Raw genomic sequence first — 104362 nt, forward strand, 5'->3', positions numbered from 1 at the left:
GCATCTCGATGTCAGGGGTGTAGACCGGATCGGCTGCGCCTGCGACATTCGGCGCGATCAGAACGAGGGCGCGAACACGCGACGGATGCTGGAGGGCGGCATCAAGCGCGATGCGGCCGCCGAGGGAGCAGCCAACGAGGATTGCGGGCTGGTCGTCTGCGGTAGCCTCCAGCACCGCGACCAGGTCTGCGAGTGCCGAAAAGTCCTCCGGCTCGGCGCGAGTTTCGCCGAACCCCCGTCGATCATAAGCGACCGTCTTGTGAGTGGCGCCAATTCCATTCAATTGGGCGCGCCACATGCGCCGGTCGCACACGTTGGCATGAAGAAAGACGATCGCAGTGCCGCTACCTGCAACTTCGGTTGCAAGCCTGGCGCGACCAGACACAATGTGCTGCATCAATTGCATGTTCAACACCAACGGCGGGACGCGCCCCAGACGATGGCCGGGAGCAAGCCCGGCCATGTCTCGCCTCCAAGAGAGGTGCTACGCCTTCTCTTCCCAGATCATTGCCAGGTGCACGATGGTCTGCACCGCCTTCTCCATATCCTGCCGGCTGACCCATTCGAGCCGCGAGTGAAACGCGTGCTCGCCGGCAAAGATGTTGGGGCAGGGCAGGCCCATGAAGGACAGGCGGGAGCCGTCAGTGCCGCCGCGGATCGCGGTGTGTATCGGGCGCAGGCCGGCGCGGCGGATCGCTTCGACCGCGTATTCGAGGATGTGCGGGTGACGATCGATCACCTGCTTCATGTTGCGATACTGCTCCCGCACCTCGAACTTGTAGGTCGAGCGCGGAAAATCCTTCATCACGTCCTTGACGATGGTCTCGAGCAGGACTTCCTTCTCCTTCAGCCCTTCCTCGGTGAAATCGCGCACGATGAAGGAGAGTGTCGCCTGCTCCAGCGCGCCCTCGATGCCGATCGGATGCAGAAAACCCTGCTTGCCTGAGGTCGTCTCCGGCGAGCAGCCTTCCCTGGGCAGGCGCTCGACGATGGCGGCGGCGATCTTGATCGCGTGCTCCATCTTGCCCTTGGCATAGCCGGGATGGGCGCTGACGCCGTTGATGGTGATGGTGGCGCCGTCGGCCGAGAAGGTCTCGTCCTCGACGCAGCCGGCGCTCTCGCCGTCCATGGTGTAGCCAAAATCGGCGCCCAGCTTCTTCAGATCGACATTGTCGACGCCGCGGCCGATCTCCTCGTCGGGCGTGAACAGGATCTTGATGGTGCCGTGCTTCACTTGCGGATTGTTGATGAAGAAATGCGCGGCATCCATGATCTCGGCGACGCCGGCCTTGTTGTCGGCGCCCAGCAGCGTGGTGCCGTCGGTGGTGATGATGTCGTTGCCGATCTGGTTCTTCAGCGCCGGATGCTCGGCGAAGCGGATCACCTGGCTGGTGTCGCCTGACAGGACGATATCGCCGCCGCGATAGTTATTGACCATTTGCGGCTTGACGTCCTTGCCCGAGCAGTCGGGCGAGGTGTCCATGTGCGAGCAGAAGCAGATCACGGGCACCTTCTTGTCGGTGTTCGCCGGGATCGTTCCATAGACGTAGCCGTAATCGTCGAGATGGGCGTCCTCAACGCCCATGTCCCTAAGCTCGGCGGCGAGCACACGGCCGAGATCTTTCTGCTTCTCGGTCGACGGCGAGGCCGGGGATTCCGGATCGGACTGGGTGTCGATGGTGACGTAGCGCAGGAAGCGCTCAGTCACGGTGTGCGAAAAGATGAGGGAGGACATTTCTGGTCAAACCGCCGGGTCAAGGGAGAGAGGCGGTATACCAGAAAAGCAGGCCGCGGCGAGGCCGGGCGACGCTGATCAGGCTTAACGAAACGTGAGCGGTCAGATCGCCTCTTTCAGTTCCTTGACCGGGCGGAAGGCGACCTTCTTGCTGGCCTTGATGTGGATGGGCTCGCCCGTGGCGGGATTACGGCCGGTGCGGGCAGCGCGCTTGCGGACCTGGAGGATGCCGAGCCCGACGATGCGGACGCGGTCGCCCTTCTTGAGGTGCTTGGTGATCAGGTCGACCATGTCGGTGAGGACGGCCTCGGCGCGCTTCTTCGACAGGTCCTGGCTCTCCGCAATGTCGGCGGCGAGGTGCTTGAGCGTAATAGTGGCGGGAGCGGCTGCCTTCTTCGCCGGATCCTTCTTCGCCATGTCTGGCCTCCTCGATGTCTGGCCGCCTCGATTCTTGCCGGTGATCGGGGTGACGATCCCTGAACCCACAAGTTCCCGGAGGCGTAGACGATTCGGGACCGGACTGCCTACGCCGCCGCTAGGGCTGCGGGTCACGTCCGTGCCTGCTGCCATCAGCGGAAATCCGCGCGTTCAGGCTGTGGATGGCAACGTCCTTGACTTCAACAGGTCCGGCCTTTAAGTCCCCCCTCGTTCCGCAGACATTTGCGTGTCACGCGGGAGTAGCTCAGTTGGTTAGAGCGCCGGCCTGTCACGCCGGAGGTCGCGGGTTCGAGCCCCGTCTCTCGCGCCATTTTTGGCAATCCTTTCATACCCTTACCTTCAAATCCTCATCTCGCTTCCATCCCGGGTCGCTCGCGACTCGACGCCTGCGTGCTTTTTGGCCTTCGACCCGCGCAAAACTCCCTCGTCCGCGCGACGGCCACCAGGCGCACCGTGGCGGCCTGGTGCATCCCAATGCCCCCTGTTGCGCCCGAAACGTGCGTACAGCGCTGGTACCACGCCGAGTTGATCGCGCCGTTGATCGCATGCTACCGCTGAATTCGGTATTGTTCGGATCGATTTCATGCAGGCAGCCGATTTCAGCGCGACGTTGCAGAATTTGTTCGCGAAGGGCGTGCGCTACGGCACCGTCATCGATCTGGGCTGCGCCGATGGGCACTTCGTGCTCAACCATCTGTCGTGCCTCAGCGGTGCGGTGCCACTGAATGTCGATGCCAATCGGATCTATGAGGACTCCCTCAAGGCGATCAAGGAGGCGCTTGGCGGGCACTATCGCATCTGCGCTATCACCGATCATGAGGGCGAGATCGAGATCACGGAGTCGGTGCATCCTTACTGGTCGTCTCTGCGCCCGGCAGGCGACGTCTACTGGTCGCGGGTCAACGATCTGATCACCAGCAAGGTGAAAGTGCCGGCGACGACGCTTGATGCGCTGGTCAAGGAGCTGTCGCTGAAGCCGCCATTCCTGCTCAAGCTCGATGTGCAGGGTGCGGAACAGGCCGCGCTGACAGGCGCGCGCGACGTGCTCGAGAATTGCAGCGTGGTCGTCTGCGAGACCGACATTGACGACTTCCAGGACATCAACGCGATGCTGCTCGATGCGGGTTTTTTTCTCTACGACCTGACGACGCTGCAGCGCCTGCGCGACGGAACGCTCGGCTGGTTCTACCCGGTCTATGTCAGCGGCAAGCTCGCCCATCTGAAGCCGCAGGCGTTCTGGGATGCCGGCGACAATGCTGCCGTGATCGGGGTGCAGGAGACGCGTCGCAAGATGATCCTCGAGCAGAACAGGAAGGCCCTCAACCGGCTGCGCTATGGGAAGAGCGATGTCGGCCGCAATGATCCCTGTCCCTGCGGTTCAGGCGAGAAATTCAAGCACTGTTGCGGCAGCTATTGACCCGATTCATGGCTGGCGCGCTCGATGTGCCGGGCGGTGGCGTCCTCACCCGTCGCCTGAATCAAAAAGGCCGCCCGAAGGCGGCCGTTTGGTGTCAAACCGGACCTTTTCCGTCGTTAACGGATCTCTGACGTCCCGGCGCTGGTCACCACGACCGGCTTGCCGGCCTTGATCGCGTGGGCGGTCTGGGCGGTCTGGCTGTAATCGGCATTGGTGCGGGCTGCGATGCCGAAGCCGGCCACCGTGATGCCGGCCACCAGCGCCACCACCACGATCTTCAGGTGGGTCGCACGATCAGCAGAGTGAATTGAGTGGTTCATCTGAGCCTCCCGACGGGCTTTGCCGCCGTCTATGGCTCCTCTTGTAGGGATCGTCTGTTTCCGGATGGTTTCGCGGGTTCCGCAAAATGGTTTCATTAATACACCCGGTTGGTTTCGCCGGGCTGGTGGCCGAAACTGCCCTCAGGCGGCCGCCCGGCTGATATCTGCCCGGATCGACCGGGCGGCCCAGGCGAACAGGAGCGCCCCCAGCGTGGTCGTGACCGCCGCCGAGAGCAGGGAATAGCGCACGGCATCCGCGCCATAAGTGCCCTTCAGGGCATCGTTGACGGCGCCCACGGCGAGCGGGCCGACGCCCTGGCCGAAGCAGGTGGCGGTGAGCGCGATGAGGGCGGAGGCCAGCGCCCGCATGCTCGGCCTGGCGACGGTCTGCGCGATTGCGAAGATCGGCCCGAGATGGAAGCCGACCAGGAACGAGGTCAGCGCCAGCATGGCGACCATCATCGCAAAGTCCTGCGTCAGCATGCAGAGCGCAAACACCGGGCCGGCTAGGCCCGAGGTGATCGCGGGCGCCCACAGCTTCCAGCGATCGTCGCGGCGGCTGATTTGGGCCACAACGAAGCCGCCGAGCAGGGTGCCGGCCATGCCGGCGAGACCCTTGAAGGTGCCGGCATAGGTGCCGATCTCGGCGCTCGACAGATGATGCACGCGCGCCAGGAACGGCGGGATCCAGGCCGCGGTCGCGTAGTTCGTGTAAGTGGTGAGACAGAAGCCGATCAGCACGATGATGAAGCTCTGCTGCGAGGCCAGGAAGCGCAGCGTCGGCCCGAGCGGCTCGGGCACGAAGCTCTCCTGCATGGCGCCGCGCTTCGGCTCGGAGATCGTCAGCCACAGGATCAATGCGAGCAGGATGCCGGGCAGGCCCGCGACGTAGAACGCCATCCGCCAGCCATAGTGCTGGTTGACGTAGCCTCCGACGAAATAGCCGAGGAAGACGCCGAGATAGGTGCCGACGGCGTAGATGCCGAGCGCGCGCGGACGCTCGTTCTTGGCGAAGAGGTCGGCGACGATCGACTGCGAGGCCGGCGAGCCCGCGGATTCGCCGATGCCGACCCCGATCCTCGCCAGCGCCAGCGAGGTGACGCTCGAAGCCATGCCGCACAACGCCGTCATCGCGCTCCAGAACGCAAAGGCTACGGCGACGATATTGCGCCGGTTGAGCCGGTCGGCGACGCGCGCGATGGGAATGCCGAGCAGGGAATAGAACAGGGCGAAGCCGAAGCCCGCGAGCAGGCCCATCATGGTGTCGCTGAGCGCAAACTCCTTCTTGATCGGCTCGATCAGGACGTTGAAGATCGTGCGGTCGAGGAAGTTCAGCGCGTAGATGATTGTGAGCAGGCCCAGCACGTAATAGCGCCGCGCCGAGGGCTTTGCCGCGGCGGCCGTTTGCACCGACATTTGTGACGTCACATCGACCATCGCTTCCCCCAAATAGTCTTTGTTATCGTTGTCGGTCCAGCTCTGATTGGAGCTGGCTGCTTCACGCTTCGCGGATGTAGTTCCCCGCTTCGAATTCGACTGGAGGCGCGCTTGCATCGAAGGAGATGCCGATCGGATCGCGGCCGGCTTCCATTGCTTCGAGCTGGTCGCTCAGCATGCGCCGGATCAACAGGATGCCGCGGTCGCTCTGGCCGAAATGTTCCTCGGAATGGATGGTCTGCGGGCCCTGGCCAACCTGGGCTTCGTAGTCGCCCGGAAATTGCTGGTGCTCTTCCTCGGTCATGTCCCACCAGAACTTGCCGTTGAATTTCGAGCGCATGCGGCCGATGTCGCCGGAAGTCTTGACGCGGCCGGCGACGTAGATGCGGAACGAGGTATCGTCGATCGGCAGCGTCCAGCCGATCGACTCGACGCGGGCGAATTGCGCCACGCGCGGGTTCGGCACGACGCGCAAGGTGGGCAGCGCCGCCTCGGTGACGCGGTAAAACACCTTGCCGTCATCCTGCTTGCGGAGCGAGCGCACGGCGATCCCGCGCGGCGTCTTGTCGAACGTTACGTCCGGCATCGACGCCATCATGTCAGTGAATTGCGGCCCCGAGAACGAACCGTGCAGCACCGGCACATGGTAGGGATCGACCACGTTCTCGAAATGCTGGAGCCAATTGCAGGGGATGATCGCCGGGCCGCCGCCGCCGATCGAGGAATCGTCGGCCTCGACGAACTCGCCGTCGTCCATGGTCTCCAGGCAGTCGTAAGCCGGCAGCACCGGGCGTTTCTCGGCCGGGCCCATATAGGCGAAGATCAGGCCGTAGCGCTCCTCGACCGGGTACCAGGGCTGGCGCACCTTGTCCTTGAACTGGCCGCCGTCGGGCTCGCAGGGCTGCTCCAGGCAATGACCCTCGGTGCCGAACTTCCAGCCGTGATAGCAGCAGCGGATGCCGTCCTCCTCGACCTTGCCGTAGTAGAGCGTGGTGCCGCGGTGGCAGCAGCGGGCGTGCAGCAGGCCGACGCGGCCGTGCTTGTCGCGGAACAGGATCAGGTCCTCGCCCAGCGCGCGCACCTTCTTCGGCGTGTCGGTAGCGTCGCTGATGAGCCCGACCGGATGCCAGTAGCGGCGGAGCAGTTCGCCCATCGGCGTGCCGCGCGCGACCGAGGTGAGCTCGGTGCGCGTGTGCGCCGGCTTCATCGCATAGGCAGTGCCGAGATCGCGATCCCGCTGGGTGATGGTCATGCCGGTCCTCCCGCTGTGGCCGTGTGGCCGGGCCTTTTTTTATGCCTTATACCCAGTGAAGGGTAGATCGATGACTATGTCAACGATATTCCGAATGCCTCTTGGTCGCATTTGACCGGCCCGGTCAGCGAAGGCCGCCTTGGGCTTGTCAGGCCGCCTGGGCTTGGCAGGCCCCGGCTTTCTTGGCAGAGGTGGATCATGAGCCAGATACCGAGCAGGGGCGGGTCGTCGCCCGAGACGGACCAGAACGATCCGCCGGCGCCGATCACCGTGATGCTGTCGTCGCGTCTGATGGTGCTCGCCAATTTGCTCAAGCGCGGCGCTATCCTGCGCTACAAGCGCCTCGCCGGATTGTCTTCGGTCGAGTTCGGCCTTGTCGCCTCGCTCGGCCGGCGGCCGCCGATGAGCGTGGCCCGCCTCGCCGAAGCCGTCGGCCAGGACAAGGGCCAGATCAGCCGCGCGCTTGCGGAACTCGTGTCGCGCAAGCTGATCGCGAAATCGGCGAACCCGAAAGACAGCCGCGAGGTGCTGGTCTCGCTGACCGCAACGGGCCTTGCTGCACATGATGCAATCGTCGCCGGTGCGCAGGAGCGCAATCGGCGTTTGCGCGAACATCTGAGCGAAGCCGAGTTCGAGGCGCTGCTGCAGCAGGTCGATCAGTTGACGGCGATCGCCGCCGAGATGCTCGAGGCCGAAAAAGTCTCACGCTGATGTCCCGGCAATCTCTGGAAATGTTGGATCGCTTCTAAGAGCCTCTCTAAGAAGCTTTCAATTAGGAAATTCGCGCGCGCTCCCATAAGCGTCACCGTAAGCGCATGCCGTCATGGGACTGACGGCATGCGCAATCAAAACACGCAGTTTTGGGGTGGCGCGTTGAACAGTCTTGGAATGCTGCGGTCGGCCGTGTTGGCGACCGCATCCGCTTGGGTCTTGGTGCCGCAGGCTTCGCTTGCACAATCTCCTGCGCAGAGTGGCGCGCAGAACATTCCATCGGTGACCGTCACCGCGCCGGAAGCGCGCCGCCGGGCGGCCGCCTCGGCCCAGCGCCGCGCTTCGCGATCCTCCCAGCAGACTGCCGACCGAAACAAGCCGCGGCCGCAACGCAACGTCGGCTTCGTCGAGACCCCGCTCGGCCCGGTGCACGGCTACGTCGCCAGCCGCAGCTCGTCCGGCACCAAGACCAACACGCCGATCATGGAGACGCCGCAGGCGGTGTCGGTGATCGGCGCGGAGCAGATCCGCGACCAGAAGGCGAACAAGCTCGACGAGGTTCTGCGCTATACTGCGGGTGTCCGCGCCGGCACCTTCGGCGCGGACACCCGCAACGACTGGTGGCTGATCCGCGGCTTCAAGTCCGATGATGTCGGGCTGTTCCTCGACGGCATGCAGCTGTTCTACACGTCCTACGCGAGCTGGAAGCTGCAGACTCCGAACATGGAGCGTGTCGAGGTGCTGCGCGGTCCGTCGGCGGTACTCTATGGCGGATCGAGCCCCAGCGGCATCGTCAACGTCATCAGCAAGCTGCCGCCGGCCGAGCCGGTTCGCTACATCGAGACCGGCGTCAACAATTTCGGCAACGCCTATGTCGGCTTCGATGTCGGCGGTCCGGTCGCGACGCAGCCCGACAACGGCAAGCTGTTCTACCGCGTCGTCGGCCAAGTGCAGAATGGCCCGACGCAGGTCAATTTTACGCCCGACAACAACTACTTCATCGCGCCGTCCTTCACCTGGAAGCCGGATGCCGACACCACCTTCACGGTGCTGGCGTCGGCCTCGAAGCAGGATACCCGCGGCATCAACTTCCTGCCTTATCAGGGCACGGCCACCAACGCGCCGTTCGGTAAGATCCCGACCAGCTTCTTCGCTGGCGATCCCAGCGTCGACAAGTTCACGCGCGAGCAGGAGATGCTCGGCTATCAGTTCGAGCGCAATCTCACCGACGATTTGACATTCCGCCAGAACGCCCGCTTCGCGCATATCGATCTGACCTATCGCGGGTATGTCGGCAGCGGATGGTCCGACATCAACACGGCCACGCTTGGCCGCTATAATTGGTATGCCAAGGACACCGCCAACCAAGCCGATCTCGACAACCAGCTCGAGTACCGTTTCAACACCGGTCCGGTGAAGCATACGATGCTGTTCGGGGTCGATTTGAAGGGCTACCAGATCGACGACTATCAGGCCTTCAACTTCGGCACCGTTCCGTCGATCAACGTCTTCAATCCCGTCTACGGCATCAATGTTCCGATCACGGGCGCGCCGTTCCGCAACTTCCTGATCACGCAGAAGCAGGCCGGCACCTACCTTCAGGATCAGATGAAGCTCGGCAATTTCACGCTGGTGCTGAGCGGCCGCAATGACTGGGTCGAGACGACGCAGGCCGCCCGTGACACGGGCGCAAACATTGACCAACGCGACGACAGCAAGTTCAGCGGGCGCGCCGGGCTGATCTACAATTTCGACAACGGCATCGCGCCCTACGTCTCTTACGCGACCAGCTACAATCCGATCATCGGCATCAATACTGCAACGAACCGGCTGTTCCTGCCGGAGACGGGCCAGCAGGCCGAGATCGGCGTAAAGGTCGCGCCGAAGGGATTTGACGGCTACTTCACCGCTTCGGTGTTCGACCTGAAGCGCCAGAACGTGGCGACCACCGATCCGTCGAATGCGCTGCTGCAAAACCAGACCGGAGAGGTGACCTCGCGCGGCATCGAGCTCGAAGCGGTGGCCAATGCCACCAAGGAGCTGAAGCTGATCGGTGCGTTCACGGCTTATCACCTGTTCAACAGCAGGGATCTCGACCCGTCACTGGTAGGCAAGACGCCCACCAACACGCCTGAGTTGCTGGTCTCTGGCTGGGCGGACTACACCTTCAAGGACGGACCGCTTGAGGGCTTCGGCTTCGGCGGTGGCGTGCGCTATGTCGGGTCTTCCTGGGCCGACGCCGCCAACACCCTCGAGGTTCCCGCGGTGGTGCTCGGCGATCTCGCGCTCCACTACGAATGGCAGAACTGGCGCACGGCCCTCAACGTCATCAACCTGACCGACAAGATCTATGTCGCGAGCTGCGCCTCGGCCACATCGTGCTTCTACGGCGATCGGCGCCGCGTCACCGCGAGCGTCTCGTACAAGTGGTGAGGCAAAGGACGAGGACAGGCGAGGGCAGCTCCGGACGTCCCTGATCTCGACGGTCTGCCTGCGCTGCCGACCAGACGACCGCCGATCTTCCGCCGGGAGATCGATGAGCTCCCGGCTATGCCCCCCGGCCCGAAGCTCATGCGTGCGCGGCGCACGCGACGACCCGGCAAGTCGCCGCTGCCGCGCTCGCGGTCGATCCGCGGCGGGTGCTGCACCGACGCATTCGCCAGACGGGCCCTGGTCCTGTCGCGATGCATGGCTCGTCTGGACCATCCGCATCTGTGTATATTGTCCTTGCAGAACCGCCGCGGCCGGCCAATATGTCACCTCGGTGACGGTAAGGGCCACCGCGACGGTCATTGCCTGGTTCTGGGTACGCTGCCGCAGCAAAAAACCCGAGCATTTTGACCCGATGTCAGGCGGCAAGTCGCTGCCGCGGTCTGTGCATCGCAATCTCAGAACCGCAGCCGTGCAAAACGACCGTCACCCTTGCTGGGTTTGGCGATCTGCTCCATACCAGCGGCGGGGTGATTCCGGGATTTCCACCGTTCTGGGGCGGCAAAGGGCCTGAAACGAGCGTGTCTTGCGCCCATTGGTGCACTGCGCTAAGGCTCAGAATAATTCCAAATCGGGACGAATCCGCGGCTCCCCCGACGTCGCGGGAAAAAGGGCTCGCCAATGAGCGGCATTCTGCAGAACTATCTTCCACTCGTCGTCTTCATAGGGGTGGCGGGCCTCATTGGTCTTGTGCTGCTGATCGCGCCCTTCATCGTGGCGTTCCAGCAGCCGGACCCGGAAAAACTGTCGGCGTATGAGTGCGGTTTCAACGCCTTCGACGACGCCCGCATGAAGTTCGACGTCCGCTTCTATCTGGTCGCCATCCTCTTCATCATCTTCGACCTCGAGGTGGCGTTCCTGTTTCCCTGGGCGGTGGCGTTCGGCAAGCTTGGCGCGACCGGCTTCTGGTCCATGGTGGTGTTCCTCGCCGTGCTGACGGTCGGGTTCGCCTATGAATGGAAGAAAGGCGCACTGGAATGGGATTGAACCCTACGTCGTCCGCCGGTCCGGTTCTCGCGCCGGCCCCCAAGGGCATTTTGGACCCGTCGACCGGCAAGCCGGTCGGGGCCAATGATCCGTTCTTCCTCGAGGTCAATTCGGAGCTGTCCGACAAGGGCTTCTTCGTCGCGGCCACTGACGACCTCATCACCTGGGCCCGCACCGGCTCGCTGATGTGGATGACCTTCGGTCTGGCCTGCTGCGCGGTCGAGATGATGCAGGTGTCGATGCCGCGCTACGACATCGAGCGCTTCGGCTTCGCCCCGCGTGCCTCGCCGCGCCAGTCCGACGTGATGATCGTCGCCGGCACCCTGACCAACAAGATGGCGCCTGCGCTGCGCAAGGTCTACGACCAGATGCCCGAGCCGCGTTACGTCATCTCGATGGGCTCCTGCGCCAATGGCGGCGGCTACTATCACTATTCCTACTCGGTCGTGCGCGGTTGCGACCGTATCGTGCCGATCGACATCTACGTGCCGGGCTGCCCACCCACGGCGGAAGCGCTGCTCTACGGCGTGTTGCTGCTGCAGAAGAAGATCCGCCGCACCGGCACCATCGAACGCTAAGGTTTTACGTCATGGACGACGCCAAGCTCGACGCACTGGGGCAGACGATCGTTAGCGCGCTTCCGGGCGCCGCCCTCGGTCACTCGGTCGCCTTCAACCAGCTCACGGTTGATGTCGAGGCCGCTGAGATCGTCGAGGTGGTCAAGTACCTCCGCGACGACCCGAGCTGCCGCTTCGTCAACTTCACCGACATTACGGCAGTGGACTATCCCGACCGCGAAAAGCGCTTCGACGTGATCTATCACTTCCTGTCACCCACGCTGAACGCGCGGATCCGGCTCAAGGCCCAGGCCGACGAGACCACGCAGGTGCCCTCGCTGATCGACGTGTTCCCCGGCGCCGACTGGTTCGAGCGCGAGGCCTACGACCTCTATGGCGTGTTCTTCGTCGGCCACCCCGACATGCGCCGCCTTCTCACCGACTACGGTTTCGAAGGCCATCCGCTGCGCAAGGACTTTCCGCTCACCGGCTTCGTCGAGGTCCGCTACGACGACCAGGAGAAGCGGGTGGTGTACGAGCCGGTCAGGCTCAACCAGGAATTCCGCAAGTTCGACTTTTTGTCTCCGTGGGAGGGGGCCGACTATCCGGTCCTTCCGGGGGATGAGAAGGCGGGGCCGAAGGTCTGAACATGAACGAGCAACCCGAAATCCTTCGCAACTTCACGATCAACTTCGGTCCGCAGCATCCGGCCGCGCACGGCGTGTTGCGTCTGGTTCTGGAGCTTGACGGCGAGGTGGTCGCACGCGTCGACCCGCATATCGGCCTCTTGCACCGCGGCACCGAAAAACTGATCGAGCAGAAGACCTATCTCCAGGCGATCCCTTACTTCGACCGCCTCGACTATGTCGCGCCAATGAATCAGGAGCACGCTTTCTGCATGGCGGCAGAAAAGCTGCTGGGCGTCGAGGTGCCGCGCCGCGCGCAGTTGATCCGCGTGCTCTATTGCGAGATCGGCCGCATCCTGTCGCACCTGCTCAACGTCACCACGCAGGCGATGGACGTCGGCGCGCTGACCCCGCCGCTGTGGGGCTTTGAAGAGCGCGAGAAGCTGATGGTGTTCTACGAGCGCGCCTCCGGCAGCCGCATGCATGCGGCCTACTTCCGCGTCGGCGGCGTGCATCAGGACCTGCCGCAGAAGCTGGTCGACGACATCGACGCCTGGTGCGATCCGTTCCTGAAGGTGGTCGAGGACCTCGATCGCCTGCTCACCGCCAACCGCATCTTCAAGCAGCGCAACGTCGACATCGGCGTGGTGTCGCTGAAGGAAGCCTGGGAGTGGGGTTTCTCGGGCGTGATGGTGCGCGGCTCGGGCGCGGCCTGGGATTTGCGCAAGTCGCAGCCCTATGAGTGCTACGCCGAGATGGATTTCGACATTCCGATCGGCAAGAACGGCGACTGCTACGACCGCTATCTGATCCGCATGGAAGAGATGCGCCAGTCCGTGCGCATCATGAGGCAGTGCATCCAGAAGCTGAACGCAGCCGAAGGGAAGGGCCCCGTCGTCGTCGAAGACAACAAGGTCGCGCCGCCGCGCCGTGGCGAGATGAAGCGCTCGATGGAAGCGCTGATCCATCACTTCAAGCTCTATACCGAAGGCGTTCGCGTGCCAGCGGGCGAGATCTATGCCGCGGTCGAGGCGCCGAAGGGCGAGTTCGGCGTCTATCTCGTCTCCGACGGCAGCAACAAGCCCTACAAGTGCAAGATCCGTGCGCCCGGCTTTGCGCATCTCCAGGCCATGGACCACATCTGCCGCGGCCATCTGCTCGCCGACGTCTCGGCGATCCTCGGCTCGCTCGACATCGTGTTCGGAGAGGTCGATCGGTGATGGCGCAGGCGCCAATCCAGTTTGACCGTGCCTCGGGGGCCCTTGAAGGGGCCAACCTGTGGGAGCGGACGGCTGCGTTGGCGCTGGTGACGGGATCGAAGATTTCGTCGCACTTCTCGCATATGGGCTACATCGCCTGCGCCAATCTGCTGCGGAAAATGCTGCCCGAGCGCGACATCGCGATCAAGCTCAACCCCGACGCCGTGTTCGAATTCCCTTACGGCGACGGCTATTGGAGCAAGCTGCTCAATCGCTCGTACAACTATGAGGACGAGCTGGAGCTGTTGTTCGCCGACTCCATCGACGTCGATTACACCTTGCTCGATTGCGGCGCCAATTACGGCTATTGGTCGGTGCTGGTGTCGAGCAAGCCGTTCGGCTCGCACAAGGCGATCGCGATCGAGCCGTCGGGGCAGAACTATCCGAAGCTCGGCAACAACGCCCGCATCAACGGCAGCCGCTTCGAGACCATGAAATGCGCGATCGGCGCGGCCCGCGGCACCGCGCGGCTGTCCGGCACCAAGCACGAGGCCTTCAGCATCGCCGGTGATGCGTCGGCGGGCGGCGAGGACGTGCCTGTGATCGCGCTGGACAATCTCATCGACGACGGCAAGGTCGCAGGCAGCGGCAAGTACCTGATCAAGCTCGACGTCGAGGGCGTCGAGATCGAGGCGATCAAGGGCGGCGCCCGGCTGCTCCAGGCCGACAGCGTCGTCATGTGCGAAGAGCACGGCAGCGACCGCTCGCATGCGGTGTCGCGCTACATCCTCGAACACACCCCGCTGAAGCTGATCGTCTACGATCCCGGCACCCGGCGTATGGAAACGGTGACCGAGCTGTCGATCCTCGACCGCATCAAGGTCTCGACCCACGTCGGCTACAACGTTTTCGGCACCGCAAGCGCATTCTGGCAGGACAGGATCGAAGCCCTGAATGCCAAAACCGCGCGCCGCATGCAGTGAGAGATTGAAGAGATGTCCGTTCGCCGATTAGCACCGAAGGAAGTCCAGCCCGCGAGCTTTGCGTTCACGGAGGAGAACCTCGCGTTCGCCAAGCAGCAGATCGCGAAATATCCGGCCGGACGCCAGGCCTCCGCCGTCATCGCCATCCTCTGGCGGGCGCAGGAGCAGCACGATGGCTGGGTGTCGGAAGCCGCGATCCGCGTCATCGCCGATATGCTCGACATGCCCTACATCCGGGTGCTCGAGGTCGCGACCTTCTACACGATGTTCCAGCTCGCTCCCGTCGGCAAGAAGGCCCACGTCCAGGTCTGCGGCACCACGCCGTGCCGACTGCGCGGCGCCGAGGATCTCATCCACGTCTGCGAGCACCGGATCCATCACGATCCCTTCCATTTGTCGAAAGACGGCAATTTCAGCTGGGAAGAGGTGGAGTGCCTCGGTGCCTGCGTGAACGCGCCGATGGTGATGATCGGCAAGGACACCTACGAGGACCTGACCAAGGAGAGCTTTGGCAAGGTGCTCGACGGCTTCGCTTCCGGCAATCCGCTGAAGCCCGGTCCGCAGAATGGCCGCCAGTTCTCGGCGCCGATCAACGGACCGACCACGCTGAAGGAGACCACCTGATGCGTGATCTCCCGTCACGATTGGAGAGGAGCGGGGCCGTGAAGAAATGGGGCTTCATCGCCATGCACGCCGCGGTCGCGGCCGCTTTCATCTTCCTGCTGCAGCGCTTCATGATGAACGCGTCGCAGGAATCCAGTCTGCTCTGGGCGCTGACCTTCGCCGTCTGCGCCGCCGGGCTTGCCTACAAGCAAGCCAACCGTTGATCGGAAAGCACTGACATGCTCGAGGACAAGGACCGCATCTTCAAGAACCTCTACGGCCTCCACGATTGGGGGCTCGAGGGCGCGCGACGCCGCGGCGCTTGGGATGGCACGAAGACTATCATCGACAAGGGCCGCGACTGGATCATCAACGAGATGAAAGCGTCCGGCCTGCGCGGCCGTGGCGGCGCCGGTTTCCCGACCGGCCTGAAATGGTCGTTCATGCCGAAGGAATCGACCGACGGCCGGCCGAGCTATCTCGTCGTCAACGCCGACGAATCCGAGCCCGGCACCTGCAAGGATCGCGAGATCATGCGGCATGATCCGCATCTCCTGATCGAGGGCTGCCTGATCGCGAGCTGCGCGATGAACGCGCATGCCTGCTACATCTATGTCCGCGGCGAGTTCATCCGCGAACGCGAGCACCTCCAGGCCGCGATCGACCAGGCCTATGAGGCCAAGCTGGTCGGCAAGGACAACATCAACGGCTGGCCGTTCGACATCTACGTCGCGCACGGCGCCGGCGCCTATATCTGCGGCGAGGAAACCGCGCTGCTCGAGAGCCTCGAAGGCAAGAAGGGCCAGCCGCGGCTGAAGCCGCCGTTCCCGGCAAACGTCGGCCTGTTCGGCTGCCCGACCACCGTCAACAACGTCGAGTCGATCGCGGTTGCCCCCGACATCCTGCGTCGCGGTGCGGCATGGTTCGCCGGCATCGGCCGTCCGAACAATGTCGGTACCAAACTGTTCTGCATCTCCGGCCATGTCGAGCGGCCCTGCAACGTCGAAGAAGCCATGGGCATTCCGTTCCGCGAGCTGATCGACAAGCATTGCGGCGGCATCCGCGGCGGCTGGGACAACCTCAAGGCCGTGATCCCCGGCGGCTCCTCGGTGCGCATGGTGCCGGCCGAGCAGATCATCGACACGCCGATGGATTTCGACAGCCTGAGCAAGCTGCGCTCGGGTCTCGGCACCGCGGCCGTGATCGTGATGGACAAGTCGACCGATTTGATCCGCGCGATCGCCCGCATCTCCTATTTCTACAAGCATGAGAGCTGCGGCCAGTGCACGCCGTGCCGCGAGGGTACCGGCTGGATGTGGCGCGTGCTTTCCCGCATGGCCGACGGCCGCGCCCACAAGCGCGAGATCGACATGCTGCTCGAGGTCACCAAGCAGGTCGAAGGCCACACCATCTGCGCGCTCGGCGACGCAGCGGCGTGGCCGATCCAGGGCCTGATCGCGCATTTCCGTCACGAGATCGAAGCGCGCATCGACCAGTATTCGCACAAGGCTGACATCGACGATATCGGCGTCCGCGATCCCGTGAACATGGTCGCGGCGGAGTAGAGAGAATGACCAAGCTCATCATCGACGGCAAAGAGATCGATGTCCCCGCCGAATACACGCTGCTTCAGGCGTGCGAGGCGGCCGGCGCCGAGATTCCGCGCTTTTGCTATCACGAGCGGCTGTCGATCGCCGGCAATTGCCGGATGTGTCTCGTCGAGGTGAAGGGTGGCCCGAAGCCGGTCGCGAGCTGCGCCTGGGGCGTGCGCGACTGCCGTCCGGGTCCTAAGGGCGAGCCGCCGGAAATCTCCACGCGTTCGCCGATGGTGAAGAAGGCACGCGAAGGCGTGATGGAATTCCTTCTAATCAACCATCCGCTGGATTGCCCGATCTGCGACCAGGGCGGCGAGTGCGACCTGCAGGACCAGGCAATGGGCTATGGTGTCGACACCAGCCGCTTCGCCGAGAACAAGCGCGCGGTCGAGGACAAATATCTCGGCGCGCTGGTCAAGACCTCGATGAACCGCTGCATCCAGTGCACCCGCTGCGTCCGCTTCTCGGCGGAAGTGGCCGGCGCTCCCGAGATGGGCGCGACCGGCCGCGGTGAGGACATGGAGATCACGACCTATCTCGAGCACGCGCTGACGTCGGAATTGCAGGGCAATCTCGTCGACATCTGCCCGGTCGGTGCGCTGACTTCGAAGCCTTATGCCTTCGCCGCGCGCCCGTGGGAGCTCGGCAAGACCCAGTCGATCGACGTGATGGACGGCCTGGGATCTGCGATCCGCGTCGACACCCGCGGTCGCGAGGTGATGCGCGTGCTGCCGCGCATCAACGAGGCCGTGAACGAAGAATGGATCTCGGACAAGACCCGTCACGTCGTCGACGGCCTGCGCACCCAGCGCCTCGACCGGCCCTATATCCGCGAAGCCGGCAAGCTGCGCGCGGCGAGCTGGCCGGAGGCCTTCGCTGCGATCGCCGCCAAGGCGGCGCGCACCGACGGCAAGCGCATCGGCGCGATCGCGGGTGACCTCGCCGGTGTCGAGGAAATGTTCGCGCTGAAGGACCTGCTGGCCAAGTACGGCTCGGGCAATCTCGCGGTGCAGGGCGGCGACGCCTTCGATCCCGCGCTCGGCCGCGGCTCCTACATCTTCAATCCGACGCTGGTGGGCGTCGAGCAGGCCGATGCGCTGCTCATCATCGGCGCCAATCCGCGGAAAGAGGCGGCCGTGTTCAACGCCCGCATCCGCAAGCGCTGGCGCGCCGGCGGCTTCAAGATCGGCGTGATCGGCGCCAAGGACGACCTGACCTACGATTATGACCATCTCGGCGCAGGCACCGAGACGCTCGGTGAGCTCGCGGCCGGCAAGCACTCCTTCATGGACGTGCTGAAGAACGCCAAGAAACCGATCATCCTGGTCGGTGCGGGCGCCGCCTCGCGCCACGATGGCGCCGCCATACTTGCCGCCGCCGCCAAGCTCGCGCTCGACGTCGGCGCGCTCAAGGACGGCTGGAACGGCTATGGTGTGCTGCATGAGAGCGCTTCGCGCGTCGGTGCGCTCGATATCGGCTTTGTCGCCGGTCAGGGCGGGCTGAACGCGGCGCAGATGACCACCTTCGGTACGCTGGACCTGCTGTTCCTGCTCGGCGCCGACGAGATCAAGCCGTCCGACGGCACCTTCGTCGTCTATATCGGCACCCATGGCGACCGCGGTGCGCATCGCGCCGACGTGATCCTGCCGGCGGCCGCCTACACCGAGAAGTCCGCGATCTACGTCAACACCGAAGGCCGCGTGCAGATGACGGGCCGTGCCGCGTTCCCGCCGGGCGAGGCCCGCGAGGACTGGGCGGTCGTCCGCGCGCTGTCGGAGGCGCTCGGCAAGAAGCTCGGCTATGACTCGCTGTCGGCCCTGCGCCAGGCGATCTTCAAGGCCGTGCCGCATCTGATCCGTCTCGACCAGATCGAGGCCGGCTCCTCCGACCAGATCAAGAAGCTGGCCGGGAAGGGCGGCACGACGGAGAAGGCGCCGTTCAGGCCGGCGATCGAGGACTTCTACCTGACCAATCCAATCGCGCGTGCGTCCGCCGTGATGGCGGAATGCTCGCGGCTTGCCTCCGGGCAGATGCTGACCGCAGCGGAGTGAGCGTGATCTGATGGAATTCTTCGAAAGCGCATTCTGGACCGGGTTCCTCTGGCCGCTGATCATCATGATCGCGGAGAGCGTCCTGGTGCTCGTCGTCCTCCTGGTTGCGATCGCCTACATCCTGCTCGCCGACCGCAAGATCTGGGCGGCGGTGCAGATCCGGCGCGGCCCGAACGTGGTCGGTCCCTGGGGCCTGCTGCAATCCTTCGCGGACTTGCTGAAGTTCGTGCTGAAGGAGCCGATCATCCCGTCCGGCGCCAACAAGGGCGTGTTCCTGCTGGCTCCCCTGGTGTCGTGCGTGCTCGCGCTCGCCGCCTGGGCGGTGATCCCGACCAATCTCGGCTGGGTGATCTCCGACATCAATGTCGGCGTCCTCTTCATCTTCGCGATCTCGTCGCTGTCGATCTACGGCATCATCATGGCCGGGTGGTCGTCGAACTCGAAATATCCGTTCCTGGCGGCGCTGCGCTCGGCGGCGCAGATGGTGTCCTACGAAGTCTCGATCGGCTTCGTCATCATCACGGTGCTGCTCTGCGCCGGCACGCTGAACCTCTCGGCGGTGGTCGAGGCCCAGCATGCGCGCGGCCTTGCCAGCCTGATCGGGCTGCCGCAGCTCACGATCCTGAACTGGTATGTGTGGCCGCTGTTCCCGATGTTCGTGATCTTCTACGTCTCGGCGCTGGCGGAAACCAACCGTCCGCCGTTCGACCTCGTCGAAGCGGAATCCGAGCTCGTCGCCGGTTTCATGGTCGAGTACGGCTCGACGCCGTATCTGCTGTTCATGCTCGGCGAATACGTCGCGATCGTCACGATGTGCGCGCTGGCCACGATCCTGTTCCTCGGAGGCTGGCTGCCGCCGGTGGACCTTCCGCCCTTCAACTGGGTGCCGGGGATCATCTGGTTCTCGCTCAAAGTCTTCTTCATGTTCTTCCTGTTCGCGATGGCAAAGGCGATCGTGCCGCGCTACCGCTACGACCAACTGATGCGCCTCGGCTGGAAAGTATTCCTGCCGCTGTCGCTGGCGATGGTGGTCGTGGTGGCCGGCGTGCTGCACTTCGCCGGCATCGCGCCGAAGTGAGGGCCGTCATGGGTATTAACATCAACGCCACTGCACGCTCGCTTCTGCTGTCGGAATTCGTCTCGGCGTTCTTCCTCGCCATGCGCTATTTCTTCCAGCCGAAGCCGACGCTGAACTATCCGTTCGAGAAGGGCCCGATCTCGCCGCGCTTCCGCGGCGAGCATGCGCTGCGCCGCTATCCGAACGGCGAAGAGCGCTGCATCGCCTGCAAGCTGTGCGAAGCGGTGTGCCCGGCACAGGCCATCACCATCGAGGCCGGCCCGCGCCGCAACGACGGCACCCGCCGCACCGTGCGCTACGACATCGACATGGTGAAGTGCATCTATTGCGGCCTCTGCCAGGAGGCTTGCCCGGTCGACGCCATCGTCGAAGGTCCGAACTTCGAGTTCGCGACCGAGACCCGCGAGGAACTGTTCTATGACAAGGACAAGCTGCTCGCCAATGGCGACCGCTGGGAACGCGAGATCGCGAAAGCGATCGAACTCGACGCGCCGTACCGGTGAGATGAGAGCATGATCCTTCCCGCGCTGTTCTTCTATCTGTTCGCCGGCGTCTGTGTCGCCTCGGCGGTGATGGTGATTGTCTCGCGCAATCCCGTGCACTCCGTGCTGTACCTGATCCTGACCTTCGTCAACGCCTCCGGCCTGTTCGTGCTGATGGGCGCCGAATTCCTGGCGATGATCCTGATCGTCGTCTATGTCGGCGCCGTCGCGGTGCTGTTCCTGTTCGTGATCATGATGCTCGACGTCGACTTCCTCGAGCTGCGCGAGGGCTTCATCGAGTATTTGCCGGTCGGCCTCGTGATCGGCGGCATCTTCCTGTTCGAGCTGCTGCTCACGGTCGGCTTCTGGGTCATCAATCCCGGCGTCGCCAAGACGATCACGGCGGCGATCCCGACCAACGTCTCCAATACCGAGGCGCTGGGCCTGGTGCTCTATACGAAGTACATCCATTACTTCCAGCTCTCGGGCATGGTGCTCTTGGTCGCGATGATCGGCGCCATCGTGCTGACGCTGCGACACAAGGCGAGCGTGAAGCGGCAGGACATCAACGTTCAGAACGCGCGGACGCCAGAAATAGCGATGGCGATACGCAAGGTGGCGCCGGGGCAGGGGCTCCAGGACTCTGACGCGGCGGAGTGGGTGAAATGACGGTCGGGCTCGGACACTATCTTGCGGTCGGCGCGATCCTGTTCACGCTCGGGATCCTCGGCATCTTCCTGAACCGCAAGAACATCATCGTCATTCTGATGTCGATCGAGCTGATCCTGCTCTCGGTCAACATCAACCTCGTGGCGTTCTCGACCTTCCTCGGCGACATCGTCGGCCAGGTCTTCGCGCTTCTGGTGCTTACCGTCGCGGCCGCTGAAGCCGCGATCGGTCTCGCCATCCTGGTGGTCTATTTCCGCAACCGCGGCTCGATCGCGGTTGAGGACGTCAATCTGATGAAGGGCTGAGCTCAGTCATGGTTCAGGCAATCGTTTTCCTGCCGCTCCTGGGCGCCATCTTGGCCGGCCTGATCGCGCTGTTCGGTGCGCATGCCCGCAACCCCTCGGGCGACGAGGTCAAACATCACGGCGACCACGGCCATGGTGCGCATGCCCATGCGTCCGATACGATCAACGAGGATGCATCGGTCATCCACGAGAGCCACCATGAGCCCGGCGATGGTCACGACGACCACGGCCCGGCCGAGCCCCCGGCGGCGGGGTCGCGCGGCGCCGAGCTGATCACCACCGCACTGCTGTTCGTGTCGGCGGCGCTGTCCTGGATGACGCTGGTCGATGTCGGCTTCATGCATCACGACATGCGGATTCCGCTGTTGCCGTGGATCCTCTCCGGCGACCTCCAGGTCTACTGGGCGCTGCGGGTCGATACGCTCACCGCCGTGATGCTGGTGGTGGTGACGACCGTGTCCTCGCTCGTGCACCTCTATTCCATCGGCTACATGGACGAGGATCCGTATCGGCCGCGCTTCTTCGGCTATCTCTCGCTGTTCACTTTCGCCATGCTGATGCTGGTGACGGCGGACAATTTGGTGCAGCTCTTCTTCGGCTGGGAAGGCGTGGGTCTGGCGAGCTATTTGCTGATCGGCTTCTGGTACCAGAAGCCGTCGGCGAACGCGGCCGCCATCAAGGCCTTCGTGGTCAACCGCGTCGGCGATTTCGGCTTCGCGCTCGGCATCTTCGCGATCTTCATGCTGACCGCGTCGACCGATTTCGAGACGATCTTCCATGCCGCGCCTAGCCTCACCGGCAAGACCATCGACTTCCTCGGCTGGCACGCCGATGCACTGACGCTGACCTGCCTGCTGCTGTTCATGGGCGCGATGGGCAAGTCGGCGCAGTTCCTGCTGCACACCTGGTTGCCGGACGCGATGGAAGGCCCGACGCCGGTGTCGGCGCTGATCCACGCCGCGACCATGGTTACCGCCGGCGTGTTCATGGTGGCACGGCTGTCGCCGCTGTTCGAGCTCGCGCCGAACGCGCAGGCCGTCGTGATGTTCTTCGGCGCCACCACCGCGTTTTTCGCGGCGACCATCGGCCTCGTCCAGAACGACATCAAGCGCATCGTCGCCTACTCGACCTGTTCGCAGCTTGGCTACATGTTCGTGGCGATGGGAGCGGGGGCCTATTCGGTCGGCATGTTCCACCTGTTTACGCACGCCTTCTTCAAGGCGCTCTTGTTCTTGGGCTCCGGCTCGGTGATCTACGCGATGCACCACGAGCAGGACATCCGCAACATGGGCGGCCTCTGGCGCAAGATCCCCTACACCTACGCGGTGATGGTGGTCGGCACGCTGGCGCTGACCGGCTTCCCGCTCACCGCCGGTTATTTCTCCAAGGACGCCATCATCGAGTCCGCCTACGCTGCGCACAATCCGTTCGCGATGTACGGCTTCCTGATGACGGTCGTCGCCGCCGGCCTGACCTCGTTCTACTCGTGGCGCCTGATCTTCAAGACCTTCCACGGCGAGCCGCATGACGAGCATCATTACGAAGCGGCGCATGAAGCGCCGATCTGGATGCTGATTCCGATCGGTGTGCTCGCGGTCGGCTCCATCTTGGCCGGCTTCCCGTTCAAGGAGCTGTTCGCCGGCCACGGCATCGAGGAGTTCTTCCGCGAATCCGTGAAGATGAACCCGCACATCATCGAGGAGATGCACCATATCCCCGAGACCATCGCCTTGCTGCCGACGGTGATGATGGTGCTGGGCTTCCTGGTGTCGTACCTGTTCTACATCCGCCGGCCCTATCTGCCGGTCGAGCTCGCGAACACGCAGCCGATGCTGTACCAGTTCCTGCTCAATAAATGGTACTTCGACGAGCTCTACGACGTCATCTTCGTCCGTCCGGCGAAGTGGATCGGCTACCAGCTCTGGAAGAAGGGCGACGGCTTCATCATCGACGGCCTCGGCCCCGACGGCATCTCGGCCCGCGTGCTTGATATCACCCGCAATGTCGTGAAGATCCAGACCGGCTATCTCTACCACTACGCGTTCGCCATGCTGATCGGCGCCGCCGGCCTGATCACCTGGTTCATGTTCGGCTTTGGAGGCCAGTAGATGACGACCTGGCCAATTCTATCCGTCACGACGTTCCTGCCGCTGGTCGGCGCGCTGATCGTCTATCTCAGCCGCGGCGATGACGAGGCGGCCCGGCGCAACTCGCGCTGGATCGCGCTGTGGACCACGCTGATCACCTTCGCGGTGTCGGTGATCCTGGTCATGCGGTTCGATGCGTCGAGCGCCGACTTCCAGTTCGTCGAGAAGGCGAACTGGCTCGCCACCGGCATCACCTACCACATGGGCGTGGACGGCATTTCGCTGCCGCTGGTGATCCTGACCACCGCCATCATGCCGTTCTGCATCATCGCGAGCTGGAAGGCGATCACCAACCGCGTCCGCGAATACATGATGGCGTTCCTGATCCTGGAAACGCTGATGATCGGCACCTTCTCGGCGCTCGATCTGGTGCTGTTTTATCTGTTCTTCGAAGGCGGCCTGATCCCGATGTTTCTCATCATCGGCGTCTGGGGCGGTCCGCGCCGGGTCTACGCGTCGTTCAAGTTCTTCCTCTACACGCTGCTCGGCTCGGTCCTGATGCTGCTCGCCATCATGGCGCTGTACTGGAACGGCGGTACCACCGACATCCCGACCCTGATGCACACCGCCGTGCCGCGGTCGTTGCAGACCTGGGCCTGGCTTGCCTTCTTCGCCTCGTTCGCGGTGAAGATGCCGATGTGGCCGGTGCACACCTGGCTCCCCGACGCACACGTCGAGGCGCCGACGGCGGGCTCCGTGGTCCTCGCCGCGATCCTCTTGAAGATGGGCGGCTACGGCTTCCTGCGCTTCTCGCTGCCGATGTTCCCGCTGGCCTCGCACGACTTCGCGCCACTGATCTTCACGCTTTCGGCCATCGCGATCATCTACACCTCGCTGGTGGCCTTGATGCAGGAGGACATGAAAAAGCTGATCGCGTACTCGTCGGTGGCGCATATGGGCTTCGTCACCATGGGCATCTTCGCCGGCACCATGCAGGGCGTCGCGGGCGGTGTGTTCCAGATGATCTCGCACGGCATCGTGTCGGGCGCGCTGTTCCTCTGCGTCGGCATCGTCTACGACCGCATGCACACCCGCGACATCGCGGCCTATGGCGGCCTCGTCAACCGGATGCCGCTCTACGCGCTGACCTTCATGATCTTCACCATGGCCAATGTCGGTCTGCCCGGCACATCCGGTTTCGTCGGCGAGTTCATGACGCTGCTCGGCACCTTCAAGGTCTCGATCCCGACCGCGTTCTTCGCCACCTTCGGCGTGATCCTGTCGGCCTGCTACGCGCTGTGGCTCTACCGCAAGGTCGTGTTCGGGGCGCTGGTCAAGCCGTCGCTGATGAGCATAAAGGATCTCACCTTGCGTGAGTGCCTGACGCTGTTCCCGCTGATCGCGCTGACGATCCTGTTTGGCATCTACCCGAAGCCGGTGCTCGACATGTCGGCCGCCTCGGTCCAGCAACTCGTCAACAATTACAACACCGCTGTGACGGCCGTGAAGGCCGCCGCACTGCTCCAGTGAGCGGGCAGGTCAGGATATCGCCATGAGCTTTGAGACTGCAGGTTATCAACTGGCGCCGGTGCTGCCCGAGCTCGTGCTCGCGGTCGGGGCCATGGCCCTGCTGATGCTGGGCGCCTATCGCGGGCAGGAGACGACCAAGACGGTCACGACGCTTGCGGTCCTGCTCCTGATCGTGGTCGGCGTGCTCGAATACATGGTGCCCGCGGGCAAGCAGGTGACCTTCGGCGGCAGCTTCATCGTCGACGACTTTGCCCGCTTCATGAAGATCCTGGCCCTGATCGGTTCGGCGGTGACGCTGGTGCTGTCGACCGAGTTCCTGTCGGATCCGTCGCGCCGCATCTTCGAGTACGCGATCCTGGTGCTGCTCTCGACGCTCGGCATGATGGTGCTGATCTCGGCCGGCGATTTGATCTCGCTCTATCTCGGCCTCGAATTGATGTCGCTGGCGCTCTACGTCGTGGCGACCTCGAATCGCGACAACGCCAAGTCGACCGAAGCCGGCTTGAAGTATTTCGTGCTCGGCGCGCTGTCCTCGGGCATGCTGCTCTACGGCTCCTCGCTGATCTACGGCTTCACCGGCACTGTCGCATTCACCGGCATCGCGGCGGCCGCGACGGTCTCGAATGTCGGCCTTGTTTTCGGTCTGGTGTTCCTGCTCGCCGGCCTCTGCTTCAAGGTCTCGGCCGTGCCGTTCCATATGTGGACGCCTGACGTCTACGAAGGCGCGCCGACGCCGGTCACCGCCTTCTTCGCCTCGGCGCCGAAGGTCGCCGCACTCGCGGTCTTCACCCGCGTGACGCTCACCGCATTCCCCGGCATCCTCTCGCAGTGGCAGCAGATCCTGGTGTTCGTGGCGATTGCCTCGATGGTGCTGGGTTCGTTCGCCGCGATCGGCCAGAGCAACATCAAGCGCCTGATGGCCTATTCCTCGATCGGCCACATGGGCTTTGCCCTGGTCGGCCTCGCCGCCGGTACCGTCGAGGGCGCACAGGGCGTGCTGATGTACATCGTGATCTATGTCGCGATGACGCTCGGCTCGTTCTCGGTCATCCTCGCGATGAAGCGCAACGGCCAGCCGGTCGAGCAGATCAGCGATTTCGCCGGTCTGTCGCGAACCAATCCGCTGCTCGCCTTCATGTTCGCGATGCTGCTGTTCTCGCTCGCCGGCATCCCGCCGCTCGCCGGCTTCTTCGCCAAATGGTACGTCTTCGTCGCCGCCATCAAGGCCAATTTGTTCACGCTCGCCGTGGTCGGCGTGCTCTCCAGCGTGGTCGGGGCCTACTACTATCTCACCATCGTCAAGACGATGTATTTCGACGAGCCGGCCGGGCAGGTCGATCCTGTCAGGGTCGAGGTGCGGACGGTGCTGGCGGTCGCGGGCCTGTTCAACATTCTGTTCGCGCTGTTCGCGGGCCCGGTGGTGAGCGTCGCCTCCGCCGCGGCGAAGTCGCTGTTCTAGGATGGCATTCGCGCTCGGTCCTCGCGCATCGTCGGCGGGCTACAAGCTCGCAGCTTTCGACCGGATCGGCTCGACCAATACCGAGGCGATCGAGCGCGCGAGGAGCGGCGAACGCGGCCCGATGTGGTTCGTGACGTCGGAGCAGACCGCCGGCCGTGGCCGCCGCCAGCGCGCCTGGATCGCACCAAAGGGTAACCTTGCCGCCAGCGTCCTCGAAGTCCTGGACGTCGCCCCTTCTGTCGCCGCGACGATCGGCTTTGCGGCCGGGCTGGCCGAGGAGGCCGCGCTGGAGAAGGTCAGCCTGGAGGCTGCACTGCGCCTCGGCGAGGGCCGTCCCCGCTACGCCCTGAAATGGCCGAACGACGTGCTTGCCGGCGGCAAGAAGCTGGTCGGTATCGGCCTGGAGGCGGAAGCCATCGGCGAACGCCTTGCCATCGTCGTCGGCATCGGCACCAACGTCGTCGCCGCGCCCGAGGGCACGCCGACGCCTGCGGTGTCGCTTGCTGCGCTCGGCGTCCAGATCAGCGCGGAGGAGCTGTTCTCGGCGCTGTCGGACGCCTGGGTGGAGTTCCGCGGCATCTGGGACAATGGTCGCGGCTTCGCCGAGATCCGCAAGCTGTGGCTGGAGCGCGCCGCCGGCCTCGGCGAGCGGGTCGCGATCCACACGGGAGTGACGACGCTGGAAGGCATTTTTGACACGATCGACGACACCGGCTGCCTGATCGTCCGCACCGCGGAGGGCCGGCGCGTGCCGGTGGCCGCGGGCGAGGTGTTCTTCGGCACGGCCGCCTCCGTGGGAGCTGCGTGATGGCGAAGCCTGAAGAACTGGTATTTGCGCCGCTTGGCGGCGTCGGCGAGATCGGCATGAACCTGTCGATCTACGGCCTCGGCAACCGCCAGCAGCGCGCCTGGCTGGCGATCGATCTCGGCGTCTCCTTTGGCGACGAGGAGCATCTGCCGGGCATCGACCTGATCATGCCCGACATCAGCTTCCTGGAGAAGGAACGCAAGAACCTGATGGGCCTGGTGCTGACCCACGCCCATGAGGACCATTTCGGCGCCATCATCGACCTGTGGCCGAAGCTGAAATGCCCGATCTATGCGACGCAGTTCAGTGCCGCGCTGTTCGAGGCCAAGTGCGCCGCCGAGCGCAATGCGCCGAAGATCCCGGTGACGGTGGTGCTGTCAGGCGGGCGCGTCGATATCGGTCCGTTCAACGTCGAGTTCATCCCCGTGGCGCATTCGATTCCGGAGTCGCATGCGCTGGCTATACACACCGAAGTCGGCACGGTGCTGCACACCGGCGACTGGAAGATCGATCCGACCCCGATCATCGGCCGCCCGACTGACGAAAAGCGGCTGCGCGAGCTGGGCGACCAGGGCCTGCTCGCCTTGATCGGCGATTCCACCAACGCCGTGCGCGACGGCCGCTCGCCCTCGGAAGCCGAGGTGGCCAGATCCATTACCGAGATCGTCAAGGCCGCCAAGGGCCGCGTCGCAGTCACAACCTTTGCCTCCAATGTCGCGCGCCTCAAGGCCGTCGCCATCGCTGCGAAGGCCGCCGACCGTGAGGTCGTTGTGGTGGGCCGCGCCATGGAGCGCGTGGTGCAGGTCGCGCGCGAGACCGGCTATCTCGACGGCGTGCAGAGTTTCCGCTCCGCCGAGGTCTACGGTCATCTGCCGCAGGACAAGGTGCTGGCGCTCTGCACCGGCAGCCAGGGCGAGCCGCGTGCCGCGCTGGCGCGCGTCGCCAATGACGACCATCCCGAGATCACGCTCAACCGCGGCGACAGCGTGATCTTCTCCTCGCGCACCATTCCCGGCAACGAGAAGGCGGTCGGGGCAATTATCAATGGCCTGGTTTTACAGGGTGTGGAGGTCATCACCGACCGCGACCATCTGGTCCATGTCTCCGGTCATCCCCGCCGCGACGAATTGCGCGACATGATCGCCTGGACCCGGCCGCAGCTCCTGATCCCCGTCCATGGCGAGGCCCTGCACCTGAACGAGCACGCCAAGCTCGCGCGCGCCGCCGGCGTGCCGCGCGTGCTGGTCTGCCGCAACGGCGACCTGGTCAAGCTCGGCCCCGGCGATCCCGGCATCATTGGGCAAGTGCCTGCGGGCCGTCTCTACAAGGACGGCACGATTCTGGAGGACTCCAAGTCCCGCGCGGTGATCGAGCGGCGCCGCTTGGCCTTCTCCGGCTGCGCCTTCGTCGCCATCGCCATGACGCAGCAGGGCGAACTCGTCGACGATCCCGAGGTTGATCTGATCGGCATCCCCGAGAAGAACAAAGCGGGCGAGCCCTTCGACGACATCGTCTTCGACGCCGTGGTCTCCACCATCGAAGGTCTGCCGAAGGCGCGCCGTCGCGATGCGGATGCGCTGGCGGAGTCGGTGCGACGCGCCGTCCGCTCCGTGATCAACGAACATTGGGGTAAAAAGCCCCCCTGTCTGGTACACGTCCTGACAGTCTAATTTGGGCGTGATCTTTTCGGAAAACCGCTTCACACTTTTCCGGATCGTGCCCTAAGGGAGAAGAAACATGCTGGGCCGGCTCAACCATGTCGCGATCGCGACCAAGGACGCCGTCAAGGCCGCCAGGATCTATGGCGCCGCATTCGGGGCCCAGATCTCGGAGGCCGTCGCGCTGCCCGAGCATGGCGTCACCACCGTGTTCGCGACGCTGCCCAACACCAAGATCGAGTTCATCGAGCCGCTCGGCGAGGCCTCGCCGATCGCAAAGTTCCTCGAACGCAATGCCGACGGCGGTATCCACCATGTCTGCTACGAGGTCGTCGACATCATCGCCTCGCGCGACACGCTGGTGAAGGAGGGCGCGCGGGTGCTCGGCGACGGCGTGCCGAAGATCGGCGCCCACGGCAAGCCGGTGCTGTTCCTGCACCCGAAGGATTTTTCCGGCGCCCTGGTCGAAATCGAGCAGGCGTAAGGCCGCACCATGGCCATCCAGATCTCGACCGCACTTGCGATCTACTTCGTCATCTGGTGGATCGCGCTGTTCCTGACGCTGCCGTTCGGCGTGCGCAGCCAGCACGAGGACGGCGTGGGAGCACCGGGCACCGATCCCGGCGCGCCGATCCTGACGCGGATGAGAAGCAAGCTGATCTGGACCACGATCATCTCCGCTGTCATCTATGGCCTCGGCATAGCGGCCTACCAGGCCGGCTATCTCTCGATCGAGCGCCTGTCGAAATTGATGGGCATGCCGTTCTAGACGTTCTTTGCTAACGATATTGTTTTGGGGGGAACGAATGACTTTTCAGAGGATCGTCATTGCGCTTCTGGTGCTGATCGTCGCCGGTCTTGGCGGCATCGGCTATTTCGAGTGGAAGATGGCTGTGCAGGTGCGCACGCTGAAGGCGTTCGTCGAGGGCTACGTCTTCAACGAAGCCGTGATGGCCTGCGAGCAGGCCAGGAGCTCCACGCCGTTCAAGTGGAACGGCGGCAAGAGCACCTCAATCATCGGCCTGAACTCGGTCAAAACAGACAAATACACCGTCAGCGCCAGCTACACGCTGGTGGCGGACAGCGTCTATTGTGATTACGATCCGATCAAAAGAAAGGCCGAGATCGGCTCGAGCTTCCTGGAGCGGGAGTAACGATCCGGCCATGCTAAGCATGGGATGGGATCGTCATGGCGCAGCGGCAGGGGGACTATCGGATTCTGCATGAGGCCGACTTGCGGGACTATCTCGCAGGCGTCACGGACCTCGCAGCGACCCTCGGCGGCGAGCCGGCCTCCTGGTCGATCACCGAAGTCGGCGACGGCAATCTCAATCTCGTCTTCATCGTGAAAGGCGCGCGCGGCGGCGTCGCCGTGAAGCAGGCGCTGCCCTACGTCCGCCTCGTCGGCGAGAGCTGGCCGCTGCCGCTGTCCCGGGCCCATTACGAATACCTCGCCTTGTCCCGACAGGCCCAGCTCGCGCCCGGCCTCGTGCCGGCCCTGCTGCATCACAACGCGGCGCTGGCGCTGACGGTGATGGAGCTGCTCGAGCCCCACATCATCATGCGCAAGGGGATGGTTGCGGGCACGCACTATCCGCGTTTCGTCGACGACATCACGACCTTCATGGCGCGAACCCTGTTCTTCACCTCCGATCTCGCACTCTCCGCTGCGGAGAAGAAGGAAGGCATTGCCGCCTTTGCCGGCAACCACGCGCTGTGCAAGATCACCGAGGATCTGATCTTCACCGATCCCTACCGTATCGCCGAGCAGAACCGCTGGACCGCGCCGCATCTCGATGCGCTCGCCGCAGACCTGCGCCACGACATGGAATTGCACGTCGCCATCTCCCGGCTGAAGCTGAAGTTCATGGCAAGCCCCGAAGCGCTGCTCCACGGCGACCTTCACACTGGCTCGATCATGGTCACGGACAGCCAGACGCGGGTGATCGACCCGGAATTCGCCTTCTACGGCCCGATGGGTTTCGATATCGGCGCCGTGCTGGCCAACCTCCTGATGGCATATTTTGCCTCCGCCGGCCACGAGCGCTCACCCGGCGAGCGGCGCGCGTTCGAGGCCTGGGTGCTCCAGACGGTGGAGACCGTGTGGAACGAGTTCGCCCGCAAATTCCTCGACCTCTGGCGCGCCGGCGCCGCAGGCGATGCCTATCCCGCCTCGCTTTTCGCCGGAGAGAAAGGCGCGGCGCGCCTGGAGGCCGAGCGGCAGGCCTACATGCAGCGCCTGTTCGCCGACGCTATCGGCTTCGCCGCGGCGAAAACCATCCGCCGCATCTTCGGTCTCGCCCATAACATCGACTTCGAGCTGATCGAGGATCCGCGCAAGCGGGCGGTGAGCGAAGCACGCGCCGTGAGGCTGGCAAGGACGATGATGCTGGAGACGGGGGCGTTTCCGACCATCGCGGACGTCACCGCTGCGGCGCGAAAATTGCACGACTGGCAGCCTGGGTTCGCGACCGGCTAGGGCGCGTACTCACAAATCGGCGGGGCCCGAGCGCTACGCTCGCATACGTCAACCCCTCCAAGGTGCTTGCGCTCGACGTGCCGTGGATGGTCAACTCTCAGACCGGAGCACGCCTGTATGGTTGGAGGAAACATGATCTTCAGGATAGTGGCGATCGTCGCTGGTTTGGGACTGGCACTGGCCGCCACGGCGGAGGCCCAGACACCGCGCAAGGGCGGAACCATCCGCATGACCGCGCCCTATGGCTCGAGTTTCACCAGCCTGGACATTCATACGACACAGCGCGCCCAGGACGAGATTTACGCCAAAGGGCTGCATCGGTCGCTCTACATCTGGGACTCCGCTGCGGGCAAGCCGGTTCTGGAGCTTGCCAAGGAGGACGTCGTCTCGGGGGGAGGTCTCGTTCACACCTTCAAGCTGCGTGACGACGCCTATTTCCACCATGGTCGCAAGATGACGGCGGACGACATCATCTGGACCTACAATCGCATCATGGACGGCACCAAGGCCTATCCCGGCGCGCGCTATGTCCGCGTGATCGAGGGCGCGGCAGCGGTCGAGAAGGGCCAGGCCAAGGACATCTCCGGCCTGAAGAAGATCGACGACTTTACAGTCGAGATGAAACTGACCGAGAAAGTCGATCCAGGTTTCTACTTCTGGAACGCGATAACGTCGATCTATCCCGCCGACGAAGCCGCCAAGGAGAGCTTTCTCCAGAAGCCGATCGGGCTTGGGCCCTTCAAATTCGTCGAGCACGTGCCGGGATCGCGCATCGTTCTGGAGCGGTGGGACCGGTTCTACAAGCCCGGCAAGCCCTACGCCGATAAGCTCATCGTGTCGGTCATGGGCGAGGCCGCGGCGCGCGATGTCGCCTTCCGCAACAAGGAGATCGACACCTCCGTGCTGGGGCCCGCGCAATATGTCGCCTATCAGAACGACGCCGACCTCAAGGGCACCGTCGTCGAAGTCGCCGAGGTCTTCACCCGCTACATGGGGATGAATCCGGCGTTCAAGCCGTTCGCCGACAAGCGGGTCCGGCAGGCGATCAACTATGCGATCGATACCGACCTGATCATCAGCAAGCTGGTCAAGAACAAGGCCTATCGCGCCACCAGCTGGCTGCCACTGACCTCTCCCCTCTACGACAAGACCATGAAGCCCTACGCCTTCGATCCCGCCAAGGCCAAGCAGCTGCTCGCTGACGCCGGTTATCCCACGGGCTTCGAATTCGAATGGACCACCAGCCAGAACGAGAGCTGGGGCCTGCCGATCGTCTCGGCCGTGATCCCGATGCTGGACAAGGTCGGCATCAAGGCGAAGGTCAAGCAGGTCGAGACCGCGGTGTTGGCGGAGGTGGTTCGCAGCGGCGATTACCAGGCCTTCATCTATTCCCAGGCGAGCGGCCCGGATCCGCAGGCCGCCCTCAAATGCTTCCACTCGGCGACGCCGCAACCGGCCTGCAACTACATGAACTTCAAAAATGCCGACTTCGACAAGCTGGTCGATGAGGCCGGGCAGGCCGACGATCCAGCCAAGCGCGCCCAGCTGCTGCAAAAGGCCAATGCGCTCCTCTACGAAGAGGCGCCGGTCTGGTTCTTCAACTACAACAAGGCGGTCATGGCGGTGCAGCCGTGGCTCAAGGGGATTCAGCTGAATGCGACGGAGCTGACCCATCAGAACGTCGAAGACCTCTGGGTCGACGAGACCTCGCCCGCGAAGTGACATGCGCTCTCGCGCTCCCTCCATCGCCATGATCGATGGGGGGAGAGAGGAAAAGTGCCGATGCTCTCCTTCCTGTTCCGTCGTCTCCTGCAGACCATTCCGACCGTGCTGGCCGTCGTGCTGCTGGTATTCGTGCTGTTCAGCGTCGTTCCCGGCAGCATCGTCTCGTCCATGAGCGACGACAGCGATCCGCAGGTCGAGCTGCGCATGAAGAAGCAGCTCGGCCTTGACGATCCCGTCTATGTGCGCTTCGGCGCCTACATCGCCAAGCTCGCGACGGGTGATTTCGGAACGTCGTTCCGGACCCGCGAACCGGTTACGACCATGATTGCCAAACGGATGTGGCCGACGCTGCAGCTCATCTTCGCTGCCATGGCGTTTTCCGTCGTGATCGGTGTTCCCCTGGGTTTCATCGCCGCGCTGAAGCCCGGCGGCATTGTCGACACGCTGGCGATGGTCGTGGCGGTCTCGGGCCTCTCGATTGCCAAATTCTGGCTCGGACTGGTGCTGATGTACTTCTTTGCCTTGAAACTCGGCTGGCTGCCGAGTTTTGGCTATGGCGATGGGGGACTGAAATATCTGATCCTGCCTGCCGTGACGCTCGGCGTCTCGCCGATGGCGCTGTTCGCCCGGACGACCCGCGCTGCGGTCCTCGAGATCATGACGGCAGATTTCGTGCGCACGGCGCGCTCGAAGGGCATGAGCGAGACAAGGGTCGTGAAGTGGCACGTGATGCGCAACGCGCTTGTCATCATTCTCACCACCGTCGGCCTGCAGTTCGGCGCATTGATGGGGCAGGCGGTCGTCGTCGAGAAATTGTACTCCTGGCCGGGCATCGGCTCGCTGCTGGTCGACAGTGTCCTGCAGCGCGACATTCCGGCCGTCCAGGGCTCCATTCTGGTGGTGGTGCTGGCCTTTCTCGCGATCAATCTGCTGATCGACCTGCTCTACGGCGTAATCGATCCCAGGATCAGATACGCATGAAGCTGCGCGCCAATCTCATCATCGGCGGCGCGCTGTTCGCGCTCGCGATCCTGGTCGGCCTGCTCGCGCCCTGGCTGGCGCATACCGATCCTGTGCTGGACGCCAATCTGCTGAACGCGGAGGAGCCTCCGAGCTGGACCTGGTGGTTCGGCACCGACGACCAGGGCCGCGACATCTATTCCCGCGTCGCCTACGGCGCCCGCGTCTCGCTGACGGTCGGCATCGTCTCGCAGCTCATCAACAGCGTCATCGGCGTCGCGCTGGGCCTGAGCGCCGGCTATTGGGGCGGCTGGTGGGACGATGTCGTCAACGGCCTGACCAACGTCATGCTCGCGATCCCATCGCTGATCTTTGCGCTGGCCATCATGGCGGTGCTTGGTCCCGGCCTGACCAGCCTGCTGATCGCACTCGGCTTGACCAACTGGTCTTTCACGTGCCGGATCGCACGGGCGTCTGCGCTGTCGCTCAGGAGTCAGGGCTATGTGCAGGCGGCAACCGTGCTCGGCTACGGCGATTTGCGCATCATGATCACGCAGCTGCTGCCGAACATGCTCGGACCGATCGTCGTCATCGGCACGCTCGGCATGGGCAGCGCGGTCCTGTCCGAAGCCGCATTGTCGTTCCTCGGCCTCGGCGTCCGCCCGCCGTTTCCGAGCTGGGGCAGCATGTTGTCGGATGCCCGCGACCAGATCACGACGGCGCCGTGGCTCTCGGTCTTTCCCGGCCTTGCCATCTTCCTGACGGTGCTCGGCCTCAATCTGCTCGGCGACGGCCTGCGCGACATTCTCGATCCTCAATCGCGGAGCCGGCGCACATGACGGGCACGCCGCTGATCGAAGTCGAGGATTTGCGCATCGATCTCGACGACGGATCGCGGCGCGTTGCGGCGGCCGAGGGCATTTCATTCCGGATCGATCGCGGCGAGACGTTTGGCCTTGTCGGCGAATCCGGCTGCGGCAAGAGCATCACGGCGCTCGCTCTGATCGGCCTGTTACGGCAGCCGTTGTCGATCGGCGGCGGCACGATCCGGTTCGAGGGGCGGGAGATCCAGCACCTTTCAGCCGGTAAGCAACGGGAGCTGCGCGGCAATCGCATCGCCATGATCTTCCAGGAGCCGATGACGGCGCTGAACCCGGTCTCGCCGGTGGGCCGGCAGATCGCCGAGATGTTCGTGCTGCACAAGGGCAAGAGCTGGCGGGAAGCCAGCCGGCTGGCGGTCGAGGCGCTGGCGAGCGTCCGCGTCCCCGCGCCCGAGCGACGCGTCAACGACTATCCGCACCAGCTGTCCGGCGGCATGCGCCAGCGCGTGATGATCGCCATAGCACTCGCCTGCGGTCCGGATCTCCTGATCGCCGACGAGCCGACGACCGCGCTCGACGTCACCGTGCAGGCGGAGATCATCGAGCTGATGCGCAATCTCTGCGCCGAGCGGGGAACCGCGATCCTGATGATCAGCCACGATCTCGGCCTGGTCGCCAATGTCTGTCGCCGCGTTGCCGTCATGTATGCCGGCCGCATCGTCGAGGAGCGCGGCTCGGCCGATATTTTCCGCGCGCCGGCGCATCCCTATACGCAGGGGCTCGTGGACTCGCTGCCGCGGCTCGGCAGCCGCGCCGCGCTTGGCCGCAGCCGGCTGAAGGAGATCGCAGGCGTGGTCCCGGCGATCACGAGCTTCCCGGATGGCTGCCGGTTCAATCCGCGCTGCGCGCAGGCGACTGATGTTTGCCGGTCAGTCGCGCCGGCGACGGATTTGCTGGAGGCGGGCGGTCTGGTGAGGTGTCACCACCATGGATGAGGGCAGGGCAATCGCGTATGGATTTCACGAGGACCGCGCGAGCTTGCTCCGCCTCTCCCGCTTGCGGGAGAGGCCGACGCGCCCCGGGCGATGCGAAGCATCGTCCCGCGCGCGGCGGGTGAGGGCTCTCACCCCACGGGGATATCCTCCGCAATTGCCGACAATCCCAACGCGGAGACACCCCCACCCACAGCCGATGCTCCGCATCGGCGTTCTCTTAGAGAACGGCGGCCGTAGGCCGCCTTTGCCTCCCCCGCGAGCGGGAGAGGGAGCCCAGTGCCGACGCCGCCGCATCGTGCACACGATATGCGATTGCCCTGATGCATAGGGGCGGGGCAGATGACGTCATTCTCAGTGTCGAGGATCTTGCGGTTCATTTTCCGGTGGGCGGCGGCTGGCTCGGCCGCGACCGGCGGGTTCTCCGCGCCGTGGACGGAGTCGATCTCACGCTGAAACGGGGCGAATGCCTCGGCCTCGTCGGCGAGTCCGGCTCCGGCAAATCCACGGTCGCATTGTCGATCCTTGGTCTCCAGACGCCGACGCGCGGCCGCATCGTGGTGGACGGGCAGGTCGTGACGGGCCGGCCTGCTGGCGATCGAAAGGCGCTGGCCCGCACCGTGCAGATGGTGTTTCAGGATCCCTACGCCTCGCTCAATCCGCGCCAGACCGTTCGCCGCACGTTAGAGGATCCCCTGCGTGTGCACGGCGTGACCGCCGCAAGCGAGATCGAGGACCGCGTTGCGACCATGCTGCGGCATGTCGGCCTGCGGCCCGAACAGGCCGACCGCTACCCGCATGAATTCTCCGGCGGCCAGCGCCAGCGTATCGGCATTGCCCGTGCGCTGATCCTCAACCCCAAAATCGTCATCTGCGACGAACCGGTGTCGGCGCTCGACGTCTCGATCCGCGCCCAGATCATCAATCTGCTGCTGGAATTGAAGGACACGCTCGGCCTCTCCTACATCATGATCAGCCACGACCTCGGCGTCGTCGAGCACATGAGCGACCGCGTCGCCGTGATGTATCTCGGCCGCATCGTCGAGAACGGCGACTGGCGCGAGATCTTCGAACGTCCCGCGCACCCCTATACGCAAGCCCTGATCGCCGCCATTCCCGATCCGCTGCACCACGCGCCGCTGGCGACGACAGGTGGCGACCTTCCCAATCCGCTCAATCCGCCGAATGGATGCGCGTTCAGCCCGCGGTGTCGGTACGCCGAGGCTGTGTGTCGGAGCGAGCCGGGTCCGTCGCTGGAAACGCGAGCTGACGGGCACGCGGTGAGGTGTTGGCGAAGTGAGGAGATTGCGGGGCAGATGGTATTGGCCTCGGCCGAGGGAGGGCATCCCTAGGATTGAGGGCGTCTCCGTTGTGGGTCAATCGCGCCGTTCTAGTCGCCCGCTAGTCACTTCCGGTCTCACCCGATAGGCGAACGATTTTGGGAGCCCGCCCATGGGCAATCGCGCGGGGTTGATCCTTGGGACAGTCCGATCGCTTACGCCCTATTTTCATGTGTGCTACCTAGTTGGGTAGCAACATGGGAGAGGCAGATCATGACCGACGATCAGATCAATCTCGTCGTTCAGCACCTTTGCGAGCACTTGCACTTGACGCTCCGATTGAAGGGTAGCGAGGCACATCCACCAAACGCGAAGGATATTGGATTCGATCCGGCCGCTGTAAGAACTGTATTGCTGACTTGCTTGCGTTCGGCGGGTGTCACGATGCACCACAAGGCGGTCGGGGAGAGCGAAGAGCCGCCGTGGTCGTAACCGCAAAACGCGGGACAGAAGCCCCGCGCGAATGTCTCAGTTGGGTCAGCAGCCGAAGGCCGAAATCTGCTGACAATGGGGCGTGCCCGACTAAGGACTTTGAAAATCTTCCAGCAGAATTACTTGAGCAATTGCCGCTTGTCCGCCGGCAAATCAGACCCGCCAAAGCAATATTTCTCGTCGCATGGTTGGCGGCCTTCGTCCTAATTGCTTCGGCCCCTTTCAGGCCACCCCATCACTAACTTGGCGCTCCCCCGGCACGCGATCGGCGCCATGATGGAATTGTGCCGGTGCCTTGCCCGAGGTATCAAACGTCGTCGCGGCGAGACTATCAATTGCCGGTCGGGCCCATCATCTGCTGCCGACCAGACGAGGGCGGCGGTCCGCCAACCGGTTCTCGGCCGGCAGGGCGCGCAGCCAGTCGCGTAAACTGACGATCTCGGGGCAATCCGCGGTGCCTTCAGGCGCAATCAGCCTATCACCGGGGCCCGATCCCTCATTGACACGGTCGCAGCGATAGCCCGGATGGTGGCCGAGACCGCGGGCGATCAGCAGGTCGACCTTGCCCTCGACCAATTCGTGCAGGCCGGCGGGCTGCAGCACGCGCAAACCGATCCCCGCATGCGCGCTGCGAAACGCCGCCAGATCGAGGCGGCGCAGGTCGAAGCTGCCATGGACCCCCAATTGCAGCAGCACCGCACCTGCCGGTTTCAATCGCGAGGTCGCTTCCGCAATGTGGCGAAAGCCTTCAGAGACCCCGGGCAGATAGGCCTGACCGGCCGCAGTCAGGATGAGCTGCTTATGTAGCCGCTCGAACAGCTGCACGCCGAGGCGCGCCTCCAGCGCTTTCACCTGCTGCCCAATGGCGGCGGGGGTCACGTGCAGCTCGTGCGCGGCGAGCTTGAAGCTGAGATGCCGGGAAGCGGCCTCGAAGGCGCGGAGCGCGTTGAGTGGTGGAAGGATGTAGGTCATCGCGCACCATTTTGACACTGACGGGCCGTGGCCTTGCAATAGATTTTCTTGCGCTGAGCCGCAGCAATGATGCTTTGCGAAGCCGTGACGTCGCCGGATACGGTCGATCCGCAATCCGGAGAAACCCTATGCCCCCAGCTCACCTCGTCAGCCACAATCCCGCAACGGTCCACGCTCCCGCCGGCGGCTACAGCATGGGACTTGAACTGACGCAGCATCGCCGCCTGTTGTTCATCAGCGGCCAGGTGCCCGAGAGATCCGACGGCACCGTGCCCGAAGGTTTTGAGGCGCAGTGCGAGCAGGCCTGGCGCAACGTGATGGAGGTGCTCGCCGCCGCCGGCCTTGGCGTCGAGCATCTGGTCAAGGTCAACACGTTCCTGACCGACCGCAATCAACTCGTGACCAACCGCACCATCCGTCGCGCGATGCTGGGGGAACACCAGCCCGCGCTGACGGTCGTGATCGCCGAGACCGTCGACAGCAAATGGCTGCTGGAGATCGAGGCGATCGCCGCGGAATGAAACCGGCTTCGCCGACCTTGCAATGAGCCGATGATATCAGGTGTCCAATGGCTGCGAACATTCATCCTTTCTACGAGACGCATCGGGGCATTATGGAAGCCGCCATGCGCGATCGGCTCGACCTTGCTGATGCGATGTTGCGCGAGCGCGCGCATCTCACCGGCATCGACGGGATCAGGCGGGAGGTGATGGACGAGTTCGAAATCGTGCTCGCCCAAATGCCCTATGTCGGTGGCGCGGCAAGCCGCATGAGCGATTTCTTCATGCGTCTCTTGGGCTTCATGGCCATCAGCCGGGTGCTGCGGCGGCACGGCGTGCCGCTGCCTGTGATCGGCGAGATCGAGCGGGAAACCTACAAGGCGCAATTGCTCACTGTATCAGAAGCGGAGCGTCTCGCCTCGGGGCGTCAATTCATGTCGCCAGAGAACCAGGCTCTGCTGCGCGAGCAGGCGGCAGAAAGCATTACTGAAAGCCATCAGAAGGATTTTCCGGAAGATTTCGTCTACGATTTCGTCGAGCCTGATACGGGCGACAGCTTTGAATTTGGCATCAACTACAAGGCTTGCGGCTTCTGCAAACTCGCGGGGCGCCATGGCGACAAGGATATTCTGCCGAACATCTGCGGGCTCGATTTCGTCGCCTACGCAGCGCGAGGCATCCGCCTGGAAAGGACGCAAACATTGGCGGGCGGTGCGAGCCACTGCAATTTCCGGTTCTCGCGGCTTCCGCTGGATGCGACGGCGCAGAGTTAAGCCGCGTTTCCGTACCCGCGATCAAGATGGCCGCGGATTGCTTCGTTGCGCTCGCAATGACGGAGCTTGGTGCGTGGTCCTGAGCCGACCGACGCCCACCACCATGATGACACCGTGCTCCTGTTTTGCCCGACGAGTCAAATGTCGGCGCGGTCGCACTCACTCAATCGCGGGTTTGGTAAGCGGCTGAACTTCCTCACAGTTTCTACTGTGCATGGGGTTGTTTTCGCGTTTTTTGTTTTGCGGGCCATCTAATCCGCCGCTTTTTCCCGCAGCCGCTGGGCATAGACATTGATGACCAGCGCCGCCAACAGGATCAGGCCGCGGATCAGGATCTTCAAAAAGCTGTCGATGTTGACGTGGTCGAGGCCGTTGTTGAGAACACCGAGAACGAAGAGCCCGACGATGGTGTTGCCGATGCCGCCGCGGCCGCCGAACAGGCTGGTGCCGCCGACCACGACGGCGGCGATGGAATCGAGCAGATAGGTGTCGAACTCGTTCTGCTGCGCGCTGCCGAAATGGGCGACGCCGAGCATGCCGCCGATGCCGGAGCACACCGCCGAGATCACCATCACCGCGCCGAGAATGAGCTTGACGTTGAGGCCGGAATATTCGGCCGCCTCGCGGTTGCCGCCGACCATGTAGACGTAGCGGCCGAAGCGCGTATAGGTCAGCACCAGGTGGCCGCCGAGCAGCATGATGGCGGCGACGATGACAATCCAGGGAATGCCACCGATCGAGCCCGAGCCGAGCGTGGTGATCAGGCCGGGCACCTTGTAGGCGATCTGGCCGCGCACCAGCAGCGCCGAGATGCCGGCTGCGATCTGCATCATCGCCAGCGTCATGATGAAGGAGGGGATGCCGATCACGGTCAGCCCCAGCGCATTGACGAGGCCGAGCAACGCGCAGAGCAGGATGGCCAGCAGGATCGCGGCGGCGCCGGGCAGGGGAATGTTGGGAATGTTGACGTAGGATTCCTGGAGCGTGAAGTAGGCGACCGCGATGCCCGTGACGTTGGCGATGCTGGCGATCGAGAGGTCGATCTCGGCGCAGAGGATCACGAAGGTGAGGCCGACGGCGATGATTCCTGTGACCGACACCTGCGTCAGGATGTTGCCGAGATTGTCCAGTGTCGCGAAGGAAGGGCTGGCGAGGGCGAAGAAGCCGGACAGAAAGATCAGGGTGAGGAACGGGGCGATGTTGCGCATCTGCGAGCGCAGGAAGGGCCCAAGGCCCCGCGCTCGCCGACCTGTCGCCAAAGCCGTCTCACTGCTCACCATGATACTTCTCCGTCACGCCGCTTCCAGCAGGCGGTCCTTGCTGACTGGCTCGTTCTTGAATTCCCGCACCATTGCGCCGCGCTTGAGCACGAGGATGCGGTCGGCCAGCGACAGCACCGTTTCCGGCTCGGTCGACAGCACGATGATCGCGAGCCCCCTCGCGCGGAGATCGCGGACGATGTTGATGACGTCGTTCTTGGCGCCGACATCCATGCCGCGGGTCGGCTCGCACAGCACCAGCAGTTTTGGCGGATAGGTCAGCCATTTCGCCAGCGCGACCTTCTGCTGGTTGCCGCCGGAGAGCATGCCGAGATCGAGGCCGACCACCGGCGGCCTGATCTGCAACTGCTCGACCTGGCGCTGGGCGATGTCGCGCTCCTGCGCCGGCTTGAGCAGCAACGCCGAGATGCGATCGAGAATGCTGATCGAGATGTTCTTGTAGACCGGCTCCTGGTGAAACAGCATGTCGCGCCGGCTCTCCGGCACCAGCGCCACGCCGGCGCGCCGCGCCGCGGCCGTGCTGGCGAAGGTTTTGGCCTTGCCCTCGACCGCGAGCGTGCCGCCGTCCGGCTTCAGCTTGCCGAACAGGATGCGCGACAGCTCCTGCTGGCCGCAGCCCATGAAACCGTAGATGCCGAGCACTTCGCCGGCGCGGGCCTCGAAGGAGATGTCCTTCAGGCTGCGGGCCAGCGACAGCTGGTCGACTTTCAGGACCACCGAGCTGCCGCTCGGCCGCGGCAGCATCAGATCGTCGCTATAGCTGTGCTCGAGCGCTTCGCCGCCGCGGCCGATCATGGCCTCGATCAGTGCGCCCTTGCTGGTCGCAGCACTTGCTGTTTCCGCGACCTTGCGCCCGTTGCGGAACACGGTCACCGTGTCGGACACGCGCAAGATGTCCTCGATGAAATGCGAGATGAAGACGATTGCCGTGCCTTCCTCGCGCAAGCGCCGCAGCGTTGCGAACAGCCGCTCGACCTCGGGCGGGGAGAGGGCGGAGGTCGGCTCGTCCAGGATGACGATGCGCGCGCCGGAGAACAGCACGCGCGCGATCTCGATCAGCTGCTGGAGCCCGATCGGGAGGTCGCCGAGCCGCGACATCGGATCGACGTCGATGCCGAAGCGGGCGAGCTGCTCGCCGGCCTCGCGCGCCATGCGCCGCCATTGCACGAGGCCAAGCCGGTTGGTCGGCTGATTGCCCAAAAACACGTTCTCAGCGACCGTGAGGTCGGGCGCGACAGAGAGCTCCTGATGCACCATGGCGATGCCGGCGGCGTGCGCATCGCGGGCCGAGCGGAAATGCGTCTGCTGTCCGTCGATCAGGAAGCGGCCGGAGAATTCGGTGTGCACGCCGGCGATGATCTTCATCAGCGTGCTTTTTCCCGCGCCGTTCTCGCCGACGAGACCATGGATCTCGCCGGGTGAGAGCGCAAAGTCGACACCACGAAGCGCCTCGACGCCGCCGAAGCTCTTCGTGATGCCCTGCAGTTCCAGGATGGGCGAACGATCCTCTCGCATGGAGGCTCAGATCAGGAAGTGATCCTGCATCCACTGCATCCCGGCGGCGTTGGCCTTGGTCACGACCGGACCGTCGGTGACGACGTTCTTGGGGATGCCTTGCCCGCTCTTCTCGCCTCCGGCGACCGCTGACACGCCCGCGATGACGGCGCCGCCGTGGATACGGCAGGACGGATTGCGCACGGTTGCGAACATCCGGCCTTCGCTCACGGCCTGGATCGCCGGCGGCATCGCATCCACGCCGCCGATCAGGATGTTGGTGCGGCCCCGCGCCTTCATGATGTTGGCGGCGGCGAGCGCCATGTCGTCATTGTGGAAGAACGCCGCGTCGATCTGCGGATACTTCGTCAGGTAGGTTTCCCAGAGACGTGCGGTCTTGGACACATCCCAGTCGGCCGGCTGGGTGTCGAGCACCTCGATCCCAGGGAATTGCTTCACGACATTGTTGAAGCCCTTCGCCCGTCCTTGCGCGCCGGTATGGCCGAGCGCGCCCTGGGTCATGATGATCTTGCCCTTGCCGCCCATGGCGTTGCACAGAGCCTGCGTCACGGACGCGCCCATGAACTCGTTGTCGGGGGCGAGGAAGGAGTGGACGTTGATCTGGTCGAGCGGCGCAATCAGCGTATCCATGTCGATGACGGGCGTGCCCGCGTCGATCATCTTCTGCACGGGCTGGGTGAGGGTGCCGATGCCAAAAGCCTGGATCGCGACGAAATCCCATTTCTGCGAGGCCATGTTGTCGATTGCCGCGCGCTGCTTCACGGCATCGAGCTGGCCGTCGAACCAGGTGACCTCGACATTGAACAGCTTGCCCCAGAACTCCGCGGCCTGCTTGCCCTGTGCGCACCAGGTCGCCTGGAGCCCTGCATTGGAGAAGGCCGCCTTCAGCGGCTTCTCCGATCGTCCGACTTCGGCCGCAAGGGCAGGGTTTATGCCCATGCCGCCGAGGATGGCAGTTGCGGCGCCGGCGGTCGCTGCCGCCTGAAGAAGATCGCGCCTGGTCGTCGAGAAATCTTTCGTCCCGGACATCGCTCGCTCCCATAAAATTTTATCGTCGGCGCGTCATTGATTGCGCGACCGATACGGAAAGTGTCTCACAAGAGTTGGTGGCACTCAATCTGCAATCAACGGTGGGATCGCAGCAAGCCGCGTTGGTGCAGCGCAAAGCGTCAGGCCGGGACGCCCGCGAACGCGTCGATCTCGATGAGCAGTCGGTCCCATGCCTGCGCGATGTCCGGCGACCATTCATCGCCGAGAAGGTCGCGCAGCGTATCCCTGATGACGGCGAAGAAGGCGATGAACAGCTCGCGCGGCGTGCCGTAGCCATCGTGCGAGGCGACCTCGCAGGCGATCAGCCGGAAATACCCGCGACGCATTCCGGCGAAGTCGAGGATCGCCTCGATGGTCAGCGCGAGCATCGATCCCATCACGAGCTCGCTGCCTTGCGTGCGCAACATCGCCCGCGTTTCGGGATGCGCTTCGAACAGCCGTTGGTAGACGAGCGGCGTGAGATCGGCGCAGCGCAAGGCCGCGAGTTCAAAGCTCCGTTCGATCGGATTGGGAGAAGCATTCATCGGCGCTTCAGCCACGCAGGCAAAAAAAGAGCGGGGCCCTAGCCCCGCTCGAAAATTGTGTCGACCCTATTATCCCCGATTCTAAGATTTGATCTTGATTGGCGGGGCGACGCTACGTTTTGCGCGTCAGGGGCTCCTCCCGAGACTTGGACCACCAGACTTCGACCTCGCGGTCGGTCTGAACAAGAGGGATGCTAGATCAACTTTTCTCACTTGTCATCATTTTCAGCAACGAATGTTCAAAATTCGAGCAATTGACGAAATGATCGGGCTTTCGGTCTCGTAAGCATATGACAAACATAAGAAATCTGTGGATGGGGCAGGTTGCGCGACTGCCTCAAATGCCGGAGGTCCCCCGCCGTGGGGCGGTCCGATCACAGTTTTTGATAAATTTGCGCTGGGCCAAGAGCTGGGCCAAGAAGAGGGTGGAACTGACCTCGACTTGGCTCCCTGCGCGGTGTTTAGTTGGCAGACGAACGAATGGTTCGGCGGATGCGCGCACGGCTGCAAAAATTCTTACCCCTGGTCCTGCTCGCCCTGGTGATGCAGGTGCTGGCGCCGATTGCCGCCTGTCTGGCGGCCGGCCAGGCCGTGGCCAATCCGCTTTCTGCCGCCGTCATCTGCCACAGCGCGAGCGAGCAGGGCGGTCTGAACGACCCGACCGGAACGCCGACCGCACATGGCGCTGGGTGTGCGCTTTGTTGTCTGGCGCAGGCCAATGCGTCGCTCGATTCGCCGCCGCAGCTTGCGCTCGCCATTCCCTTCCGCCACGCCGAGCGCGTGATGTGGCGCGACGCGGGTGCTGTCATCTTCATTTTCCGCGACGGATCCAACGCCCAGGCGCGCGCACCACCGCAGGCGACGTGAGAGCTTCGCGGCCAGACCCTGGCTGCTCGAACTGACACGTCAATCTGCGGAGACCTTCGATGTCGATCTCTAACGCGCGTGCGGGCCTTTGGGGCGCCGCGATCGCGCTCATTCCTTTTTCCAGCGGCGTAGCCCACGAAATCGTCGGCAACCGCTTCTTTCCGGCGACGCTCGGCATCGACGATCCCGGCGTCAACGACGAGCTCTCGCTTCCCACCTTCGACAGCTTCAAGACCGGCGATGTTCCGCCCGTTCGGCAGCGCGACGTGTCCGGAGAGTTTTCGAAGCGAATCACCGAGGATTTCGCGATCTCGTTTGGCTCGACCTACACCTTCCTCGGTCCGATCGACGCGACGGTGCCCGGGGCCAACGGGTTCCAGAATTTGGAGACCACGTTCAAGTACCGGGTGTTCAAGGATCCCACGCATGAATTCGTGATGTCGGTAGGTTTGAGCGTGGAATGGGGCGGGACGGGCGCGCAAAGCGTGGGAGCGGATCCGTTCAACACCTACACGCCTACGATCTATTTCGGCAAAGGCCTTGGCGATCTTCCTGACACACTCTCCTGGCTTCGGCCGGTCGCGATCACGGGCCAGGTTGGCTACGCCATCCCGGGTCGGAACTTCACCACCAGCTTCGGGATCGACCCGGACACGGGATTGAGCACCGCCGACACCGAATTCCATCCACGCGTGCTGAACTGGGGCGGCACCATCCAGTACAGCATGCCTTATCTGAAATCGGCGGTCGTCGATCTCGGTCTGCCGGATTTCATCGACCATCTGATTCCACTCGTCGAAGCCAACCTGCAGACACCGATGGCGAACACCATCACCTCGGGCACGACGACGACGGGAACGATCAATCCCGGCGTAATCTGGGTCGGCAACAAATTTCAAGTTGCCATGGAGGCGCTGATCCCGATCAATCGGCAAAGCGGAACCAATGTCGGCTTTATCGCTCAATTGCATTTGTATCTGGACGACATCGACCCGCGCGGGATCGGCAAGCCGATTTTCGGGGGAGCCGTCCAGCCCGCAAGCCCCTTTGCAAGGAATTGATCCATGCTGCGCTTAATTCCGGGCCTGCTGCTCCTGACTTTCCTGACGGCTAGCGGAGCACGCGCCCACGCTTTTCTCGATCATGCCGAGCCGCGTGTCGGCAACAAGGTCGGAAGCCCTCCGAGAGAGGTCATACTCTGGTTCACGCAGAAACTGGAACCGGCCTTCAGTTTCGTCACGGTGACCGGTCCTTCCGGACAACGCGTCGATGCCGGCAAGGCGCGCGTCGGCGGCAACCAGATGTCGGTCTCACTGAAGGGTGGTGGTGCGGGCACCTACCACGTGAACTGGCGCGTGTTGTCGGTGGATACCCATACGACCGATGGGAGCTTCACCTTCGAGGTTGGTCCTTAAGGCGTTATTGCCGATGGATTGGTCCGCAGCTGGGGCGCCTTTGGTTGCAACGCGTGCTGTGCATTTCGCGGCAACTGCGATCATGGCGGGAAATATCCTCTTTCGTACCGTGATCGCCGAGCCCGCTTTGTACCCCGAAGCCAGAGTGCCCGCCGTGTTCCGCACCCAGGCACAACGGGTCTCGTGCTTCAGTCTTGCCGTTGCCGTGATCTCCGGTGTGATCTGGCTGTTGCTTCAGTCGGCCGCAATGAGTGGGTTGCCGCTCGAAGATGCATTGACTGCGGATGTATTATCTACGGTCGTCAACGAAACGCAGTTCGGCGAGGTGATGATCATCCGGGTGGGCTTTGCAATCTTGGTAGCCGCTTGCTTGGCTTCCGACCGCGGACCAATCGTACAACGGCTTGGACTGACAGCCTCACTCGCGTTCGCGGCTAGCCTTGCCTGGACAGGCCATGCCGCCGCTACGGTCGGCGCAATGGGCTATTTGCATCTTGTGGCAGATGCGGTCCATCTGATTGCGGCCGCGGCATGGCTGGGCGGCTTGGTGCCGCTGATCCTGCTGCTGGCCGCCGCCCGCCGTGACAACGCCAAACCGCTCGCCCGCGATGCGGTCGAGCGGTTTTCGACGCTGGGCATCATTAGCGTGATGGCGCTCATGCTCTCGGGCTTGATCAATACCGCCATCCTGGTTGGCTCCTTTCGCGTACTTTTCGCCACCAGCTACGGACAAGTGCTGCTGCTGAAGCTCGCTGTGTTCGCGATCATGCTGGCGCTCGCGACGATCAACCGCCTGTTGCTGACACCTCGGCTTGCCCAGCCTGGCGCGGGTGGGCTGCGGTCGCTGACACGCAACAGCGCTATCGAGCTGGCCCTTGGCCTTGCCGTCATCGCCATTGTTGGGCTGCTGGGCACGCTGCACCCCGCCATTCACTTCGTGATGTGAATCAATGACAGGAAGAGCCTACCGGTGCAGCACCGGCTCACGCGCGGCTTGCCTGGCAAGGCTGAAGGACAGTCATTCCCGAGGAGATTGTCCTGAGGCAATCAGGGCCGAGATACGATCTCGACACTGCCCCTACTTGGTGTTTAGTTGGCAGACGAACGAATGGTTCGGTGGATGCGCGCACGGCTGCAAAAATTCCTACCCCTGGTCCTGCTCGCCCTGGTGCTGCAGGTGCTGGCGCCGATTGCTGCCTGTCTGGCGGCCGGCCAGGCCGTGGCCAATCCGCTTTCTGCCGCCGTCATCTGCCACAGCCCGAGCGAGCAGGGCGGCCTGAACGACCAGAACGGTGCACCGGCCGCGCATGGAGGCGCCTGCGCACTATGCTGCCTGGCGCAGGTGGGCGCGTCACTCGATTCGCCGCCGCAAGCCGCGCTCCCCATTCCCTTCCGCCATGCCGAGCGCGTGGTGTGGCACGCGGCGGAGGCATCCACCGTCGCGGTGCATAAAGGCACAAACGCCCAGGCGCGCGCGCCGCCGCAATTTTCCTGACGACCCTCGGTGTCGCCGCGGCCCCGTCCGCCGGCGATTGATGTTGTCAATTGGCCGGCGATGGTTGCCGGCGTCAGGAATGCCCCATGTTACGTTGTCATGCCCGCCGCGGCGTGAGCGTTGTCGCCGTTCAGGCCGCGCTGCTTGCGTCGTCGAGCGGAGTCTTTGCCCAAAGCGGCAATACGGAGCTGCCGGCGGTGACCGTCGATGCGCCGGCGGCCGCCCGTCCCAAACCAGCGGTGACCCGGCCATCGCGACTTCGCTCCGCTTCGGCGGGCCGCGCCGCGAGGCCCGTTATGCCGAACGCGAACGTCAGCGCACCGACGCAAAGCAGGGCAGTGACTGCCGGTGCAGCCCGAGATGGTCTCAATCAGGCGCCTGCGGGACAGACTGCGACGACCATCGATCGCAGCCAGTTCGACAATCGCCCGTCGTTTTCGGTCAGCGACGTCCTGCGGGACAGTCCGGGCATCTCGATCAAGCAGGGGAATGGCCCGCGCGATTTCGGCATCTCGATTCGCGGATCCAACGCCCGGAACGGCTTTGGCATCCGCAATCTCGTGATCTTCGACGACGGCTTTCCGGTGACGCAGCCGGACGGCCTGTCGCGGAGCGACCTGATTGATCCTCATGCCTATGGCGCGATCGATGTGGTCCGCGGCCCCTCGTCGGCGCTTTACGGGAATTACGCGACCGGCGGTGCGCTCAACTTCCGAACACGGCCCGGCAGCACGATCGACGGCGTCGAATATGGCGTCGACAGCGGCAGCTACGGTTATCTCAACAACTACCTGGCCGCCGGCAAGAGGGTCGGGAATTTCGAGGGCTCGCTGTTCGCAAGCGACACGCGGGGTGACGGCTACATCGGCAATAGCTGGTTCAATACGCAGACTGTCAACTTCCTCGGTACGCTCAAGGCGACGCCGGACGACCGTTTCACGGTCAAGATCATCAACAACGACCTGAGCGCACGGCTGCCGATCCGGCAGTCTCTGAACCAGTATTATCAGAACCCTTTCCAGCAGGGATGTGCGACTGGCGTCTCGGCCGCGGCTGGATGTGGTACGATCTTGCTGAACAACAACGGCTTCAACGCGACCGCGGGAACCGACAAGGAGACGGCTGTGCAGGCCGGGCTCGGCCGCAACGACCGGCGGACCATCGTCGGTGGTCGATGGGAGCACGATTTCGACAATACGACGACCTGGCGAAACCAGTTCGTCTTTGACGACAGGAACATCAGCCAGCCGACCGGCACGACCAGCGCGATCGGAGATTTCCCCTCGTACAATTTCATGAGCGACCTCACCAAGCGGGGCGAGATTGTCGGCCTGGAGTCGACCACGTTCTTCGGTGCCTTCTACAACACCCTGACAGCCTCGAGCGATACGCGGAATGTGATGCCGGGAGGAAACGCCACGCTCGGCAGGATCACGAACAACCTCTACAGCGAAACGTCTAATTACGGCTTGCGCGCGCGTGAGGAACTGAGGTTGACACCATCGCTGCTCGCCGTTGCCGGCATCGGCTGGGAGCAGACCGTGCTGAAGGGAATAAACACGGCATACAGCTACTCCGGTCCGACGGGCGTGCTGGATACTCCGAAGATTACCGCCGCGGACAGGCAATTCCAGAACACGGCGCCTGAACTGGCCTTGCTTTATACGGTCAACAGCGAATGGCTGCTCAGGGGCCGGGTTGCCACGGGGTACGGCACACCGCAGGTCTCGAATCTCTTCGTCGTTCAGACGGGATTGTCGGGCAACAATACCCAGCTCCAGGCTCAGAAGAATCTTGGCTACGACCTCGGTTTCGACTGGACGCCGAACAGCACGCTCAAGGTCAGCGCGACCGGCTTCTACGAGTTTTTCCGCGACGAGCTCGTATCGCAGGCAACGCGTGCTGGTTCGCCCAACACGAGCTATACGTTCAACGCGCCGCGCTCGGAGCATCGTGGCATCGAGCTTGCGGCCGACTGGAAGTTCTATCCGGGCTGGCGGTTCATGGCGGCGTACACCTATCTCGACGAGGTCTACACCGAGTATGTCGAGAACATCACCAATGTCGGTATATTCAGCTTCAACCGGGCAGGCAACAAGATCCCCGGAATCTCGCCTAACGAGCTGACGGCACAGGTTGGCTACGATGAGTTCGCCGGGCCGCTGGCAGGTCTTGGGGGCTTCGTCGAGGTCCAGTGGAAGGATTCGTTCTACATGGACAATGCAAATCTGCTTAAGGCGCCCGGCTATGAACTGGTCAATGTGAACGTTCACTACAAGACCGATCTAGTGTCCGACACCTTCAGATCCCTCAACCTGTTTCTCGAAGTCCGAAACGTACTCGACCGTACCTACGTTGCTTCGGCAAACAACATCACCAATACGGTGACGACGGCCGGCCTTCAAAATCCTGCGAGTGTGCTCGCAAACACAACGGGATCCATCTACGCGGGCTCGCCGCGCACGTTCGTTGCGGGTATGAAGGTGGCGTTCAGATGATCCGGGCTCTCGGACGGAGTAGGACCATGACCCGAAGTGGCTTGCGCGGGATGGTCGCTCTTGCGTTCCTGCAAGGTGCGGCGCTCGCGCAGATGCACGGTCAGCATGCATCCGAAGCGGCGTGTGAGGGGCCGACGCTGCGTTGCGCGACCAAGGTCACGCCCGCCTTCGGTCAGGACGGAACGCTGTGGCTCGCCTGGATGGCGGGCGGGCAGGTCTCGGTTGCGAGTTCGCAGGATGCAGGGCGAACCTTCTCGGCCCCGATCCAGGTCACGACGAAGCGGCTCAACCTCGATTGGGGGCCGGATGCCCGGCCGAAGATCGTGGTCGATCGCAAGGGCGGCATCGCCCTCGCATTCTCGATCTTCAGAGACGAGGCATTCAACGGTCAGGTGCTCTACACGCGCTCGGCCGACGGGGGAAAGAGCTTTGCGGAGCCGAAGCCGATCACCGCAAACAACGAGAGCCAGCGTTTTGAGGCGCTGGCGCTCGATCAGGATGGCACTGTCTTCGCGGCCTGGCTCGACAAGCGCAATCGTGTCCCTGCGAAGGAAGCGGGACGGAAATACGAAGGGGCTGGGCTGTTCTTTGCCTCGTCGCGCGATGGCGGCGCCACCTACGCCGAGGCCAGTCTCGCGCGTGACAACACCTGCGAATGTTGCCGATTGGGGCTGACATTCGCGGCGCCGGGGCGGCCGGTCGTGATCTTCAGGAACATCTTCGAGGGTGGCGTGCGCGACCACGCGGTCATGACGTTCACCGACGTCTCGACGCCGGGTGAAATCCATCGGGTGAGCAATGACGATTGGCAGATCAACGCCTGTCCGCATCACGGGCCGAGCCTCACCGTTGCGCCGAATGGGACCTATCACGTCGCCTGGTACACGAACGGGAAGGCGCGGAAGGGCTTGTTCTATGCCCACTCGCGCGACGAAGGCCGCACCTTCTCGGCGCCGATGGTACTGGGGCAGCTGGGCCGCAATCCGACACGCCCTTACGTGCTTGCGGGCGCGACGGGAACGGTGATGGTCTGGAAGGAGTTTGATGGCGAGAAGACCTCGGTCCAGATGACAATCTCTCGTGACGACGGCGAGACGTGGTCTCCGCCGAAGTCGATATCGAGCACGACCGATACATCCGATCATCCCTTGCTCGTTTCCAATGGCCGACAGACCTACCTGTCATGGATGACGAAGGCGGACGGCTATCGTCTCACAGCAATCGAGGACCAGCCATGAAACGTCGGTTTGTGGGCCTTCTGGGCCTCGGGATCTTGATCGCATCAGTGTCTGTGCTAGGAGCGGCGCCAGCCCTGAAGCCGTTCGAGCGCGGCACGTGGCAAAGCGTGCTTAAGGGGCATGCGGGTCGCCCGACGCTCGTGCATTTCTGGGGGGTAACCTGCGGGCCCTGCAAGGTCGAACTGCCGCTGCTTGGGCAGTTTGCAAAGGACCATCCCGGGATCGACGTCGTCACGATCAGCGCGGATCTCGTGCCGAACCTGCCGGCGGCGACGCAATCGATGCTCGACAGAGCGGGGCTGTCGTCGACCGAAAACTTCATCTTCTACGACGGCTTTGTCGAGCGTTTGCGGTTCGAGATCGATCCTGCCTGGCAGGGTGACATTCCCCGGACAATGCTCGTCGCTCGGGATGGGACCATCACGACGATCGAAGGTTCGGCCGAGATGGCCGACCTCGAAAAATGGTCGGCGCTACAACTCTCCACACACTGAAAGTCAATCTACAAACGGGAAGACCGATATGAAGACCATGTTGAAAGATGTGCTGTTCGCGGCGTTCGCTCTCGCGCTCTGCGCGGCACCCGCATCGGCCGACGACGTCAAGGCGGGCGATCTTGTCATCTCGCAGGCCTGGAGCCGGGCGACGCCGGGCGGCGCCAAGGTCGCCGGCGGCTATCTCACCATCGAGAACAAGGGCGCAGCGGCCGACAAGCTGGTCAGCGTTTCCGCCGATATCGCGGGGAAGGCGGAGGTCCACGAGATGGCGATGGACAACGGCGTGATGAAGATGCGCCTGCTCGACAAGGGCCTCGTGATCGATCCCGGCAAGACGGTGAAGTTCGCTCCCGGCGGCTATCATCTCATGCTTCAGGAGCTGAAGGGCCCCTTCAAGCAGGGCGACAAGGTGCCGGTGACGCTTCAGTTCGAGAAGGCCGGCAAGGTCGCCGTCTCGCTCGACGTCCAGGGCGTCGGCGCCCAGGCGCCCGGCGACGGCGGGCACATGATGAAGAAAATGCCCGATCATTCGGGAATGAAGATGTGACGCCCATGATCTGGACCTTCGGGAGACCGAACATGTCGAAGCGAATTTGGCTGATTTTTCTGGGCGCATTTGCGGCAACGCCGGCGACTGCGCACGTCTTCCTCGAAGGCAAGCAGGCGACTGTGGGGGGATCGTACAAAGCCGTCTTCGCCGTGCCGCACGGTTGCGCCGGCTCACCCACTGTGAAAATCCGGGTGCAGATTCCGGAAGGCGTGATAGCGGTGAAGCCGATGCCGAAGGCAGGCTGGAACGTCGATGTCGTCGAGGGCAAATACGCCGGCGAATACGACTATCACGGCAACAAGCTCTCCTCCGGCGTCAAGGAGGTGACTTGGTCCGGCGGCAAGCTGCCCGACAAGAACTATGACGAGTTCGTCATGCACACGGCCTTGACCGACACGCTCAAGCCGAACACGATCCTGTACTTCCCTGTCGTTCAGGAATGCGAGACCGGCGTCAGCCGCTGGATCGAGATTCCGGCGGAGGGGGCGGGGCATTCGCAGGAAGGCAAATCGCCGGCACCAGGCGTGAAACTCCTGCCAAAACCCTGATGCGCCTGCTCGCCGCGCTCGCGACGCTGCTCCTCTTTGTCGGCTTCGCGACCGGCGCCTCGGCGCATGCGGCGCTCGTCGCGGTCGAGCCGGTGAGCGGCAGCATGCTCGCGAGCGCGCCGCAGGCGGTGGAGCTGCGCTTCAACGAGGCGGTCACGCCCGGCGCGATCCAATTGATCGACGGCGCGGGCAGGCCGCGGGATGATGTGCGCGTTGACGCATCGGGCGAGACCATCTCGGTTGCGATGCCGCCGGATCTGCCGCAGGGCACCGCGGTCGTCAGCTATCGCGTGATCTCGCAGGACGGCCATCCCGTCGCGGGATCGGTGATCTTCTCGATCGGCATGCCGACGGGAACGCAACCTCCCGCAAACGCGGAGGGCGGATTGAACGTGCTGATCTGGCTGGCGCGGGTCGGCCTCTATCTCGGCCTGTTCGTCGGGGTCGGCGGCGTATTCTTCGCGCGCTGGGTTGCGTGGTCGACGACTGGCATAACCGTTCCGCGCGTGGCGCTCGCGATCGGCCTCCCGAGCGCGGTGGTGTCCCTTGGTGCGTTGGGGCTTGATCTCCTTGGGCTACCGCTATCAGCTCTCCCAACATCCGCTCCCTGGAAGATCGCATCCGCGACCAGTGCGGGCCCCGCCTTGCTGGTCGCCATCCTCGCCATGTTGTTCGCGCTGATGGCGCTGCGTGGCGGCTGGCACGCGCGTGCTCTTACGCTCATCGCGTTTGTCGGCGTCGGCTTGTCGCTGGCCATGACCGGCCACGCGGCAACGGCGCCGCCCGAGGCGCTGACGCGGCCTGCGATCTTCCTGCATGGCCTCGCGGTTGCCTTCTGGATTGGCGCGCTGGCCCCGCTCGCTGCACTTGTATCGAAGTCGCCAGCCGCGGCTTTGCCAGTCGTGAATCGCTTCTCCCGCATCGCCGCGCCGGTCGTTGGCGTTCTCGCATTGACCGGCCTCGCGCTCGCCTTCGTCCAGCTTGAAAAGCTGTCAGCATTGGTCGAGACCCGCTACGGACTGATCCTCTCGATCAAGCTCGCGCTGGTTCTCGCGCTGCTGGCGCTTGCCGCGCTCAACCGCTTTCGCCTGACCCCGGCGCTCGCGGGGGATCACAAGGCCGCGCCGGCCCTGAAGCGCTCGATCGTGCTCGAATGCGCCATTGCGCTCGGCATCTTCGCAATCGTGGCCGGCTGGCGCTTCACGCCGCCGCCGCGGACGATCGTTCCGGAGACGCCGCTGGCGATCCACATCCACACTGACAGAGCGATGTTCCAGGTCCTGGTCTCGCCGGGTAAGGCGGGTATCGACGATTTCGTGCTGCAGCTCATGACCGGCGAGGGAGCGGTGCTTGAGGCCAAGGAGGCGACGCTGACGCTGAGCCTGCCCGAACGCGGCATCGAGCCGATGGAGCGGAACGCCTTGCTCGGGCCCGACGGCTACTGGCACGTGCGCAAGGTCGAGCTACCCTTCGCGGGCCGTTGGCATATGCGGATCGACGCGCTGGTGACCGATTTCGAGAAGATCACGCTCGAAGACGAACTCGAGGTGGCACCGCCCTGAACCCGGCTCTTCGGCACTTCACGCCGAACTTGAAGTCGACGGAAAAATGACAGGAATTCCGCTGTGTTAGCGGCTTTTCCTCATTCCCGGTCTTGTGTTTTGGCTCCCAATCCGGTTTCACTGCAAGCCGTCACTGATTCCTCGAGTATTGCCATGCGGTTGTCGCGGTTCTTTCTGCCCATCCTGAAGGAAAATCCGAAAGAGGCCGAGATCGTCTCGCATCGGCTGATGCTGCGCGCCGGCATGATCCGGCAGGAGGCCGCCGGCATCTATGCCTGGCTGCCGCTCGGCTTCCGCGTCTTGAAGAAGATCGAGCAGATCGTGCGCGAGGAGCAGGACCGCTCCGGCGCGCTGGAACTGTTGATGCCGACGCTCCAGCTTGCCGACCTCTGGCGCGAGAGCGGCCGCTACGATGCCTATGGCCCCGAGATGCTGCGCATCGCCGACCGCCATAAACGCGAGCTTTTGTACGGGCCGACCAACGAGGAAATGATCACCGAGATCTTCCGCGCCTACGTCAAGTCCTACAAGAGCCTGCCGCTCAATCTTTATCATATCCAATGGAAATTCCGCGACGAGCAGCGTCCGCGTTTCGGCGTGATGCGCGGCCGCGAGTTCCTGATGAAGGACGCCTATTCGTTCGACCTCAACGAAGCCGCGGCGCGGGTCGCCTACAACAAGATGTTCGTGGCGTATTTGCGCACCTTCGCGCGGATGGGGCTGAAGGCGATCCCGATGCGCGCCGAGACCGGTCCGATCGGCGGCGATCTCAGCCACGAGTTCATCGTGCTCGCCGAGACCGGCGAATCCGGCGTGTTCATCAATCGCGACGTGCTGGACCTGCCGGTGCCGGGCGAGGACGTCGACTATGAGAGCGATTTGACGCCGATCATCAAGCAATGGACCTCGGTCTATGCGGCGACGGAAGACGTTCACGACGCCGCGCGCTTCGAGCAGGAAGTGCCCGCGGACAAGCGCGTGAACACCCGCGGTATCGAGGTCGGGCAGATCTTCTATTTCGGCACGAAGTATTCCGACGCGATGAAGGCGCTGGTGGCGGGCCCCGACGGTGTCGACGTGCCGATCCACGGCGGCTCCTACGGCGTCGGCGTCTCCCGCCTGCTCGGCGCCATCATCGAGGCCTGCCACGACGATGCCGGCATCAAATGGCCGGAGGCCGTTGCCCCGTTCCGCGTGTCGATTCTCAACCTCAAGCAGGGCGATGCCGCGGTCGATGCGGCCTGCGAGAAGCTCTATGCGGAGCTTTCCGCCAAGGGCGTCGACGTGCTCTACGACGACACCGACCAGCGCGCCGGGGCCAAATTCGCCGCCGCCGACCTGATCGGCATTCCCTGGCAGATCATGATCGGGCCGAAGGGGCTCGCCGACGGCAAGATCGAGATCAAGCGGCGAAGTGACGGCGCCCGCGAGACTATGTCGCCTGCGGACGCGGTCGCCCGGCTGGTCGGCTGAATATTGTTCATCGCCCGAGATCGCGGCCGCCAATCCGGCCACATTTGACCCCGAATCATGGGATTATCGAGCGATGGATGAGACCATGACCGAAACCGTACAAACCGCGCCTTTTGCGCCATTCGAGTGGATGCTGTCAGCGCGCTATTTGCGGGCGCGCCGCAAGGAGGGATTCATCTCGGTCATTGCCGGGTTCTCCTTTCTCGGCATCATGCTGGGCGTGGCGACGCTGATCATCGTCATGGCCGTGATGAACGGCTTCCGCAAGGAGCTGCTCGACAAGATCCTGGGGCTCAACGGCCACATCCTGGTCCAGCCGCTGGAATCGCCGCTGACCGACTGGAAGGACGTCGCCGACCGCCTCAGCCAGGTCCAGGGCATCCGGCTCGCCGCGCCCGTGGTGGACGGCCAGGCGCTGGCGTCATCGCCTTGGAACGCCTCCGGCGTCCTGGTACGCGGCATCCGCTCCGACGACCTCAACAACCTCACCTCGATCGCCAAGAACATCAAGCAGGGCTCGCTCGAGGGCTTTGACGACGGGCAGGGGGTCGCGATCGGCCGGCGCCTCGCCGACCAGCTGTCGCTGCACGCCGGCGACAGCATCACGCTGGTGGCGCCGAAGGGAGCAGTCACGCCGATGGGCACGACGCCGCGCATCAAGCCGTACAAGATCGCCGCGGTGTTCGAGATCGGCATGTCCGAGTATGATCTCGGCTTCGTGTTCATGCCGCTCGCGGAGGCGCAGGCCTATTTCAACCGCAGCAACGATGTCACCTCGATCGAGGTCTTCACCACCAATCCGGATCAGATCGTCGCTTTCCGCCAGGCCGTGACGGAGGCGGCGGGCCGGCCGGTGTTCCTGGTGGACTGGCGCCAGCGCAACTCGACCTTCTTCAACGCGCTCCAGGTCGAGCGCAACGTGATGTTCCTGATCCTCACCATGATCGTGCTGGTCGCGGCGCTCAACATCGTCTCCGGCCTGATCATGCTGGTGAAGGACAAGGGCAGCGACATCGCGATCCTGCGCACGATGGGGGCCTCGCAAGGCTCGATCATGCGCATCTTCCTGATCACGGGCGCCTCGATCGGCGTGGTCGGTACGATGGTCGGCTTCTTCGTCGGACTGCTGATCTGCCTCAACATCGAGTCGATCAGGCAATTCCTGTCCTGGCTGACCAGCACCGAGCTGTTTTCGCCGGAGCTCTATTTCCTGTCGAAGCTGCCCGCCGAGATCGACGTCGGCGAGACCTCGGCCGTCGTCATCATGGCGCTGACGCTGTCGTTCCTGGCGACTCTGTATCCGTCCTGGCGGGCCGCACGCCTCGATCCCGTCGAAGCGCTGCGGTACGAGTGAGGGGCTGATGGAGAGCCAGCAGGGGGCGGAAGATGTACCGGTCATTTATCTCCACGAGATAAAGCGGCAGTACTTGCAGGGCGAGGTGCCGCTGACGATCCTCGACGGCGCCAAGCTGGCGCTATGGGCGGGGCAATCCGTGGCGCTGGTGGCGCCGTCGGGCTCGGGCAAGTCGACGCTGCTGCACATTGCGGGGCTGTTGGAAGCGCCCGATTCCGGCGAGGTCTACGTCAATGGCGCGCCGACCTCGCAACTGCCCGATATCGAGCGCACCCAGCTTCGCCGCACCGATATCGGCTTCGTCTACCAGTCCCACCGGCTGCTGCCGGAGTTCTCGGCGCTGGAGAACGTCATGCTGCCGCAGATGATCCGCGGCCTCAAGAAGTCCGAGAGCGTCAAGCGCGCCAAGGAGATACTGGGCTATCTCGGCCTCGGCGACCGCATCACGCATCGCCCCGCCGAGCTGTCGGGTGGCGAGCAGCAGCGCGTTGCAATCGCACGCGCGGTGGCCAATGCACCGCGGGTGCTGTTTGCGGACGAGCCGACCGGCAATCTCGATCCGCACACCGCGGACCACGTCTTCCAGGCCCTGATGCAGCTCGTCAAGGCGACCAAGGTCTCCATGCTGATCGCGACCCACAACATGGAGCTCGCCGGCCGCATGGACCGCCGCGTGTCGCTGTCGAACGGCCAGGTGGTCGAGCTCGAGTAAAAAGCGCGAAAACAACCCCATGCACAGTAGCCAAGTGCTTGGCAGGACTGGCGAAAAAAAATGGCGACGGCGCTCCCGGGGCGTTCAAGGCCGGATCACCGTCAATTTGAACGGTCCGCCATTGGCGGCGGCATGGTCCACCGCCTCGTTGGCGTGGTCGAGATCGAAGGCCGTGGTCTCGTATTCGTCGAGCCGCAGCAGTCCGGCGCGCACCAGCGCGATCAGGCGGCCTGCGGCATCCGGCGGGTACATCCAGACGCCGTGGATGCTGATGCAGTTGCGCATGATCCAGGGATAGGGCAGCTCAAGGCCCGCGCCGCCGGCCATGCCGACGCCGCCCATCAGCACGACGCGGCCATAGGGGCGCACCGTCATGATCGCCGCGCGCACGACGGTCGTGCTCACCGAGGGCGGCATGATGTCGAACACGCAATCGATCGGCCCGGGCGCCGCGCGCTTCATGTTCTCGCGGTCGTCGTCCTCGTTGCCGGAGAGCCTGACCGGCTTCACGCGATCGCCGAAGCGGCGGACGAGGTCGGCGAGAATAGTCTCGTTGCGGCCGGGGGCGACCACGCAGGCCGCGCCCATCGCGAGCGCGACCGAGACCGCTGCGCTGCCGAAATTTCCGGTGGCCCCGCTCACCAGCACGGTCTCGCCAGGCTGAAGGTTTGCGGCGAGGAAGCCGCCATAGGGCACCAGCAGCGTCCCCAGCGCGCACCATCGCGTGGCGTCCTCCGGCGTGATCGTGCCGAGCCGTTTGACGTTCTCGGTCGGCACCCGCATCTGCTCGGCAAACGAGCCGTGGCGAAAATGCTTTTGCAGGCGCATGCCGCCCGCACCGGCGGCGGTGAGTCCTTGCAGGGCGATGTCGGGCGCTGCGGCGTCATCGCGCGAACGCACCGTCGGGTCGCAGAACACCCAGTCGCCGATTGCGAGTTTGGTCGCGTCCGGGCCGATGGCGCGCATCCGGCCGATGCCGCCAGGCCCCGGGATGATCGGCAGGTCGAGCGCATAGTTGCGCACCCCGCTGAAGACCTCGTTCATGTAGGACAGCACCCGCGTGGCGACGATGTCGACAACCACCTCGCCGGTCCCGAGCACCGGTTCGGGGACATTCTCGACCGCTAGCGGAGATCCAAAGGATTTGAGTACGGCGGCTTTCATGGTGGTCACCTCATGTTCGGATGAAGCCGATATGCGCCGCCTTTCCAGGCCCGAGAAGGCCTGGTATTATCCTAGTATTATCTAGGCCCTCCATCGAGGCACGTCACCATGGCCGACCCACGCCGCGTCGAATTCGGCGACTTCCTCAGGTCCCGCCGCGAAAAGCTGTCGCCGAAGACGGTCGGGCTTCCCGCGGGCAGGCGGCGGCGCACCGCGGGCCTGCGCCGCGAGGAGGTCGCGCAGCTCGCCGGCATCGGCGTCGACTGGTACATCCGCCTCGAGCAGGGCCGCACCGTCAGCCCGTCGGTGACCACCGTCGACGCGCTGGCCCGCGCGCTGCGCCTCAGCAAGACCGAGCACGCCCATCTCAAGGCGCTGGCACGCGACGGTGACAAGCGCGCGTTCACGCGCGAGATCGTTCCGGCGCCCGTCCGGCGGATGATCGAGAGCCTGGCACAGCCGGCCTATGTCACGGGGCGGCGCTGGGACGTGCTGGCCTGGAACGAGGCGGCCGAGGAGGTCTTCGGGTTCGGACAATTGCCCGAGCAGGACCGCAACACGCTGCTGCTGGTGATGACGAACAAGCAGACGCGAAAATTCTATGGTGCCGGCTGGGCCGACGTCGCCAAGAGCATGGTCGCGATGTTTCGCGCGACCCACGACGTCTGGGCGGGCGATCCTGCTTTCACGGAGCTGCTCACGCGGCTGCGCGAGGGCAGTGCGGAATTCGTCAAATGGTGGGAGGCACACGAGATCCGCAGCACCGCCGCGGGCCTCAAGACCATGAACCATCCGACCAGGGGCGTGCTCCGTTTCGAGCACACGAGTTTTCAGGCCAATGACGATCCCGCGCTGAAGCTGGTGATCTATACGCCGGTGAAGGGCGGAAGCTGACGACGGGCCGAGAGGCAGCCTGAAGGTTGATCAACGGGCCTGCTCATCGCGCCCCTTGCGCTTGCGATGGCGTCGCCGAAGGCGTTGTGCTGACGTTCGGCACGGGATTGGCTGTCCAGGGACTCGTCGGCCAGGCAGTCGACTGCCAGGGTACCGCTGGCCAAGGGCTTTTCGGAGCCGATGCCACCGACGCGCACGACGCGACAAGCTGCGTCCACACCGTCGTCAGGCCCGTCAAGTTGATGTCGAATTTCGCGATGACCGCCTTGTCGTCGGGCATCGGCGTGGTTTCGCGGACATGCAGGGAGCGGGACGCCAGTATCGCCTTGACCATGTCAGGATCGATGCTGCCGCGCCAGACTTCGTATTTTCCGGCCCGCAGCGGCGACCCTCCGGCCGCCTTGTCCGTGTCGGCGTCCGCCGTCACCAGGATGGTGCTCTTGGCGACGGCCGTCTCGTTGATCTCGCCCGCGAATGTCAGCGGCACGCGTTTCCCGCTTTCGCAGGACAGGCGCCATTCCATAGACCGGAACGAAGCGCCGTTCTCCTGCTTCAGCATCGCGATCTTGCGGACGAAGGGGTGCGCTTCCTTCTCCAGTTTCCACGCCGTTTCGGCAAGCGAACGCGTGTCGATGCCGAAACGATAGAGCTCGGCTCGCGTCAGCATGTGCAGGTTTTCGAACTTCACCGTCCGGATCAGATCGTCAAGCTCGCGGCTGATCCCCATCGCCACGATGAACGCAGCGCGATCGCGATCGGCCGTCGCCATCCGGCGCTGTCTGTATTCCGCGACCGCCGCCGGAGCCGGATGCCCGTGAAAGGCGAGGACCAGCCTGGAGTTATGGACCGCTAGCGCGGCGTCGGGGGCAACCTCGCGCGATGTCGCCCCGAGAAACAGGTAACCGCAGGCCGAGTTGCACATCGCATGGTAGGTGGTGAGTTCGGCCTCGACCTCGCCGCCTGCGTTCTTGATCTTCAGGCACGCGGCGTCCATCTGCGTGCCCGCGGCGCACGCCGTCGCAATGGTCCGGCCAACCCGGGCAATTGCCTTACGGCTGCGCAGCAACCGCCCGATGACGTAGGACTGCTCCACGTTTCCGCCGGGTGAATAGAGGTAGATCGGGCGCTGCGTGTCCTTGACGCCGGCGAGGAAGCGGCGAATACGCGGCGCAGCGTCCTGGTCGATCTCGCCCTCGATGGCGATCCAGCGGTCGCAGCCCGGCCCGCACGCGTCGGGCGGTCCCTTGGCCAGATAGACCGTCAGGCGGGACGCAAATCCGGCTTTCTCGGCCGGCGCCCCTTCTGCAAGCAATGCGCTGGGAAGCAAAAGCGAGGCTACGAGAGGCAGAATACGGACGAGCATGAAACGATCGACTACGCGCAGTGAAGACCGATCCTGACGCTATACGATGATCGGAGTGGTCACAACTTGCAGTGGCATGCCGGTGCCTGTTTTATTTCGCCGACGTCCAGGTTGGCATTTCCGCTTGCGCGGAATTGCTGCAATCGACGCCGCCAAAAATGCGCGACGGCAGCATGCTGGAGGTCGGCGTGCGTCTCCTTGTTCCGCTTAGCTGACACACGGCTGACATGCCTGATAATTGTGCGTGTGTCGCGGACACGATGCTATTGTCAATTGAGAGGGGGCGGGTAGAGTTCGCTGCCCCTGCACTGCGAGGACATCGCCATGAGGTCTTTGTCTAGCCTAGGCGCTGCTTGCTCATGCATCGTCTTGATCGGCGGCACGGCGGTCTCACAAGCTGCAACGTCGTCGGCCAGTCCCGCCAGTACGCTTCCCACCATCACGGTCGAAGCGCCGAACGAAGTCCCCAGGCACAGTCAGCAGAGGCAGCGCGGAGTTGGCAGGGCCGTGCCGCGCCGGACATCGCCGACCAGTGCACCCTCACTGACAACAACATTGGCGGCACCGACGTCGGTCATGGCGAAGCTTGCGAGCCTCGAACGGATCTCGGGCAGTTGCGTCGACGGCTGCCAAACGAGCTTCAGGACCGGCAATGCGCCTTGGCGTGGATGCTCGTCTTCCGGCTGGCCCGCGTTGTCGTCAACGTGCAGGAACATCTACCATTTCAAGACCTACGCCGAGTGCACGGGAACCGGAATGTTGCTGGGTTGGCAAAGCCGAGAACTCACCTGGTACTGCACCAGCCTGGCCTTGAAGTAGTCCGTGACCGAACTCGCGACGTCCGACGATTACGCCAGCCAGAGCGTGTTCACCGACCCCGGCGCTTACGCCGCCGTGATCGGCGGGCTGCCGCCAGACATTCCGGCGTTGTGTCGCACCTTGCAGGGTCTCCTGATCCACGAAGCATGGATCGAGAGGCAGGGATTGGACCCCGCTGACTTCTCCGGTCAAATCCGCGCCACGTTGCCTGTGGCCCAGCGCCTGGAGCAACTTCTGACGATCGATCCGAGGCCGCTGAGCATCGCCCGACCGGCCGCGTCGAGGGCATTGGCGACGTGCCGGGACTTTGCATTGATGTTGTGCGCCGTCCTGCGGCATCGCGGCGTGCCCGCCCGCATACGCTGCGGTTTCGGCACCTACTTTGCCGGGCATCGCTTCGACGATCATTGGGTGAGCGAGTATTGGGCCCGGGACGAGCAACGCTGGGTGCTGGTCGATGCTCAGCTCGACGAGCTGCATAGCAGTCTCCTCAAGTTCGATTTCGAGCCGGCCGACGTGCCTCGTACGGAGTTTATCGCGGGCATCGAGGCGTGGAAGCGATGCCGAACCGGCGCCATCGACCCGGCTCAGCTTGGTCACGGGACGACGACCGGGCTGTTCTTTGCCCGCATCAACCTGGCGCGCGATCTGCTCGCAGTCGCCAAGATCGAGATATCGGCTTGGGATGATTGGCGCGCGGCGCGCGAGCCGGACCGCGCCCTGGATGACGCCGCTCTGTCGCTCTGTGACGGCATGGCGGAGCGTGGCGAGGCAAGGGCCATCGAGATTGCGCCATCGCTAGGCGCACCACCCTGGCAGTAAACGGTTCAAGATCGATGCCGGGCTGCAAGGAATTGTTGGCGCGATTGCGCCGGCGTGTTTTTCGGCGCGTTCTCTCTTCCGTTTGCAAGCCGGCCTCACAAACGCTATGTCCGGCTGTTTCGGAAAGAGCCATGATATGACGATCTCTGATGATAACGATCTGGCGCGCCTCAAGGAGATCGGCCGAATCGTCGCCAACACGCTCGAGGCAATGGGGAAGGCGCTCGAGCCGGGCATGACCACCTCCGAGCTCGACCTGATCGGGCGAGAACTCCTGGAGGCTGCCGGCGCACGTTCGGCGCCGGAGTTGGCCTACGACTTTCCCGGAGCGACCTGCATCAGCGTGAACGAAGAGATCGCTCATGGCATCCCCGGTGAGCGACGGATCGCGCGTGGCGATCTCGTGAACATCGACGTGTCAGCCGAGAAGAACGGCTTCTTTGCGGATACGGGAGCCTCGTTCGCCGTTCCACCCGCAATCCGCGCCGTCGAACGTCTCTGCAGGGATGGCCGGCGCGCGATGTGGACGGGCCTGCAGCAGGTTGGCGCCGGCAAACCGATTGCCGGGATCGGTCAGGCCATCGGGACGTTTGCGCGGAAGAACGGTTACAGCCTGGTCAGGAACCTTGCCAGTCACGGCGTCGGACTGTCGCTCCATGAGGAGCCGACGGAGATCGCAACATGGCCCGACCGCTCCGAACGCCGCGTCATGAGCGAAGGCCTCGTGTTCACGGTCGAGCCGTTCCTGTCCCTTGGCGCCGAATGGGCACAGGATGGCGATGATCCGTGGACGCTCTACAGCAGCCCCGAGGCGCCGACCGTTCAATACGAACACACCGTGATCGCAACCCGAAGCGGACCTTTGATCGTTACGCTGGCCGGCTAAGGCCGCCCAGGTCAGAGCCCGAGACGCCTCTCGCATCGACGCACGGGAGGTAGCCTCAAGCCACCGGATCTCGGGCAGCATCCGAACGGCTTCGATCATCCGGCGCCAGCGGCGGGGCCCGTCTCGCCCGAGGATTCTCCGGTGGGGCCGCGTTGCTTCCTGAGCTGACATCGACCGGAGCAGACCTGGCTTCAGCAGACTTGGCGTCAGCGGACTTGGCGTCAACAGACCTGGCGTCAGCAGACCTGGCGTCGCGATAGGCGACGATCCAGATCAGGAAACCCAGAACCGCCAGCGCGGCGCCGACGGGACCGGTGGAGGTCCAGCCCAGCCCCTCGCGAATGGCGAGGCCGCCGAGGAACGGGCCGAGCGCATTGGCGGTGTTGAACGCCGAATGATTGAGGGCGGCGGCGAGCGCCTGCGCGTCTCCGGCGACGTCCATCAGCCGCGTCTGGAGGATGGCTCCGAGCGAGACGCTGGCGCCGATCGCGAAGACGTCCGCCGCCAGCGTCCAAGGATTGCCGGCGGCAAGCGGAAACACTGAGAGCGCGACCGCTGAGAACAGCAGGATGACGCCGGCCGTCGGCATCAGCGCGCGGTCTGCGAAGCGCGGCACGAACAGATTGCCGAGCGTGGCGCCGATGCCGAACACGGCCAGAAAAAACGGAATGACCGCGGGGCTGACCTTGGTGACCTCGATCAGCGTCGTCGCCAGATAGGTGTAGACGGCGAACATGCCGCCGAAGCCGATGGCGCCGATCGCCAGCGTGATCCAGACGCGGCCGCTTCGCAGCGCTCCGAGCTCTCGCAGCGGATCGGACTGGCCTGCCTGGTCGCGCGGCGCGAACAGGGCGCACAGCAGCACCGTGAGCAACGCCAGCACCGACACGAGGCCGAAGCTCGCGCGCCAGCCGACCGCCTGCCCAATCAGATTGGCCAGGGGCACACCAATGATGGTGGCGCCGGTCAAGCCGAGCATCACCTGGCCGATCGCCTGCGAGCGACGATGTTGAGGGACCAGTGAGGCTGCGACCAGCGCGGCGATGCCGAAATAGGCGCCATGCGGCAATCCCGAGAGAAAACGTGCCGCGATCATCCAGCCAAAGCCTGGCGCCAGCGCGGTGAGGGCATTGCCGAGCGCGAATACGGCCATCAGGACCAATAGCTGCGCGCGCCGCGCCAACCGGGCGCCAAGCACGGCGATCAGCGGCGCGCCCAGCACGACGCCGAGCGCGTAGGCGCTGATCGCGTGTCCCGCGGTCGGCTCGTCGATTCCGAGGTCGGCGGCGAAGAACGGCAGCAGGCTCATCGAGGCGAATTCGGTGGTCCCGATCGCAAAGCCGCCCATCGCGAGCGAGATCAGGACGATGGCGAGGTGAGGGGGCGCGGAGGCTGCGGTCGCGCGGGGCGAGTTCGCTTGCTGCGATGTTGTCATGTGTCCTGCAATGGTGGCGTCAACGGGAACCAGCCCAGCGAACGTCGCCACCCCTGCAAGATTTCTCTGTCGTACTTAACCCCGGATCGGTCGCCGTCAACACTGGAAGCTCAACGCAAGGCAGGCCGCATATCAGCGTCCCGGTGAGCGCGGCGCATCTCAGCGCAGGAAATAGCCCGGCGGATAACCGGGCACCTGGGCGCGAGGCCTGTTCTGATAGGCATAGGGATCATCGCTCTCTCCTGCGAAATACGGGTTCGCGATGCAGGTGAGGGAGCGGCCCGACGAGCTCGCCTGACACTGCGCGTAACTGTCGAACGTGCAATTGCTCAGCCCCGGCCATTCATCGCCGGTGAGACAGAAAGCATGGTGAGTGCCGAACGCGCGCGCGGGCGTGCTTGCGCCGAGCATGAGCGCAAATGTGGCGAGAGCGAGCGAAAATATGGCGGCAATGGGGAGGGCAATTTGTCTGCGCATTACGATTCTCCAATCACGCGAATGTGCGCGCGACGTTGTTACGCGCGCATCCTGCATATGTCGTGTAATCGACATTGGAACTCCTGAAAACTCTTGTTTCAAAGGGTTTCCAGCGCGCGTTGCTAAACATCCGTTAACTGAGCAGGGGCCTTTGGAGCGAACTGTGGCGTCGCGGTTACAGCAATTCCGTCGAGCGCTGTTATGACGACGCCACGGCCCGGGGGCCTAACGACGAAACTGGAACGGGAATCAAATGAACAAGAATCTGTTGCTTGCTGCTGTGAGCCTTGTCGCGCTCGGCGCGGCTGCACCGGCGGTGGCTGCTGACCTCGCTGCGCGGCCTTACACCAAGGCGCCCGCGATGGTCGCGACGATCTACGACTGGAGCGGCTTCTACATCGGCATCAACGGTGGCGGCGGTTCCGCGCATTCGACCTGGGATCTCGTCGGCGGTGGCCGCGAGGGTTCGCACGATGCGACCGGCGGCACCGTTGGTGGTCAGATCGGCTATCGCATGCAGTCGGGCCAGTGGGTGTTCGGCATCGAAGGTCAGGGCAACTGGGCTGACTTCTCGGGCGACAACACCAGCGCGCTGTTCGCGACGCGCAACCGCTCGAAGATCGATTCGTTCGGTCTGATCACCGGTCAGGTCGGCTACGCCTGGAACAACGTCCTCGTCTACGCCAAGGGCGGTGCGGCTGTGGCCGGCGGCAAGTACGAAGTCCTGACGACGGGCGGCGCACTGCTGTCCTCGAACGATCAGACCCGTTGGGGTGGCACGATCGGTGCCGGCCTCGAGTACGGTTTCGCCCCGAACTGGTCGCTTGGCGTCGAGTACAACCACATCTTCCTGCAGGACAAGAACGTCACCTTCGCGCTGGTGCCCTCGACCGACCGCATTCGTCAGGACGTCGACATGGGCCTCGTCCGCCTGAACTACAAGTTCGGAGGCCCGATCCTCGGCCGGTACTGAGTAGAAGCCTCATATTGATCGCTCGACTTCGAGCGGTTGGCGAAAGCCCCGGCCATCGGCCGGGGCTTTTTTGTTGTTCGAATTCAGCGAGTTAACCATTCCATTTCGAGATGATTGAGACGTCTTGACTCCCGAGAACGAAATGAGAACAATGTTCTTCATACGTTCTAGCCATGGAGCAAGCCATGTTCAGGATTTTCGTCGAAGAAGCCGCCGCGCTGGCCTCGATCGCGCTGTTCGTCGGGATGATCGCGATCTGGGCGCAGGTGATCCCGCAGCTGTAGGGGGCGGGCCCCTCGAGTGCCCTCTTTGAGCGTCCCTGGGGAAAAGCGGGACGACGTGGCCGATCGGCCGCTCCGGCGTGGACTCTGGCGCGGCGACGCCCCACCATTGTGAGGCGAGTCGGCCGGGCGAGGGCAGGATGCCTCCGGTGCCGGCGACCGCTCCATCTCATGTGCAAGAGGCCGTCACGCGACCATGCCGAGCGCCGGATTTGTCCACCTTCACGTTCACTCGGCCTATTCGCTGCTCAAGGGCTCGATCAAGATCGCCAAGCTCGCCGAGCTTGCGAAGAAAGACCATCAGCCGGCGCTGGCGCTGACCGACACCGACAACATGTTCGGTGCGCTGGAGTTCTCCGACAAGATGGCGGGCTCCGGAATCCAGCCGATCGTCGGCTGCGAGCTCGCGATCGATTTCGGCGACCAGGATCCCAATGCGCGCAACGCGCTTCTGCCCTCGCGCGTGGTGCTGCTGGCCGCGCAGGAGCGCGGCTATCGCAGCCTGATGCGGCTGAACTCGCGCGCGTTTCTGGAGACTCCCGACACCCATGCCTGCCATATCAAGCTCGACTGGCTTGAAGGCGAGACCGAAGGCCTGATCGCGCTGACGGGCGGTCCGGACGGGCCGATCTCGCTGGCGCTTGCCGGCGGTTATGCCGAGCTCGCGGCGGCGCGCTGCGAGCGTCTGGCCACCCTGTTCGGGGATCGCCTCTACGTCGAATTGCAGCGCCACAACACCGAGAAGGAGCGGCGGGTCGAAAGCGGCCTGATCGACATTGCCTACGCCAAGGGCCTGCCGCTGGTTGCGAGCAACGAGCCGTATTTCGCCGCGACCGACGATTACGAAGCGCATGATGCGCTGCTCTGCATCGCCGGCGGGCGGCTGATCGCGGAAACCGAGCGCGAGCAGCTCACGCCCGATCACCGCTTCAAGACCCGCGCCGAGATGGCGGTGCTGTTCGCCGACATTCCGGAGGCGCTGGCCTCGACGGTGGAGATCGCCGAGCGCTGCTCGTTCCGGCCGATGACGCGCAAGCCAATCCTGCCGTTCTTCACGGTCGGTGCTGCCGCAAGCTCCGATGCCGCCGCGGTCGAGGCGGACGAATTGAAGCGGCAGGCGGAGGAGGGGCTCGCCAACCGCCTGCGCGTGCACGGCCTGTCGCTGGGTACCACGGAAGAGGACTACAACAAGCGCCTGGCGTTCGAGCTCGACGTCATCATGCGCATGAAATACGCGGGCTACTTCCTGATCGTGGCCGACTTCATCAAATGGGCGAAGGGCCAGGGCATTCCGGTCGGGCCGGGCCGCGGCTCCGGCGCAGGCTCGCTGGTCGCCTGGGCGCTGACCATCACCGACCTCGACCCGATCAAGTTCGGCCTGCTGTTCGAGCGCTTCCTCAATCCGGAACGCGTCTCGATGCCGGACTTCGACATCGACTTCTGCCAGGACCGCCGCGGCGAGGTGATCCAGTACGTCCAGCAGCGCTACGGCCGCGACCAGGTCGCGCAGATCATCACCTTCGGTACGCTGCAGGCGCGCGGCGTGCTGCGCGACGTCGGCCGCGTGCTGCAAATGCCCTATGGCCAGGTCGACAAGCTGACCAAGCTCGTGCCGCAGAATCCGGCCGCGCCGGTGACGCTTGCGGCCGCGATCGAGAGCGAGCCGAAGCTTCAGGCGTTCCGTGACGAAGACCCGGTGGTGGCGCGCGCCTTCGACATCGCCCAGCGCCTCGAAGGCCTGACCCGCCACGCCTCGACGCATGCCGCCGGCATCGTGATCGGCGATCGCCCCCTGAGCGAGCTGGTGCCGCTCTACCGCGATCCCAAATCCGACATGCCGGTGACCCAGTTCAACATGAAATGGGTCGAGCCCGCGGGCCTCGTGAAGTTCGACTTCCTCGGGCTGAAGACGCTGACCGTGCTCGACGTCGCGATCAAGCTGCTCAAGCCGCGCGACGTCCACGTCGATCTCGCGACGCTGCCGATCGACGATGCCGAAAGCTACCAGATGCTGGCGCGCGGCGAGGTGGTCGGCGTGTTCCAGGTTGAAAGCCAGGGCATGCGGCGCGCGCTGGTCGACATGCGCCCCGACCGTTTCGAGGACATCATCGCGCTGGTCGCGCTCTATCGACCGGGCCCGATGGCGAACATCCCGACCTATTGCGCGCGCAAGCACGGCGACGAGGAGCCGGAATATCTCCACCCCGTGCTGGAGCCGATTCTCAAAGAGACCTTCGGCGTCATCATCTACCAGGAACAGGTGATGCAGATCGCGCAGGTGATGTCGGGCTATTCGCTCGGCGACGCCGACCTGCTGCGCCGCGCCATGGGCAAGAAGATCCGCACCGAGATGGAGAAGCAGCGCGAGATCTTCGTCGCGGGCGCGGTGAAGAACGGCGTGCCGAAGGGGCAGGCCGACACCATCTTCGAGCTGCTGGCGAAATTCGCCGATTACGGCTTCAACAAGAGCCACGCGGCGGCCTATGCGCTGGTGTCCTACCACACCGCCTACATGAAGGCGCATTACCCGGTCGAGTTCATCGCGGCGTCGATGACGCTCGATCTCAACAACACGGACAAGCTCTCCGAATTCCGCTCCGAGGCGCAGCGCCTCGGCATCAAGGTCGAGCCGCCGAATATCAACCGGTCCGGCGCCACCTTCGAGGTCGGCGACAAGACCATCTACTACGCGCTCGCGGCGCTGAAGGGCGTCGGCATTGCGGCCGTCGAGCAGATCATCGCGGAGCGGACCAGGAACGGCCTGTTCACCTCGCTCGCCGAGTTTGCCGCGCGGGTGTCGCCGCGCGCGATCAACAAGCGCATCATCGAAAGCCTCGCCGCCGCGGGCGCCTTCGACACGCTGGAGCCGAACAGGGCGCGAGTCTTCGCCGGCGCGGACTCGATCCTTGCCGCATGCCAGCGGGCGAACGAAGCTGCAACCGTCGGCCAGAACGACATGTTCGGCAGCTCCGCCGATGCGCCGACCATCATGCTGCCGCAGATCGAGCCGTGGCTGCCGGCCGAGCGGCTGCGCCGCGAATATGACGCGATCGGCTTCTTCCTGTCGGGACATCCGCTCGACGATTACGCCACCGTGCTGAAGCGGCTGCGCGTGCAGTCCTGGGCCGAGTTCTCGCGCGCGGTGAAGACCGGCGCCACCGCCGGCAAGGTCGCGGCCACCGTGGTGTCGCGCATGGAGCGACGCACCAAGACCGGCAACAAGATGGGCATCATGGGCCTGTCCGATCCGACCGGACATTTCGAGGCGGTGCTGTTCTCGGAAGGCCTCGCGCAATATCGCGACGTGCTGGAGCCGGGCGCCGCGGTGCTGCTCCAGCTCGGCGCCGAGCTCCAGGGCGAGGACGTGCGCGCGCGCGTGCTCCACGCCGAACCGCTGGACGACGCCGCGGCCAAGACGCAGAAGGGCCTGCGCATCTTCGTGCGCGACACCAAGCCGCTGGAATCGATCGCCAAGCGTCTCGCCGGCCCCGACATGGCGGCTTCGAACGGCGCCGCGCCGAAAATCGGCAGTCCCGGCACCGCGCCACGCTCCAACGGCGACGGCGAGGTCTCGCTGGTCATGATGCTCGACCTCGAAACCGAGGTCGAGATGAAGCTGCCCGGCCGCTTCAAGGTCTCGCCGCAGATCGCCGGCGCCATCAAGGCGGTCGCGGGCGTGGTGGACGTGCAGCAGCTGTAGCCGCATTCGCTGTTGCAGTCGGTCGATCATTCGACAAAGTAGGGATGTCGGATCCGTTGCAACCTTCCGCTGTTTTTGGCTAGCATGTCCCCGGGGAATGAATTGGGGGCGTTATGCTGCGACTGGGCGTGCTGTTGTTCGCCGTTGGTGCAGGGCTTACGGGCTGTGTCAGCGATCAGGTCGGAACCGACTTTGCTTCTGTGTCACGAAAGGTCGGTCCTCCGCGCGCGGGGCAGTCGCGCGTGGTTTTCTTGCAGGACAAGCGGCAGGGCCTGAGCATGGCAATCTGCGCCTGCGAGGTGAAGCTCGACGGTGCGCCGCTCGGGAAGGTCGTGGCCGGAAAATATGCCTATGCCGACCGTCCGGCCGGCCGCCACGAAGTGCTGGTGACCGAGCTGCTGTTTCCCGGCGACACCAGGCGCGAGATCGTGATGGAATCCGGCCGCACGCAATTTTACCTCGTCAAGAGCAGTCCCAGGCACGATGCCGCGACGGGCGGAGCGGTCCTCGGCGGCCTGGCCGGGCTTGCGATCGTTTCCGTCGCGACCGCTGGCGAGGCGAATCCCGGGCCGGCGGAGCTTGTTCCGCTCGACGAGGCGACCGCGCGAACAAAGCTCGCCGAGTTGCAAGCCATCGACTAGGATGCGCGGCAAGGCTGCCGCGGCATCGACGAAGGCGGCCGGGTGGGGAGGAGCAAAACATGTGCGAGAATTGCGTCAGTGATCGCGGTGTCCACATCGGGCCTTCGCGGAGGTCGCTCATCCACTTGACTGTCTCCGCGCTCGGGCTGGCCCTGGGTGGAGCCGCCTTTGCCAAGGAGACCAAGGCGCCGCCCAAGCCGCAGAACGTGCTGTCGCCCGATGCGTCGCTGAAGCGCCTGATGGACGGCAATGCGCGCTACGTTGACGGCGTGTCGCGGCGGCACGATTTCAAGCACGAGCGCGAGGCGCTGGTCGGCGGGCAGAACCCGTTCGCCGCCGTGCTGAGCTGTGCCGATTCGCGCATCGCGCCGGAATATGCCTTCGACACCGGCCGCGGCGATCTGTTCGTCTGCCGCGTCGCCGGAAATTTCGCCGGCAATGAGACCATCGCCAGCATGGAATATACGGTCGCGGTGCTGGGCGCGCCGCTGATCCTGGTGCTCGGCCATGACTCTTGCGGCGCCATCGATGCGACGCTGAAGGCGATCAAGGACAACAAGCCGCCGCCGGGCCACATCCCCTCGCTGGTCGATGCGATCGCGCCCGCCGCCAAGGCTGCGATGCAGCAGGGTGGGGACGTCCAGGACAACGCGATCCGGCAGAACGTGATCGACAACGTCGCGAAGCTGAAATCGGCGGCGCCGATTCTCAATGCGGCCGTGGAGCAGGGCAAGCTGAAGGTCGTGGGCGGCATCTACCGGCTCACGACGGGAACGGTCGACCTGATCGCGCAGGGCTGACGACCTGATCGCCTCGCGCCGGTTCGTCGTCGCGAAGCTGACGCGAGCCTGACGCAGGCGCTTGGCGTCGGCGCCGGGCGCCATGCCACTGCCTCAATCCAAGCCTTTCGTTGTTTAGGCCTTTCGTTAGCCAGGCCTTTCGTTCAAGTGCCGTTCAGCCGGGCGCGCGTCTGATGTGTGGCGGCACCTCAACAACAATAGCGGGCAAGTAAGCCATGCGTGGGACGCTCAGAGTCTTCATCTGCCTTCTCCTGCCGATCGCGGTCCTTGCCGCGGGAGCGCCGGATCCGGCGCGTGCGCAGCAGCAGGAAAAGCGCATCGCGCTCGTGGTCGGCAACGGCGCCTATGCCAAGTCGCCGCTGGCGACGACCGCGAACGATGCCGGCCTGATCGCGCAGACGCTGCAGGCGGCGGGCTTCGACGTCGTCGGCGCCCGCGATCTCGACGGCGACACGCTGCGCAAGAGTTTTCGCGATTTCATCCAGAAGGCGCAGGCCTCCGGCCCCGGCACCGTCGCGATGATCTATCTCGCCGGCTACGGCGTGCAGCTCGCGGGTGAGAACTATTTCATCCCGGTCGATTCCAACATCACCCGCGACACCGACATTCCGACCGAGGGCCTGCGCATCAGCGACTACGCGCGCCAGCTCGCTTCCGTTCCGCTCAAGGCCAACATCGTCGTGCTCGATGCCGCGCGGGCGCAGCCCTTCGTGGAGGGCGGCCAGCAGATCGCCAGCGGACTTGCGCTGGTCGAGCCCGACGCCAACATGCTGATCGCCTTCAATGCCGCCCCCGGCACGGTAGCGCCGGAGGAACCGGGGCCATACGGCATCTACGCGCAGTCGCTGGCGGAGATGATCCGCACCGGCGGCCTGCCGCTACCCGATGTGTTCGATCGCGTTCGCCTGCGCGTCAACGAGGCCAGCAAGGGCGCGCAGGTACCCTGGAACGAGCAGAAGATTTCCGCGCCATTCTCGTTCTTCGAGCGCGGGCCCGACGCGCCGCCGCCGGAGACGGCACCCGACCAGGTCGCTGCGATTCGCAACAAGCCGATCCGCGATCTCGGCGTGCAGGACGCCTATGCTGCCGCGCTCTCGCGCGACACGCTGCCGGCTTATGAGGAATTTCTCGGCGCCTACCCTAACGATCCGATGTCGAAGCGCGTGATGGCGATCGTGGCGGCGCGCCGCGAGGCCATCACCTGGCGGCGGACCTACCGGAACGACACGCCGGAGGCCTATTGGTCGTATCTGCGCCGCTATCCACGTGGCCCGCATGCGGGTGATGCGCGCCGGCGCCTGGCGATCCTCACCGCGCCGGCCGAGCCGCCGCCGAGCTTCGCGATGATCGACTACGACGTGCCCCCACCGCCGCCGGAGGAGGTGGTCTATGTCGACCGTCCCGTGCTGTATTTCAGCGATCCCGATTTTGGCTTCGCGCCGCCACCGGCGCCGCCGGTCTACTATCTGCCGCCGCCGCCTCCGGATTTCGTCGTGCTGGAGCCGCCGATGCCGGTGGTGGGCCTGTTCGTGCTGCCGCAGCCGATGTTCGTGCCGATCCCGGTGTTCTTCAGGCCGCCGGTCTATGTCGCGCCGCCGCCGAACAACATCATCTATCAGAACATCCATAATACGACGGTGATCAACACGGTGATCAACCGGCCGCCGGCGCCGCCGGTGGGTGCGGGTACGGGTGCCGGACCAGGCAATCTCACGCCGGCCGTTGCCGGCCGCGCCAACCCGGCCGGTCCAGCCATGCCGCAGGCGGCCGTGCAGCGCGCCGCCCTGATCCAGCAGGGCAAGGCGCCGATGCCGCCGAGCGCGACGATCCAGCCGACGGTGAGGCCAGGAACGCCTCCGGCAACGCCGGCCAATGTCGCGCCGACCGGTACGCCACCGGCCGCGCCACCGGCCAGGTTGCCCCAGGCCAACACGCTGCCGGTTCCCGGCACCCATGGCGGTCCGCCTGTACCGCCAGCGGGGGCCGGGCATCTGCCGGGCGGCAGACCCGGGCTGCCGACGGCCACTGCACCCGGCGCACCGCCGCCGACGCATCCGGGGGCGCCGACGACTGCTGCTCCCGGCACCACGCTGCCGGCTCATCCCGGTGCGCCAACCGCTGCCGCGCCGACGACAGCTACGCCGTCCACGGCGAACCCGGCCGCGGCGCCCGGCCAACCGCAGAAGCCGCCCGTGGCCCAGACCGCGCCTGGGACCGGGCCTGGGGAACATGGCAAGTCCGCGACCCGCGAGCCGGCTGGCTCGCCGCCTGCTGCCCGCACGCCTCCTGGCGCAGCTGGACGACCGGTCACGACGCCGCCCTCGGCCGCGCGCGAGCCGATCAGGCCGCAGAATCAGCCGTCGGCTGCTCCCGCACAGGCCGCCCGGCCGTCGGCACCACCGCCGCGGCCTCAGGCCGTGGCGAGACCGACGCCTCCGCCGCCAGCGGCCGTGGCGCGTCCGACACCGCCGCCTCCACCGCGTGTCGCATCGCCTCCGCCGGCCCGGGTGGCTCCGCCCGTGGCAGCCGCTCGGCCGGCGCCGCCGCCAATGGCCCGACCCGCGCCGCCACCGCCGGTAGCCCGGCCGGCGCCACCGCCGCCGCCCCGGATGGCCGTCGCGCCTCCGCCGCGCCCGGCAGCACCTCCGCCGCGCCCCGCGGCCCCGCCGCCGGCGGCAAAGAAGTGCCCGCCGAACCAGCCCAAATGCTAGGCAGATGCTAGGGCGCAGCGTGGTCTTTACGGAAGGGGGCCTCTCGCGGGCGACAGCCGCCCCGAAAGGCCCTTATTTCCTTGCTTCTGGCCGAAATCGCGCTATACACCGCGCCATCTCACACGGAAGCATGGCTCACAAGGCCGTCCGGTGGCAGCCGGGGCGACAACGCTCCGTTCTGCTCACACGCTTCCGGAGGAACCAACCGGAGAATTAGAACGATGGCACTACCCGATTTCACTATGCGTCAGCTCCTCGAAGCCGGCGTGCACTTTGGTCACCAGTCTCACCGCTGGAATCCGAAAATGGCACCGTTCATTTTCGGGGCTCGCAACAACATCCACATCGTCGACCTCGCGCAGACCGTGCCGTTGCTGCATAACGCCTTGCAGGCGGTCAGCGACACCGTCGCCAAGGGCGGCCGCATCCTGTTCGTCGGCACCAAGCGCCAGGCGCAGGACGGCGTCGCCGACGCGGCCAAGCGCTGCGCGCAGTACTTCGTCAATTCGCGCTGGCTCGGCGGCACGCTGACCAACTGGAAGACGATCTCGGGCTCGATCAAGCGCCTGCGTCACCTCGACGACGTGCTCGCCGGCGGCGACGCCTCCTCCTACACCAAGAAGGAGCGCCTGACGCTTCAGCGCGAGCGCGACAAGCTCGACCGCTCGCTCGGCGGCATCAAGGACATGGGCGGTCTGCCCGACCTGATCTTCGTGATCGACACCAACAAGGAAGACATCGCGATCCAGGAAGCCCAGCGGCTCAACATCCCGGTCGCCGCGATCGTCGACACCAATTCGGATCCGAAGGGCATCACCTATGTGGTGCCGGGCAATGACGACGCCGGCCGCGCCATCGCGCTCTATTGCGATCTGATCGCGCGCGCGGCGATCGACGGCATTTCGCGCGCCCAGGGCGATTCCGGCATCGACGTCGGTGCTTCGGTGCGTCCGCTCGCCGAAGAGCTGCCGGCTTCGTCGCCGAGCGGCTTCCAGGGCCTTGCTGGTCCGCGTGGCACTTCCGACGACCTCAAGAAGCTCCCGGGCGTGTCGGGTGCGATCGAGAAGAAGTTCAACGACCTCGGCATCTTCCATTTCTGGCAGCTCGCCGAGCTCGATCACGACACCGCGCACAAGATCGGCGAAGAAGTCGGTCTGCCGAGCCGGGCCGATGCCTGGGTGGCCAAGGCCAAGGCGCTGACCGCGGAAGCGGAATAGTCAAAAAGAGCGATGGGTTGGCCGGATAAGCTCCGGCCACCATTTCAGTTGACGCGAATTCCTGAGATGGACCGCGGCGGGGCAATTCAATGCCACGCCGCGGCGAACCGGCAGGCAAAAAGGATTTTCAACGATGGCAACGATCACAGCTGCGATGGTCAAGGACCTGCGCGAGTCGACCGGCGCAGGCATGATGGACTGCAAGGCCGCGCTGACCGAAAACGACGGCAACTTGGAAGCGGCGCAGGATTGGCTGCGCAAGAAGGGCCTGTCGAAAGCCGCCAAGAAGTCGGGCCGCGTCGCCGCCGAGGGTTTGATCGGCGCGCTCACCAAGGGCACCAAGGGCGTCGTGGTCGAGGTCAACTCCGAGACCGACTTCGTCGCGCGCAACGGCCAGTTTCAGGGCCTCGTCAAGATGGTCGCCCAGGTCGCTTTCGACGTCGGCGCCGATGTCGAGAAGGTCAAGGCCGCCAAGGTCGGCGAGGTCACGGTCGAAGCTGCGATCAATGACGCGATCGCCACCATCGGCGAGAACATGACGCTGCGCCGCGCAGCATCCCTCGAGGTGAGCCAGGGCGTCGTGTCGAGCTACGTTCACGGCGCGGTCATCGAGGGCGCTGGCAAGATGGGCGTGATCGTGGCGCTGGAATCGCCGGGCAAGGCCGACGATCTCGCAGTGCTCGGCCGCCAGATCGCGATGCATATCGCGGCCGCCAATCCGCTGGCGCTCGATCCGTCCGGCCTCGATCCGGCGGTCGTCAAGCGCGAGAAGGACGTGCTCGCCGACAAATATCGCCAGCAGGGCAAGCCCGAGAACGTGATCGAGAAGATCGTCGAGTCCGGCCTCAAGACCTACTACAAGGAAGTCTGTCTGCTCGAGCAGGCCTTCATCCACGACACCGGCAAGTCGGTGGCGCAGGCGGTGAAGGAAGCCGAAGGCAAGGTCGGCGGCGCGGTGAAGATCGCGGGCTTTGTGCGCTATGCTCTCGGTGAGGGAATCGAGAAGCAGGAAAGCGACTTCGCGGCCGAGGTCGCGGCGGCCAGCGGCAAGAAATAAGCGCCGGAACGTTCCTTCCGGCGTGCCGCCGGAAGCGGCACCCGGACAAGGAAAGTGCTCATGACTGATCCGGTCTATCGTCGCGTCGTGATCAAGCTGTCCGGCGAATATCTCGCGGGACCGCAGGGTTTTGGCATCGATCAGCCGACCATCGACCGGGTTGCCGACGATCTGATCGCAGCTCGCCATCTCGGCACCGAGGTCGCCGTCGTGATCGGTGGCGGCAACCTCTTCCGCGGCGTCGAGGTCTCCTCGCGTGGCGTGTCGCGCCCGACCGGCGACACCATGGGCATGCTCGCTACGATGATGAACTGCCTCGCGCTCGAAGCCACCATCGAGCGCAAGGGCACGCCGGCGCGCACGCTGTCGGCCTTCGTCATGCCCGAAATTTCCGAGCTGTTCACGCGCGCCGCGGCGCACAAATACCTTGCCGAGGGCCGGATCGTGCTGCTCGGCGGCGGAACCGGCAATCCGTTCTTCACCACCGACACGACCGCGGTGCTGCGCGCCGCCGAGATCGGCGCCCAGGCGGTGCTGAAGGCGACCAATGTCGACGGCGTCTACTCGGCCGACCCGAAGCAGGATCCGACGGCGACGCGATTCGACCGCCTGACGCATTCGCAGGCGATCGAGGGCGGCTACAAGGTGATGGATGCGACCGCCTTCGCGCTTGCCCGCGAGACGTCGCTGCCTATCATCGTGTTCTCGATCGCTGAGCCGGGTTCGATCGGCGCTGTACTGCGTGGCGGCGGCCACGGAACCATTGTCGCCGGCTGACGGCTCGTCGTTGCGCCCTTTAGGTAAGGGTGCGGAGAGGTCGCCGGGATTTTGAAGGAGAAACGTGATGGCCACGGATAATTTCGACCTCAACGAAGTGAAGCGCCGCATGCAGGGCGCCATCCAGTCGCTCAAGCACGAACTCGGCGGCCTGCGCACCGGTCGCGCCTCCGCCTCGATGCTCGATCCGGTGCAGGTCGACGCCTATGGCAGCCACATGCCGCTCAACCAGCTCGCCACCGTCAGCGTGCCGGAGCCGCGCCTGATCTCGGTGCAGGTCTGGGACAAGTCGATGGTCAAGGCGGTGGAGAAGGCAATCGTCGATTCCAATCTCGGCCTGTCGCCGGCGACCGAGGGCCAGGTGCTGCGCCTGCGCATTCCCGAGCTCAACGAGGAGCGTCGCAAGGAGCTCGTCAAGGTCGCGCACAAATACGCGGAAGCCGCCAAGGTCGCCGCGCGCCATGTCCGCCGCGACGGCCTCGACGTTCTCAAGAAGCTCGAGAAGAATCACGAGATGTCCGAGGACGATCAGAAGCGCCACGCCGACGAGGTGCAGAAGGCGACCGACGGCACGATCTCCGAGATCGACCAGTTGCTGGCCGCCAAGGAAAAAGAAATCCTCACCGTCTAAAGCGCGATGGATCGCGCTTTAGGTTATTGTTCGCGCATGATCTTTTCGGAAAACCGCTTCGCACTTTTCCGGATCATGCTTTGAGGCAGCCTCATGTCCAACGCCGCCGCGCCCGCAACGGAAGGACCCGATCGGTCCGACGCGCCTGCGCATGTCGCCATCATCATGGACGGCAACGGGCGTTGGGCGGCCGCGCGCGGCCTGCCGCGGGCCGAAGGCCATCGCCGCGGCGTGGAGGCCCTGCGCCGCGTGGTTCGCGCGTCGCATGAGCTCGGCATCCGCCATCTCACCATCTTCTCCTTCAGCTCGGAAAACTGGTCGCGCCCGGCGAGCGAGATCGGCGATCTCTTCGGCCTGTTGCGCCGCTTCATCCGCAACGATCTGGCGAGCCTGCATCGCGATGGCGTCAAGGTCCGCATCATCGGCGAGCGGGACGGGCTGGAAGGCGACATCTGCGCACTCCTCAACGAGGCGGAGGAATTGACGCGCGACAACACGCGCCTCACGCTCGTCGTCGCCTTCAACTACGGCTCGCGGCAGGAGATCGCGAAGGCGGCGCAGAAGCTCGCGCGCGAAGTCGCCGAGGGTCGGCGCGATCCCGACACGATCGATGCCGAGACACTGGGGGCGCATCTCGACGCGCCCGACATTCCCGATCCTGATCTCATCATCCGCACCAGTGGCGAGCAGCGGCTGTCCAACTTCCTGATGTGGCAGGCCGCCTATAGCGAGCTCGTCTTCGTGCCGATTCACTGGCCCGATTTCGACAAAGCGGCGCTGGAAGGCGCGATCGCCGAATTTGCCAGGCGCGAGCGCCGTTTCGGCGGCCTGGTCGCGAAAACCGCCTCGTGAGCGAACCCGAGGCCGCACCGGCCGGCTCTCAGCCTGCCCCGAGCAATCTCGTGATGCGTATCCTCGCAGCGCTGGTGCTGGCGCCGCTCGCCATTGCGCTCGCTTATGCCGGCGGCTGGCTGTGGGCGCTGCTCGTCACCCTGGTGTCGATCGGACTGTTCGCGGAATGGCTGATGGTGGTGGGAGCGGGATCGGTCGTGCTGACGGGGGCAGGGACCATCGTCATCGCCATGATGGGATCCTGCGTCGCCTTCGGCGCGCTGAAGACCGCCGTCGTCACCGGCCTGATTGGCGGTGCGATCGTGGCGGTGATCGCGCGGGGCAAGTTCATCTGGGCGGCCTCCGGATTCGCCTATGCATCGGCGGCGCTGCTGGCCTCGATCCTGCTGCGGCAGGATCTCGTGAACGGCTTCGCCGCGCTGATGTTCGTGCTGCTCGTGGTGTGGGCGACCGATATCGGCGGCTATTTCGCCGGCCGCGGCATCGGCGGACCGAAGCTGTGGCCGCGCGTGAGCCCGAAGAAGACCTGGTCCGGCGCGGTCGGCGGTTTTGCAGCGAGTCTTTTGGTTGCGGCCGCCTTTGCCGCTTGCGGGCTCGGAAAGATGGTTCCATTGCTGCTGGTCAGCGCCATCCTGTCGGTCGTGTCGGCATGCGGCGATCTGTTCGAATCCGCGGTGAAGCGGCGCTTCGGTGTCAAGGATTCCAGTCACTTAATTCCCGGCCACGGCGGCCTATTGGACCGTCTGGACGGTTTTGTCGCCGCCGTCCTGGTGGCATGGATTATCGGCTTCCTCCGCCATGGTGTGCATAGCGCCGGAAGCGGTCTTATGGTTTGGTGAGGATATGAGCGCGGTTCCATTGCGTAACAACAAGGCTGCGACGTCGACCGTCCGCAGCGTCACGGTTCTCGGCGCCACCGGCTCGATCGGCGACAGCACGATGGATCTGCTGCGCGCCTCTCCCGAGCGCTACCGTGTCGAGGCGCTGACGGCGAACGGCAATGTCGCAGCGCTGGCCAAGCTCGCGAAGGAGTTTTCCGCGCGCTACGTGGCGATCGCCGACACCTCAAAGCTTGCCGAGCTCAAGGCTGCGCTCGCGGGCACCAGCACCGAATGCGGCGCTGGCGAAAGCGCGGTGATCGAGGCCGGCGCGCGTCCGGCCGATTGGGTGATGGCCGCCGTGAGTGGCGCCGCCGGACTGAAGCCGGCACTGGCGGCGGTCGATCGCGGCGCGCATGTCGCGCTCGCCAACAAGGAATGTCTGGTCTGCGCCGGCGACTTCTTCATGCAGCGCGCGGCGAAAGCGGGTGCCTGCATCCTGCCGGCCGATTCCGAGCACAATGCGCTGTTCCAGGCGCTCGGCTCAGGCAATCGCGACGAACTCGTCCGCGTCATCATCACGGCCTCCGGCGGCCCGTTCCGGACCTGGAAACCTGCCGACATCGAGCAGGCGACACTCGAGCAAGCCCTGAAGCATCCGAATTGGAGCATGGGCCAGAAGATCACGATCGATTCCGCCTCGATGATGAACAAGGGACTCGAGGTGATCGAGGCTTCCTATCTGTTCGCGCTGAGCCCGGACGAGATCGACGTCCTCGTTCATCCGCAGTCGATCATCCACGGCATGGTCGAGTTCTCCGATCGCTCGGTCGTGGCCCAGCTCGGGGCACCCGACATGCGCACGCCGATCGCGCATTGCCTCGGCTGGCCCGACCGCATCAAGGGCCCGGCGGCCAGGCTCGATCTGGCCAAGATCGGCCAATTGACCTTTGAGGCGCCGGATTTCGAACGGTTCCCCGGGCTGCGCCTGGCCTTCGATTCGCTCCGGACCGGGAAGGGGGCAACCACCGTCTACAACGCCGCCAACGAGGTCGCGGTCGCCGCCTTCATCGCCGGCAAGATCCGGTTCGGCGCAATCGCCCGGCTGGTGGAGGCGACGCTGGACGACTGGATCCGTGGCGGGAACCAGGCGCCCCTGACCTCAGCCGACGATGCAATCTCTGTTGACCATGTTGCGCGAAATAGAGCTGCCGCCCTATTGCCTCAAATTGCCTTAAAGGCATCCTAGATGGTTCGGAGCCAGGGCCTTGCGGCGCTGGATGAGGGAATTCGATGATCGACTTTTTCATCCATAGTTTCAATACGTTGAGCCATGGGCTCCTCGGCTATGCGGTTCCCTTCCTGTTCGTCCTGACCATCGTCGTGTTCTTCCATGAGCTCGGCCATTTCCTGGTCGCGCGCTGGGCGGGCGTTCGCGTGTTAACTTTTTCGCTCGGTTTCGGACCTGAGCTGGTCGGATTCAACGACCGCCATGGCACCCGCTGGAAGATCTCGGCGATCCCGCTCGGCGGCTATGTCAAGTTCTTCGGGGACGAGAGCGAGGCTTCGACGCCGTCGTCCGAGACGCTCGCGGCCATGACGGCCGAGGAGCGTGCCGGCAGCTTCCATCACAAGAAGGTCGGCCCGCGCGCCGCCATCGTCGCCGCCGGACCGATTGCCAATTTCATCCTGGGCGCGCTGATCTTCGCCGCCATGGCGCTGTATTACGGCAAGCCGAGCACGATCGCGCGCGTCGATGGTGTCGTCGTCGACGGGGCTGCTGCCGCGGCCGGCTTCAAGATCGGCGACGTCGTCGTCCAGATCGATGGCAAGCCGATCGAGAGCTTTGCCGACATGCAGCGAATCGTTGCGATGAATGCGGGTTCGGCACTTGCCTTCGAGGTCAAGCGGGATGGCACCATCGTGTCGTTGACCGCGACCCCGGCGCTGCTCGAGCGCAAGGATCCCTTCGGCAACAGCCACCGCCTCGGCGTGCTCGGCGTCGAGCACAAATCTCAGGCCGGTGAAGCCTCGACATCGCCGGTCGGCGTCGGCGAAGCGCTCAAGATCGGGGTCGAGCAGGTCTGGTTCATCATCACCAGCACCTTCAAGTTCCTGGGCTCACTGTTCGTCGGAAACGGCAATCCGAACGAGGTCAGCGGCGTGCTTGGCATTGCGAAGATGTCGGGGCAGGCGGCCAGCGCCGGGTTCCAGTTCGTGATCAACCTCTGCGCGGTGCTGTCGGTGTCGATCGGCCTGTTGAATCTGTTCCCGATCCCGCTGCTCGATGGCGGTCACCTTATGTTCTATGCGGCGGAGGTGGCCCGCGGCCGGCCTCTGTCCGAGCGGACTCAGGAGATGGGGTTCCGAATCGGGCTCGGCCTGGTGCTGATGCTGATGGTGTTTGCCACCTACAACGACATCTTGCGGATGGCCGCGTCCTGATAGGGGCTTTTTCGTGGCGTTGCTCTTGGCGTTGCTCTTGGGCAACGTCTTGGAATGAAAATGAAATTACGGCGCGCTCGACCGTTTGCGGCGTCGGTGAAATTGGCTACAAGCGGCGTGAACTTGGGGAATCTCCAGACCGGCGTTGGGGTTGGGTCTGGTGCGGAATGATAAGGGCGCGTTGCGCAATGAAGTTTGGACTGCGACTCCGGGGGGGCTTGCTCGCAACCCTGATCATGTTCGGCGCGCCGGTGCTTGCCCCGGTTGGGGCTGCTTTTGTGTCTTCGTCGGCGCTCGCTCAGACCGTGCAGTCGATTTCCGTCGAGGGAAATCGCCGTGTCGAGGTGGAGACGATCCGCTCCTATTTCAAGCCGGGTCCGGGCGGTCGCCTGGATCAGGGCGCTATCGACGACGGCCTCAAGGCGTTGATCGAGACCGGCCTGTTCCAGGACGTGAGGATCAACCGCGGCGCCGGTGGCCAGATCGTCGTCTCCGTGGTGGAAAACCCGGTGATCGGCCGCATTGCCTTCGAGGGCAACAAGAAGATCAAGGACGAGCAGCTCACGGGCGAAGTCCAGTCCAAGGCGCGCGGCACCTTCTCCCGCGCCATGGTGCAGTCCGACACGCTGCGAATCGCCGAAATCTATCGCCGCTCCGGCCGCTACGACGTGCGCGTCACGCCTGAGGTCATTGAGCAGCCGAACAACCGCGTCGACCTCATCTTCACGGTCGAGGAGGGCGCCAAGACCGGCGTCAAGTCGATCGAATTCGTCGGCAACAGCGCGTTCTCGTCGTACCGCCTGCGCGACGTCATCAAGACGCACGAATCGAACCTGCTGAGCTTCCTCGCCAGCAGCGACATCTACGATCCCGATCGCGTCGAAGCCGACCGCGACCTGATCCGCCGCTTCTATCTCAAGAACGGCTTTGCCGACGTCCAGGTCGTGGCCGCGCTCACCGAATACGATCCGGAGAAGAAGGGCTTCAACGTCACCTTCAAGATCGAGGAAGGCTCGCAATATCGCGTCGGCGCGATCGACTTCCGCTCCAGCATTCCGAACTTCGATCCCACCTCGATGCGCAACTATTCGCGCGTCAATGTCGGTTCGCTCTACAACGTCGAATCGGTCGAGAAGTCGGTCGAGGAGATGCAGATCGAGGCCTCGCGCCGCGGTTATGCCTTCGCCGTGGTCCGTCCCGGCGGCGACCGCAACTTCGAGGCGCACACCGTGTCGGTCGTGTTCAACATCGACGAGGGCCCGCGCACCTATATCGAGCGCATCAACCTTCGCGGCAACACCCGCACGCGCGACTACGTGATCCGTCGCGAGTTCGACGTCTCCGAGGGCGATGCCTACAACCGCGCGCTGGTCGACCGTGCCGAGCGCCGCTTGAAGAACCTCGACTATTTCAAGAGCGTCAAGATCACGACGGAGCCCGGCTCGTCGAGCGACCGCGTGATCCTGCTCGTCGACATGGAAGAGAAATCGACCGGCGACTTCTCGGTCTCCGGCGGTTACTCCACGACGGACGGCGCGCTGGCCGAAGTCTCGGTCTCCGAACGCAATTTGCTCGGCCGCGGCCTGTTCGCCAAGGCGGCTGTGACCTACGGCCAGTATGCGCGCGGCTACTCGCTGTCGTTCGTCGAGCCCTATCTGCTCGACTACCGTGTCGCGCTGGGTCTCGACCTCTATCAGCGTGAGCAGAAGTCCAACAGCTACATCTCCTATGGCACCAAGACGCTCGGTTTCTCGCCGCGCCTCGGTTTCTCCCTGCGTGAAGATCTGTCGCTGCAGCTGCGTTACTCGATCTACCGGCAGGAAATCACGCTGCCGTCCTACTTGGCGAACTGTAACAACATCGTCGGTTCGTCGGCCTTCAACCCGAGCCCGGCCTTCGCCGCGTCGCAGACGCCGGCAATCGACCTGAGCTCGACCAATGGCCTCGGCTGCTACAGCGACGGTGAAGCCTCGCTGCCGGTGCGCAAGGAGCTTGCCAACGGCAAGACGCTGACCTCCGCGCTCGGCTACACGCTGTCCTACAACACGCTGGACAATAACAAGAACCCGACCGACGGCCTGCTCGTCGATTTCCGTCAGGACTTTGCCGGCGTCGGCGGCGACGTCTCCTACCTGAAGACCGTGGCGGACGGAAAGTACTACACTCCGCTGGTTTCGGACATCGTCGGCCTCGTCCACCTTCAGGGCGGCATTTTGACCAAGATGGGCGACGATCTACGCATGCTCGACCACTTCCAGATGGGCGCGAATCTCGTCCGCGGCTTTGCGCCGAACGGCATCGGCCCGCGCGACCTCAATCCCTTCGGTACGCAGGACGCGCTTGGCGGCACCAAGTATTGGGGCGCTTCGTTCGAATTGCAGATGCCGTTCTGGTTCCTGCCGAAAGAAGTGGGTCTGAAGGGCGCGGTCTATGCCGATGCCGGCGGCTTGTATGACTACAAGGGACCGACGACGTGGGGCGTGACTGGCGAAACGACCACGCCGGGTAACTCTGGCTGCACGGCGTCGACCACCAATCCGGCCACGCCGGGAACCTGTACCGGCCTGATTTACGACGACAGCAAGGTTATCCGATCGTCGGTCGGCGTCGGCCTGATCTGGGCCTCGCCGTTCGGTCCGCTGCGCTTCGACTACGCCGTGCCGCTCAGCAAGGGCAAGTACGACCGTACGCAGGAGTTCCGGTTCGGCGGCGGCACCTCGTTCTAATTCGATCAGCACGGCACGATCCGGATCGCTGGAGCCGGTTTCCGAAAGGGATCGTGCCAATCCAAGAGATGAGGCATGATGCGGCCTTGCCGCTTCGTGCCGAAGCCGGACCGCGACGGGGTGGAATGGCGCAGCCGACCTTCTTCACAAAACCGCCTGCCTCAGCGCTGGCTGACATTGCCACGCTGACCAAGGCGGAGCTGGTCGATCCCGCCAGGGGCGGCCAAATCATCACGGGCCTTGCTTCGCTCGACGAAGCGGGCCCGATGCATCTGGCGTTCTTCGACAATCTCAAATATGCCGACGAGCTCAAGGCAACCAAGGCCGGGGCCTGCCTGGTGAGCCCGCGTTTCGAGGCCCGGGTGCCCGCGCATGTGGCGGTGCTGCGGGCGACGCAGCCGTTCCGCGCCTTCGTCAGGATCGCGCGGGAGTGGCATGGCGATGCGCTCCGGCCGCAATCCTGGACCGGCAACGACGGCATTGCGCCATCGGCGATCATTGACCCCACGGCCAGGCTCGAGGACGGCGTGATCGTCGATCCCCTGGCCGTGATCGGCCCTGACGTGGAGATCGGCAGCGGCACGGTGGTCGGTGTGGGGGCCGTGATCGGCCCCGGCGTCAAGATCGGCCGGGACTGCAATGTCGGCGCGCGCACCGCCATCCAGTGCGCGCTGATCGGCAACGACGTGTTGATCCACCCGGGCTGCTCGATCGGCCAGGACGGTTACGGCTTCATCTTCTTCGGGCCCGAGGGCCATCTGAAGGTGCCCCAGACCGGCCGCGTGCTGATCCAGAACAATGTGGAGGTCGGCGCCGGCACCACCATTGATCGCGGGTCCTTGCGCGACACGGTGATCGGGGAAGGGACCAAAATCGACAATCAGGTCCAGATCGGCCACAATGTGACCATCGGCCGGCACTGCCTGCTGGCAGCCCAGATCGGGCTCGCCGGCAGCCTGACCCTCGGCGACAACGTGGCGCTGGGAGCGAAGGTGGGCATCAACAATCACGTCAAGATCGGGGATGGAGCTCAGGTGACTGCCATGAGTGGCGTCAAGGACGACGTTCCTCCCAACGGACGTTGGGGTGGTTTTTTTGCCAAGCCGACCAGGCAGTGGTTCAAGGAAATTTTGGCGGTGGAGCGCTTGGCGCGCGACAGCAAGGCCGATCCGAAGCAGGAGGAACGGGAGTGACGGACGAAGCACCGGTCAGGTTCGAGCTTGTGGACATCAACATGATCCTGCAAACGCTCCCGCACCGCTTTCCAATGCTGCTGATCGACCGCGTGATCAACATCCGTACCGATTACAGCGGCATCGGCATCAAGAACGTCACCTTCAACGAGCCGCCGTTCCAGGGCCACTTTCCCGATCGCCCGGTCTATCCCGGCGTCATGATGATCGAAGCAATGGCGCAGACTGCGGGTGTGATCGGCATCAAGTCGGTCGAGGGCACCGAGAAGCCGCGCGCGGTCTATTTCCTGACCATCGACAAGTGCAAGTTCCGCAAGCCGGTGCTGCCCGGCGATACCATCGAATATCACATGCGCTCAATCGGCCGCCGCAAGGCCATGTGGTGGTTTCACGGCGACGCCAAGGTCAACGGGCAGGTGGTCGCGGAGGCCGATGTCGGCGCCATGCTGACCGACTGAGCGGTCTAGCTCATGCGCGGCAGTCGTAACGGCTGCCGGCCGTCTCGCGGGTGATATTCCGGTTGAAGAACTGGCCCATGGACGGAGCGCCCAGGAGGCTGTCGACCGTCTCGGCCGCGACGCCGCAATAGCGGTCATACCTGCCGTCGATCGCGACCACGAGGTTCTGCTGCGCGCGGTCGTAACAGACGCGCTGAAGCACCGTGCTGCGGTTGATGTCGCGGCATTCGAATGTCGCGAGGTCGATCGGGCGGCGTTCGCCGGTCTCGACCGTCTCGGAGACGATCGGTGCGGTCGCGAGCTGTGCGAGCAGAAGTGCCAGGGCCCTGACCACGATGACCTCAAGCTCCACATGAAGGCGTTGACGAATTGGGGAGGCTGGCTCATCCGGCGTCTGAAACAGGCCGATATGATACGTCACTGGACAGATCAGGCATAGTCGCGCTAACCAGCAGAAAACCAAGCGACTTCAACACCTAACCAGACCTTCTTGATGAGTCAGATTGCTTGATGAGTAAGATTGATCCCACCGCACGGGTCGAGGACGGCGCCGTGATCGGCGAGGCCACCGAGATCGGGCCCTATTGCATCATCGGCGCCAATGTCGTGATCGGCGCGAACTGCAAGCTGATTGGGCAGGTCACAATCATCGGGCATACCTCGGTCGGTGATGGCTGCGTGATCTCGCCGTTTGTGGTGCTGGGCGGTGCGCCTCAGGATCTCAGCTACAAGGGCGAGCCCACGACGCTTGAGATCGGCTCCGGCTGCACCATCCGCGAAGGTGCGACCATGAATGTCGGCACCATCAAGGGTGGTGGCCGGACGCGCGTCGGCAACGACGGTTACTTCATGAACAACAGCCATGTCGGCCATGACTGCATGGTCGGCAACAACGTGATCTTTGCGACCTCGGCGACGCTTGGCGGTCACTGCGAGATCGGTGACGCCGTCTATATCGGTGGGCTGTCAGCCGTGCATCAGTTCACGCGCATCGGCCCGTACGTCATGGTTGGCGGTGTCTGCGGCGTGCGTGACGACGTCATCCCGTACGGGCTGGTCAACGGCCAGTACGCGGTGCTGGAGAGCCTCAACCTGATCGGCATGAAGCGGCGCAAGTTCACCAAGCAGCGGCTTGCGACCGTGCGCGCGTTCTACCAGAAGCTCTTCCACGGTCCCGGCACCTTTGCCGAACGGCTGGAGGCGGCGCGGCCGCTCGCCGGCGAAGATCCGGCGATCGCCGAAATCCTCGACTTCATCGGCAAGGGCAGGCGCCCGCTCTGTCTTCCCGCCATCGCGAAGTGATGATGGGATGGCCGCGGGCATGACATCGGCGGCTTCGGAGATTTCATCACCGGTCGGCGTGGTCGCAGGCGGCGGCGCCATGCCGTTCGCGGTTGCCGACTCGCTCGCTGCGCGCGGCATCACACCGGTGTTGTTTCCCCTTCGGGGGGCCTGCGATCCGGCGCGGGTGGAGAAATTCCGCCATCGCTGGATCTCGGTCGGCCAGCTCGGCCGCGCCATGCGGCTGTTTCGCGAGGAGGGTTGCCGTGACCTGATCTTCATCGGCACGCTGGTACGCCCCTCGCTCTCGGAGGTCCGGGTCGACTTCACGACGCTCCGGCTGCTCGGCAATGTCATCCGCGCCTTCCGCGGCGGCGACGATCATTTGTTGTCCGGCGTCGGGCGCATTCTCGAGCATGGCGGCTTTCGCATGGTCGGCATCAAGGATGTTGCGCCCGACCTGCTGATGCCCGAGGGCTGCATCAGCCGCGCCTGGCCGAGCGACACCGGCAAGACCGACATCGAGCGCGGACGCGCGGTGCTGACCGCGCTCGGTCCATTCGACATCGGCCAGGCTGCGGTCGTGATCGACGGCCATGTGGTGGCGGTCGAGGATATCGAGGGCACCGATGCGCTGCTCGCGCGCGTGGCGCGCCTGCGCGAGGAGGGCCGCATCCGCGCCGCCACCGGGCGGGGCGTACTGGTGAAGGTACCAAAGAGCGGGCAGGATTTGCGCTTCGACCTGCCGACGATCGGCCCGCGCACCCTCGAGGGCGTCGCCGCCGCAGGGCTAGCAGGCATCGCCGTCGTCGCTGGCAACACCATCGCGGCCGAGCCGCAGGCGATGATTGCGCTCGCGGACGCAAAATACCTCTTCGTCATCGGCCTGCCGGCGTGATGCAAGGCCGCGATCCCAAGCGCAAGATCTTCCTGATCGCGACGGAGGAATCCGGCGACCGGCTCGGCAGCGCCTTGATGAAGGTGCTGCGGCAGCGGCTCGGCGACGGCGTGCAGTTCGTGGGCGTCGGCGGCCACACCATGGCGCGCCAGGGTCTCGAGACGCTGTTTCCGATCGAGGAGCTCTCGATCGTGGGTTTCGCCGCGGTGGTGCAGCAATTGCCGAAGATCCTGCGGCTGATCCGCGAGACCGCAGAGGCCGTGACCGAGGCCGCGCCGGACGCGCTCGTCATCATCGACAGCCCCGACTTCACCCACCGTGTCGCCCGCCGCGTGCGGGCGCGCAATCCGGCGATCCCTATCGTCGACTATGTCTCGCCCCAGCTCTGGGCTTGGCGGCCGGGACGGGCGCGGACCATGCTCGGCTACGTCGATCATGTGCTCGGCCTGTTGCCGTTCGAGCCGGAGGAATATCGCAAGCTCGGCGGGCCGCCATGCAGCTATGTCGGCCATCCCCTGATCGAGCAACTGCCCTCGCTGCGGCCGAACGCGGAGGAGCAGAAGCGCCGCGACCGCGAGCCGCCGGTTTTGCTGGTGCTGCCCGGCAGCCGCCGCAGCGAGATCAGGCACCATCTCGACGTGTTTGGCGCAACGCTCGGCCGGTTGCAGGCGGAAGGCCGCGCGTTCGAACTGATGCTGCCGACCATGCAGCATCTCGAAGCCACCATCCGCGAAGGCATCGCGAACTGGCCGGTCAAGCCTCAAATCGTGATCGGTGAAAACGAGAAGCGCGCCGCCTTCCGCATCGCGCGCGCGGCACTGGCAAAATCCGGCACGGTGACGCTGGAGCTCGCATTGTCAGGCATTCCGATGGTGACGGCCTATCGCGTCGGCGCGATCGAAGCCTTCATCCTGCGCCGCGCGATCCGCGTCTCCTCGGTGATCCTTGCCAATCTCGTGATCGGCAAGGACGTCATTCCGGAGTTCTTGCAGGAGGAGTGCACGCCGGAGAAGCTGGCGCCCGCGCTGTCGGAGCTTCTGACGGATTCACCGCTGCGCCGACAGCAGGTGGAAGCGTTCGCCCAGATCGATACGATCATGTCGACCGGCAACAAGTCGCCGAGCGTGCTCGCAGCCGACATCCTGCTGGCGACGATGCGCAAGAGCAGGCGGGCGCCTTAGTTTTGAGCATGATCTTTTCGGAAAACCGCTGCACACTTTTCCGAATCACGCTCTAGCCGAGGCCAGCGTCGACCTGAAAACACTGGCGCGTGACGCGCTGGCTCTCGTCGGATGCCAGGAACAGCGCCATGTTCGCGATGTCGTCGGGCGTCACCGCATCGGGAATGGCCTGGCGCGTGCGCAGCTCGGCGATCGCCTGCTCATCCGGATACCACATCCGGCGCTGACGCTCGGTGATCACCATCCCCGGCGCTATCGCGTTGACGCGGATGCGGTCGGGACCGACCAGCCGGGCCAGGGAGTTGGTGAAGCCGACGATCGCGGCCTTTGCCGCGGCGTAGACCGGCAGCCCCGGCGCGCCGCGCATCCAGGCAATCGACGACATGTTGATGATCGAACCGCCGCCGCGTGCCTGCATCTGCGGCACCACCGCTTGCGCGGCAAAGAAGACGTGCTTGAGATTGACGCCGATCATCCAGTCGAACTCGGTGGGCGTCACCTCGGCCAGCACCTGACGCTGATCATTCGCGGCGTTGTTGACGAGGACCGCGGCATCGCCAAGCGATCGGTGAACCTGTGCCATGGCGCCGCGCAAGGCGTCGATGTCGAGCAGATCGCACGGCACGAACAATGGTGCGGTCCCGGACGCGGCCTTCACCTCCGCGACCAGCGCCCGGCCGGCTGCCTCATCGAGATCCAGCAGCGCGACGCGAGCCCCCTGGGCTGCGAACGCCCGCACGAAGGCGGCACCGATGCCGCTGGCGCCACCGGTAATCAACACCACGCGATCCCTAAGACCGGCATAGCTCGTCTTTGTCATGCGATCAGTCGCTCCGTCTCGGGGTCGAATAGGCAGATGCGGCGCGTGTCGAGCGCGAAGGGCGCGGGGATGCCCGGCGTGGGGCGGATATCCGGCGTGATGCGCGCCAGCGCAGTCTCGCCGCCAAGCCGCAGCAGCACGATGGTTTCGGCCCCGGTCGGCTCGATCATCTCCACGGGCGCGCTGACGACGATGGGCGCATCGCCGGCAAACACGCGGCTGCCCTCGGCGATGCATTCGGGCCTGATCCCGAACACCACCTCGCGGCCGACAAAGGGCGCCGCGGCGTCGTATCCTTGCAGGCGGACACGAACCTCGTCCGGCCGCCCCGCACCGATCACGACCACGGACCCGCCGGCATCGGCCTCGAGCCGTGCCGGCATCGTGTTCATCGGCGGCGAGCCCATGAAGCGGGCCACGAACAGGTTGGCGGGATAGCGATACACGGTGTCAGGGTCGGCAAACTGCTGCACCACGCCGCGATGCATCACGGCGATGCGCGTCGCCATTGTCATCGCCTCGATCTGGTCGTGGGTGACATAGACGATGGTGGCACCGATGCGCTGGTGCAGCCGCTTGATCTCCATCCGCATCTCGACGCGCAGCTTGGCGTCGAGATTGGAGAGCGGCTCGTCGAACAGGAAGAGCAGGGGATCGCGCACCAGCGCCCGGCCCATCGCCACGCGCTGGCGCTGGCCGCCGGACAATTGCGACGGCTTGCGGCCGAGCAGCGGCTCGATCTGGAGCAGCCGGGCCACGTTTGCCAGCGCCTTCTCCTGCTCCGCCTTGGCTACGCGTCGGCATTCCATGCCGAAGGTGATGTTCTGGCGCACCGTCATCGACGGATAGAGCGCGTAGGACTGGAACACCATGGCGATGTCGCGGTCCTTCGGTGGGATGTCGTTGACGACACGTCCGCCGATTTCCACGGTGCCTGCGCTCGGGCGGTCGAGCCCGGCGACGATGTTGAGCAGCGTGGACTTGCCGCAGCCGGATGGGCCGACCAGCACGGTGAATTCACCGCTCTCGATGTCGAGATCGATGCCCTTCAGCACCTCCAGATTGGCGTAGCGCTTGGACAGGGAGCGAATGCTTAGTGCTGCCATGACGACCCCATCATTTCACAGCCCCGGCAGTGAGGCCGCGTACGAAATACCTGCCGCCGAGGAGATAGATCAACAAAGTGGGCAGCGCTGCGATGATCACCGCCGCGCTCTGCACGCCATGCTGCGGGATATCTGCGATCGCGGCAGATAGCGCAATGAGAGCGGCCGTGACGGGCTGCTGTTGGCCGGTCGTAAATGTCACGCCATAGAGGAACTCGTTCCAGATGTGCGTGAACTGCCAGATCACGGTGACGATCAGAATCGGAGACGAGAGCGGCAGTATGATGCGCCAGAAAATACGGAAGAACCCGGCGCCATCGATGCGCGCCGCCCTGATCAGTTCGTGTGGAATGGCGACGTAGTAGTTCCGGCAGAACAGCGTGGTGAAGGAGAGCCCCTGGATCGTGTGAATCAGCACGAGACCCGTCAGCGTGTTGATGAGACCGATGTCCCGCAGCACGATAGTCCAGGGCAGCAAGCGCATCTGCTGGGGAAGGAAGAGGCCAAGGGTCACGATGCCGTAGATCCAGCTGTCGCCGCGAAAACGCCAGAGCGACACGGCGTAACCGGCGACAGCACCGAGCAGGGTGGAGAAGATCGTCGCGGGAATCGTGACGAGCGCGGAGTTCAGCATGTACGGCCGGATGCCGGCGCAGGTCTCGGCGACACAGAAGCCGCTCCAGGCCGTGGCGTAGTTGCCCCAGGCCCATTGTTTCGGCCAGCCGATCATCGAGGCCTGCGCGATCTCCTCGTTGGTGCGGAGCGAGTTCAGAACGACAACAACCATTGGCGCGAGATAAGCTGCCGCGAACAACGACACGACGAGATAGATCAGGATTCGGCTCGGCGCGAAGGTGCTGTCACGCATGGGTTGCCCGCCGCCGCTGGACATACCGCCACGCTGCATAGGGCAGCAGCACCGCGAGCAGAATGAGCAGCATGAGCACCGCTGCCGCCGCACCCCGGCCGAGCTGGCCGCGCTGGAACATGAGGTCGTAGACGACAAGTGCCGGCAGCTGGGTCGCGATTCCGGGCCCGCCGTTGGTGAGCGCGCGGACGAGGTCGAAGGCCGAAATCGCGAACTGCAGCTGGATCACGACGACGGTGATGGTGATCGGCCACAGCGTCGGCAAGATAACCCGCCGGTAAATCCGGACGGGTCCGGCGCCGTCGATCTGTGCAGCCTTGATGATGTCGGCGTCGACGGAGCGAAGGCCGGCCAGGAACAGCGCCATGGCGAAGCCCGACGATTGCCAGATCGCAGCGATGACGATGGTCCAGATCGCCATGTCGCGGTCGACCAGCCAGTCGAACCGGAAAGAGGTCCAGCCGAGGTCATGGACGAGCTTCTGGATCCCGATACCGGGATTGAGCAGCCAGCTCCAGACCGTGCCGGTGACGACGAACGACACCGCCAGGGGGTACAGGAAGATGGTACGCAGCACGTTCTCGCCGCGAATGCGCTGATCGAGCAGGATCGCGAGCGCGAGACCGGTGATCAAACTCAGCAGCACGAAAGCGGTGCCGAACAGCAGCAAATTGTCGAAGGCGATATGCCAGTTCCGCGACGCCATCACCGCATTGTAATTGCGCAAACCCACCCAGCCCGAGACCGGAACCAGCGTGGATGGCGTGAACGAAATCCAGATCGTCCACAGCGAAAACGAGATGAGATGCGCGGCGGACAATAGCAGCGGCACCCAGATCATCAGATACTCTGGCAGCCGGCCGACCACGCCTGATATCGCCGGCCGGCCGGGCCGCGTTGCTGTGGACGCGACGTCGGTCAACGCGAACCCTCGACGGCCTCGGCGAGGCGGGTGACCGCCTGATCCGGCGTAATCGTCTTGTTCTTTGCGTATTCGGTGAACACGTCGATCATCGCTGCGGTCAGGCCGTTTTCCTGCGCCATGTTGTGCGCGAGGCTGAGGACGGCCTGATTGTTGGCGACAGCGTCCTTGAGTGCGGCTGCGGTTCGCCGTTGGCCATCCGACCAGCCTTCACCGGACAGATCGACATCGGTGCGCACGGGTATCGATCCCGTGATCTGTGAATACATGGTCTGGATCGCCGGATCCATGACGAGCTGGGCCATCAACGCCTGACCGGCCTGCAGATCGGGCTCCTTGCGCTGCCAGAAGATGAAGGCATCGGCATTCAGCAGGAACACCGGCTTGCCATTGTCGCTGGGGCCTGGCGCGATGACGAAGTCGTCGAACTTGAAACCGGCGTTGCGCAGGACGCCCTGCGCCCACCCGCCCATGATCATCATGCCCATGTCGCCGTCGACGAAGCGCTTCAAATTGGTGGCGTAGGGTTGGGCGCCGACATTGGGGTCCATCCAGTTGGTGATCTTGCGCATCTGTTCGAAGGCAGCCTTGATCTCGGGACCCTCCAGGGCCTTCTTGTCGAGGTTCATGATGGCCGCGCGATATGCGATGGGGCTGATGCCGGCGAGCGAGGCCTCGAATTTTTGCCCATCGTCGGCGCGGGTACCACCGTTGGCGACGGGAAAGGTGACTCCGCCGGCTTTCATCTTCTCAGCAAGATCGTTGAAATCAGCCCAGGTGACGGGGACCTTGTCGGCCTTGGCTTTATCCATCGCGCGCTTGGAGAGAAACAGCATGTTGGTGCTGTAGATCTGCAACGGCAGCGCAATCCACCTGCCCTCCGGCTTGTGCAATTTTGCAAGGTCCGGCGCGACGACCTTTTCGTAGCCGGCGGCAGCGACAACGGCGTCGAGATCGACGGTCGGGGCAATCTTCGACCACGCCGCAATCTCGGGGCCCTTGAGCTGCGAACAGGCCGGCGGATCTCCGGCGATAATCTGAGCGCGCAGCTTGTTCATCATCTCTGTGGTGAACCCGGGGACGGGCGAGTGCTGCCAGACCCCGCCTTTCTCCTCGAATTTCTTGCCAAGCGCCGTGATCGCCGCCCCGTCGCTGCCCGCAGACCATTGCGAGATCGCGGTCAGGCGCGGCTTGACTGCACCTTGCGCGCGGGCAAATGCCGGCAGTGCGAGCGCGGCCGCAGATCCAGCGAGCAGACGGCGCCTTGTTGTGGTGATCGGCATGGCAAGTTCCTCCCGGTGTGAACTCTTTCGCGCGAGAGCCGCGCGGCGTCAGGTATCTCAGGCGGCCTCCGTCGATGCGGCCGGCATGCCGCCGCGGCAAGCGAGGCAGAAAGCCGCGAATGCCAACGCGGCCCGCGGATCATTGCCATTCGACGGCGGCACGAAAGCGAGCGACACTTGCGCATGCTTGCGACCGCCCAACAGGCAGGCGTCGATCCCCTCGACGAGGGCGTTGCGATCGTCATCGGCGAGAAGCGACGGCCAGCCGCTGATCGCGACGCCCTTGCACGGCTTCACGTTCAGCGTGTTGCCGATCGCAAGGCCAAGCCGGAACAGCCGCCGGCGCAATTCCTGCCGCACGCGCGACGTGAGTGGCATCGCGGTCACCCATTCGCTGCCGAGCTGAAGCAACTCGGCTTCCGCAACGCCGAGAAGCTCGGCCAAGGCGGGAAGCGACGTATAGGCCTCGACGCAGCCATGATGACCACAGCGGCAAATTGGTCCGTCGGCTCCGAACACCATGTGGCCGAGCTCGACCGGCTGGAGGGCATCGTCCTCGATCGGATCATCCATCCAAGCGCCCGCGACGCCCTGGCCGACGAAGACGAAGAGATGCGCGCTGCTGAATGGATAATTCTCCGCGCGGCAGCGGTGAAAGATGGCGTGCGCGACGACCGAATTGGTGAACTCGACCGGCACGCCGGCAAACATGCCGCCGAGCATCTCGCTGATACGCCCGACGTCGCAGGGAATGATCGGATTGCTTGATGCGCCCAACCGGCCGAGGCCCGGAATGGAGATGCCGATCTGCGCGAGGGGGATGCGGCGGCGCCGCGTCCAGTCGCGCAGCAATGTCAGCGCCTCGTGAAACACCCGGCCGACGGTCGCAACGGTCGGCGTCTTCGGTAGCGGTACATGCCCGGTGTAGTGCAGCTCACCGGACAGGCCCCCAACGCCGACGCTGAGGCGCTGGGTGGTCAGCTCGAAGGCCGCGAGCGCCACCGAGCCGTCGAGCGACACGAGGCCCGTCGGGCCGCCGACATAGGGGGCAGGGCGCCGCATTTCCTCGATCAGGCCTTCGGCCTTCAAATCAAACAGGATACGCGACAGGCTCGCTTCCGACAGGCGTACGGCCTTGGCCAGCGGCGGGCGAAACGAGCCGCCCGACTGAAGCAGATGAGTCAAAATGGCAGCACGCGTCTGCCGCCGACTTCTCGGCTGCTCCGGCATTTCCATCCCTGTCGTCATTCTTACTTAGTGTAAGAATTTGCGCGCGGAGCGCTTCGGCTGTCAAGGCGTTTGCCGGCGCGATGAGTCGACTTGTTGTTGTGCGCGGCAGCAAGATGGGGAGTTCGTGGGTTGGGTTGGCGAAGCCTAACCTACCATGCTTCCGCGTTTGCCGAACGAAGTTGTTTCGTCGAGCGGACTGCGCTTCGCGCAGCCGCGGGACTGACCCACCCCACAACGTCATCAAACAAAAACGGCGCCATCGGAAGATGGCGCCGTTTCGAAAGCCGTAATGGCTCGACCTTACTTCCGATCCTTGATCGCCACGTAGTCGCGGCGGGGGACGCCGGTGTAGAGCTGGCGCGGACGGCCGATCTTCTGCTGCGGATCCTCGATCATCTCGCTCCACTGGCTGATCCAGCCGACGGTGCGGGCGACCGCGAACAGCACGGTGAACATCGAGACCGGGAAGCCCATCGCTTTCAGCGTGATGCCCGAATAGAAGTCGACGTTCGGATAGAGCTTGCGGTCGATGAAGTACTGGTCGCTGAGCGCGATCTTCTCGAGCTCGAGCGCCACCTTCAGCATCGGATCGTCGCCATGGCCGGTCTCCTTGAGCACGGCGTGACACATCTTCTGCATGATCTTGGCGCGCGGATCGTAGTTCTTGTAGACGCGGTGACCGAAGCCCATCAGGCGGACTTCAGAGTTCTTGTCCTTCACCTTGGCGATGAACTCGGGGATATTGTCGACCGAGCCGATCTCGGCGAGCATCGCGAGCGCGGCTTCGTTGGCGCCGCCATGCGCCGGGCCCCAAAGGCAGGCAATGCCGGCGGCGATGCAGGCGAACGGGTTGGCGCCGGAGGAGCCGGCGATACGCACCGTCGAGGTCGAGGCGTTCTGCTCGTGGTCGGCGTGCAGGATGAAGATCTTGTCCAGCGCATCCGCCAGCACCGGATTGATCTTGTACTCCTCGCACGGCACAGCGAAGCACATGTGCAGGAAGTTCTCGGCGAACTTCAGTGAGTTCTTCGGATACACGAAGGGCTGGCCGATCGTGTACTTGTATGCCATTGCCGCCAGCGTCGGAATCTTGGCGACCATCCGCATCGACGCAATCATGCGCTGCTTCGGATCGTTGATGTCGGTGGAGTCGTGGTAGAACGCGGCCAGTGCGCCGACGGCGGCCACCATGATTGCCATCGGATGAGCGTCGCGGCGGAAGCCCTGGAAGAATCGAGCCATCTGCTCGTGCACCATCGTGTGATGGATCACGCGGTCGTCGAAATCCTTCTTCTGCGAGGCGGTCGGCAGGCTCCCGTAGAGCAGGAGGTAGCAGGTCTCCAGGAAGTCGCCGTGCTCGGCGAGCTGCTCGATCGGGTAGCCGCGGTATTCCAGCACGCCGGCGTCGCCGTCGATATAGGTGATCTTGGACTGGCAGCTCGCGGTCGAGGTGAAGCCCGGGTCGTAGGTGAACAGGCCGGACTGACCGTAGAGCTTGCCGATATCGACGACATCAGGCCCGACGCTGCCGCTGAGGATCGGGAGATCGAAATTCTTGTTTCCGACCGTCAGCGTGGCGGTCTTATTGTTTGGTTTTGCGTCCATCGTAGGTCCCCGATGTATGGTGAAACGGGCCGGACCCGGAAGGCCCCGGCGAGATCGCGGGGCAGGCCGGATTTTCCAGAAGGTACGGGTGAGATGGGTATATTATTGCTGTGTGCGCTGCAAGATGGCGCCACGCATGGTCGACTTACGTCGTAGCCCGATCCTTGGCCCGATCCTTGGCCCGGTCCTCGGCCTAACCCTTGGCCTGGTCGTCAAGCCGGCCCAGGCTTTCCTGGCGTCCCAGGATGTCCAAAACCTCGAATATGCCGGGCGACGTCGTCCGTCCGGTCAGCGCCGCCCGCAGCGGCTGGGCGACCGCGCCGAGCTTGAGACTATTTTCCTCGGCAAAAGCGCGCAGCGCGGCTTCCGTAGCGCCGCCGCTCCACGTCTCGACTTTCTCCAGCGCGGAATGAAGCTGACCGATCAGCTTGCGGTTCTCCAGCGTCAGCAGCGCTGCCGCCTTGGGATCAAGCTGCAGCGGCCGGTCGGCGAAGATGAAACAGGCCCCGTCGATCAGCTCGATCAGCGTCTTGGCGCGCTCCTTCAGGGCCGGCATGGCCTTCAGGAGCTGCGCGCGCGTGGTGTCGTTTAACTTGGCCTTCAGCTCGTCGCGGCTGGGCACGAGGTGGTCGAGCACGTCCTCGAACATCTTCACGAGTGATTGATCGTCGGCATTGCGGATGTAATGGCCGTTGAGGTTTTCCAGCTTGGCAAAATCAAAGCGCGCGGCGGCGCGGCCGACGCTGGCGAGGTCGAACGCGGCAATCATCTCCTCGGTCGAGAAGATTTCCTGGTCGCCATGGCTCCAGCCGAGCCGGACGAGGTAGTTGCGGAGCGCGGCCGGGAGGTATCCCATGGCGCGGTAGGCATCGACGCCCAGCGCGCCATGGCGCTTCGACAGCTTTGAGCCGTCCGGGCCGTGGATCAGGGGAATGTGGGACATGCTGGGCAGCGCCCAGCCCATCGCATCGTAGATCTGCTTCTGGCGCGCCGCGTTGATCAGATGGTCGTCGCCGCGGATGACATGGGTAACGCCCATGTCGTGGTCGTCGACCACCACCGCGAGCATGTAGGTTGGGTTGCCATCGCCGCGCAGAAGCACGAGGTCGTCGAGGTTCTCGTTCTGCCAGACCACGCGGCCCTGGACCTGGTCCTCGATCACGGTCTCGCCGGTCTGCGGCGCGCGCAGCCGGATCGTCGGCTTGACGTCGTTTGGAGCCGTCGCCGGATCGCGGTCGCGCCACAGGCCATCATAGAGGCGGGTGCGCCCTTCCGCGCGCGCCTTCTCGCGCATCGCGGTGAGCTCCTCGGCGGTGGCGTAGCAGCGATAGGCCTTGCCGTCGGCGAGCAGCTGCTCGGCGACGGCACGGTGGCGGGCGGCGCGGCTGAACTGGTAGATGACGTCGCCATCCCAGCCGAGCTCCAGCCATTTCAGGCCGTCGAGGATAGCGCCGATCGCCGCCTCCGTGGAGCGCTCCCGGTCGGTGTCCTCGATCCGGAGCAGCATCTTGCCGCCGTGCTTCTTCGCATAGAGCCAGTTGAACAGCGCCGTGCGGGCGCCGCCGATATGGAGGAAGCCGGTGGGCGAGGGAGCGAAGCGGGTGACGACGGAATCGGTCATTCTTGGCAGGGCCTATGCATTGGAGGCGGTGGTATATAGCAGGACCGCTGCATAACTAAAGCCCGGCAGCGGGCGGCTTAAGGCCTTGGCTCAGCGTCCCGAATTTGGCAGAAGGGCCGCTGATTTCCCTACAGGATTTTCGTAATGACAGAACCGGTGGCGACTGAGGTTGGGCGCGATTTCATTCGTGACATCATCCAGGCCGACCTCGATCAGGCCAAATACCGGGAGATCGTGACCCGGTTCCCGCCGGAGCCGAACGGCTACCTCCATATCGGCCACGCCAAGTCGATCGCGCTCAATTTCGGTATCGCCCAGGAGTTTCCGGGCCGCTGCCATCTGCGCTTCGACGACACCAATCCGGTCAAGGAAGAACAGGAATACATCGATTCCATCCAGGCCGACGTGCGCTGGCTCGGCTTCGACTGGGGCAAGAACCTGTTCTTTGCCTCGGACTATTTCGACCGCCTGTACGAATGGGCGGAGCACCTGATCCGCGACGGGCTCGCTTATGTCGACGACCAGACCCAGGAGGAGATTCGTCTTGCGCGCGGCACGCTGACCGAGCCCGGCAAGAATTCGCCGTTCCGCGATCGCAGCGTGGATGAAAACCTCGACCTGTTCCGCCGCATGAAATCAGGTGAATTCCCCAACGGCGCGCGCGTGCTGCGGGCCAAGATCGACATGGGTGCGGGCAACATCAATCTGCGCGACCCCGTGCTGTACCGCATCCTGCATGCGCACCATCCGCGCACCGGGACCAAGTGGAGCATCTATCCGAGCTACGACTATGCCCACGGCCAGTCGGACGCGATCGAGGGCATCACGCACTCGATCTGCACGCTGGAATTCGAGGACCACCGGCCGCTCTACGACTGGTTCATCGAGAAGCTGCCGGTGCCGTCGAAGCCGCACCAGTACGAATTCGCGCGGCTGAACCTCACCTACACGCTGCTGTCGAAGCGCGTGCTGACCCAGCTCGTGCGCGAGGGCCATGTCGCGGGCTGGGACGATCCGCGCATGCCGACGATGGCGGCGATGCGCCGCCGCGGCGTGCCGCCGGCTGCCCTTCGTGAATTCGTCAAGCGCATTGGCGTGGCCAAAGCCAACAGCGTCGTCGACGTCGGCATGCTCGAGTTCTGCATCCGCGAGGAGCTGAACCGGACGTCGCAGCGGCGCATGGGGGTGCTGCGGCCGCTCAAGGTCGTGATCGAGAACTATCCGGAAGGGCAGGTCGAGGAGCTCGAGGCGATCAACCACCCCGACGATCCCAGCGCCGGCACAAGGAAGATTACGTTCGGCCGTGAGCTCTATATCGAGCAGGACGACTTCATGGAGAACCCGCCGAAAAAGTTCTTCCGTCTGTCGCCGGGCAACGAGGTGCGGCTGCGCTACGCCTATTTCGTCAAGTGCACCGGCGTGATCAAGAACGATAACGGCGAGGTGGTGGAGCTGCGCTGCACCTACGATCCCGCGACCAGGGGTGGCAACGCGCCTGACGGCCGCAAGGTCAAGGCCACCATGCACTGGCTGCCGGCGGCCACCTCCAGGCCGGCGGAGATCCGCATCTACAACCAGCTGTTCTCCAATCCGAATCCTGACGCGGCGAACTTCGCCGCCGACATCAATCCGCAGTCGCTGGAGATATTGTCCGATGCACGGATCGAGGCGTCGGTTGCCGAGAGCAACGCGACCGAGCCGATGCAGTTCGAGCGCCAGGGCTATTTCGTGCGCGATAAGGACTCGACGCTCGCCAAGCCGGTGTTCTCGCGGACGATCGGGCTGAGGGACACGTTTGCAAAGGAAGTGGCCAAGGGCTGACAAAGGCTGAGGGGGCGACATGCAGGTCGAAGCGGATGTTATCGTTTCCGCGATCATCGCGAAATGGTGCGTCGGCTTCGCCAAGCTCGACGCGACCGCGCTCGCCTCGCTCTATTCGAACAACGCGTTCTTCTTCGGCTCCAACCCGAAGCTCTATCGGGGCAGGGACGGCGCTGCCGACTATTTCAATGGCCTGCCGCTCTGGCGTTCGTCGAGCGCGGTCTTTTCCGAAATGCAGGCGGCGCAAGCCGGCCCAGACCTCATTAACATGGCCGCGATCGCCTCGTTCGACCTCGGCGAGGAAGGTCCGCCGCTGTCGGTGAAGATCACCTGGGTGATCGTTCGCGAGGACGGCGACTGGAAAATCGCGAGCCACCACGTGTCCTCAAAGATTCCACTGATCGAGCGATAGGCCCCGTCATTCCGGGCTCGCGACTTCGTCGCCCCGGAATGACAGTGAATGCCGCTCCTTTTCAACTTCCCGTCTAGATGTCGTAGTACAGATGAAATTCGTAAGGATGCGGTCGCAGCCGGATCGCGTCGATCTCTTTCTTTCGCTTGTAGTCGATCCAGGTCTCGATCACGTCGGCAGTGAATACGTCGCCGCGCAGCAGGAATGCGTGATCGCGCTCGAGCGCGTCGAGCGCCTGGTCCAGCGATCCCGGCGTCGACTTCACCTTCTTGGCTTCGGCGGGCGGGAGGTCGTAGAGATTCTTGTCAATCGGGCTGCCCGGGTCGATCCGCTTGTCGATACCGTCGAGGCCGGCCATAAGCATTGCGGCAAAAGCCAGATAGGGATTGCAGGAGGGATCGGGCGAACGAAATTCGACGCGCTTTGCCCGCGGGTTCGGCGAATACATTGGAATCCGGCAGCAGGCCGAGCGATTGCGCTGGGAGTAGACCAGGTTGATTGGAGCCTCATAGCCCGGCACCAGACGTCGATAGGAGTTCGTCGTCGGGGCGCAAAGCCCGCACAACGCCCACGCGTGGGTCAGGAGCCCGCCGATGTAGTAGCGGGCGAGCTCGCTCAGCTGGGCGTAGTCGTCCTTGTCGTAGAACAGGTTGGTCTCGCCCTTCCACAGACTTTGATGAACGTGCATGCCCGACGCGTTGTCCTCGAACAGTGGTTTCGGCATGAAGGTGGCCGTCTTGCCGTACTGATGCGCGGTGTTCTTGACCACGTATTTGTAGATCATCAAATTGTCGGCCATGCGGGTGAGGGTGGTGAAGCGCATGTCGATTTCGTTTTGGCCGCCAGTTGCGACCTCATGGTGATGAGCTTCGATCTGGATTCCGAGCTGCTCCATCGTCAGCACCATTTCAGTGCGTAGCGCCTGCATGCTGTCGGTCGGGGGAACGGGAAAATATCCCTCCTTCGGGCGCGGCTTGTGAGCCAGATTCGGCTCTTCGTCCTTGCTCGTGTTCCAGCTGCCTTCGCTGGAATCGATCTCATGCAAGGCGTAATTGATCCCCTGACCGTAGCGCACGTCGTCGAAGACGAAGAACTCCGCTTCCGGCCCGAAATAGCTGGTATCGGCGCGCCCGGTGCTGTTGAGGTGGGTTTCGGCCTTCTGGGCGATGTAGCGCGCATCCCGGCTGTAGGACTGGCCGGTCACGGGGTCGCGGATGTTGCAGATGAGGACCAGCGTCTTTGCGGGACTATAGGGGTCGACGAAGGCTGTGGTCGGATCGGCGACGACGAGCATGTCGCTTTCCTGGATCTCCTGGAAGCCGCGGATAGATGAGCCGTCGAATCCAATACCCTCGTCGAGAGCATCGACATTCACTGCGCTCGGCGGGACCGAAAAATGTTGCCAAACCCCCGGCAAGTCGGTGAACCGCAGATCGATCATCTGGACCTTCTCGTCCTTGATGGCCTTCACGAGATCTTCGGCGGTCGCGCATTTTGGAACCATGGCTTCGCTCCCAGATCAGCGATCCTGAGATCGCGTTCCGTTCGGCCGCGGCCGAGCGGCTTGCGACGGACTGTGGTCCACGTTCACAGTCGGCGTCGCGCCAGCCTTAAGCCCGGCATGGCGCGGTACTCGCGGTCACGCAGCCTTTGCACGCGCGCCGGCAGCCTCAGCTTTGATGTGGCCCGCGCATCAGCTTCATCGCGTCTTCGATATGCCGCCAGGTTCTTGCCAATTCGAGCTCGCCCTTCTGCTCGAGATCGATGGCGTTCTGAGCGGCTTCGGCGATGGCTTTGGGGCCATGTGCTTCCAGCAACTGCCGAGCGTAATCGTGGATTTCCATTTCTCGCATGGCGTCATCTTCCTCATGCTGGGCGCAAACTGGGCGGCGCCGAGAACGGTCGATATTGACACCCGTCAAGCGCTGATAGTCTGCATCCTGGTGCGCCGCACCCGCAAGTGCCCTTTCCGGGGTACAGGCAGCCGGGACGGGCGCCGGAGCTATCGCCCAAAGTTGGTGACGGCGGGAATCGGGAAGGCGGCATATCGTGGGGGTGCTTGACGCCTCCACTTCTCCACCGAAGGAGCGATATGCCGTGTCCAACGATAACGTCATCCAGCTGA

General features: G+C 64.3%; 98 protein-coding genes and 1 tRNA gene (1 of these 99 running past the window's edge). 72 read left to right on the forward strand and 27 right to left on the reverse strand.

Annotated features, from left to right (window positions below; genetic code table 11):
- The 3 genes from QCM77_RS13245 to QCM77_RS13255 all read right to left on the reverse strand — a co-directional run.
- Window positions 1–463, reverse strand: the 5' portion of a protein-coding gene (locus QCM77_RS13245; protein WP_279664382.1) for an alpha/beta fold hydrolase. Its footprint begins 419 nt before the window's first position; only the first 463 of its 882 coding nucleotides appear in the window; the start codon lies at window positions 461–463; the stop codon falls past the left edge of the window.
- 21 nt (window positions 464–484) lie between these two features.
- Entirely contained in the window at window positions 485–1735 is a 1251-nt protein-coding gene (gene pepT / locus QCM77_RS13250) for a peptidase T (RefSeq protein WP_279664381.1), read from the reverse strand.
- A gap of 102 nt (window positions 1736–1837) precedes the next feature.
- Complete coding sequence (locus QCM77_RS13255; RefSeq protein WP_279664380.1) at window positions 1838–2152, reverse strand: HU family DNA-binding protein; 315 nt, start codon at window positions 2150–2152, stop codon at window positions 1838–1840.
- A 254-nt stretch (window positions 2153–2406) separates the two neighbouring features.
- On the opposite strand from QCM77_RS13255, the gene QCM77_RS13260 reads away from it, so the two are divergent.
- Together QCM77_RS13260 and QCM77_RS13265 are read left to right on the forward strand one after the other, a co-directional pair.
- Window positions 2407–2483: transfer RNA gene (locus tag QCM77_RS13260), tRNA-Asp, on the forward strand.
- 273 nt (window positions 2484–2756) lie between these two features.
- Window positions 2757–3590 carry an FkbM family methyltransferase gene (locus QCM77_RS13265; protein ID WP_279664379.1) on the forward strand — a complete coding sequence of 278 codons (834 nt, stop codon included), beginning with the start codon at window positions 2757–2759 and terminating at the stop codon, window positions 3588–3590.
- 116 nt (window positions 3591–3706) lie between these two features.
- Here QCM77_RS13265 and QCM77_RS13270 read toward each other — a convergent pair whose 3' ends face one another.
- From QCM77_RS13270 to QCM77_RS13280, 3 genes are all read right to left on the reverse strand, one after another.
- A complete protein-coding gene (locus tag QCM77_RS13270; protein WP_279664378.1) occupies window positions 3707–3910 on the reverse strand; it encodes a hypothetical protein in 204 nt (67 codons plus the stop codon).
- Window positions 3911–4051: 141 nt separating this feature from the next.
- On the reverse strand, window positions 4052–5347 hold the full coding sequence (locus QCM77_RS13275) for a spinster family MFS transporter (protein WP_279664377.1): 1296 nt from the start codon (window positions 5345–5347) through the stop codon (window positions 4052–4054).
- Window positions 5348–5408: 61 nt separating this feature from the next.
- Window positions 5409–6599: a Rieske 2Fe-2S domain-containing protein gene (locus QCM77_RS13280; protein ID WP_279683899.1), complete on the reverse strand. Its 1191-nt coding sequence runs from the start codon at window positions 6597–6599 to the stop codon at window positions 5409–5411.
- 198 nt (window positions 6600–6797) lie between these two features.
- On the opposite strand from QCM77_RS13280, the gene QCM77_RS13285 reads away from it, so the two are divergent.
- The 30 genes from QCM77_RS13285 (at window position 6798) to QCM77_RS13430 (ending at window position 37226) form a co-directional block, all read left to right on the forward strand.
- Entirely contained in the window at window positions 6798–7310 is a 513-nt protein-coding gene (locus QCM77_RS13285) for a MarR family winged helix-turn-helix transcriptional regulator (protein ID WP_279664374.1), read from the forward strand.
- Between the two features lie 177 nt (window positions 7311–7487).
- Window positions 7488–9743 carry a TonB-dependent siderophore receptor gene (locus QCM77_RS13290; RefSeq protein ID WP_279683932.1) on the forward strand — a complete coding sequence of 752 codons (2256 nt, stop codon included), beginning with the start codon at window positions 7488–7490 and terminating at the stop codon, window positions 9741–9743.
- Between the two features lie 678 nt (window positions 9744–10421).
- Window positions 10422–10787, forward strand: a complete 366-nt coding sequence (locus tag QCM77_RS13295) for an NADH-quinone oxidoreductase subunit A (protein ID WP_008136158.1) — start codon at window positions 10422–10424, stop codon at window positions 10785–10787.
- A complete protein-coding gene (locus tag QCM77_RS13300) occupies window positions 10778–11365 on the forward strand; it encodes a NuoB/complex I 20 kDa subunit family protein (RefSeq protein ID WP_247321530.1) in 588 nt (195 codons plus the stop codon). Before QCM77_RS13295 ends, QCM77_RS13300 begins: the two co-directional genes overlap by 10 nt.
- An 11-nt stretch (window positions 11366–11376) precedes the next feature.
- Window positions 11377–11991: an NADH-quinone oxidoreductase subunit C gene (locus QCM77_RS13305; protein WP_279664360.1), complete on the forward strand. Its 615-nt coding sequence runs from the start codon at window positions 11377–11379 to the stop codon at window positions 11989–11991.
- A gap of 2 nt (window positions 11992–11993) precedes the next feature.
- Complete coding sequence (locus tag QCM77_RS13310; RefSeq protein ID WP_279664357.1) at window positions 11994–13190, forward strand: NADH-quinone oxidoreductase subunit D; 1197 nt, start codon at window positions 11994–11996, stop codon at window positions 13188–13190.
- Window positions 13190–14152: an FkbM family methyltransferase gene (locus QCM77_RS13315; protein ID WP_279664349.1), complete on the forward strand. Its 963-nt coding sequence runs from the start codon at window positions 13190–13192 to the stop codon at window positions 14150–14152. Before QCM77_RS13310 ends, QCM77_RS13315 begins: the two co-directional genes overlap by 1 nt.
- A 12-nt stretch (window positions 14153–14164) precedes the next feature.
- Complete coding sequence (gene nuoE, locus QCM77_RS13320) at window positions 14165–14776, forward strand: NADH-quinone oxidoreductase subunit NuoE (protein ID WP_279664347.1); 612 nt, start codon at window positions 14165–14167, stop codon at window positions 14774–14776.
- The gene (locus QCM77_RS13325; protein WP_279664346.1) at window positions 14776–14979 is read left to right on the forward strand and encodes a hypothetical protein; all 204 of its coding nucleotides are present in this window, start codon (window positions 14776–14778) and stop codon (window positions 14977–14979) included. The genes nuoE and QCM77_RS13325 overlap by 1 nt, the downstream gene beginning before the upstream one ends.
- A gap of 15 nt (window positions 14980–14994) precedes the next feature.
- On the forward strand, window positions 14995–16320 hold the full coding sequence (gene nuoF, locus QCM77_RS13330; protein ID WP_279664345.1) for an NADH-quinone oxidoreductase subunit NuoF: 1326 nt from the start codon (window positions 14995–14997) through the stop codon (window positions 16318–16320).
- 5 nt (window positions 16321–16325) lie between these two features.
- Window positions 16326–18401: an NADH-quinone oxidoreductase subunit NuoG gene (gene nuoG, locus QCM77_RS13335; RefSeq protein WP_279664344.1), complete on the forward strand. Its 2076-nt coding sequence runs from the start codon at window positions 16326–16328 to the stop codon at window positions 18399–18401.
- 10 nt (window positions 18402–18411) lie between these two features.
- Window positions 18412–19479 (forward strand): NADH-quinone oxidoreductase subunit NuoH, encoded by a 1068-nt coding sequence (gene nuoH, locus QCM77_RS13340; RefSeq protein WP_279664343.1) that lies wholly within the window; start codon window positions 18412–18414, stop codon window positions 19477–19479.
- Window positions 19480–19493: 14 nt separating this feature from the next.
- Window positions 19494–19982: an NADH-quinone oxidoreductase subunit NuoI gene (gene nuoI, locus QCM77_RS13345; RefSeq protein ID WP_279664440.1), complete on the forward strand. Its 489-nt coding sequence runs from the start codon at window positions 19494–19496 to the stop codon at window positions 19980–19982.
- A gap of 9 nt (window positions 19983–19991) precedes the next feature.
- A complete protein-coding gene (locus QCM77_RS13350) occupies window positions 19992–20630 on the forward strand; it encodes an NADH-quinone oxidoreductase subunit J (protein WP_279664342.1) in 639 nt (212 codons plus the stop codon).
- Window positions 20627–20935, forward strand: coding sequence for an NADH-quinone oxidoreductase subunit NuoK (gene nuoK / locus QCM77_RS13355; RefSeq protein ID WP_092028826.1), 309 nt, complete (start codon window positions 20627–20629; stop codon window positions 20933–20935). Before QCM77_RS13350 ends, nuoK begins: the two co-directional genes overlap by 4 nt.
- 8 nt (window positions 20936–20943) lie before the next feature.
- Complete coding sequence (gene nuoL / locus QCM77_RS13360) at window positions 20944–23043, forward strand: NADH-quinone oxidoreductase subunit L (RefSeq protein ID WP_279664340.1); 2100 nt, start codon at window positions 20944–20946, stop codon at window positions 23041–23043.
- The gene (locus tag QCM77_RS13365) at window positions 23044–24552 is read left to right on the forward strand and encodes an NADH-quinone oxidoreductase subunit M (RefSeq protein WP_279664339.1); all 1509 of its coding nucleotides are present in this window, start codon (window positions 23044–23046) and stop codon (window positions 24550–24552) included. It abuts the gene before it with no gap.
- Window positions 24553–24574: 22 nt separating this feature from the next.
- The gene (gene nuoN, locus QCM77_RS13370) at window positions 24575–26011 is read left to right on the forward strand and encodes an NADH-quinone oxidoreductase subunit NuoN (protein ID WP_279664337.1); all 1437 of its coding nucleotides are present in this window, start codon (window positions 24575–24577) and stop codon (window positions 26009–26011) included.
- Window position 26012: 1 nt separating this feature from the next.
- On the forward strand, window positions 26013–26819 hold the full coding sequence (locus QCM77_RS13375; protein ID WP_279664336.1) for a biotin--[acetyl-CoA-carboxylase] ligase: 807 nt from the start codon (window positions 26013–26015) through the stop codon (window positions 26817–26819).
- Window positions 26819–28489, forward strand: coding sequence for a ribonuclease J (locus tag QCM77_RS13380; protein ID WP_279683900.1), 1671 nt, complete (start codon window positions 26819–26821; stop codon window positions 28487–28489). The genes QCM77_RS13375 and QCM77_RS13380 overlap by 1 nt, the downstream gene beginning before the upstream one ends.
- A 67-nt stretch (window positions 28490–28556) precedes the next feature.
- Window positions 28557–28961 (forward strand): methylmalonyl-CoA epimerase, encoded by a 405-nt coding sequence (gene mce, locus QCM77_RS13385; RefSeq protein ID WP_279683902.1) that lies wholly within the window; start codon window positions 28557–28559, stop codon window positions 28959–28961.
- Between the two features lie 9 nt (window positions 28962–28970).
- Window positions 28971–29246 carry a DUF1467 family protein gene (locus QCM77_RS13390; RefSeq protein ID WP_279664333.1) on the forward strand — a complete coding sequence of 92 codons (276 nt, stop codon included), beginning with the start codon at window positions 28971–28973 and terminating at the stop codon, window positions 29244–29246.
- Between the two features lie 37 nt (window positions 29247–29283).
- A complete protein-coding gene (locus tag QCM77_RS13395) occupies window positions 29284–29631 on the forward strand; it encodes a hypothetical protein (RefSeq protein WP_279664332.1) in 348 nt (115 codons plus the stop codon).
- Between the two features lie 35 nt (window positions 29632–29666).
- Complete coding sequence (gene mtnK / locus QCM77_RS13400) at window positions 29667–30956, forward strand: S-methyl-5-thioribose kinase (RefSeq protein ID WP_279664331.1); 1290 nt, start codon at window positions 29667–29669, stop codon at window positions 30954–30956.
- 132 nt (window positions 30957–31088) lie between these two features.
- Complete coding sequence (locus QCM77_RS13405; protein WP_279664330.1) at window positions 31089–32678, forward strand: ABC transporter substrate-binding protein; 1590 nt, start codon at window positions 31089–31091, stop codon at window positions 32676–32678.
- A gap of 60 nt (window positions 32679–32738) precedes the next feature.
- Window positions 32739–33662, forward strand: coding sequence for an ABC transporter permease (locus QCM77_RS13410; protein ID WP_279664438.1), 924 nt, complete (start codon window positions 32739–32741; stop codon window positions 33660–33662).
- Window positions 33659–34480 carry an ABC transporter permease gene (locus tag QCM77_RS13415; RefSeq protein WP_279683904.1) on the forward strand — a complete coding sequence of 274 codons (822 nt, stop codon included), beginning with the start codon at window positions 33659–33661 and terminating at the stop codon, window positions 34478–34480. The genes QCM77_RS13410 and QCM77_RS13415 overlap by 4 nt, the downstream gene beginning before the upstream one ends.
- Window positions 34477–35457 (forward strand): ABC transporter ATP-binding protein, encoded by a 981-nt coding sequence (locus QCM77_RS13420; protein ID WP_279664326.1) that lies wholly within the window; start codon window positions 34477–34479, stop codon window positions 35455–35457. Before QCM77_RS13415 ends, QCM77_RS13420 begins: the two co-directional genes overlap by 4 nt.
- A 320-nt stretch (window positions 35458–35777) precedes the next feature.
- Window positions 35778–36806, forward strand: a complete 1029-nt coding sequence (locus QCM77_RS13425) for an ABC transporter ATP-binding protein (protein ID WP_279664324.1) — start codon at window positions 35778–35780, stop codon at window positions 36804–36806.
- 201 nt (window positions 36807–37007) lie between these two features.
- The gene (locus QCM77_RS13430; protein ID WP_279664323.1) at window positions 37008–37226 is read left to right on the forward strand and encodes a hypothetical protein; all 219 of its coding nucleotides are present in this window, start codon (window positions 37008–37010) and stop codon (window positions 37224–37226) included.
- A gap of 351 nt (window positions 37227–37577) precedes the next feature.
- Here the strand turns inward: QCM77_RS13430 and QCM77_RS13435 are convergent, their stop codons facing one another.
- Window positions 37578–38198, reverse strand: coding sequence for a LysR family transcriptional regulator (locus tag QCM77_RS13435; RefSeq protein WP_279664322.1), 621 nt, complete (start codon window positions 38196–38198; stop codon window positions 37578–37580).
- Window positions 38199–38326: 128 nt separating this feature from the next.
- On the opposite strand from QCM77_RS13435, the gene QCM77_RS13440 reads away from it, so the two are divergent.
- Both QCM77_RS13440 and QCM77_RS13445 read left to right on the forward strand, forming a co-directional pair.
- Window positions 38327–38719, forward strand: coding sequence for a RidA family protein (locus QCM77_RS13440; protein ID WP_279664320.1), 393 nt, complete (start codon window positions 38327–38329; stop codon window positions 38717–38719).
- 47 nt (window positions 38720–38766) lie between these two features.
- On the forward strand, window positions 38767–39471 hold the full coding sequence (locus QCM77_RS13445; protein WP_279664319.1) for an L-2-amino-thiazoline-4-carboxylic acid hydrolase: 705 nt from the start codon (window positions 38767–38769) through the stop codon (window positions 39469–39471).
- A 251-nt stretch (window positions 39472–39722) separates the two neighbouring features.
- Here QCM77_RS13445 and QCM77_RS13450 read toward each other — a convergent pair whose 3' ends face one another.
- The 4 genes from QCM77_RS13450 to QCM77_RS13465 all read right to left on the reverse strand — a co-directional run bounded on the left by QCM77_RS13450 (window position 39723) and on the right by QCM77_RS13465 (window position 43840).
- On the reverse strand, window positions 39723–40751 hold the full coding sequence (locus QCM77_RS13450; RefSeq protein ID WP_279664318.1) for an ABC transporter permease: 1029 nt from the start codon (window positions 40749–40751) through the stop codon (window positions 39723–39725).
- A 12-nt stretch (window positions 40752–40763) separates the two neighbouring features.
- Entirely contained in the window at window positions 40764–42266 is a 1503-nt protein-coding gene (locus QCM77_RS13455; protein WP_279664317.1) for a sugar ABC transporter ATP-binding protein, read from the reverse strand.
- Window positions 42267–42272: 6 nt separating this feature from the next.
- A complete protein-coding gene (locus QCM77_RS13460) occupies window positions 42273–43295 on the reverse strand; it encodes a sugar ABC transporter substrate-binding protein (protein ID WP_279664316.1) in 1023 nt (340 codons plus the stop codon).
- 140 nt (window positions 43296–43435) lie between these two features.
- On the reverse strand, window positions 43436–43840 hold the full coding sequence (locus tag QCM77_RS13465; RefSeq protein WP_279664315.1) for a globin: 405 nt from the start codon (window positions 43838–43840) through the stop codon (window positions 43436–43438).
- Window positions 43841–44332: 492 nt separating this feature from the next.
- Between QCM77_RS13465 and QCM77_RS13470 the strand changes: the two genes are divergently transcribed.
- The 14 genes from QCM77_RS13470 to QCM77_RS13535 all read left to right on the forward strand — a co-directional run bounded on the left by QCM77_RS13470 (window position 44333) and on the right by QCM77_RS13535 (window position 58049).
- Window positions 44333–44707 (forward strand): DUF2946 domain-containing protein, encoded by a 375-nt coding sequence (locus QCM77_RS13470; RefSeq protein ID WP_279664314.1) that lies wholly within the window; start codon window positions 44333–44335, stop codon window positions 44705–44707.
- A 59-nt stretch (window positions 44708–44766) separates the two neighbouring features.
- Window positions 44767–45768 carry a hypothetical protein gene (locus QCM77_RS13475; RefSeq protein ID WP_279664313.1) on the forward strand — a complete coding sequence of 334 codons (1002 nt, stop codon included), beginning with the start codon at window positions 44767–44769 and terminating at the stop codon, window positions 45766–45768.
- A gap of 3 nt (window positions 45769–45771) precedes the next feature.
- Window positions 45772–46122, forward strand: a complete 351-nt coding sequence (locus QCM77_RS13480; protein ID WP_279664312.1) for a copper resistance CopC family protein — start codon at window positions 45772–45774, stop codon at window positions 46120–46122.
- A 13-nt stretch (window positions 46123–46135) separates the two neighbouring features.
- On the forward strand, window positions 46136–47068 hold the full coding sequence (copD, locus tag QCM77_RS13485; protein ID WP_279664311.1) for a copper homeostasis membrane protein CopD: 933 nt from the start codon (window positions 46136–46138) through the stop codon (window positions 47066–47068).
- Between the two features lie 174 nt (window positions 47069–47242).
- Window positions 47243–47617 (forward strand): DUF2946 family protein, encoded by a 375-nt coding sequence (locus QCM77_RS13490; RefSeq protein WP_279664309.1) that lies wholly within the window; start codon window positions 47243–47245, stop codon window positions 47615–47617.
- An 86-nt stretch (window positions 47618–47703) separates the two neighbouring features.
- Window positions 47704–50115 carry a TonB-dependent receptor family protein gene (locus QCM77_RS13495; protein WP_279664308.1) on the forward strand — a complete coding sequence of 804 codons (2412 nt, stop codon included), beginning with the start codon at window positions 47704–47706 and terminating at the stop codon, window positions 50113–50115.
- A 26-nt stretch (window positions 50116–50141) separates the two neighbouring features.
- The gene (locus QCM77_RS13500; protein ID WP_279664307.1) at window positions 50142–51353 is read left to right on the forward strand and encodes a sialidase family protein; all 1212 of its coding nucleotides are present in this window, start codon (window positions 50142–50144) and stop codon (window positions 51351–51353) included.
- Window positions 51350–51847: a TlpA family protein disulfide reductase gene (locus QCM77_RS13505; protein ID WP_279664306.1), complete on the forward strand. Its 498-nt coding sequence runs from the start codon at window positions 51350–51352 to the stop codon at window positions 51845–51847. The genes QCM77_RS13500 and QCM77_RS13505 overlap by 4 nt, the downstream gene beginning before the upstream one ends.
- Window positions 51848–51875: 28 nt before the next feature.
- Window positions 51876–52397 carry a copper chaperone PCu(A)C gene (locus QCM77_RS13510; protein WP_279664305.1) on the forward strand — a complete coding sequence of 174 codons (522 nt, stop codon included), beginning with the start codon at window positions 51876–51878 and terminating at the stop codon, window positions 52395–52397.
- 32 nt (window positions 52398–52429) lie between these two features.
- Window positions 52430–52948, forward strand: a complete 519-nt coding sequence (locus QCM77_RS13515) for a YcnI family copper-binding membrane protein (protein ID WP_279664304.1) — start codon at window positions 52430–52432, stop codon at window positions 52946–52948.
- Entirely contained in the window at window positions 52948–54510 is a 1563-nt protein-coding gene (locus QCM77_RS13520; protein WP_279664303.1) for a copper resistance CopC/CopD family protein, read from the forward strand. Before QCM77_RS13515 ends, QCM77_RS13520 begins: the two co-directional genes overlap by 1 nt.
- A 153-nt stretch (window positions 54511–54663) precedes the next feature.
- Window positions 54664–55983, forward strand: coding sequence for a proline--tRNA ligase (gene proS, locus QCM77_RS13525; RefSeq protein WP_279664302.1), 1320 nt, complete (start codon window positions 54664–54666; stop codon window positions 55981–55983).
- A 73-nt stretch (window positions 55984–56056) separates the two neighbouring features.
- The gene (locus QCM77_RS13530) at window positions 56057–57337 is read left to right on the forward strand and encodes a lipoprotein-releasing ABC transporter permease subunit (protein WP_279664301.1); all 1281 of its coding nucleotides are present in this window, start codon (window positions 56057–56059) and stop codon (window positions 57335–57337) included.
- A gap of 7 nt (window positions 57338–57344) precedes the next feature.
- Window positions 57345–58049, forward strand: coding sequence for an ABC transporter ATP-binding protein (locus tag QCM77_RS13535; RefSeq protein WP_279664300.1), 705 nt, complete (start codon window positions 57345–57347; stop codon window positions 58047–58049).
- An 84-nt stretch (window positions 58050–58133) separates the two neighbouring features.
- On the opposite strand, the gene QCM77_RS13540 is transcribed toward QCM77_RS13535, so the two are convergent.
- A complete protein-coding gene (locus tag QCM77_RS13540) occupies window positions 58134–59213 on the reverse strand; it encodes a zinc-binding dehydrogenase (protein ID WP_279683905.1) in 1080 nt (359 codons plus the stop codon).
- 108 nt (window positions 59214–59321) lie between these two features.
- Between QCM77_RS13540 and QCM77_RS13545 the strand changes: the two genes are divergently transcribed.
- Entirely contained in the window at window positions 59322–60107 is a 786-nt protein-coding gene (locus QCM77_RS13545; protein WP_279664297.1) for a helix-turn-helix transcriptional regulator, read from the forward strand.
- Window positions 60108–60150: 43 nt separating this feature from the next.
- On the opposite strand, the gene QCM77_RS13550 is transcribed toward QCM77_RS13545, so the two are convergent.
- Window positions 60151–61470: a hypothetical protein gene (locus tag QCM77_RS13550; protein ID WP_279683906.1), complete on the reverse strand. Its 1320-nt coding sequence runs from the start codon at window positions 61468–61470 to the stop codon at window positions 60151–60153.
- A gap of 476 nt (window positions 61471–61946) precedes the next feature.
- Window positions 61947–62186: a hypothetical protein gene (locus QCM77_RS13555; protein WP_279664294.1), complete on the reverse strand. Its 240-nt coding sequence runs from the start codon at window positions 62184–62186 to the stop codon at window positions 61947–61949.
- Window positions 62187–62292: 106 nt separating this feature from the next.
- Between QCM77_RS13555 and QCM77_RS13560 the strand changes: the two genes are divergently transcribed.
- Both QCM77_RS13560 and map read left to right on the forward strand, forming a co-directional pair.
- A complete protein-coding gene (locus QCM77_RS13560) occupies window positions 62293–63111 on the forward strand; it encodes a transglutaminase-like domain-containing protein (RefSeq protein ID WP_279664293.1) in 819 nt (272 codons plus the stop codon).
- 136 nt (window positions 63112–63247) lie between these two features.
- Complete coding sequence (map, locus tag QCM77_RS13565) at window positions 63248–63997, forward strand: type I methionyl aminopeptidase (RefSeq protein ID WP_279664291.1); 750 nt, start codon at window positions 63248–63250, stop codon at window positions 63995–63997.
- A 55-nt stretch (window positions 63998–64052) separates the two neighbouring features.
- Here map and QCM77_RS13570 read toward each other — a convergent pair whose 3' ends face one another.
- Window positions 64053–65432 carry an MFS transporter gene (locus QCM77_RS13570; RefSeq protein WP_279664289.1) on the reverse strand — a complete coding sequence of 460 codons (1380 nt, stop codon included), beginning with the start codon at window positions 65430–65432 and terminating at the stop codon, window positions 64053–64055.
- 159 nt (window positions 65433–65591) lie between these two features.
- Window positions 65592–65909, reverse strand: coding sequence for a DUF3551 domain-containing protein (locus QCM77_RS13575; protein WP_279664288.1), 318 nt, complete (start codon window positions 65907–65909; stop codon window positions 65592–65594).
- Between the two features lie 253 nt (window positions 65910–66162).
- On the opposite strand from QCM77_RS13575, the gene QCM77_RS13580 reads away from it, so the two are divergent.
- The 16 genes from QCM77_RS13580 (at window position 66163) to fabZ (ending at window position 87189) form a co-directional block, all read left to right on the forward strand.
- Window positions 66163–66882 carry an outer membrane protein gene (locus QCM77_RS13580; RefSeq protein ID WP_279683907.1) on the forward strand — a complete coding sequence of 240 codons (720 nt, stop codon included), beginning with the start codon at window positions 66163–66165 and terminating at the stop codon, window positions 66880–66882.
- 477 nt (window positions 66883–67359) lie between these two features.
- Window positions 67360–70863 carry a DNA polymerase III subunit alpha gene (gene dnaE / locus QCM77_RS13585; protein WP_279664285.1) on the forward strand — a complete coding sequence of 1168 codons (3504 nt, stop codon included), beginning with the start codon at window positions 67360–67362 and terminating at the stop codon, window positions 70861–70863.
- Between the two features lie 242 nt (window positions 70864–71105).
- On the forward strand, window positions 71106–71504 hold the full coding sequence (locus tag QCM77_RS13590; protein WP_279664283.1) for a DUF2846 domain-containing protein: 399 nt from the start codon (window positions 71106–71108) through the stop codon (window positions 71502–71504).
- 59 nt (window positions 71505–71563) lie between these two features.
- Window positions 71564–72304: a carbonic anhydrase gene (locus QCM77_RS13595; protein ID WP_279664281.1), complete on the forward strand. Its 741-nt coding sequence runs from the start codon at window positions 71564–71566 to the stop codon at window positions 72302–72304.
- A gap of 215 nt (window positions 72305–72519) precedes the next feature.
- Window positions 72520–75015 carry a caspase family protein gene (locus QCM77_RS13600; protein ID WP_279664278.1) on the forward strand — a complete coding sequence of 832 codons (2496 nt, stop codon included), beginning with the start codon at window positions 72520–72522 and terminating at the stop codon, window positions 75013–75015.
- Between the two features lie 221 nt (window positions 75016–75236).
- Window positions 75237–76232 carry a 30S ribosomal protein S2 gene (locus QCM77_RS13605; RefSeq protein WP_279664276.1) on the forward strand — a complete coding sequence of 332 codons (996 nt, stop codon included), beginning with the start codon at window positions 75237–75239 and terminating at the stop codon, window positions 76230–76232.
- A 133-nt stretch (window positions 76233–76365) separates the two neighbouring features.
- Window positions 76366–77289, forward strand: coding sequence for a translation elongation factor Ts (gene tsf, locus QCM77_RS13610; protein WP_279664274.1), 924 nt, complete (start codon window positions 76366–76368; stop codon window positions 77287–77289).
- A gap of 60 nt (window positions 77290–77349) precedes the next feature.
- A complete protein-coding gene (gene pyrH, locus QCM77_RS13615) occupies window positions 77350–78066 on the forward strand; it encodes a UMP kinase (protein WP_279664271.1) in 717 nt (238 codons plus the stop codon).
- A gap of 67 nt (window positions 78067–78133) precedes the next feature.
- Window positions 78134–78697 (forward strand): ribosome recycling factor, encoded by a 564-nt coding sequence (gene frr / locus QCM77_RS13620; protein ID WP_007603628.1) that lies wholly within the window; start codon window positions 78134–78136, stop codon window positions 78695–78697.
- Between the two features lie 93 nt (window positions 78698–78790).
- Entirely contained in the window at window positions 78791–79549 is a 759-nt protein-coding gene (locus QCM77_RS13625) for an isoprenyl transferase (RefSeq protein ID WP_279664265.1), read from the forward strand.
- The gene (locus tag QCM77_RS13630) at window positions 79546–80388 is read left to right on the forward strand and encodes a phosphatidate cytidylyltransferase (RefSeq protein ID WP_279664262.1); all 843 of its coding nucleotides are present in this window, start codon (window positions 79546–79548) and stop codon (window positions 80386–80388) included. Before QCM77_RS13625 ends, QCM77_RS13630 begins: the two co-directional genes overlap by 4 nt.
- A gap of 4 nt (window positions 80389–80392) precedes the next feature.
- Complete coding sequence (dxr, locus tag QCM77_RS13635) at window positions 80393–81616, forward strand: 1-deoxy-D-xylulose-5-phosphate reductoisomerase (protein ID WP_279664261.1); 1224 nt, start codon at window positions 80393–80395, stop codon at window positions 81614–81616.
- A gap of 44 nt (window positions 81617–81660) precedes the next feature.
- Window positions 81661–82812, forward strand: coding sequence for an RIP metalloprotease RseP (gene rseP, locus QCM77_RS13640; protein ID WP_279683908.1), 1152 nt, complete (start codon window positions 81661–81663; stop codon window positions 82810–82812).
- Window positions 82813–83000: 188 nt separating this feature from the next.
- On the forward strand, window positions 83001–85538 hold the full coding sequence (gene bamA, locus QCM77_RS13645) for an outer membrane protein assembly factor BamA (RefSeq protein ID WP_279664257.1): 2538 nt from the start codon (window positions 83001–83003) through the stop codon (window positions 85536–85538).
- Between the two features lie 125 nt (window positions 85539–85663).
- Complete coding sequence (lpxD, locus tag QCM77_RS13650; RefSeq protein ID WP_279664255.1) at window positions 85664–86731, forward strand: UDP-3-O-(3-hydroxymyristoyl)glucosamine N-acyltransferase; 1068 nt, start codon at window positions 85664–85666, stop codon at window positions 86729–86731.
- 41 nt (window positions 86732–86772) lie between these two features.
- On the forward strand, window positions 86773–87189 hold the full coding sequence (gene fabZ, locus QCM77_RS13655; RefSeq protein WP_050992707.1) for a 3-hydroxyacyl-ACP dehydratase FabZ: 417 nt from the start codon (window positions 86773–86775) through the stop codon (window positions 87187–87189).
- Between the two features lie 10 nt (window positions 87190–87199).
- On the opposite strand, the gene QCM77_RS13660 is transcribed toward fabZ, so the two are convergent.
- Window positions 87200–87523: a KTSC domain-containing protein gene (locus QCM77_RS13660; RefSeq protein WP_279683909.1), complete on the reverse strand. Its 324-nt coding sequence runs from the start codon at window positions 87521–87523 to the stop codon at window positions 87200–87202.
- A gap of 176 nt (window positions 87524–87699) precedes the next feature.
- On the opposite strand from QCM77_RS13660, the gene lpxA reads away from it, so the two are divergent.
- The 3 genes from lpxA to lpxB are packed head-to-tail and all read left to right on the forward strand — an operon-like array spanning window position 87700 to window position 90549.
- Complete coding sequence (lpxA, locus tag QCM77_RS13665; protein ID WP_279683911.1) at window positions 87700–88491, forward strand: acyl-ACP--UDP-N-acetylglucosamine O-acyltransferase; 792 nt, start codon at window positions 87700–87702, stop codon at window positions 88489–88491.
- A 19-nt stretch (window positions 88492–88510) separates the two neighbouring features.
- Window positions 88511–89368, forward strand: coding sequence for an LpxI family protein (locus QCM77_RS13670; RefSeq protein WP_279683913.1), 858 nt, complete (start codon window positions 88511–88513; stop codon window positions 89366–89368).
- Window positions 89365–90549 carry a lipid-A-disaccharide synthase gene (gene lpxB, locus QCM77_RS13675; protein WP_279683915.1) on the forward strand — a complete coding sequence of 395 codons (1185 nt, stop codon included), beginning with the start codon at window positions 89365–89367 and terminating at the stop codon, window positions 90547–90549. The genes QCM77_RS13670 and lpxB overlap by 4 nt, the downstream gene beginning before the upstream one ends.
- Window positions 90550–90601: 52 nt before the next feature.
- On the opposite strand, the gene QCM77_RS13680 is transcribed toward lpxB, so the two are convergent.
- From QCM77_RS13680 to gltX, 8 genes are all read right to left on the reverse strand, one after another.
- Window positions 90602–91369, reverse strand: a complete 768-nt coding sequence (locus tag QCM77_RS13680) for an SDR family NAD(P)-dependent oxidoreductase (RefSeq protein ID WP_279683917.1) — start codon at window positions 91367–91369, stop codon at window positions 90602–90604.
- Window positions 91366–92475: an ABC transporter ATP-binding protein gene (locus tag QCM77_RS13685; RefSeq protein ID WP_279683918.1), complete on the reverse strand. Its 1110-nt coding sequence runs from the start codon at window positions 92473–92475 to the stop codon at window positions 91366–91368. The genes QCM77_RS13680 and QCM77_RS13685 overlap by 4 nt, the downstream gene beginning before the upstream one ends.
- Before the next feature lie 10 nt (window positions 92476–92485).
- A complete protein-coding gene (locus QCM77_RS13690; RefSeq protein WP_279683920.1) occupies window positions 92486–93343 on the reverse strand; it encodes a carbohydrate ABC transporter permease in 858 nt (285 codons plus the stop codon).
- The gene (locus QCM77_RS13695; RefSeq protein WP_462804317.1) at window positions 93336–94265 is read right to left on the reverse strand and encodes a carbohydrate ABC transporter permease; all 930 of its coding nucleotides are present in this window, start codon (window positions 94263–94265) and stop codon (window positions 93336–93338) included. The genes QCM77_RS13690 and QCM77_RS13695 overlap by 8 nt, the downstream gene beginning before the upstream one ends.
- Window positions 94262–95548 carry an ABC transporter substrate-binding protein gene (locus QCM77_RS13700; RefSeq protein ID WP_279683921.1) on the reverse strand — a complete coding sequence of 429 codons (1287 nt, stop codon included), beginning with the start codon at window positions 95546–95548 and terminating at the stop codon, window positions 94262–94264. The genes QCM77_RS13695 and QCM77_RS13700 overlap by 4 nt, the downstream gene beginning before the upstream one ends.
- 57 nt (window positions 95549–95605) lie before the next feature.
- Window positions 95606–96784 carry an ROK family transcriptional regulator gene (locus QCM77_RS13705; RefSeq protein ID WP_279683934.1) on the reverse strand — a complete coding sequence of 393 codons (1179 nt, stop codon included), beginning with the start codon at window positions 96782–96784 and terminating at the stop codon, window positions 95606–95608.
- 294 nt (window positions 96785–97078) lie between these two features.
- Window positions 97079–98383, reverse strand: a complete 1305-nt coding sequence (gene gltA, locus QCM77_RS13710; protein ID WP_279683928.1) for a citrate synthase — start codon at window positions 98381–98383, stop codon at window positions 97079–97081.
- A 193-nt stretch (window positions 98384–98576) separates the two neighbouring features.
- Window positions 98577–100004: a glutamate--tRNA ligase gene (gene gltX / locus QCM77_RS13715; protein WP_279683929.1), complete on the reverse strand. Its 1428-nt coding sequence runs from the start codon at window positions 100002–100004 to the stop codon at window positions 98577–98579.
- Window positions 100005–100148: 144 nt separating this feature from the next.
- On the opposite strand from gltX, the gene QCM77_RS13720 reads away from it, so the two are divergent.
- Complete coding sequence (locus QCM77_RS13720) at window positions 100149–101825, forward strand: glutamine--tRNA ligase/YqeY domain fusion protein (protein ID WP_279683930.1); 1677 nt, start codon at window positions 100149–100151, stop codon at window positions 101823–101825.
- Window positions 101826–101844: 19 nt separating this feature from the next.
- Entirely contained in the window at window positions 101845–102237 is a 393-nt protein-coding gene (locus QCM77_RS13725; protein WP_279683931.1) for a YybH family protein, read from the forward strand.
- A gap of 73 nt (window positions 102238–102310) precedes the next feature.
- Here the strand turns inward: QCM77_RS13725 and glnA are convergent, their stop codons facing one another.
- Together glnA and QCM77_RS13735 are read right to left on the reverse strand one after the other, a co-directional pair.
- Entirely contained in the window at window positions 102311–103741 is a 1431-nt protein-coding gene (gene glnA / locus QCM77_RS13730) for a type I glutamate--ammonia ligase (protein ID WP_279664236.1), read from the reverse strand.
- A gap of 166 nt (window positions 103742–103907) precedes the next feature.
- Window positions 103908–104090: a hypothetical protein gene (locus tag QCM77_RS13735; RefSeq protein ID WP_247389149.1), complete on the reverse strand. Its 183-nt coding sequence runs from the start codon at window positions 104088–104090 to the stop codon at window positions 103908–103910.
- Between the last annotated feature and the right edge of the window lie 272 nt (window positions 104091–104362).

Source organism: Bradyrhizobium nivariense (genome assembly GCF_029846695.2).
GTDB lineage: Bacteria > Pseudomonadota > Alphaproteobacteria > Rhizobiales > Xanthobacteraceae > Bradyrhizobium.

What these genes read in the sequence shown, in the direction of transcription:
- pepT (WP_279664381.1), bottom strand. Translation starts at nt 1,735, where the DNA reads ATGTCCTCCCTCATCTTTTCGCACACCGTGACTGAGCGCTTCCTGCGC.
- QCM77_RS13255 (WP_279664380.1), bottom strand. Translation starts at nt 2,152, where the DNA reads ATGGCGAAGAAGGATCCGGCGAAGAAGGCAGCCGCTCCCGCCACTATT.
- QCM77_RS13265 (WP_279664379.1), top strand. Translation starts at nt 2,757, where the DNA reads ATGCAGGCAGCCGATTTCAGCGCGACGTTGCAGAATTTGTTCGCGAAG.
- QCM77_RS13270 (WP_279664378.1), bottom strand. Translation starts at nt 3,910, where the DNA reads ATGAACCACTCAATTCACTCTGCTGATCGTGCGACCCACCTGAAGATC.
- QCM77_RS13275 (WP_279664377.1), bottom strand. Translation starts at nt 5,347, where the DNA reads ATGGTCGATGTGACGTCACAAATGTCGGTGCAAACGGCCGCCGCGGCA.
- QCM77_RS13280 (WP_279683899.1), bottom strand. Translation starts at nt 6,599, where the DNA reads ATGACCATCACCCAGCGGGATCGCGATCTCGGCACTGCCTATGCGATG.
- QCM77_RS13285 (WP_279664374.1), top strand. Translation starts at nt 6,798, where the DNA reads ATGAGCCAGATACCGAGCAGGGGCGGGTCGTCGCCCGAGACGGACCAG.
- QCM77_RS13290 (WP_279683932.1), top strand. Translation starts at nt 7,488, where the DNA reads ATGCTGCGGTCGGCCGTGTTGGCGACCGCATCCGCTTGGGTCTTGGTG.
- QCM77_RS13295 (WP_008136158.1), top strand. Translation starts at nt 10,422, where the DNA reads ATGAGCGGCATTCTGCAGAACTATCTTCCACTCGTCGTCTTCATAGGG.
- QCM77_RS13300 (WP_247321530.1), top strand. Translation starts at nt 10,778, where the DNA reads ATGGGATTGAACCCTACGTCGTCCGCCGGTCCGGTTCTCGCGCCGGCC.
- QCM77_RS13305 (WP_279664360.1), top strand. Translation starts at nt 11,377, where the DNA reads ATGGACGACGCCAAGCTCGACGCACTGGGGCAGACGATCGTTAGCGCG.
- QCM77_RS13310 (WP_279664357.1), top strand. Translation starts at nt 11,994, where the DNA reads ATGAACGAGCAACCCGAAATCCTTCGCAACTTCACGATCAACTTCGGT.
- QCM77_RS13315 (WP_279664349.1), top strand. Translation starts at nt 13,190, where the DNA reads ATGGCGCAGGCGCCAATCCAGTTTGACCGTGCCTCGGGGGCCCTTGAA.
- nuoE (WP_279664347.1), top strand. Translation starts at nt 14,165, where the DNA reads ATGTCCGTTCGCCGATTAGCACCGAAGGAAGTCCAGCCCGCGAGCTTT.
- QCM77_RS13325 (WP_279664346.1), top strand. Translation starts at nt 14,776, where the DNA reads ATGCGTGATCTCCCGTCACGATTGGAGAGGAGCGGGGCCGTGAAGAAA.
- nuoF (WP_279664345.1), top strand. Translation starts at nt 14,995, where the DNA reads ATGCTCGAGGACAAGGACCGCATCTTCAAGAACCTCTACGGCCTCCAC.
- nuoG (WP_279664344.1), top strand. Translation starts at nt 16,326, where the DNA reads ATGACCAAGCTCATCATCGACGGCAAAGAGATCGATGTCCCCGCCGAA.
- nuoH (WP_279664343.1), top strand. Translation starts at nt 18,412, where the DNA reads ATGGAATTCTTCGAAAGCGCATTCTGGACCGGGTTCCTCTGGCCGCTG.
- QCM77_RS13350 (WP_279664342.1), top strand. Translation starts at nt 19,992, where the DNA reads ATGATCCTTCCCGCGCTGTTCTTCTATCTGTTCGCCGGCGTCTGTGTC.
- nuoK (WP_092028826.1), top strand. Translation starts at nt 20,627, where the DNA reads ATGACGGTCGGGCTCGGACACTATCTTGCGGTCGGCGCGATCCTGTTC.
- nuoL (WP_279664340.1), top strand. Translation starts at nt 20,944, where the DNA reads ATGGTTCAGGCAATCGTTTTCCTGCCGCTCCTGGGCGCCATCTTGGCC.
- QCM77_RS13365 (WP_279664339.1), top strand. Translation starts at nt 23,044, where the DNA reads ATGACGACCTGGCCAATTCTATCCGTCACGACGTTCCTGCCGCTGGTC.
- nuoN (WP_279664337.1), top strand. Translation starts at nt 24,575, where the DNA reads ATGAGCTTTGAGACTGCAGGTTATCAACTGGCGCCGGTGCTGCCCGAG.
- QCM77_RS13375 (WP_279664336.1), top strand. Translation starts at nt 26,013, where the DNA reads ATGGCATTCGCGCTCGGTCCTCGCGCATCGTCGGCGGGCTACAAGCTC.
- QCM77_RS13380 (WP_279683900.1), top strand. Translation starts at nt 26,819, where the DNA reads ATGGCGAAGCCTGAAGAACTGGTATTTGCGCCGCTTGGCGGCGTCGGC.
- mce (WP_279683902.1), top strand. Translation starts at nt 28,557, where the DNA reads ATGCTGGGCCGGCTCAACCATGTCGCGATCGCGACCAAGGACGCCGTC.
- QCM77_RS13390 (WP_279664333.1), top strand. Translation starts at nt 28,971, where the DNA reads ATGGCCATCCAGATCTCGACCGCACTTGCGATCTACTTCGTCATCTGG.
- QCM77_RS13395 (WP_279664332.1), top strand. Translation starts at nt 29,284, where the DNA reads ATGACTTTTCAGAGGATCGTCATTGCGCTTCTGGTGCTGATCGTCGCC.
- mtnK (WP_279664331.1), top strand. Translation starts at nt 29,667, where the DNA reads ATGGCGCAGCGGCAGGGGGACTATCGGATTCTGCATGAGGCCGACTTG.
- QCM77_RS13405 (WP_279664330.1), top strand. Translation starts at nt 31,089, where the DNA reads ATGATCTTCAGGATAGTGGCGATCGTCGCTGGTTTGGGACTGGCACTG.
- QCM77_RS13410 (WP_279664438.1), top strand. Translation starts at nt 32,739, where the DNA reads ATGCTCTCCTTCCTGTTCCGTCGTCTCCTGCAGACCATTCCGACCGTG.
- QCM77_RS13415 (WP_279683904.1), top strand. Translation starts at nt 33,659, where the DNA reads ATGAAGCTGCGCGCCAATCTCATCATCGGCGGCGCGCTGTTCGCGCTC.
- QCM77_RS13420 (WP_279664326.1), top strand. Translation starts at nt 34,477, where the DNA reads ATGACGGGCACGCCGCTGATCGAAGTCGAGGATTTGCGCATCGATCTC.
- QCM77_RS13425 (WP_279664324.1), top strand. Translation starts at nt 35,778, where the DNA reads ATGCATAGGGGCGGGGCAGATGACGTCATTCTCAGTGTCGAGGATCTT.
- QCM77_RS13430 (WP_279664323.1), top strand. Translation starts at nt 37,008, where the DNA reads ATGACCGACGATCAGATCAATCTCGTCGTTCAGCACCTTTGCGAGCAC.
- QCM77_RS13435 (WP_279664322.1), bottom strand. Translation starts at nt 38,198, where the DNA reads ATGACCTACATCCTTCCACCACTCAACGCGCTCCGCGCCTTCGAGGCC.
- QCM77_RS13440 (WP_279664320.1), top strand. Translation starts at nt 38,327, where the DNA reads ATGCCCCCAGCTCACCTCGTCAGCCACAATCCCGCAACGGTCCACGCT.
- QCM77_RS13445 (WP_279664319.1), top strand. Translation starts at nt 38,767, where the DNA reads ATGGCTGCGAACATTCATCCTTTCTACGAGACGCATCGGGGCATTATG.
- QCM77_RS13450 (WP_279664318.1), bottom strand. Translation starts at nt 40,751, where the DNA reads ATGGTGAGCAGTGAGACGGCTTTGGCGACAGGTCGGCGAGCGCGGGGC.
- QCM77_RS13455 (WP_279664317.1), bottom strand. Translation starts at nt 42,266, where the DNA reads ATGCGAGAGGATCGTTCGCCCATCCTGGAACTGCAGGGCATCACGAAG.
- QCM77_RS13460 (WP_279664316.1), bottom strand. Translation starts at nt 43,295, where the DNA reads ATGTCCGGGACGAAAGATTTCTCGACGACCAGGCGCGATCTTCTTCAG.
- QCM77_RS13465 (WP_279664315.1), bottom strand. Translation starts at nt 43,840, where the DNA reads ATGAATGCTTCTCCCAATCCGATCGAACGGAGCTTTGAACTCGCGGCC.
- QCM77_RS13470 (WP_279664314.1), top strand. Translation starts at nt 44,333, where the DNA reads ATGCGCGCACGGCTGCAAAAATTCTTACCCCTGGTCCTGCTCGCCCTG.
- QCM77_RS13475 (WP_279664313.1), top strand. Translation starts at nt 44,767, where the DNA reads ATGTCGATCTCTAACGCGCGTGCGGGCCTTTGGGGCGCCGCGATCGCG.
- QCM77_RS13480 (WP_279664312.1), top strand. Translation starts at nt 45,772, where the DNA reads ATGCTGCGCTTAATTCCGGGCCTGCTGCTCCTGACTTTCCTGACGGCT.
- copD (WP_279664311.1), top strand. Translation starts at nt 46,136, where the DNA reads ATGGATTGGTCCGCAGCTGGGGCGCCTTTGGTTGCAACGCGTGCTGTG.
- QCM77_RS13490 (WP_279664309.1), top strand. Translation starts at nt 47,243, where the DNA reads ATGCGCGCACGGCTGCAAAAATTCCTACCCCTGGTCCTGCTCGCCCTG.
- QCM77_RS13495 (WP_279664308.1), top strand. Translation starts at nt 47,704, where the DNA reads ATGTTACGTTGTCATGCCCGCCGCGGCGTGAGCGTTGTCGCCGTTCAG.
- QCM77_RS13500 (WP_279664307.1), top strand. Translation starts at nt 50,142, where the DNA reads ATGACCCGAAGTGGCTTGCGCGGGATGGTCGCTCTTGCGTTCCTGCAA.
- QCM77_RS13505 (WP_279664306.1), top strand. Translation starts at nt 51,350, where the DNA reads ATGAAACGTCGGTTTGTGGGCCTTCTGGGCCTCGGGATCTTGATCGCA.
- QCM77_RS13510 (WP_279664305.1), top strand. Translation starts at nt 51,876, where the DNA reads ATGAAGACCATGTTGAAAGATGTGCTGTTCGCGGCGTTCGCTCTCGCG.
- QCM77_RS13515 (WP_279664304.1), top strand. Translation starts at nt 52,430, where the DNA reads ATGTCGAAGCGAATTTGGCTGATTTTTCTGGGCGCATTTGCGGCAACG.
- QCM77_RS13520 (WP_279664303.1), top strand. Translation starts at nt 52,948, where the DNA reads ATGCGCCTGCTCGCCGCGCTCGCGACGCTGCTCCTCTTTGTCGGCTTC.
- proS (WP_279664302.1), top strand. Translation starts at nt 54,664, where the DNA reads ATGCGGTTGTCGCGGTTCTTTCTGCCCATCCTGAAGGAAAATCCGAAA.
- QCM77_RS13530 (WP_279664301.1), top strand. Translation starts at nt 56,057, where the DNA reads ATGGATGAGACCATGACCGAAACCGTACAAACCGCGCCTTTTGCGCCA.
- QCM77_RS13535 (WP_279664300.1), top strand. Translation starts at nt 57,345, where the DNA reads ATGGAGAGCCAGCAGGGGGCGGAAGATGTACCGGTCATTTATCTCCAC.
- QCM77_RS13540 (WP_279683905.1), bottom strand. Translation starts at nt 59,213, where the DNA reads ATGAAAGCCGCCGTACTCAAATCCTTTGGATCTCCGCTAGCGGTCGAG.
- QCM77_RS13545 (WP_279664297.1), top strand. Translation starts at nt 59,322, where the DNA reads ATGGCCGACCCACGCCGCGTCGAATTCGGCGACTTCCTCAGGTCCCGC.
- QCM77_RS13550 (WP_279683906.1), bottom strand. Translation starts at nt 61,470, where the DNA reads ATGCTCGTCCGTATTCTGCCTCTCGTAGCCTCGCTTTTGCTTCCCAGC.
- QCM77_RS13555 (WP_279664294.1), bottom strand. Translation starts at nt 62,186, where the DNA reads ATGTTCCTGCACGTTGACGACAACGCGGGCCAGCCGGAAGACGAGCAT.
- map (WP_279664291.1), top strand. Translation starts at nt 63,248, where the DNA reads ATGACGATCTCTGATGATAACGATCTGGCGCGCCTCAAGGAGATCGGC.
- QCM77_RS13570 (WP_279664289.1), bottom strand. Translation starts at nt 65,432, where the DNA reads ATGACAACATCGCAGCAAGCGAACTCGCCCCGCGCGACCGCAGCCTCC.
- QCM77_RS13575 (WP_279664288.1), bottom strand. Translation starts at nt 65,909, where the DNA reads ATGCGCAGACAAATTGCCCTCCCCATTGCCGCCATATTTTCGCTCGCT.
- QCM77_RS13580 (WP_279683907.1), top strand. Translation starts at nt 66,163, where the DNA reads ATGAACAAGAATCTGTTGCTTGCTGCTGTGAGCCTTGTCGCGCTCGGC.
- dnaE (WP_279664285.1), top strand. Translation starts at nt 67,360, where the DNA reads ATGCCGAGCGCCGGATTTGTCCACCTTCACGTTCACTCGGCCTATTCG.
- QCM77_RS13595 (WP_279664281.1), top strand. Translation starts at nt 71,564, where the DNA reads ATGTGCGAGAATTGCGTCAGTGATCGCGGTGTCCACATCGGGCCTTCG.
- QCM77_RS13600 (WP_279664278.1), top strand. Translation starts at nt 72,520, where the DNA reads ATGCGTGGGACGCTCAGAGTCTTCATCTGCCTTCTCCTGCCGATCGCG.
- QCM77_RS13605 (WP_279664276.1), top strand. Translation starts at nt 75,237, where the DNA reads ATGGCACTACCCGATTTCACTATGCGTCAGCTCCTCGAAGCCGGCGTG.
- tsf (WP_279664274.1), top strand. Translation starts at nt 76,366, where the DNA reads ATGGCAACGATCACAGCTGCGATGGTCAAGGACCTGCGCGAGTCGACC.
- pyrH (WP_279664271.1), top strand. Translation starts at nt 77,350, where the DNA reads ATGACTGATCCGGTCTATCGTCGCGTCGTGATCAAGCTGTCCGGCGAA.
- frr (WP_007603628.1), top strand. Translation starts at nt 78,134, where the DNA reads ATGGCCACGGATAATTTCGACCTCAACGAAGTGAAGCGCCGCATGCAG.
- QCM77_RS13625 (WP_279664265.1), top strand. Translation starts at nt 78,791, where the DNA reads ATGTCCAACGCCGCCGCGCCCGCAACGGAAGGACCCGATCGGTCCGAC.
- dxr (WP_279664261.1), top strand. Translation starts at nt 80,393, where the DNA reads ATGAGCGCGGTTCCATTGCGTAACAACAAGGCTGCGACGTCGACCGTC.
- rseP (WP_279683908.1), top strand. Translation starts at nt 81,661, where the DNA reads ATGATCGACTTTTTCATCCATAGTTTCAATACGTTGAGCCATGGGCTC.
- bamA (WP_279664257.1), top strand. Translation starts at nt 83,001, where the DNA reads ATGAAGTTTGGACTGCGACTCCGGGGGGGCTTGCTCGCAACCCTGATC.
- lpxD (WP_279664255.1), top strand. Translation starts at nt 85,664, where the DNA reads ATGGCGCAGCCGACCTTCTTCACAAAACCGCCTGCCTCAGCGCTGGCT.
- fabZ (WP_050992707.1), top strand. Translation starts at nt 86,773, where the DNA reads ATGATCCTGCAAACGCTCCCGCACCGCTTTCCAATGCTGCTGATCGAC.
- lpxA (WP_279683911.1), top strand. Translation starts at nt 87,700, where the DNA reads ATGAGTAAGATTGATCCCACCGCACGGGTCGAGGACGGCGCCGTGATC.
- QCM77_RS13670 (WP_279683913.1), top strand. Translation starts at nt 88,511, where the DNA reads ATGACATCGGCGGCTTCGGAGATTTCATCACCGGTCGGCGTGGTCGCA.
- QCM77_RS13680 (WP_279683917.1), bottom strand. Translation starts at nt 91,369, where the DNA reads ATGACAAAGACGAGCTATGCCGGTCTTAGGGATCGCGTGGTGTTGATT.
- QCM77_RS13685 (WP_279683918.1), bottom strand. Translation starts at nt 92,475, where the DNA reads ATGGCAGCACTAAGCATTCGCTCCCTGTCCAAGCGCTACGCCAATCTG.
- QCM77_RS13690 (WP_279683920.1), bottom strand. Translation starts at nt 93,343, where the DNA reads ATGCGTGACAGCACCTTCGCGCCGAGCCGAATCCTGATCTATCTCGTC.
- QCM77_RS13700 (WP_279683921.1), bottom strand. Translation starts at nt 95,548, where the DNA reads ATGCCGATCACCACAACAAGGCGCCGTCTGCTCGCTGGATCTGCGGCC.
- QCM77_RS13705 (WP_279683934.1), bottom strand. Translation starts at nt 96,784, where the DNA reads ATGGAAATGCCGGAGCAGCCGAGAAGTCGGCGGCAGACGCGTGCTGCC.
- gltA (WP_279683928.1), bottom strand. Translation starts at nt 98,383, where the DNA reads ATGGACGCAAAACCAAACAATAAGACCGCCACGCTGACGGTCGGAAAC.
- gltX (WP_279683929.1), bottom strand. Translation starts at nt 100,004, where the DNA reads ATGACCGATTCCGTCGTCACCCGCTTCGCTCCCTCGCCCACCGGCTTC.
- QCM77_RS13720 (WP_279683930.1), top strand. Translation starts at nt 100,149, where the DNA reads ATGACAGAACCGGTGGCGACTGAGGTTGGGCGCGATTTCATTCGTGAC.
- QCM77_RS13725 (WP_279683931.1), top strand. Translation starts at nt 101,845, where the DNA reads ATGCAGGTCGAAGCGGATGTTATCGTTTCCGCGATCATCGCGAAATGG.
- glnA (WP_279664236.1), bottom strand. Translation starts at nt 103,741, where the DNA reads ATGGTTCCAAAATGCGCGACCGCCGAAGATCTCGTGAAGGCCATCAAG.
- QCM77_RS13735 (WP_247389149.1), bottom strand. Translation starts at nt 104,090, where the DNA reads ATGCGAGAAATGGAAATCCACGATTACGCTCGGCAGTTGCTGGAAGCA.